General features: G+C 71.9%; 90 protein-coding genes and 1 pseudogene (2 of these 91 only partly in view). 53 read left to right on the top strand and 38 right to left on the bottom strand.

All coding sequences use genetic code 11. The annotated features are described in order from the left end of the window. Together JIG36_RS04610 and JIG36_RS04605 are read right to left on the bottom strand one after the other, a co-directional pair. Positions 1–1,227 carry the 5' portion of a glycosyltransferase gene (locus tag JIG36_RS04610; protein WP_203374694.1) on the bottom strand. It extends 117 nt beyond the left edge of the window, so 1,227 of the gene's 1,344 nt are visible here — the first part of the coding sequence; the start codon lies at positions 1,225–1,227; its stop codon lies off the left edge, out of view. Positions 1,228–1,747: 520 nt separating this feature from the next. Next, positions 1,748–6,505 carry a diguanylate cyclase domain-containing protein gene (locus tag JIG36_RS04605; protein WP_203374693.1) on the bottom strand — a complete coding sequence of 1,586 codons (4,758 nt, stop codon included), beginning with the start codon at positions 6,503–6,505 and terminating at the stop codon, positions 1,748–1,750. Positions 6,506–6,721: 216 nt separating this feature from the next. On the opposite strand from JIG36_RS04605, the gene JIG36_RS04600 reads away from it, so the two are divergent. The 17 genes from JIG36_RS04600 (at position 6,722) to JIG36_RS04520 (ending at position 21,745) form a co-directional block, all read left to right on the top strand. Further along, the gene (locus JIG36_RS04600) at positions 6,722–7,450 is read left to right on the top strand and encodes an alpha/beta fold hydrolase (RefSeq protein WP_203374692.1); all 729 of its coding nucleotides are present in this window, start codon (positions 6,722–6,724) and stop codon (positions 7,448–7,450) included. Positions 7,451–7,573: 123 nt separating this feature from the next. Next, positions 7,574–7,918, top strand: coding sequence for a hypothetical protein (locus JIG36_RS04595; protein ID WP_203374691.1), 345 nt, complete (start codon positions 7,574–7,576; stop codon positions 7,916–7,918). A gap of 443 nt (positions 7,919–8,361) precedes the next feature. Continuing rightward, entirely contained in the window at positions 8,362–9,585 is a 1,224-nt protein-coding gene (locus JIG36_RS04590) for a substrate-binding domain-containing protein (RefSeq protein WP_203374690.1), read from the top strand. Beyond that, the gene (locus tag JIG36_RS04585) at positions 9,582–10,334 is read left to right on the top strand and encodes an ATP-binding cassette domain-containing protein (RefSeq protein ID WP_203374689.1); all 753 of its coding nucleotides are present in this window, start codon (positions 9,582–9,584) and stop codon (positions 10,332–10,334) included. Before JIG36_RS04590 ends, JIG36_RS04585 begins: the two co-directional genes overlap by 4 nt. Next, entirely contained in the window at positions 10,331–11,395 is a 1,065-nt protein-coding gene (locus JIG36_RS04580; protein WP_203374688.1) for an ABC transporter permease, read from the top strand. The genes JIG36_RS04585 and JIG36_RS04580 overlap by 4 nt, the downstream gene beginning before the upstream one ends. Further along, a complete protein-coding gene (locus tag JIG36_RS04575) occupies positions 11,392–12,441 on the top strand; it encodes an amidohydrolase family protein (protein WP_203374687.1) in 1,050 nt (349 codons plus the stop codon). The genes JIG36_RS04580 and JIG36_RS04575 overlap by 4 nt, the downstream gene beginning before the upstream one ends. Further along, on the top strand, positions 12,431–12,739 hold the full coding sequence (locus JIG36_RS04570; protein WP_203374686.1) for a NifU family protein: 309 nt from the start codon (positions 12,431–12,433) through the stop codon (positions 12,737–12,739). Before JIG36_RS04575 ends, JIG36_RS04570 begins: the two co-directional genes overlap by 11 nt. Next, positions 12,736–13,944, top strand: coding sequence for a CaiB/BaiF CoA transferase family protein (locus JIG36_RS04565; protein ID WP_203374685.1), 1,209 nt, complete (start codon positions 12,736–12,738; stop codon positions 13,942–13,944). Before JIG36_RS04570 ends, JIG36_RS04565 begins: the two co-directional genes overlap by 4 nt. Before the next feature lie 17 nt (positions 13,945–13,961). Then, positions 13,962–14,393, top strand: coding sequence for a GlcG/HbpS family heme-binding protein (locus JIG36_RS04560; RefSeq protein WP_203374684.1), 432 nt, complete (start codon positions 13,962–13,964; stop codon positions 14,391–14,393). Then, a complete protein-coding gene (locus JIG36_RS04555) occupies positions 14,390–15,277 on the top strand; it encodes a hydroxymethylglutaryl-CoA lyase (RefSeq protein WP_236045516.1) in 888 nt (295 codons plus the stop codon). Before JIG36_RS04560 ends, JIG36_RS04555 begins: the two co-directional genes overlap by 4 nt. Then, positions 15,270–16,031 carry an enoyl-CoA hydratase-related protein gene (locus JIG36_RS04550; protein WP_203374683.1) on the top strand — a complete coding sequence of 254 codons (762 nt, stop codon included), beginning with the start codon at positions 15,270–15,272 and terminating at the stop codon, positions 16,029–16,031. The genes JIG36_RS04555 and JIG36_RS04550 overlap by 8 nt, the downstream gene beginning before the upstream one ends. After that, a complete protein-coding gene (locus JIG36_RS04545) occupies positions 16,028–17,158 on the top strand; it encodes a CaiB/BaiF CoA transferase family protein (RefSeq protein ID WP_203374682.1) in 1,131 nt (376 codons plus the stop codon). Before JIG36_RS04550 ends, JIG36_RS04545 begins: the two co-directional genes overlap by 4 nt. Positions 17,159–17,264: 106 nt before the next feature. After that, the gene (locus tag JIG36_RS04540) at positions 17,265–18,389 is read left to right on the top strand and encodes an acyl-CoA dehydrogenase family protein (RefSeq protein ID WP_203374681.1); all 1,125 of its coding nucleotides are present in this window, start codon (positions 17,265–17,267) and stop codon (positions 18,387–18,389) included. 136 nt (positions 18,390–18,525) lie between these two features. Beyond that, positions 18,526–19,296, top strand: coding sequence for an acyl-CoA dehydrogenase family protein (locus JIG36_RS04535; protein ID WP_203374680.1), 771 nt, complete (start codon positions 18,526–18,528; stop codon positions 19,294–19,296). Beyond that, positions 19,289–20,059 (top strand): SDR family NAD(P)-dependent oxidoreductase, encoded by a 771-nt coding sequence (locus JIG36_RS04530; protein WP_236045515.1) that lies wholly within the window; start codon positions 19,289–19,291, stop codon positions 20,057–20,059. Before JIG36_RS04535 ends, JIG36_RS04530 begins: the two co-directional genes overlap by 8 nt. 26 nt (positions 20,060–20,085) lie before the next feature. Continuing rightward, positions 20,086–20,721, top strand: a complete 636-nt coding sequence (locus JIG36_RS04525) for a GntR family transcriptional regulator (RefSeq protein WP_203374679.1) — start codon at positions 20,086–20,088, stop codon at positions 20,719–20,721. Between the two features lie 163 nt (positions 20,722–20,884). Continuing rightward, positions 20,885–21,745, top strand: a complete 861-nt coding sequence (locus tag JIG36_RS04520) for a hypothetical protein (protein ID WP_203374678.1) — start codon at positions 20,885–20,887, stop codon at positions 21,743–21,745. A 63-nt stretch (positions 21,746–21,808) separates the two neighbouring features. Here the strand turns inward: JIG36_RS04520 and JIG36_RS04515 are convergent, their stop codons facing one another. The 14 genes from JIG36_RS04515 to JIG36_RS04450 all read right to left on the bottom strand — a co-directional run bounded on the left by JIG36_RS04515 (position 21,809) and on the right by JIG36_RS04450 (position 39,980). Next, positions 21,809–22,198: a response regulator gene (locus JIG36_RS04515; protein ID WP_203374677.1), complete on the bottom strand. Its 390-nt coding sequence runs from the start codon at positions 22,196–22,198 to the stop codon at positions 21,809–21,811. A 320-nt stretch (positions 22,199–22,518) separates the two neighbouring features. Beyond that, positions 22,519–23,043, bottom strand: a complete 525-nt coding sequence (locus JIG36_RS04510) for an O-acetyl-ADP-ribose deacetylase (protein WP_203374676.1) — start codon at positions 23,041–23,043, stop codon at positions 22,519–22,521. Positions 23,044–23,047: 4 nt separating this feature from the next. Then, positions 23,048–23,812 carry a phytanoyl-CoA dioxygenase family protein gene (locus JIG36_RS04505; RefSeq protein WP_203374675.1) on the bottom strand — a complete coding sequence of 255 codons (765 nt, stop codon included), beginning with the start codon at positions 23,810–23,812 and terminating at the stop codon, positions 23,048–23,050. A 36-nt stretch (positions 23,813–23,848) separates the two neighbouring features. Continuing rightward, on the bottom strand, positions 23,849–25,918 hold the full coding sequence (locus JIG36_RS04500; protein ID WP_203374674.1) for a hypothetical protein: 2,070 nt from the start codon (positions 25,916–25,918) through the stop codon (positions 23,849–23,851). Then, positions 25,845–26,990 (bottom strand): glycoside hydrolase family 130 protein, encoded by a 1,146-nt coding sequence (locus JIG36_RS04495; protein ID WP_203374673.1) that lies wholly within the window; start codon positions 26,988–26,990, stop codon positions 25,845–25,847. Before JIG36_RS04495 ends, JIG36_RS04500 begins: the two co-directional genes overlap by 74 nt. A gap of 1 nt (position 26,991) precedes the next feature. After that, positions 26,992–27,822, bottom strand: a complete 831-nt coding sequence (locus JIG36_RS04490) for a carbohydrate ABC transporter permease (RefSeq protein ID WP_203374672.1) — start codon at positions 27,820–27,822, stop codon at positions 26,992–26,994. A 1-nt stretch (position 27,823) separates the two neighbouring features. After that, positions 27,824–28,744 carry a carbohydrate ABC transporter permease gene (locus JIG36_RS04485; RefSeq protein WP_203374671.1) on the bottom strand — a complete coding sequence of 307 codons (921 nt, stop codon included), beginning with the start codon at positions 28,742–28,744 and terminating at the stop codon, positions 27,824–27,826. Beyond that, on the bottom strand, positions 28,744–30,030 hold the full coding sequence (locus JIG36_RS04480) for an extracellular solute-binding protein (protein ID WP_203374670.1): 1,287 nt from the start codon (positions 30,028–30,030) through the stop codon (positions 28,744–28,746). The genes JIG36_RS04485 and JIG36_RS04480 overlap by 1 nt, the downstream gene beginning before the upstream one ends. Before the next feature lie 21 nt (positions 30,031–30,051). Next, the gene (locus JIG36_RS04475) at positions 30,052–31,074 is read right to left on the bottom strand and encodes a LacI family DNA-binding transcriptional regulator (RefSeq protein ID WP_203374669.1); all 1,023 of its coding nucleotides are present in this window, start codon (positions 31,072–31,074) and stop codon (positions 30,052–30,054) included. A 177-nt stretch (positions 31,075–31,251) separates the two neighbouring features. Further along, complete coding sequence (locus JIG36_RS04470; RefSeq protein ID WP_203375018.1) at positions 31,252–32,295, bottom strand: TerC/Alx family metal homeostasis membrane protein; 1,044 nt, start codon at positions 32,293–32,295, stop codon at positions 31,252–31,254. A 180-nt stretch (positions 32,296–32,475) separates the two neighbouring features. After that, complete coding sequence (locus tag JIG36_RS04465) at positions 32,476–33,696, bottom strand: hypothetical protein (protein ID WP_203374668.1); 1,221 nt, start codon at positions 33,694–33,696, stop codon at positions 32,476–32,478. Positions 33,697–33,778: 82 nt separating this feature from the next. Next, positions 33,779–34,291 carry a SigE family RNA polymerase sigma factor gene (locus JIG36_RS04460; RefSeq protein ID WP_203374667.1) on the bottom strand — a complete coding sequence of 171 codons (513 nt, stop codon included), beginning with the start codon at positions 34,289–34,291 and terminating at the stop codon, positions 33,779–33,781. 86 nt (positions 34,292–34,377) lie between these two features. Further along, complete coding sequence (locus tag JIG36_RS04455; RefSeq protein ID WP_203374666.1) at positions 34,378–39,645, bottom strand: diguanylate cyclase; 5,268 nt, start codon at positions 39,643–39,645, stop codon at positions 34,378–34,380. 23 nt (positions 39,646–39,668) lie between these two features. Further along, positions 39,669–39,980 carry a helix-turn-helix transcriptional regulator gene (locus JIG36_RS04450; protein WP_307872568.1) on the bottom strand — a complete coding sequence of 104 codons (312 nt, stop codon included), beginning with the start codon at positions 39,978–39,980 and terminating at the stop codon, positions 39,669–39,671. Positions 39,981–40,664: 684 nt separating this feature from the next. On the opposite strand from JIG36_RS04450, the gene JIG36_RS04445 reads away from it, so the two are divergent. Together JIG36_RS04445 and JIG36_RS04440 are read left to right on the top strand one after the other, a co-directional pair. After that, the gene (locus JIG36_RS04445) at positions 40,665–41,411 is read left to right on the top strand and encodes a hypothetical protein (RefSeq protein ID WP_203374665.1); all 747 of its coding nucleotides are present in this window, start codon (positions 40,665–40,667) and stop codon (positions 41,409–41,411) included. A gap of 200 nt (positions 41,412–41,611) precedes the next feature. Beyond that, positions 41,612–42,430, top strand: coding sequence for an SGNH/GDSL hydrolase family protein (locus tag JIG36_RS04440; RefSeq protein ID WP_203374664.1), 819 nt, complete (start codon positions 41,612–41,614; stop codon positions 42,428–42,430). Between the two features lie 10 nt (positions 42,431–42,440). Here the strand turns inward: JIG36_RS04440 and JIG36_RS04435 are convergent, their stop codons facing one another. Next, complete coding sequence (locus JIG36_RS04435; RefSeq protein ID WP_203374663.1) at positions 42,441–47,363, bottom strand: diguanylate cyclase; 4,923 nt, start codon at positions 47,361–47,363, stop codon at positions 42,441–42,443. A 112-nt stretch (positions 47,364–47,475) separates the two neighbouring features. Here JIG36_RS04435 and JIG36_RS04430 point away from each other — a divergent pair, with 112 nt between their 5' ends. Further along, positions 47,476–49,677, top strand: a complete 2,202-nt coding sequence (locus JIG36_RS04430; RefSeq protein WP_307872567.1) for a putative bifunctional diguanylate cyclase/phosphodiesterase — start codon at positions 47,476–47,478, stop codon at positions 49,675–49,677. Here the strand turns inward: JIG36_RS04430 and JIG36_RS04425 are convergent. The 3 genes from JIG36_RS04425 to JIG36_RS04415 form a co-directional block, all read right to left on the bottom strand. Then, positions 49,674–50,738, bottom strand: coding sequence for a DUF808 domain-containing protein (locus JIG36_RS04425; RefSeq protein WP_203374662.1), 1,065 nt, complete (start codon positions 50,736–50,738; stop codon positions 49,674–49,676). The two genes, JIG36_RS04430 and JIG36_RS04425, sit on opposite strands and share 4 nt — an antisense overlap. A gap of 72 nt (positions 50,739–50,810) precedes the next feature. Next, on the bottom strand, positions 50,811–51,641 hold the full coding sequence (locus JIG36_RS04420) for a sigma-70 family RNA polymerase sigma factor (protein ID WP_203374661.1): 831 nt from the start codon (positions 51,639–51,641) through the stop codon (positions 50,811–50,813). After that, positions 51,641–52,420: an alpha/beta hydrolase gene (locus JIG36_RS04415; protein ID WP_203374660.1), complete on the bottom strand. Its 780-nt coding sequence runs from the start codon at positions 52,418–52,420 to the stop codon at positions 51,641–51,643. Before JIG36_RS04415 ends, JIG36_RS04420 begins: the two co-directional genes overlap by 1 nt. A gap of 56 nt (positions 52,421–52,476) precedes the next feature. On the opposite strand from JIG36_RS04415, the gene JIG36_RS04410 reads away from it, so the two are divergent. From JIG36_RS04410 to katG, 3 genes are all read left to right on the top strand, one after another. Continuing rightward, entirely contained in the window at positions 52,477–53,088 is a 612-nt protein-coding gene (locus tag JIG36_RS04410; RefSeq protein WP_203375015.1) for an MBL fold metallo-hydrolase, read from the top strand. A 109-nt stretch (positions 53,089–53,197) separates the two neighbouring features. Then, entirely contained in the window at positions 53,198–53,620 is a 423-nt protein-coding gene (locus tag JIG36_RS04405; protein ID WP_203374659.1) for a Fur family transcriptional regulator, read from the top strand. Next, complete coding sequence (gene katG / locus JIG36_RS04400) at positions 53,617–55,854, top strand: catalase/peroxidase HPI (RefSeq protein WP_203374658.1); 2,238 nt, start codon at positions 53,617–53,619, stop codon at positions 55,852–55,854. Before JIG36_RS04405 ends, katG begins: the two co-directional genes overlap by 4 nt. Before the next feature lie 69 nt (positions 55,855–55,923). On the opposite strand, the gene JIG36_RS04395 is transcribed toward katG, so the two are convergent. The 4 genes from JIG36_RS04395 to JIG36_RS04380 form a co-directional block, all read right to left on the bottom strand. Continuing rightward, positions 55,924–56,673 carry an aspartate/glutamate racemase family protein gene (locus tag JIG36_RS04395; RefSeq protein ID WP_203374657.1) on the bottom strand — a complete coding sequence of 250 codons (750 nt, stop codon included), beginning with the start codon at positions 56,671–56,673 and terminating at the stop codon, positions 55,924–55,926. Between the two features lie 62 nt (positions 56,674–56,735). Further along, positions 56,736–57,167: a DUF6188 family protein gene (locus JIG36_RS04390; protein WP_203374656.1), complete on the bottom strand. Its 432-nt coding sequence runs from the start codon at positions 57,165–57,167 to the stop codon at positions 56,736–56,738. A gap of 92 nt (positions 57,168–57,259) precedes the next feature. Further along, positions 57,260–57,646 (bottom strand): response regulator transcription factor, encoded by a 387-nt coding sequence (locus JIG36_RS04385; protein ID WP_236045514.1) that lies wholly within the window; start codon positions 57,644–57,646, stop codon positions 57,260–57,262. A 106-nt stretch (positions 57,647–57,752) separates the two neighbouring features. Next, positions 57,753–60,503 (bottom strand): AfsR/SARP family transcriptional regulator, encoded by a 2,751-nt coding sequence (locus JIG36_RS04380; RefSeq protein ID WP_203374655.1) that lies wholly within the window; start codon positions 60,501–60,503, stop codon positions 57,753–57,755. 148 nt (positions 60,504–60,651) lie between these two features. On the opposite strand from JIG36_RS04380, the gene JIG36_RS04375 reads away from it, so the two are divergent. The 10 genes from JIG36_RS04375 to JIG36_RS04335 all read left to right on the top strand — a co-directional run bounded on the left by JIG36_RS04375 (position 60,652) and on the right by JIG36_RS04335 (position 70,892). Next, positions 60,652–61,785, top strand: coding sequence for a helix-turn-helix domain-containing protein (locus JIG36_RS04375; RefSeq protein ID WP_203374654.1), 1,134 nt, complete (start codon positions 60,652–60,654; stop codon positions 61,783–61,785). 53 nt (positions 61,786–61,838) lie between these two features. Continuing rightward, the gene (locus JIG36_RS04370) at positions 61,839–61,979 is read left to right on the top strand and encodes a hypothetical protein (protein ID WP_203374653.1); all 141 of its coding nucleotides are present in this window, start codon (positions 61,839–61,841) and stop codon (positions 61,977–61,979) included. A gap of 76 nt (positions 61,980–62,055) precedes the next feature. Beyond that, positions 62,056–63,183 carry a SagB/ThcOx family dehydrogenase gene (locus JIG36_RS04365; RefSeq protein ID WP_203374652.1) on the top strand — a complete coding sequence of 376 codons (1,128 nt, stop codon included), beginning with the start codon at positions 62,056–62,058 and terminating at the stop codon, positions 63,181–63,183. Then, the gene (locus tag JIG36_RS04360; RefSeq protein ID WP_203374651.1) at positions 63,170–64,423 is read left to right on the top strand and encodes a tetratricopeptide repeat protein; all 1,254 of its coding nucleotides are present in this window, start codon (positions 63,170–63,172) and stop codon (positions 64,421–64,423) included. The genes JIG36_RS04365 and JIG36_RS04360 overlap by 14 nt, the downstream gene beginning before the upstream one ends. Then, entirely contained in the window at positions 64,413–65,786 is a 1,374-nt protein-coding gene (locus JIG36_RS04355) for an MATE family efflux transporter (RefSeq protein ID WP_203374650.1), read from the top strand. The genes JIG36_RS04360 and JIG36_RS04355 overlap by 11 nt, the downstream gene beginning before the upstream one ends. Beyond that, positions 65,783–66,826: a SagB/ThcOx family dehydrogenase gene (locus JIG36_RS04350; RefSeq protein WP_203374649.1), complete on the top strand. Its 1,044-nt coding sequence runs from the start codon at positions 65,783–65,785 to the stop codon at positions 66,824–66,826. Before JIG36_RS04355 ends, JIG36_RS04350 begins: the two co-directional genes overlap by 4 nt. After that, complete coding sequence (locus tag JIG36_RS04345; protein ID WP_203374648.1) at positions 66,823–68,643, top strand: alpha/beta hydrolase family protein; 1,821 nt, start codon at positions 66,823–66,825, stop codon at positions 68,641–68,643. The genes JIG36_RS04350 and JIG36_RS04345 overlap by 4 nt, the downstream gene beginning before the upstream one ends. After that, on the top strand, positions 68,630–69,838 hold the full coding sequence (locus JIG36_RS04340) for a tetratricopeptide repeat protein (RefSeq protein ID WP_203374647.1): 1,209 nt from the start codon (positions 68,630–68,632) through the stop codon (positions 69,836–69,838). Before JIG36_RS04345 ends, JIG36_RS04340 begins: the two co-directional genes overlap by 14 nt. Beyond that, positions 69,835–70,407, top strand: a complete 573-nt coding sequence (locus JIG36_RS51580) for an O-methyltransferase (protein ID WP_236045513.1) — start codon at positions 69,835–69,837, stop codon at positions 70,405–70,407. Before JIG36_RS04340 ends, JIG36_RS51580 begins: the two co-directional genes overlap by 4 nt. Continuing rightward, positions 70,404–70,892: a flavin reductase family protein gene (locus tag JIG36_RS04335; RefSeq protein ID WP_307872566.1), complete on the top strand. Its 489-nt coding sequence runs from the start codon at positions 70,404–70,406 to the stop codon at positions 70,890–70,892. The genes JIG36_RS51580 and JIG36_RS04335 overlap by 4 nt, the downstream gene beginning before the upstream one ends. 4 nt (positions 70,893–70,896) lie before the next feature. On the opposite strand, the gene JIG36_RS04330 is transcribed toward JIG36_RS04335, so the two are convergent. Genes JIG36_RS04330 through JIG36_RS04315 form a run of 4 tightly spaced genes read right to left on the bottom strand, consistent with a single transcriptional unit; the run spans position 70,897 to position 74,655 of the window. Further along, positions 70,897–71,778, bottom strand: coding sequence for a carbohydrate ABC transporter permease (locus tag JIG36_RS04330; protein ID WP_203374645.1), 882 nt, complete (start codon positions 71,776–71,778; stop codon positions 70,897–70,899). Continuing rightward, positions 71,775–72,662, bottom strand: coding sequence for a carbohydrate ABC transporter permease (locus JIG36_RS04325; protein WP_203374644.1), 888 nt, complete (start codon positions 72,660–72,662; stop codon positions 71,775–71,777). Before JIG36_RS04325 ends, JIG36_RS04330 begins: the two co-directional genes overlap by 4 nt. Continuing rightward, positions 72,659–73,936 carry an ABC transporter substrate-binding protein gene (locus tag JIG36_RS04320; RefSeq protein ID WP_203374643.1) on the bottom strand — a complete coding sequence of 426 codons (1,278 nt, stop codon included), beginning with the start codon at positions 73,934–73,936 and terminating at the stop codon, positions 72,659–72,661. Before JIG36_RS04320 ends, JIG36_RS04325 begins: the two co-directional genes overlap by 4 nt. Then, a complete protein-coding gene (locus JIG36_RS04315) occupies positions 73,933–74,655 on the bottom strand; it encodes a nucleoside hydrolase (RefSeq protein WP_203374642.1) in 723 nt (240 codons plus the stop codon). The genes JIG36_RS04320 and JIG36_RS04315 overlap by 4 nt, the downstream gene beginning before the upstream one ends. 65 nt (positions 74,656–74,720) lie before the next feature. Between JIG36_RS04315 and JIG36_RS04310 the strand changes: the two genes are divergently transcribed. Beyond that, complete coding sequence (locus tag JIG36_RS04310; RefSeq protein WP_203374641.1) at positions 74,721–75,557, top strand: sugar-binding transcriptional regulator; 837 nt, start codon at positions 74,721–74,723, stop codon at positions 75,555–75,557. 17 nt (positions 75,558–75,574) lie between these two features. Beyond that, on the top strand, positions 75,575–76,378 hold the full coding sequence (locus JIG36_RS04305) for an inositol monophosphatase family protein (protein ID WP_203374640.1): 804 nt from the start codon (positions 75,575–75,577) through the stop codon (positions 76,376–76,378). 10 nt (positions 76,379–76,388) lie between these two features. Here JIG36_RS04305 and JIG36_RS04300 read toward each other — a convergent pair whose 3' ends face one another. Further along, the gene (locus JIG36_RS04300; RefSeq protein ID WP_203374639.1) at positions 76,389–76,985 is read right to left on the bottom strand and encodes a TetR/AcrR family transcriptional regulator; all 597 of its coding nucleotides are present in this window, start codon (positions 76,983–76,985) and stop codon (positions 76,389–76,391) included. A 66-nt stretch (positions 76,986–77,051) separates the two neighbouring features. On the opposite strand from JIG36_RS04300, the gene JIG36_RS04295 reads away from it, so the two are divergent. The 3 genes from JIG36_RS04295 (at position 77,052) to JIG36_RS04285 (ending at position 82,626) form a co-directional block, all read left to right on the top strand. Continuing rightward, entirely contained in the window at positions 77,052–77,723 is a 672-nt protein-coding gene (locus tag JIG36_RS04295; protein ID WP_203374638.1) for an SDR family NAD(P)-dependent oxidoreductase, read from the top strand. Positions 77,724–77,987: 264 nt separating this feature from the next. Further along, positions 77,988–82,160, top strand: coding sequence for a polymorphic toxin-type HINT domain-containing protein (locus JIG36_RS04290; protein WP_203374637.1), 4,173 nt, complete (start codon positions 77,988–77,990; stop codon positions 82,158–82,160). A gap of 88 nt (positions 82,161–82,248) precedes the next feature. Then, positions 82,249–82,626 carry a hypothetical protein gene (locus tag JIG36_RS04285; protein ID WP_203374636.1) on the top strand — a complete coding sequence of 126 codons (378 nt, stop codon included), beginning with the start codon at positions 82,249–82,251 and terminating at the stop codon, positions 82,624–82,626. Positions 82,627–82,677: 51 nt separating this feature from the next. On the opposite strand, the gene pgfA is transcribed toward JIG36_RS04285, so the two are convergent. Beyond that, positions 82,678–83,733 carry a cell envelope lipid trafficking protein PgfA gene (gene pgfA / locus JIG36_RS04280; protein ID WP_203374635.1) on the bottom strand — a complete coding sequence of 352 codons (1,056 nt, stop codon included), beginning with the start codon at positions 83,731–83,733 and terminating at the stop codon, positions 82,678–82,680. 110 nt (positions 83,734–83,843) lie between these two features. Here pgfA and JIG36_RS04275 point away from each other — a divergent pair, with 110 nt between their 5' ends. Next, positions 83,844–85,043, top strand: a complete 1,200-nt coding sequence (locus JIG36_RS04275) for an acyltransferase family protein (RefSeq protein WP_203374634.1) — start codon at positions 83,844–83,846, stop codon at positions 85,041–85,043. Here the strand turns inward: JIG36_RS04275 and JIG36_RS04270 are convergent. Next, complete coding sequence (locus JIG36_RS04270; protein WP_203374633.1) at positions 84,965–89,191, bottom strand: alpha-(1->3)-arabinofuranosyltransferase; 4,227 nt, start codon at positions 89,189–89,191, stop codon at positions 84,965–84,967. The genes JIG36_RS04275 and JIG36_RS04270 overlap by 79 nt on opposite strands. Before the next feature lie 86 nt (positions 89,192–89,277). On the opposite strand from JIG36_RS04270, the gene JIG36_RS04265 reads away from it, so the two are divergent. Continuing rightward, positions 89,278–90,471 (top strand): glycosyltransferase family 4 protein, encoded by a 1,194-nt coding sequence (locus JIG36_RS04265; protein ID WP_307872565.1) that lies wholly within the window; start codon positions 89,278–89,280, stop codon positions 90,469–90,471. On the opposite strand, the gene JIG36_RS04260 is transcribed toward JIG36_RS04265, so the two are convergent. Beyond that, on the bottom strand, positions 90,456–90,617 hold the full coding sequence (locus JIG36_RS04260) for a hypothetical protein (RefSeq protein WP_203374632.1): 162 nt from the start codon (positions 90,615–90,617) through the stop codon (positions 90,456–90,458). The genes JIG36_RS04265 and JIG36_RS04260 overlap by 16 nt on opposite strands. Before the next feature lie 52 nt (positions 90,618–90,669). Further along, positions 90,670–92,205: pseudogene (locus tag JIG36_RS04255) on the bottom strand (MmpA family trehalose lipid delivery protein); the annotation flags it as partial. Between JIG36_RS04255 and JIG36_RS04250 the strand changes: the two are divergent. Together JIG36_RS04250 and JIG36_RS04245 are read left to right on the top strand one after the other, a co-directional pair. Continuing rightward, positions 92,193–93,407 (top strand): MATE family efflux transporter, encoded by a 1,215-nt coding sequence (locus JIG36_RS04250; protein ID WP_203374630.1) that lies wholly within the window; start codon positions 92,193–92,195, stop codon positions 93,405–93,407. The pseudogene JIG36_RS04255 and the gene JIG36_RS04250 sit on opposite strands and share 13 nt — an antisense overlap. Before the next feature lie 22 nt (positions 93,408–93,429). After that, positions 93,430–95,877: a DUF5005 domain-containing protein gene (locus tag JIG36_RS04245; protein ID WP_203374629.1), complete on the top strand. Its 2,448-nt coding sequence runs from the start codon at positions 93,430–93,432 to the stop codon at positions 95,875–95,877. Between the two features lies 1 nt (position 95,878). Here JIG36_RS04245 and JIG36_RS04240 read toward each other — a convergent pair whose 3' ends face one another. After that, positions 95,879–96,634 (bottom strand): class I SAM-dependent methyltransferase, encoded by a 756-nt coding sequence (locus JIG36_RS04240; protein WP_203374628.1) that lies wholly within the window; start codon positions 96,632–96,634, stop codon positions 95,879–95,881. Positions 96,635–96,814: 180 nt separating this feature from the next. Here JIG36_RS04240 and JIG36_RS53895 point away from each other — a divergent pair, with 180 nt between their 5' ends. After that, positions 96,815–97,732 (top strand): LPXTG cell wall anchor domain-containing protein, encoded by a 918-nt coding sequence (locus tag JIG36_RS53895; RefSeq protein ID WP_307872564.1) that lies wholly within the window; start codon positions 96,815–96,817, stop codon positions 97,730–97,732. 455 nt (positions 97,733–98,187) lie between these two features. Continuing rightward, positions 98,188–99,678, top strand: coding sequence for a hypothetical protein (locus JIG36_RS04230; protein ID WP_203374627.1), 1,491 nt, complete (start codon positions 98,188–98,190; stop codon positions 99,676–99,678). Here the strand turns inward: JIG36_RS04230 and JIG36_RS51575 are convergent, their stop codons facing one another. Continuing rightward, positions 99,679–101,082: an MFS transporter gene (locus JIG36_RS51575; protein ID WP_307872563.1), complete on the bottom strand. Its 1,404-nt coding sequence runs from the start codon at positions 101,080–101,082 to the stop codon at positions 99,679–99,681. It lies immediately after the preceding gene. Positions 101,083–101,178: 96 nt separating this feature from the next. Between JIG36_RS51575 and JIG36_RS51570 the strand changes: the two genes are divergently transcribed. Further along, on the top strand, positions 101,179–101,961 hold the full coding sequence (locus JIG36_RS51570) for a hypothetical protein (RefSeq protein WP_236045511.1): 783 nt from the start codon (positions 101,179–101,181) through the stop codon (positions 101,959–101,961). 289 nt (positions 101,962–102,250) lie between these two features. Next, positions 102,251–103,222 carry an AraC family transcriptional regulator gene (locus JIG36_RS04220; protein WP_203374625.1) on the top strand — a complete coding sequence of 324 codons (972 nt, stop codon included), beginning with the start codon at positions 102,251–102,253 and terminating at the stop codon, positions 103,220–103,222. Positions 103,223–103,233: 11 nt separating this feature from the next. Here the strand turns inward: JIG36_RS04220 and JIG36_RS04215 are convergent, their stop codons facing one another. After that, complete coding sequence (locus tag JIG36_RS04215) at positions 103,234–105,987, bottom strand: FAD-binding and (Fe-S)-binding domain-containing protein (RefSeq protein WP_236045510.1); 2,754 nt, start codon at positions 105,985–105,987, stop codon at positions 103,234–103,236. A 16-nt stretch (positions 105,988–106,003) separates the two neighbouring features. On the opposite strand from JIG36_RS04215, the gene JIG36_RS04210 reads away from it, so the two are divergent. The 3 genes from JIG36_RS04210 (at position 106,004) to JIG36_RS04200 (ending at position 108,796) form a co-directional block, all read left to right on the top strand. Then, positions 106,004–106,792, top strand: coding sequence for a GntR family transcriptional regulator (locus tag JIG36_RS04210; RefSeq protein WP_203374623.1), 789 nt, complete (start codon positions 106,004–106,006; stop codon positions 106,790–106,792). A gap of 18 nt (positions 106,793–106,810) precedes the next feature. After that, positions 106,811–107,131 (top strand): hypothetical protein, encoded by a 321-nt coding sequence (locus tag JIG36_RS04205; protein ID WP_203374622.1) that lies wholly within the window; start codon positions 106,811–106,813, stop codon positions 107,129–107,131. 84 nt (positions 107,132–107,215) lie between these two features. After that, on the top strand, positions 107,216–108,796 hold the full coding sequence (locus JIG36_RS04200) for a RecQ family ATP-dependent DNA helicase (protein WP_203374621.1): 1,581 nt from the start codon (positions 107,216–107,218) through the stop codon (positions 108,794–108,796). A 165-nt stretch (positions 108,797–108,961) separates the two neighbouring features. Here the strand turns inward: JIG36_RS04200 and JIG36_RS04195 are convergent, their stop codons facing one another. Together JIG36_RS04195 and JIG36_RS04190 are read right to left on the bottom strand one after the other, a co-directional pair. After that, positions 108,962–109,144 carry a Flp family type IVb pilin gene (locus JIG36_RS04195; RefSeq protein WP_203374620.1) on the bottom strand — a complete coding sequence of 61 codons (183 nt, stop codon included), beginning with the start codon at positions 109,142–109,144 and terminating at the stop codon, positions 108,962–108,964. A gap of 189 nt (positions 109,145–109,333) precedes the next feature. Next, a complete protein-coding gene (locus tag JIG36_RS04190) occupies positions 109,334–110,893 on the bottom strand; it encodes a DHA2 family efflux MFS transporter permease subunit (RefSeq protein WP_203374619.1) in 1,560 nt (519 codons plus the stop codon). 132 nt (positions 110,894–111,025) lie between these two features. On the opposite strand from JIG36_RS04190, the gene JIG36_RS04185 reads away from it, so the two are divergent. The 4 genes from JIG36_RS04185 to JIG36_RS04170 all read left to right on the top strand — a co-directional run. Further along, a complete protein-coding gene (locus tag JIG36_RS04185; protein ID WP_203374618.1) occupies positions 111,026–111,727 on the top strand; it encodes a TetR/AcrR family transcriptional regulator in 702 nt (233 codons plus the stop codon). Positions 111,728–112,003: 276 nt separating this feature from the next. Beyond that, on the top strand, positions 112,004–114,646 hold the full coding sequence (locus JIG36_RS04180) for a putative bifunctional diguanylate cyclase/phosphodiesterase (protein WP_203374617.1): 2,643 nt from the start codon (positions 112,004–112,006) through the stop codon (positions 114,644–114,646). 64 nt (positions 114,647–114,710) lie between these two features. Continuing rightward, positions 114,711–115,277: a dihydrofolate reductase family protein gene (locus tag JIG36_RS04175; protein WP_236045509.1), complete on the top strand. Its 567-nt coding sequence runs from the start codon at positions 114,711–114,713 to the stop codon at positions 115,275–115,277. A gap of 9 nt (positions 115,278–115,286) precedes the next feature. Next, positions 115,287–115,343 carry the beginning of a YciI family protein gene (locus JIG36_RS04170; RefSeq protein WP_203374616.1) on the top strand. It continues 312 nt past the right edge of the window, so the window shows 57 of its 369 coding nt (coding positions 1–57); its start codon is at positions 115,287–115,289; the stop codon falls past the right edge of the window.

Raw genomic sequence — 115,343 nt, 5'->3', positions numbered from 1 at the left:
ACCCAGCAGCAGGAAGGCGGGGTAGGCCAGGGCGGCGACGAGCAGGCGGGGCAGCGTCTCGTCGCGGAGCTTGACGCGGTGCACCAGCGCCCAGACGAAGCCGGGGAACCAGGTGACGGCCAGCCAGACGGCCGCGCCGGCGCCGAGCTCGTGCCAGTCCGGCAGGTACGGGATCGGGTGACCGATCGCGAGCCCGGTCACGGCGGCCGCCACCGTGCCGGCCAGGGCGACCGTGACCAGCGCGTTGAGCCAGGGAGAGAGCAGGTAGTGCAGCACCTCGGCCAGCGAGGTCAGGCCGATCCGCTTCGAGGTCACCAGCGAGCGCAGGTAGCGGGCGCACTGCAGGTTGCCCTGGGCCCATCGGGTGCGCTGGCGGGTGAGCCGGCGGACGTCGACCACCGCCTGCTGGGTGACCGCGGTGCGGGAGGTGTAGCGGATCCCGACGCCCGACAGGTGCATGCGCAGGCCGAGTTCGAGGTCTTCGACCAGGCAGGCCGACCAGGGCGTGTCGCCGAGGGCGAGCAGCGCCGACAGCCGGGTGAACTGGCCGTTGCCGCCGAGGCCGACCGTGTCGAGCACGTCGCGCAGGCTCTGGCAGGCGTTGACGATGGTGGCGAACTCCAGGTCCTGCACCGCGCCGAGCAGCTTGTTGCGGTTGCGGATGCGGACCTGCACCTGCACCGCGCCGATTGACGTGTCGCGCAGCATCCGGGAGACCTCGAGCAGGATGTTGCGGCTGCCCTGACCGTCGCCGTCGATGATGCCGAGCACGACCTTGTCGGGACTGACGCCGGCCAGCGCGGTCTGCTCGGCGATGTAGCGGTAGGCGGCGTTGAGGGCCTCGCCCTTGCCCTTGCGGGCCTCCGGCAGTTCCCGGCGCATGACGTGCAGGCGGGGGTGGTCGATGGCGGCCAGCACCTCGGGGGTGCGGTCGTCCGAGCCGTCGTCGACGACCAGGACGCGGGCCAGGGTGTTGCCGGGGCCGCTCAGCCCCAGCGCGGCCTTGACCGTGTTGCCGACGACGACCTCTTCGTTCAGCGCCGGAATGATGATCCAGAAGTGCTCCGGGGTGCCGTCACCGTGCGCGAGGGATTTGGCGACGAGATCCTGCCGCCGCGACGCCACGTAACGGATCCCGATGGTCACCAGGGCCACCGTCGAGATCGGCCAGGACAGCATGACCGCGTATCCGGCGACGAGGATGAGCCAGCCGTGCCCCTCGAACATCAGCCTCTCCGTCCTGTCACCTTCAGCGATGTCGACCGTTTGCGGCGGGCCGCGTTTCGGGCGTAGTAGGACAATATGAAGCTACGGAGCGTGAAACAAGCCCGCTAACCGGACTGGCGCGGCAATATGGCCAAAGGGTTGAACTCAGACATCTCAGGCGTGGCATAAAACGCCGAAACCGGGCGCAAGTCGGGTCATTGCCGCGAAGTCGTCTGCGGCCTGTCGCGAGGCCCGATGTCACTCCTCGTGTTGTTCACGTTCGGAAACCGCTAGCGAGGAGGTCGGACATAGGGTGACTGAGAGTGTTGAAGCCTTGACGGTGTTTGGCCACGGCCATGAACAGGGGCGCAGAGCAGCACGACATCGCGCGCGGCGACCAGCCGGAAACGCGCTGTGTCGAAGGGTGCCGGGCGAAGATTGCCGGCCTGATGAGCGGCGCGCGCCTCAGCGGGCTGGGTGCGCAGGCCTCAGCGAACAGAGAGTGCAGGCTTCAGGGGGCCGTCGCCGTGAGCGCCGGGCCTCAGCGGCCGGTGACCGCCCGACCGGCGAACCGGACCTGGTTGCGGCCGGCGTGCTTGGCCTCGTACAGGCCGGCGTCGGCGTCCGCGATCAGGTCCGCGACCCGGCGCCCGGATGACGGGACCTCGCAGCTCACGCCCACGCTGACGGTCACCAGGCCGGACGGCGCGGCCGGGTGCGGCTGGGCGGCGGCGTGGATCGCCTGCTGGACCCGCTCGGCGACCGCGACGGCGGCGGCCGCGCCGGTGCGGGGCAGCACGATGGTGAACTCCTCACCGCCGTAGCGGGCGACCAGACCCTCGTCGCGCACCACCCGGGCGATCGTGCGGGCCACCACGCGCAGGCAGCCGTCGCCGGCGGCGTGGCCGAGCCGGTCGTTGTAGAGCTTGAAATGGTCGATGTCGATCATCGCCACGGCCAGCGGCTCACCGGCGGCCGACTGCCAGGCCAGGTCGAGCTCGCGGTCCAGGCGACGTCGGTTCGCGATGCCGGTCAGCGGGTCGGTGCCGCTGAGGATCTCCAGCTGCGCGTTGGCCAGGCGCAGCTGCTCGGTGCGCTCGGCCACCTTCTGCTCGAGCGACGCATAAAGGGTCGCGTTCTCGATCGAGACGATCAGCTGGCTGGCGATGATGCGCACGGCGTCCAGCCGCTCCTCGGTGAAGGTGCCCCGCCACAGCCGGTTCTCCAGCACTAGCATGGCGCGGGGCTCTCCGTGCGAGAGCACGGTCACCGCGAGCGCGGCGTAGAGGTCCAGGCCGTCCAGGTACGGGTCCTGGGCGAACCGGGGGTCGTCGACCGCGTTGTCCAGCACCAGTGGCGTCCGGGTCCGCTCGGCGTACCGCACGATGCTCAGCGGCACCCGCTGCGGCGTGATCGCCACTCCGCCGTCGGTCCAGTCACCCTCGCCGTCGTCGCGGGTCAGCAGATGCACCTTGGTCGCGCCGGTCAGCGTGCTCAGGATCTCGACCACCCGGATGCGCAGCCGGTCGATCCGGGTCTCCGAACTCAGCGCCCGCGACGCCTCGACCACCGCCATCAGGTCGACCGCCTCGGCCGCCATCGTGGTCGAGGCCACGCTGGCGGCCAGCGCGGCCGTGCGCCGCTCGCGCAGGAACGGGAACTCCCGCTCCTGGGCGGCCGCCTTGGCGTCGGCCCCCCAGTCCCGCCAATGCTCCTGGGCGTCGCGCAGCAGACGGTGCCCCACGTACTCCATGCCCTCGGACAGGTGGAAACGCGCGGCCCGCTCGGCCAGGAACGCGTGGTGCCACGGCCGTCGCCGGCGGGCCACCGCCCGCAGCGCCGCGTCGAACAGGGGACCGGCCGACTCGTCGCCGGCCGCCCAGGCCCGTTCGGCCCGCAGGTGCAGCACGAGGTGGTCGAAGTTGGCCGGGGCGTCGGCGGCCCGGGCGGCCAGCCACTGCATCACCGGGTCGGCGTCGGCGAAGCGGCGTTCGGCCAGCAGCGCCAGCACCCGGGCGAACTGGGCCGTGGCGCTGAAGTAGTTGCCCGACACGAACGGCAGCGTGGCCTCGATGCCGGCGGCCGCGGCGACCAGCGTCGACGAGTCGCCGAAGAAGGCCGCCAGCAGGGCCCGGGTGGTGTGCCGGTAGGCCGCGGCCATCGGGTTGGCGGTGAGGTCGGTGGTGGTCCGCGCGGCGTTGGCGTCGGAGGCCAGAGCGCGGTGCATGACCGCGAACTCGGCCATGATGGCGGCGTTCTGCTCGTTGCCGACCTTGGTGGTGAAGGCGGTCGCCCGGTTCAGCTCGGCCTCGAAGGCGGCCAGCGTGGGCGCGCAGTCGAGCAGCGCGGGCACGGTGGTGTGCGTGGTGAAGCATGCGAACGCCAGGTCGCCGTTGCGGACCAGCGCGTCGAAGGCCCGCCGGGCCAGGTCGACGCTGTGCTCGACCGGCTCGAACCAGTGGGTGGTGCTGACCGAGGCGAGGAACCGGGCCGCCGCCGTCTCGGCCTCCCAGCCGCGCGCCTCGCCGACCTCCGCGATGTGCCGCAGCACGCGGTATCCGGTCGCGTAGTCGTCGCGGAACCCGATGGAGGCGATGCCCGAGTGCGCCAGCGGCACGACCAGGGCGGCCGACGGGCCGTGCCCGGCCCAGATCCGCTGGGCGGTGGTCACCAGCGCGACCAGGGTGGTGTGGTCGCTGAAGAAGGCCGGCGGCATCATCCGGCTCACCAGGCGGCAGGCGGCGACCGTGGCCGGCTCGGACACGTCGGCCCGCCCCAGGTCGTCGCCGCTGCGCAGGCCGGCCGCCCACGCCCGGAGCTCGTCGACGCCGGCCTGCTGCGGCCGGTCGCTGACGGAGAAGCCGAGCCGGTCCAGCAGTTCCTTGCCGAGGTCGAGCGCGTCGGCCGCGCGTCCGCGGACCGTGAGGCTCTCGATCTGCACGCCGGCCGGTTCGGCCAGGACGATCGGGTCGAGCCGCCCGGCCAGCACGGCGTAGAGCGCGTCGGCCTCGGCCGGGCGGCCCACGCTGTAGAGCGCGCGGTGGTGGTCGATCCGCAGCCGGTCGAGCAGCGCCGGGTCCCCGTCCGGGGCGAGGTCGACGGCGGCGGCCACGTACCGCTCGGCCGCCGCTGCGTTGATCATGCGGAGGGCGGCCGCGGTCGACCGGAACAGTTCGGCCACCCGCCGCCGCTCGGCCTCGCCGGTGATCAGGCCGGCCGCTGGGAGGTACTGCCGGGCGGCCACGGCGGCGAACTCCGGCCGGCCGGACAACCGCCCGGCCAGCACCAGGTGGACCAGGCGGCGGGCCCGGGCCGGGGTGAGCGCGTACGCGGCCTTCTGCACCCGGTCGTGCCGGAACGCCACCTCGTGGACGTCGCCGTCCTGGTGCACCACGACCAGCCCGTCCTCCAGCGCCGGGGCCAGCCGGGCCTCGACCTCGGCCGGGGTGACGGCGAGCGCGGGCGCGAGCAGGCCCAGGCTGGTCTCGCCGCCCAGCGCGGCCATCACGGCCAGCAGTTGCCGCGACGGCCGGGACAGCCGCTCGAGCCGGGCCAGCAGCAAGTCACCGATGTCACGGTCGCCGACCCAGCGGTTGACGGCCGCGGCATCCCAGGCCCAGCCCTCGTCGGTGTGGGTCAGGACGCCCCCGCCGCGCAGGCTGTTGATCAGCTCGACCGTGTCGAACGGGTTGCCGCCGGTGCGCGGCGCGATCACCTCGGCCAGCGTGCCGGCCCGGTCGGCGGGCATCCGCAGCGTCTCGGCGAGCAGTTCGGCCAGGTCGTCGGCGGGCAGGTTCCGCAGGCGCAGTGCCTGCGGCGGCGGATCGATGCGCTGCCAGCGCGACAGCACCGCGGACAGCGGGTGGGCGGCGTCGACCTCCTCCTCGCGGTAGGCGCCGATCATCAGCAGGCCCGGCATCCCGTCGTCGGTCAGCAGGGCCTCGAGCAGGGCGATCTGGGTGGCCGTGGCCCACTGCAGGTCGTCGACGACCATCACCAGCGGCCGGGCCGGCGAGACCACGGTGCGGGCCAGGGCCAGCGCGGCCTGGATGAGGCGGCCCTGCACCTCGGCCTGGTCGCCGCGGGCCTCCTCGGGTTCGACGCCCAGCAGCGGACCGAGCTCGGGCACGAGACCGGCGAGCAGGCCGGCGTTGGCGCCCAGGGCCGGCCCCAGCGCCGCCCGCAACCGGGCCAGGTCGGCCTCGTTCTCGCTGAGCAGCAGCCGGACCAGCGCACGGTAGACCGAGGCGGCGCCGTCCGCGGCCGCGTCCTGGCGGAACTGGTCGAACTTGCCGGTGACGAACCAGCCTCCGGCCGCGGTGACGGCCGGGCGCAGCTCGTTGATCAGGGCCGTCTTGCCGACCCCGGACGGCCCACTGACCAGCAGCCCGCGCAGCCGGCCGGCCAGCGCCTCGTCGAGCGCGCCGCGCAGCGTGTCGATCTCGGCGTCCCGGCCGACCAGGTGCGAGGGACCGCTCAGCCGGGTCGGGAAGTCGCGGGCACCCAGCAGGAACTGCTCGTCGTCGAGGTGCCGCAGGTCGTAGGCGCAGCCGGCGGCGCTCTGGTAGCGGCGGTCCGGTTCCTTCTCGAGCAGCCGGTCGATGAGGTCGGCCAGCCGGGGCGGCACGGCCGGGTCGTGCTGGGTGACCCGGGCCGGTCGGCGGGCCAGGTGGTCGTGCAGCAGCTGCAGCGGGGCGGTCCCGGTGAACGGCGGGCGACCGGCCGCCATCTCGTACAGGGTGGCGCCGAAGGAGTAGAGGTCGGAGCGCTGGTCGACCGCGCGGCCGGTGCGGCCGGTCTGCTCGGGCGCCAGGTAGGTCAGCGTGCCCACCACCTGGTTCTGATGGGTGAAGCCGGGCCGCTCCTCGGCGGCCGTGGTGGCCAGCTCGAAGTCGATCAGCACCGGCCGGTCGCCGTCGAGCACCACGTTGGCCGGGTTGATGTCCTTGTGGGTGACCCCGGCGGCGTGCACGGCCGTGATCACGTCGGCCAGCCGGGCCGCCACGTCGATGACGGCGCCGATCGGCGGCCGGCCCGCCCGCAGCCAGTCGGCCAGGGACCGGTCACCCTCGTCGACCAGCAGCAGCGTGGTGTCGTCGGGCGCGCCGGCGGCGAGCCGGGCCACCCCCTCGACGCCGGCCAGCCGCAGCAGGATCTCGCGTTCCCGGCGGCAGCGTTCGACGGCGTCGGCGCCGCGCAGCTCCTTGCGGATCACACCCCGGCCGGCCCCGTGCGCGGGGATCCGCACGACCCGGGTGCGCGCACTCTCGTACAGCACCTCGACCTGGGTGTCCGACATCGAAGACGCAACCTTCCCGCAGAACCGTAAGTCCTATCGGCCCGGCCTCCGGGTTGCTGAGCGGCGCCCCACCAACCACCGGCGCACTTCTGTCGAGGCAAGCTTTCTCAGCCGACGGCAGCCGGGCCGGCTGGTACCCCATCGCCGACCCGCGCCTGCTGGTTCATCGAGTGACATCGAACCGGCCAGTTCACCAACGTCTGGTAAACAGCATGCATGGAGTCGGTCGAGATCAACGGTGTTCGCCTCGCTTATCGGGAAGCCGGTGATCCGGACGGGACCCCCGCGGTGCTGCTGCACGGCAGCGGCAGCAGCTCCACCACCTGGGATCGCTTCGCCCCGCGCCTGACCGGGCACCGCACCATCGCGGTCGACCTGCGCGGCCACGGCGCCAGCGGCCGCCCGGGGGACTACTCGCTGGCCGGCCTCCGCGACGACCTGCTCGGCCTCCTCCAAGCCCTCGACCTGCGGGACGCGCTGGTCGTTGGGCATTCCGTCGGGGCCTACATCGCGCTGGCGGCCGCCGCCGAGGTGCCCGAGCGGATCGCCCGGCTCGTGCTGGAAGACCTGGCCGCGCCCCCGCGCCGGGCCGAGCGGGTGCGCGGCATCAATCCGTTCCAGGTGCTCGCCGCGGTGGCCGGGATCGTTTCCGTACGCCGTGACTACGACCTGCGGGCGCTGGCGTCCCTGCTGAGCCAGCTGACCCGGCCCGACCTGGCCTGGTGGTCCCGGCTGGGTGCGGCCCGGCAGCCCACCCTGGTCCTCTCCGGCGGCCCGACCAGCTGCATCCCGCCACGCCGCCTGGCCGAGGCGGTAGCCGAGATGCACGACGCCCGACTGGCGACGATCCCGGTCGGGCACCGCGTGCACAGCCTGGCCCCCGACCGGTTCGCCACCGAGGTCCTCAGCTTCCTGACCGCGACGGCCCACTCCGTGCCCGCATGACCTCGGCATCGGGGGCCCGCTCAGCTCGCCGCCCGTGAACAGTCGCGGCTCGCTGGGAAGCGCGCGACCCGGGCCGGTTCGCGCTGCCCCCATGCTGCCCGGCAAGTAGGGCACGATATCGACGTGGAGCGCTGGGAGATGCCGATGCGCCGGGTCGTGGGGATCCTGGTCGCGGTGGTCTGTGTCCCGATGCTCGCTCAGGTGCTGCTCGCGTTGCTCTACTGGTCGCCCGTTCTCTCAGGCCCTGAAGACACGCCGTGTGATCCGGCCGTCGACGGCTGGGGCGCGTGCTGGCGTTTAGAGCAGCTAGTGTGGTGGATAGTCGCGGCCCTCGCCACCCTCGGCGGTGCGGTCAGCATGGTCATGGCCCTGCGCGGGTTCCGCCGCCCGGGCCGCTGGTGGCCCTGGCTCTACGCGTCGATGGGCCTGCTGATCGCGGCCACGGTCGCGGCCGTCAACATCAGCTGAGTCCGGCCACCGCGGCCGTCGACATCATCTGAGTCCGGCCACCGCGGCCGTCGACATCATCTGAGTCCGGCCACCGCGGCCGTCGACATCAACTGAGCCCGGCCACCACTGCTGTCAGCACCAACTCAGTTCGGCCATAGCGCGGCTGCCGGCATCAGCGGACTCCGGGCGCGGCCGGGGCTGTCGATCACGCCCGCCGCCGGAGTGCCGCCCACCCTCGTACGGGAAAGCAGTTGACCGTTTCTGATCATCGGTCGATGGGCCTGAAGGCAGGATGCATGCATACAATCGCTGACTCATGAGGCTGTCCGAGAAGTGAGGCTTCACCGTATTCAAGCGGTCTGAGCAGGCCAAATGTTTCGTCAGGGTGAACTATTGACGTGCCATGGATCACATGCGAATCTTCGATTGCGTACAACTGGCGCCGACAAAGAGGTGGCACGGTGGTCGATTCGCTTGGAGCCGGACGACGGCTCCGCCTATCCAAGGCAAGAAAACTCAGCGCGCTGATCGGGGTCGCCGGGCTGCTGCTCGCCGCGGGCGCATGTGGCGACGGTGAGGGTGACGGTGATCAGGCGGCGGGGCCGGTCAACGACGCGTACACGCAGCAGGCGGCCTCGCTGATCAAGTCCGGAACCAGCGGGATGCTCTATTTCGAGGGCGCCGAGAAGGACATCACCCTCGACAAGATCAAGGTCTACGAGGACTGGTCGGGCCCGACCCAGTCGGTCAAGCCGGCGGCCGGCGCGAAGATCAACGTGATCGTCTGCAGCATCGGCACCTCGTGCGAGGAGGTCGGCAAGAAGGTCCAGAGCATCGCCCAGGGCCTCGGCTGGACCGCCGAGATCCTGGACGGCCAGGGCAGTCCCGAGGGCTTCCAGAAGGCGTTCGCCACCGCGGCCGCCAACAAGCCGGACGCGGTCATCACCATCGCCATCCCCGAGAACCAGGTCGCCGACGGCGTTGCCGAGCTGCACAAGGCGAGCATCCCGGTGGTCGGCGTCTCGGCGGTCGACGAGGGTGGCGCGGTCGGTTTCGACGCCCACGTCTCCAGCCGCGAGACCTTCCAGTCGGTGCTCGAGGTGACCAAGGCGATCGCCGACTCCGGTGGCAAGGCCAAGGCCGTGTTCCTCTGGGACGTCGGCTACCCGCACCTGGTCGAAGCGCTCAACACGAGCAAGAAGGTGTTCGAGGGCTGCACCGGCTGTCAGCTGCTCGAGGTGCGCGAGCGCACGCTCAAGCAGGCGCTCGACCCGATCGAGATGCAGAACATCACGACGTCGCTGCTGCAGAAGTACGGCAACGACCTGCAGTACATCTTCACCCCGTACGGGAATGGGGTCGAGAGCATCACCGCCGCGCTGCAGGCCGCCGGACGCACCGACGTGAAGGTGATGAGCAAGAACGCCGAGCCCGAACGTCTGGCCGCCGTGGCCAAGGGCACCCAGTTCGCCGACTTCGGCGCGGTGCGCGGCTGGAACGCCTACGCCGCGGTCGACCAGGTGAACCGGTTGCTGGCCAAGCAGGAACCACTGCCGGACGCCGAGCAGGGCATCCCGGCCACCGTCTTCGACAAGTCGAACGCACCTCAGGACGGCAAAGTGAACTGGGACAGCTACGTGAACTACGCCGAGCGGTACACGCAGATGTGGAGCGCCGCCCAATGACGGCGCCGGTGCTCGAGGTGGCCGGGGTGTCCAAGTCGTACGGACGGGTCCGGGCGGTCACCGACGTCTCGTTCGAGGTCCAGCCCGGCGAGATCCTCGGCGTGGTGGGCGACAACGGCGCCGGCAAGTCGACGCTGATGAACATGGTCAGCGGCGCGGTCGCCCCGGACACCGGCGAACTCCGCATCGGCGGCGCCGCGCTCAGCCCGCACACCATCGGCCACGCCCGCGCCCAGGGCGTCGAGATGATCTATCAGGACCTCGGCCTGTCCGACAACCTGAGCATCGTCGAGAACGTCTTCCTGGGCCGGGAGTGGACGGCCGGCCCCCGCGGGTTGCCGGTGCTGCGCAAAAGAGCGATGCGTTCCCGTACGCGCGAGGTGCTGGAGACCCTGGGCATCGACCTGCACGACATGGACGTGCTCGTCGAGGGGCTGTCCGGCGGCCAACGGCAGATGGTCGCCATCGCCCGCGCGCTGGTGACCGAGAACGCGCCCCGCGTGATGGTGATGGACGAGCCCACCGCGGCCCTCGGCACCACCGAGTCGCAGGGCGTCAACGACCTCATCGTGCGGCTGCGCGACCGGGGCTACGCGGTGGTGGTCATCAGCCACCGCATCCCCGAGGTGCTCGACCTGGCCGACCGGCTGCTGGTGATGAAGGGCGGCCGCCGGGTCTATCACGGGCCGACCGAGACGCTGGACGTCGAGCGGTGCGTGCAGCTGATCGTTCAGGGGGACCGGGCATGACCCTCATGCAGGAGCGGGCCAAGGTGCGGCAGAGCGCCGACCGGTCCGCCGCCGGGCTCGGTGAGCGGCTGGTCGACGGGGTGGGCCGGTTCGGGCTGATCGGCCTGCTGGTCCTGGTGATCGCGCTGTTCTCGGCGCTCACCCCCGACACGTTCTTCACCACCACCAACTTTCGCCTGATCCTGGTCAACCAGACCGTCACCGTGCTCGTGGCGCTGGCCGCGACCATCCCGTTGCTGGCCCACTATCTCGACGCGTCGGTCGGTCCGATGCTCGGCCTGGCCCAGGGGCTGAGCGTGTGGCTGGTCGTCAACGGCATCCCGATCTGGCTCGCGATGATCCTCACGCTGCTCGCCGGCGTGGTCGTCGGGTTGCTGAACACCTTGCTGGTGCTCAAGTTCGGGATGACGTCGATCATCGCCACCCTCGCCTCGGGCAGCCTGCTGGTCGGCCTGCTCTATGCGATAACCGGCGGCCGGGTGCTGTTCGAGAACGTGCCCGAGGGCTTCACCACCATCGCCCGCGGCGACCTGTTCGGCATCCCGCTGCCGTTGCTCTACGTCGTGCTCATCGTGCTCGTGCTGGAGTTCCTGGTGGTGTGGACGCCGTTCGGGCAGCGGCTCTACGCGATGGACGGCAACCTGCGGGGCGCGGCGCGGGCCGGCATCAACATCAATTCCTACACCGTACGGGCGTTCGTGGGCGCCGCGGTTCTCGCGTCAGCCGCGGGCATCCTGCTCGCCTCGCGCATCGGTTCCGCCCAGCCCACTGTCGGTCAGCAGTTCCTGCTCCCGGCGTTCGCGGCCGCCTTCCTGGGTGCCGCGGTGCTGCGGCCGGGCCGGGTCAACGTGCTCGGCACGGTCGTAGCCGCCTACTTCGTCAGTTTCACCATCGCCGGCCTGCAGCACCTGGGCGCGCCGACCTGGATCGAGTTCATCTTCAACGGCCTGGCCGTCATCGCCGGTGTCTCGCTGGCCGCGTTCGCGGTGCGGCGCAGGCGGCAGCTCGCGGTGCGGCACGTCGAGCGCCTCGAGCACGCAACGGAGGGAAGCACAGCATGAAGGACGACTTCTTCGTCTTCGACAACGCCATCCACATGTACAAGCTGACCGAGGACAACGTCGACTTCCAGCACGGCGGCATCGAGCGGACCAACGCGCTGGTCGAGTACGCCAAGAAGTTCTCCGGACCGGGCTACCCGTACGACGACATCACCGGCCGCGAGCTGGCCGTCGAGGACGCGTACCGGCTGATGTTCGAGGAGTCGGACACCGACATCGCGATGGCCCAGACCGTGCCCAGCCACGGCGGCTGGAAGCTCGGCTTCTCGCCGGCCGAGAACAACTGGAAGCTCAAGGAGGCCTACCCCGACCGGGTGCTGTTCTGCGGTGGCGTCGACCCGATCACCCACGGCCACTACGGCGCCGTGAACGAGGCGATCCGCCAGATCAAGGAGTGGGGCGCGGTCAGTTTCAAGTTCTACCAGGCCCACTCGGGCGGGGTGCACTGGCAGATCGACGACCGGCAGGTGGCCTACCCGCTCTGGGAGGCGTGCCTGGAGAACGGCGTCAACAACGTGCAGTTCCACAAGGGACTCGCGTTCAACACCCAGCACATCAAGGACCTCGCCCCGTACGACCTGGAGCGCGCGGCCCAGGACTTCCCGGAGATGAACTTCATCGTCCACCACCTGGGCGAGCCGTTCATCAACGAGACCATCAACATCGCGGCCCGGTACGAGAACATCCACCTGGCCCTGACCGCCTGGATCAACCAGTACCCGGTCGCCCCGCGGGCCGCCCTGCACGCCATCGGCAAGTGCCTGCTGCACGTCGGGCCGGACCGGCTGCTCTGGGGTTCCGAGGCCTTCGTGTGGCCCAAGGTCCAGGCCTACATCGACCTGTTCGCCGGCATGGAGATGCCCGAGGACCTGCAGGACGGCTACGGCTATCCGCCGCTGACCGACGAGGTGAAACGCAAGATCTTCGGCGAGAACTTCGCGCGGCTCATGGGCATCGACATCGAGGTCAAGCTCAAGGAGCTCTACGGCAACGGCAAGAAGAAGGGCAAGAAGGCGGCGAAGAAGGCGGCCCGTCATGGCAAGTGAGCGCAAACGGCTCGCCAAGCGCGTCGACCAGGCCCTCGAGGGCAAGGTGCGCCAGCTCGTCGAGGCGCACGGCGGCGGCATCACCGTCGACGTCGACAACGAGGGCGACGCCCACATCACGTTCCACGGCCGGTGCGCGGCCTGCCCGTCGGCGCCGGTGACCATGGGCTCGCTGGTGCGGCCCACCCTGCTGAAGATCGAGGGGGTGCGCTCGGTGTCGCGCGACAGCACGGTCTCGCCGTACGCGGAGGCCCGGATTCTGAAGATGTTCGGCCTCGACGAGAGGGAGTGCTCGTGACCTCGGACTTCGCGGACGGCCCGCTCACCGGCGTCCGTGTGGTCGAGGCCGGCGTGCTGCTGGCCGGCCCGTTCTGCGCCCAGCTCCTCGGTGACTTCGGCGCCGAGGTGATCAAGGTGGAGGACCCGGCGGCCGGGGACCCGATGCGCCAGTGGGGCCGCGAACGCCCGTACGGGAAATCGCTCTGGTTCCCGGTCGTGGCCCGCAACAAGAAGTCGGTCACCTGCAATCTCCGCGTGCCCGAGGGCCAGGAGATGATGCGGGAGCTGTTACGCACCGCGGACGTCTTCGTCGAGAACTTCCGCCCGGGCACGCTCGAACGCTGGGGACTGGGCCCGGACGAGCTGCGCGAACTGAACCCGAAACTGGTCGTGGTGCGGGTGACCGCGTTCGGTCAGGACGGGCCCTACTCGGCCCGTGCCGGCTACGGCTCGATCGGTGAGGCCATGGGCGGGATCCGGTATGTCACCGGTGACCCGTCCACCCCGCCGAGCCGGATCGGGGTCAGTCTGGGCGACTCGCTGGCCGGCAACTTCGCGGCACTGGGCGCGATGATGGCGCTGCGGGTGGCCGAGCGCACCGGGCAGGGGCAGGTGGTCGACAGCGCCATCTACGAGTCGGTGCTGGCGATGATGGAGTCGCTGATCCCGGAGTACGCGATCGGTGGCTACACCCGCGAGCGGACCGGCTCGATCCTGCCGAACGTGGCCCCCAGCAACGCGTATCCGACTCAGGACGGCGGTGTGGTGCTGATCGCGGCCAACCAGGACACGGTGTTCCGCCGGCTGGCCGTCGTGATGGGCCGCTCAGAACTGGCCGAGGATCCGCGCTACGCCACCCACGCGGCCCGCGGCGAGAACCAGGTCGCGCTGGACGAGCTGATCGCCAAGTGGACCGAGAAGTTCGACCAGGGCCCGCTGCTGCAGATGCTGCACGACGCCGGGGTGCCGGCCGGCTCGGTCTACACGGCCAAGGAGATGCTCTCCGACGCCCATTTCGAGGCCCGCAACGCGATCGTCGAGCTCGAGCACCCCGAGTTCGGTGCGTTCCCGATGCACAACGTCGCCCCGCGCCTGTCGTCGACGCCGGGCCGGCTGCGCTGGGTCGGGCCGTCCCTGGGCGAGCACACGGACGACGTGCTGCGCCAGGTGCTCCACCTCGACGACGAACGAATCGCTTCGCTGCGCGCCGCGGGCGCCATCTAGGTTCTGGAGGAAAGGCAATGGGCAAGAACGGGAACGTCGTCAAGAAGCCGTCGATCTCGGCGCAGGCGGCGCGGGCGATGATCGACGCCGCCACGGCCAAGGCGACCGAGATGGGCTTCGCGGTCACTGTCGCCGTGGTCGACGAGAGCGGGGTCCTCAAGGCGTACGAGCGGATGGACGGCGCCGTGCACGTCAGCGTGCAACTGGCGCAGGACAAGGCGTTCACCGCGATCGGCTTCGGGCTCAGCACCGACGGCTGGTACGACTTCATCAAGGAGGACGGCCCGCTCGCCATGGGCGCCCCGCCCGCCATCGACCGGCTCGTCACGTTCGGCGGCGGCTACCCGGTCAAGGTCGACGACGTGGTGGTCGGCGGCATCGGCGTCAGCGGCGGCCACTACACGCAGGACATGGAGGTCGCCCAGGCGGGTCTGAAGGCGCTGAGTTGACCGTCATCGAGATCGTCGAGGTCGGCCCGCGTGACGGCCTGCAGAACCATTCGGTCGTCGTCGCCACGCCCGACAAGGTCGAGCTGGTGCGGCGGGCGGTGGCGGCCGGCACGTCCCGGGTCGAGGTCACGAGCTTCGTCAACCCGGCCCGGGTGCCGCAGCTGGCCGACGCGGCCCAGGTGCTCGACGGCGTCCGTTCCCTGGCCGGGCTGACCCGGATCGGGCTGGCGCTGAACACGCGCGGGCTCGACCGGGCCCTGGCCGCGCGCGTCGACGAGGTGAACTTCGTGGTGGTCGCGAGCGACACGTTCAGCGTGCGCAACCAGGGCATGCCTTACGAGGAGTCGCTGGCGCTGATCCGGACGCTGGTGCCACGCGTGCACGAGGCCGGGCTGCGCGCCTCGGTGACGGTCGGTGCGACGTTCGGGTGCCCGTTCGAGGGCGAGGTGCCGCTCGACCGGGTGCTGCGGATCGTCGAGCGCGTCGGTGAGGTGGACGAGGTGTCGCTGGCCGACACCATCGGGGTGGCCGTGCCGTCCGACGTGGACAAGGCGTTCACCCGGGTCCGCTCGGTCACCGGGGCGCCGCTGCGCTGCCACTTCCACAACACCCGCAACCTGGGCTCGGCCAACGTGCTGGCCGCGGTCGACGCCGGGGTGCGGGCGGTGGACGCCAGCGTGGGCGGCATCGGCGGCTGCCCGTTCGCGCCGAACGCCACCGGCAACGTCGCGACCGAGGACGTCGTCTATGCCCTGGAACGTTCCGGGCACACCACCGGCGTCTCGCCGTCCGCAGCCGCTGACAACGCCATCTGGCTCGGCGGAATCCTCGGCGAACAGGTGCCCGGACTACTGAGCCGCGCGGGAGGCTTTCCGCATGACTGAGATCGAGCTTTCCTCCCGGGACGGGGTCGCGACCATCACCCTGGCCGCGCCCCGCCGCCGCAACGCCCTCACCGTCGCCATGGCCCGTGAGCTCATCGATGCCGCGCACACGGCCGGGAACGACCCGGCCGTCGGCGCGGTGGTGGTGCGCGGATCGGGCGGCCACTTCTGTGCCGGCGCGCATCGGGACGTGCTGGCCGCGGCCGAGGAGGACCCGGTCGGATCGGGCCCGTACGAGGATCTGGGCACGCTCTACGAATCCTTCGCGACGGTCGGGAAGCTGGGCGTGCCGGTGGTGGCCGCGGTGCGGGGCTCGGCCGTCGGGGCGGGCGTCAACCTGTTGCTCGCGGCCGATGTGCGGGTGGTCGCCCGGGACGCGCGGATCCTGGCCGGCTTCACTGCGATCGGGTTGCACCCGGGCGGCGGGCATCTGCTGCTGGCCGCCACCGCCATGGGCCGTCAGGGAGCGGCGGCGCTCGCGCTGCTGGGCCAGGAACTCGACGGCGAGGCCGCCTTCCGGGCCGGGCTGGCCTGGGAGTGTGTGGACGACGACGAGGTCGACGAGCGTGCTCTTGCCCTGGCCGCGGGGGCCGGTCGTGACCCGGAACTGACCCGCCGGATCACGGCGTCGTTCCGCCGCACGGTGCCGCCCTCGGCCACCGAGTGGGAGGTCGCGCTCGAGGCCGAACGGGCGTCGCAGCTGTGGTCGCTGCGCAGGAGGGGTTCGCTTCGCGGGACGGGGGGCAGCACATGAACGGGCCGCTGCATGGGCTGCGGGTCCTCGACCTGACTGGAACGTTCTCGGGGCCGTACTGCACGCTGATGCTGGCCGACCTGGGCGCCGAGGTCATCAAGATCGAACCGCCGGGCGGGGACATCGCGCGGCACCTCGGGGCCACCCGCACGCCCGGGCTCGCGGCCATCTTCCTCAACATGAACCGCGGCAAGAAGAGCGTGGTCCTCGACCTCAAGACCGCCGAGGGCCGCGCGGCACTGCACCGGCTGCTGCCGACCGCGGACGTGCTGGTGCACAACATGCGTCCGCGTGCGGCCGAGCGGATCGGGCTGGCGTACGGCGATCTGGTCGAGCACCGCCCCGACCTCGTCTACTGCGCCATCCCCGGCTTCCGCAGCGACGGGCCGGACGCCGACCGGCCGGCCTACGACGACGTCATCCAGGGCGCCTCGGGCATGGCCGCGTTGCAGAGCATCAACCAGGAGCGGCCCTCGTACGTCACCACGCCGCTCGCCGACAAGCTGACCGGCCTGACGGCGGCCCTCGCGATCGTCGCCGCCGTGCGACACCGCGATGTCACCGGTGTCGGGCAGCGGGTCGAGGTGCCGATGCTGGAGACGACGGTCGCGTTCGCCCTGTGCGAGCAGCTGGACGGCTGGACGTTCGAGCCCCCGACCGGTCCGCCCCGCTATCCGCGCACCGCCGCGCCCAACCGCCGCCCGTACGAGACCGCCGACGGCCACCTGTGCGTGATGGTCTACACCGGCGAGCAGTGGGCCCGTTTCCTCACTCTGGCCGGGCGCGCGGACCTATTGCGGCACCCCGATTTCGACACCGTCGGCAAGCGGATCGCCAACGCGGACGCGCTCTACGCCGTCGTGGCCGAGGTGTTGCGGGAGCGGACCACCGCCGAGTGGCTGGCCGAGCTCGAACGCATCGACGTCCCCTGCGCGCCGCTCGCTTCCTATGCGGACATCCTCTCGGACCCGGCCCACACGGCGAGCGGATTCGTTTCGTACCACGACCATCCGGTGGCCGGGAAGCTGCGCTCGATCGGCTCGCCGATGCTGTTCTCGGCCTCCGAGGTCGCCGTCGACCGGCACGCGCCCACGCTGGGCGAGCACAACAACGAGGTGCTGGCATGACTTCCCGGCGGCACGCCGATGCTGGGCGGGCGCAGCAACGAGGTGCTGACATGACTTTCCGGCGGCACGCGCTGACGCTGGGCGGGCACGACGACGAGGTGCTGGCATGACTTTCCGGGCCGAGCGGCGCGGCACTTTCCGGGCCGAGCGGCGCGGCACTTTCCGGGCCGAGCGGCGCGGCGCTTTCCGGGCCGAAGTGCGCGACCAGATCGCCAAATGGCGGCGCGACGGGGTCTTCGAGCCGCGCTCGGACAGCTGGCTCACCGGTTATGACGAGGACTTCAGCCGGCGCCTCGGTGCGCGGGGCTGGATCGGGCTCACCTGGCGGGGGCGCGGTTTCGCCGACCGGTTCGTGCTCACCGAGGAGCTGCTGCGGGCCGGGGCGCCGGTGGCCGCGCACTGGATCGCCGACCGGCAGATCGGGCCGGCCATCGCCCGGCTCGGCTCGGCGGCGCTGAAACAGGCGTTGCTGCCCGGGATCGAGGCCGGCGACGTGCGGTTCTGTCTCGGCATGAGCGAGCCGGATGCGGGGTCGGACCTGGCTTCCGTACGCACGAGGGCCGTCCGCACCGACGGCGGCTGGCTCCTCGATGGGCAGAAGGTCTGGTCCAGTCATGCGCACCGGGCCACCCATGCGTACGTGCTGGCCCGCACCTCCACCGGGGAGCACAAGCACCGGGGCCTGACCGAGTTCGTGCTCGACATGTCGGCGCCCGGCGTGACCGCACGGCAGATCCCCGACATGCGCGGGCCCGGACACTTCTGCGAGGTGTTCTTCGACGGAGCGTTCGTGCCCGACTCGGCCGTGCTCGGCTCGGTCGGCGACGGGTGGGGGCAGGTGACCGGGCAGCTGGCCTTCGAGCGGGGCGGGCCCGAGCGGGTGCTGAGCACCTATCCGTTGCTGGCGCTCACGCTGGCCGCCGCCGGTCCGGCCGACGCCGGCCGGGTGGGGGAGCTGGTGGCCCGGCTGACCGCGTTGCGACGACTCGGGAAGCAGGTGGCCGCGCGGATGGACGCGGGGGAGGCGCCGATCGGGGCGGCGGCCACGCTGAAGATGCTCGGCAACCGGTTCGAGGTCGACGTGATCGAGGTGGCGCGGTCGGTGCCGGGCGTGCCGCGGGCTGCCATTGACGACGCTGTGCTGGCCGCGCCGGGCTTCTCGCTGCGCGGCGGGACCACCGAGGTGCTGGGCGTCGTGATCGCGCGCGAGGCGATGGGGGCGGTCGGATGAGCGTGCCCGAGGCTTCCGGGGTGCTGATCGCGCGCGCGGTTTTCAGAGTGCTGATCGCGCGCCTGGTTTCGGAGTGCCGAGAGCGCGCGTGGTTTTTCGGAGTGCCGATCGCGCACGAGGCTATGGGAGCTGCCGCATGAGCATGCCTGACGTTGAGGAAGCCGCGGTCAAGGTGCTCGGTGGGGCGGCCGACATGCGTGACGCCGCGCGGATCACGGCCGAGCAGGGATGGCATCTGCTCGGTGTGCCGGAGCCGGAGGGGGCCGGCGGGACGCTGGCCGACCTGACCGGTGTGGTGCGGGCGGTCTCGGCGGCCGGGCTGTCGTCGCCACTGCCCGAGCTGCACGCCCCGGTCGTCCTTTCCGTGCGCGGGCAACTGATCGCGCCGTGGGGACCGGCTTGGGAGAACGTGAATCTGGCCGGGGAGCCCTATGACATCGGTGACGCGCCGTCCTCGGGCGCGGTGCTGACGCGCTGGCGGATCCTGCACGCGGCCCGGTTGGTCGGCGGCTGCCAGGGCGCGGCCGCTCGCACGGCGGCCTACGCGGCGACCCGGGTGCAGTTCGGGCGGCCGATCGCCCGCTTCCAGGCGGTGTCCGCGCTCGTCGCCGAGGCCCACGCCCAGGCGGTGCTGGCCGCGGCCGGGCTCGAGGCGGCTCTGGCCGACCCCGAGGACGACCTGGTCGCGGTGGCCGCGCTGGCCACGGCGAGCCGGGCCGGAACAGCGGTGGCGCGGGTGGCCCATCAGGTGCACGGTGCCATCGGTGTCACGCAGGAGATGGGCCTGGAACGGCTGACGCGGCGCCTGTGGGCGTGGCGCGACCTGCCGGGCGAGGCGGAGCTGGAACCGTTGCTGGGGCTTCTCGGCGAGGAACGGGCATGGGATTTGGGGGCGGGCGATGAGTGACGGGCTGGCGGACAAGGTCGTGGTGGTCACCGGGGCCGGGTCGGGCATCGGGCTGGCCATCGCCACGGCGTTCGCGGGGGCGGGGGCCCGGCCGGTGCTGGCCGACCTCGACGTGACCGGGTGCGCGCACCTCGGGGCGGTGACGGTGAAGGCCGATCTCGGGACCTCGGCCGGTGTCGCCTCGGTCGTGGAGAGCGCGATGGCGGCGTACGGGGGAATCGACGTCCTCGTCAACAATGTGGCCCTCGCGCCGTACCGGGAAAGCTTTGAAAGCATTGACGATGCGGCGTGGCAGCGGACCTGGGACGTGAACGTGATGTCCTGCGTCCGGTTGTGCCGCGCGGTTGTTCCGGTGATGGTGGCGCGCGGCGGCGGAAGCGTGGTGACCGTCGGCTCGGAAGGGGCGCGGCACCCGAAGCCCTACCTGGTCGACTACGGAGTCAGCAAGGCGGCCCTGCTGAGCCTGGCCAAGGCGTTGTCGATCGAGTACGGCGACCGCAACGTCCGGGTGAACACGGTCGCGCCCGGCCCGACCCGCACCGCCACCATGGACGCCTTCCTGGCCGCGCTGGCCGAGGAACGGGAGATCGACGTGGCCGCGGCGGCCGATCACTTCGTGCGCGAGATGCGGCGGCTGCCGCTGGGCCGCATGAACGAGCCGGCCGACGTCGCCGAGGTGGTGCTGTTCCTGGCCGGGGAGCGCTCGCGGCAGGTGACCGGATCGGAGTACGCGGTCAACGCCGGCTCGACGGCCTCGATGTAGCTTGTTCACGGACGGGGGTGAGTGACATGGTGCGTGGCCGACAGGATGCCTACGAGTCGATCAAAAGCATGATCCTCGACGGCAGCTACGAGCCCGGGGCCAAGCTCTCGGAGGAGGAGCTGGCCGCGACCATCGGGGTGAGCCGAACCCCCGTGCGCGAGGCGCTGCGCCGTCTGCACGCCGAGGGGCTGGTCGACTGGGCGGCCAACCGGGGCGCCACGATGCCGGCCTGGAGCGACCAGGACCTGGAAGAGATCTTCGAGCTGCGGGCGCTGCTGGAGGGTTACGGCGCCGAGCTGGCGGCGGTGCGGATCAGCGCCGACGAGATCGCCCGGCTGCGCGAGCTGACGGCCGAGATGGAACGTCATGCGGCCTCGCAGGACCCCGACCGCGCCGACCGGATCGCGGTGCACAACGCCGAGTTCCACGCCATCATCCTCAGCGCGGGCCGCAACCGGCGGCTGAGCGCGCTGCTGGGGGCGGTGGTGCAGACGCCGTTGGTCAACCGCACGTTCCGCCGCTACGACGAGGCCGCGATGGCCCGCAGCATGTCGCACCACCGGGAGCTGATAGACGCCTTCGAGTCGGGAGACCGGGCGTGGGCCGGTTCGGTGATGCGGGCGCACATCCTGGCCGCCCGTTCGACGCTCGGCGCTGTCTGACCCGCGCTGTCCTGGGCTTTGAGCTCGCGGCACGCCGATGTGCGCTGCCTCTGGCGGCTGGCGTCCGATGTGCGCTGCCTCGTGCGGCTCGCGTCCGATGTGCGCTGCCTCGGGCGGCTGGCGTCCGATTTGCGTTGTCCGGGGCGGCTGGGAGGATGGCGGGATGGATCTCGACGCTGCGATCGCCTTTGTCTCGACCCACGCCCGCGTGCTCGAATGGCGGCGCCTCCGCCGCCTGCTGGGGGAGGGTTCGGCGGCCGAGGTCGTCGCCGCGCTGGACGGTTTCCGCAACGCCGACGGCGGCTACGGCTGGGCGTTGGAACCGGACCTGCGCTCCACGACCAGTCAGCCGGTGGCGGCCATGCACGCCTTGGAAGTGCTGGCCGAGACCGGCGACACCGATCGCGGCACCGAGTTGTGCGACTGGCTCGCCCGGCACAGCCTCGACGACGGCGGGATGCCGTTCGCGCTGCCCTACACCGACACGGCCGGCAGCGCGCGGCACTGGTCGGGCGCCGACCCGACGGCCTCGTCGTTGCAGATGACGACCCAGCTGGCGGCGCAGGCACACCGCCTCGGCCTGGCCGGGCACCCCTGGCTGACCGCCGCCACCGACTACTGCCTCGACGCGATCACCCGGATGCCCGCGGAACCGGCGGCGCACGAGCTGATGTTCACCATGCACTTCCTGGACGCCGTCGCCACGACCGATCCGCGCGCGGTCCCGCTGCTGGAGAAGGCCACTCAGCTCGTACGGGCGGACGGCCCGACCCCCGTGATCGGCGGGGCCGAGGGTGAGGTGTTGTATCCCCTCGACTTCACGCCCCACCCCGACGCGCCTTCGCGGGCCTGGTTCGACCGGAACGCGATCGCCGCCGACCATGAACGCCTCGCCGCCGGTCAGCAGGCCGACGGCGGATGGGCGGTCACCTTTACGGCCTTCAGTCCCGCGGCCGCGCTGGAGTGGCGGGGCTACGCGACGGTCCAGGCCGTCGCGACGCTGCGGGAGAACGCCGCCGCTTAGCTCGCTGTTTCCTTCGTCTCGCTCAGCCCGCGTGCGTCTCGGCGTGGGCTGTTTCTTTCGCGCTCAGCCGGCGTGCGTCTTGGCCCCGGCCACTTCCCGGATCGACTGGATCAGCGTGTCCGGGTCGACGCCCTTCTGTAGGAAGCCGCTGACCCCGGCCGAGAGCCCGGTCGCCACCAGGTCCCCGGTGAGGAAGGCGGTGTGCATGAGGATCCGCACGCCGGCCAGATGCGGATCGCTGGTGATCTGGCGGCTGGCCTCGACGCCGCTGAGCCCCGGCATGTGGTTGTCCATGAGAACGACGTCGACGGTCTCGGCCCGGCAGGCGGTGACAGCGCTCATGCCCGACGACGCCTCGGCCACCACTTCCAGGCCAGGCTCAGAGTCAATCATGAGGCGAAGCGCCTGCCGGACGAGCGGTTGATCGTCGGCGAGCAGCACTCGGATGGTCATGGGTATCGTTCCCTTCCTGACGAGCCCGCGTTACTGCATCAAGCGTCGCCAGCAAACCCCCACCCGAAATCGTCCAGACGCAGTCTCCGCCCTACTGCAAACGCGGTAGCCAGAGTCCGACATGCCGGGAATGTCACCACCGCAGCGCCGCAGACGCCGAGCCCGCGTCGTCCCCGCCAAGCTGCGAGCCGACGCCGGCCCGCGTCGTCTCGCTCCAGCGCGGAGCCGGCCGCGAGTCAGCCGCGTTTTCAAAACGCGCGGCGCGGTGACTTTCCTTGCGGCATCGGCCTCTCCGGAAGAGCCGAGGACGTAGGCAACGGCTACTTACGTCCGGTCTGGTCCCGGTAGACGCGCTCGGCGGCGAGGCGGGTCGGCTCGTCGAAGAGCACGAGCCGGACCAGCTCCACCGTGGTCGGCTCGGCGTGCAGCCCCGCCAGCGCCTGAGCCACGGCGTCGTCCTTGGGCCAGCGATAGACGCCCGACGAGATCAGCGGACAGGCCACCGACCGCGCCCCCAGCTCACCGGCGATCGCCAGCGACTTCGTGTAGCAGCTCCGCAACAGCGGCGAACGGTCCTCATCCGTGCTGAACACCGGCCCCACCGTGTGGATCACCCACTGGGCCGGCAGCCGCCCCGCCGTCGTCGCCACGGCCTGCCCGACCGCGAGCCCCTTGCCGTAGTGGCCGGCCCGCAGCGCACGGCACGCCTCGAGGATCTCGGGACCGCCCTTGCGGTGGATCGCCCCGTCGACACCCCCGCCGCCGAGCAGTGACGAGTTGGCCGCGTTGACGATGGCGTCCACCCGCTGGACGGTGATGTCGCCGGTGACAAGTTCGATGCGCACGGCCCTACCCTCTCAGGCCGGCCCGGATGGTGCGGGCCACGGGTGAGTCGCTGTTGGCGAACGGGGCCTCGATGTGGCCGTTCGCGGGGTAGATGCAGGGCTGGGCCAGGAACCGCGGACGGGTGCCGTGATGGGGCTGGGCGGCGTGGACCAGGAACGGGTGGCAGACGAACACGTCGCCCGCGCGGCCGGTGGCCAACGCGACCTCGCGGTGGGACGACGCCGCGTCCACCTCGGGCGAAAGGGTCTCGCCGGATGCGCCGCGGTCGCCGTAGCGGCTGAGGACCCGTGGGACGTCCATGTGTGAGCCGACGCGGATCCGGGTGGGGGCGTTGTCCTCGTCGACGTCGGTGAAGAGGTACAGCAACAGCAGGGCCCGGTGGCTCGACCGGACGTTGGTGAAGTACGAGGTCTCACCGGGCGGCGTGTAGGCCCCCTCGATGTGCCACCCGGTGTCGTCCGGCTCGTCGGAATGGGGGAACCGCAGCGGGAAACCACCCAGCCCGTTCCGCGGCTGCCAGCGGCCCGCGCCCACCACCGCGTCGATGGCGTTGTGGACCACCGGCATGTTCGCGGCCCGGGCGAAGGGCGGCTGGGACATGTTGCTCACCCAGTGGACGGGCCGGGTCCAGGTGCTCGGGTCGTCCGGTTCCGCGTCGATCGCCGCCCACAGCAGGCTCACGCACTCGTCGACCACGTCGGCGGGGACGGCCTCGTCGAGCTTCACGAAGCCGTCCCGCACGAACCGCTCGATCAGACGCTCATCCATGAGGGAAGCGTGGACGCCGGCTGCCGCGCCCACAACTCATATCGGCAGTCGCCGGGAATTGGAAGCGGCGGTCCACTCGGCGGACACCGTCCGCCGGATCACGGTGAAACCACCGGGGAGGATCTGCGCCCGTACGGTGGTGCCGGACACCGTTGTGTGTGCGCGTTGCACGCCGGTTGCGTCGTAGACCTCGACCGTTGCTGGGCCGCTGCCGGTGAGTGTGACCGTTGCTGTTTGGGGAATGCGGGCGGCGCTGCGGAGTAGAGCCGTGCCACCGATGACATAGCGGGACACCAGCGGCTCGAGCAGCACCGCGTCGACCACGGCAGGGCCGCCCGCGGCGGTGGCGACCAGGTCCGTACGGCCGGCGGGCAGTTCCGCCCCCAGGGTGACCGGCAGCAGCGCGCCCGGTGCGGGGGAAACGCCCTGTGGGCCGCCGCGATGCTTGACTGTGCCGAGTTCCCGGCCGCCCGAGGCCCACCTGGTGGTCGCGGCGCTGCCGGGCTGCAGGTCGACGATCGGCATCACCAGGCGGGGCTGGGTCGCCGCGGGCAAGGTGAAGCGGATGGTGCCGCCGGCGGGCAGCTGGACGTATTTTCCCTCGCTGTACTGTGATTCGCCGGTCCATGCGGACGACGGCGTCACCACCGTGGCGCCGCCGCCCATGACGCCGGCCTCGGCCTCGACCGTGGTTGAGCCGACCCGCTCGACGATGGCCGTGCCCCGGCGGGCGAGCGCGGCCACCTCCGGGTTGGCGTCCAGGGCCAGCATGCTCAGCAGGCCGTGGATCGTCGACTCGGCGCCCGCGTTGCGGTTGACGGTTCCGTCGGCCGCGATCCCGTCGACCGTGCGGCCCGTGGCGGGATCGTAAGCGGGGGCGCCGGCGGCGTTGGCGCCGAAATACCAGGATGCGACGATGCCGGCGAGGCGCTTGAAGCCTGAGCGCCCGGAGGCGGAGGCCACCGCGAGCAACGACTGCAATCGCGAGTCCACGCCGTACGCGATCTGGTTGCGATCGATGCGGGCGGGCAGACGGCCGTTGTCGGGGCCGCCCGACGTGAGCATCCACGGTGTGAAGGCGGCCGCGTCGGTCACGGCGGGACGCACCAGACGACTGTCGCCGAGCACCTGGCCGGCCCGGGCCAGCGCGGCCGGCATCTGGGACGCCCACGCGTGCCAGTCCGACAGCGACAGCGCCCACGGCAGCACGGCGCCGAAAGGCCACGTACGAGCGTCCCCGCCCGACATTTCAGAAATGCCCGAGGCGAACTGCCGCAACGCGCGCCGGGCCGTGCCGCCACCGCCCGACGATACGTACGCGGAAAGCCCCAACACAGCCTCAGCGGTAGCGTCCGACCCGTCCACGATCAACCAAGCGGGCACCCGCCGCCCGTCGACGATCTGATACGTCCCATAACGAGACAGCACGGCCGAGTCGAGCGCGGCAACAGCCAGGTCGAGCCGCTCCCGCAGAAAGCCCGCGAACACCCGGTCGGAGGAGGAAGGAGAGGAAGAGACGGAGGAGGCGGGGGAGGCGGAGACGAACGCGGCATACCCCTCACCCAGCGCCCACACCGCGCGGGCCAGCCAGTACGAAGGCCCGCTGTCCGAGGGATCCGGCAACTCCACCGGCACCGGCGACGGATTGAACGTCCCGTCCGGCTGCATCCAGAGCACAAAATTGCCCCGGTGCGGCCCGGAAAGCGTCTGGAAATAGGCGAGCCCGCGCAGCAGCGAAACGGCCGCGGCCCGAGAGGCGGTGGAACCGGTCTGCTTCCAGTGCCGCACATAGACCACGGCCGCCCGGGCGATGTCGTCGGAGTTGAACGCCCCCTGCCCGTACGTGTCGGTGGCCGGATCGTAGGGCCCGCCACCGATCCGCCGGAACGAACCGTCCGCGTCGGGCTCGGCGTAGGTCCACAGCACACCGATCGGCGCGGAACCGAAGCTGCTGTGCCCCTCCTGCGCCGGCGGCGTCACGGTGTCGCACAGGAAGTCGAGGTGGGCCGTGTTGGTCAGGCGGGCCGCGGCACTAGCCGGCGTGGACGTCAGAAATGGCGCCGTCAGGGCTAACCCGCTGCCCAGCAGTACGGATCTGCGCTTCATCGCGATCTCCCTCCGAAAGGCTGACTCGGTCCAGGCGGGCAACGCCGATCTTGCTGTCGGCCATGCCGTAGAAGACGTAGTGGACGCCGTCGATCTCCTCGATGGCGGTGGGGAAGACGACCTTGGGCACGACGCCCGACAACTCGTCCTCGGTCTCGGGGACAAAGATCGGTTCCGGCGTACGGGCGAGGACCCGCCCCGGGTCGGCCGGGTCGAGCAGCATCGCGCCCGCCGCGTACGTCACGTCCTGCCCGGTCGGATCCCAGCCGGACGGCACGTATCCGGTGACACCGTGGTGGATGAGCAGCCAGCCCTCGGGCACGCGCAGCGGGGGAGGGCCGCCCCCGATCTTGAGTTCCTCGAACGCGAACTCCGACATGGCCACGCACCGGTGGTCCTGCGGCCGCGTGAGAGCCCGCACGTCGGCCTCGACGGAAGCGGCCGGCACGTACGAGATCCAGATCCCGGCCCGCTCGTCGGTGATGCCCGCGGGCAGGTGTACGCCCTCGCCCGGCCGCAACCATCCCAGGTCCCACATGGGCCGGTGCAGCATCGCGTAACAGGGAGTGCCGTCGGGACCGGGAACCGGCGTCGGGAAGAACACCGCGTCCTTGTTGGGGAACAGGTTGAGGTCGGTGTCGAGGTCGGCCTGGTATTGGAACTGCACCGGCCCGAGGCGTTCCCACGTGTGCAGATCGGTGGAGACGGCCAGCGCCAGCTTGGGGCCGAGCGGACCGAAGGCCACGTACGTCATGAGGTGCAGGCCGAGGCTGGGCACCCACGTCGTACGGGGGTCCTCGACGCCCGCGTTGGACAGCCCGCGCTCCCAGCCCATGTCGGGGGCGAGGACCACGCCGCGGCGTTCCACTCCGACCGGCACGCCGTCGCGCAGGGAGACCTCGGCCAGGCCGACCCGCGAGACGTTGCCTTCGGCGACGAGCCGGGGGAGCAGGAACAGTCTTCCGTCGGGGGTGCGGCCGCTGGCCGGGTTGAGAACTCCTTCGGCTTCGAGGGGGTTGCCGGGTTCGGGCGCCATGACGACGCCGAGCCGGGTGAGGGTGTACGGAACCATGTCAGCCTTTCACGCCGGAGCCGAGGTCGGTGGAGGTGAAGTGCCGCTGGAAGGCGATGAACAGCGCCACCGCGGGGGCGGCCAGCACGCACGCGCCGGCCAGGATCGCGCCGAACGGGTTGGCCGCCCGCGACGCCACGTTGCTGATGTAGTTGGCCAGGGAGACGGCGAGGGGTTGCATGTCCGCGTCCTTGGTGATGAGGAACGGCCACAGGAACTCGTTCCACGGGCCGATGAACGTGAGCAGCACCGCGGTCAGCAGCGCCGGCCGCACCAGCGGCAGCGCGACCGACCGCAGGATCCGCAGTTCGCCCGCGCCGTCGAGCCGGGCCGCGGCGAACAGGTCGTCCGGCAGCTGCAGGAAGAACTGCCGGAAGACGAAGACCGCGGTCGTGTTGATGGCGAACGGCAGGATCATTCCCAGGTACGAATCGGCGAGCCCGTAACCGCGGACGATGAGCACATAGAGCGGCACCAGCAGCAGCTGGAACGGGATGACCTGAACCAGCAGCACGATGACGAACAGCGTGCCCCGGCCCCGGAACTGCAGGCGGGCCAGCGCGTAACCGGCCAGCACCCCGAACACGACCGTGCAGAGCAGAACGCCGCCGGTGAAGATGCCCGAGTTGACGAGCGAGCCGAGCAGGTCGACCCGCGAGTTGATGTCGGCGTAGTTGCCGAGCGTCAGCCCCGAGGTGGGGAAGGCGCCGCCGACCGAGGTGTCCGGTTCGGACTGCAGCGAGCCGATCAGCATGTAATAGAAGGGGAACAGGAACAGCAGCGCACCGGCGAAGAGGACGGCGTAGCGCACCACGGTGGGCCAGCGGGCCATGTCAGTCCCTCCGTTCGATGAAGCGCCAGTTGACGAACGCGACGATCAGCACGCCGATGACCAGCAGCACGCCCAGCGCGGCGGCGAAGTCGGGCTCGCCCTGCTGGATGCCGCGCTGATACATGAGCAGCACCGGCGAGGTGGACGCGCCGCTCGGGCCGCCGCCCCCGGTCAGCAGGTAGGGCTCGGTGAACAGGTTGGCCCCGGTGATCAGCGACAGGATCACCACGAGCGCGGTGGCCGGGCGTACGGCCGGGACCGTGACCGACCAGAATTTGCTCCACGCCCCGGCGCCGTCGACCGACGCCGACTCGTACAGCTCCTTGGGCACGTTCTGCAGCGCGGCCAGGTAGAGCAGGATGAAGAAGCCGAGCTGTTTCCAGGTCACGAAGACCGCGATGACCGGCATGGCCAGGCCCTCGTTGACCAGCCACGACGGGTCGGGCGCGAGCGGGCCGAGCACGGTGTTGACCAGTCCGTCCGAGTTGAACAGGAACAGCCACACGCCGACCACGGCCACGCTGGCGGTCACGTACGGAACGTAGAACGCGACCCGCAGGAACGTGCGGGCGTGGACCACGCGGTTGAGGGCGACCGCCAGCAGCAAGGCCAGCGCGGTGGTCAGCGGCACGTTGATGACGAGGAAGACGAGAATGTTGCCGAACGCCTGCCGGACGGCCGGGTCGGACAGCACCGCGGTGTAGTTGTCGAACCCGACGAACGGGTGGTCGACGATCGCGCCGGGTGCGGCGAAGAAGTAGTCCTGGAAGCTGATCCACAGCGAGAACCCGAGCGGATACGCGAAGACCACGGCGATGTAGACGGCGTAGGGGGCGGCCAGGATCATGCCCACCGGGTGGCGGCCGAAGAAGGCCGCCACTCGGTTACGCCGGACGCCGCCCTCGATCGGGGCGGTCGTCATCAGGACCCGCTGGCCAGCTGGTCGACCTTCGTGGCGGCACCCGAGAAGGCATCCGCCACCGGCTGCTTACCGAAGATCACCGATTCCGAGTACGCGTCGCGGAACGCCTGCCAGATGGCGACGGAGTTGGGCACGTTGGGCACCTCGACCGTACGGGCGGCCTGGTCGGCGAATTGCTTGTAGGCGGCGTTCTTGGCGAAGTAGTCGGGGTAGGCGGCGGGCAGGTCCTTGCGCAGCGGCATCTGACCGGTCGCGTCGAGCAGCTTGCCGTCCTCGTCCTGGCTGGTCGCGAACTTCAGCACCTCCCAGGCGGTGGCCCGGTTCTGGCAGGCCGAGTACATGGCCACGTTCTTGGCGTCGCTGAACGTCTTGATCTGCTCGGCCGGCTTGCCGGTGGAGGTCGGCACGGGCACCGCGCCCCACTTCACCTTGTCGCCGTAGACCGAGATCGCCCACGGGCCGACGATCGCCATGGCCGCCTTCTTGTCGGCGAACGAGTCGCCGTTGTACTGCTCCTTGGGCGCCAGGCCCTCGTCGTAGAGCGTCTTCCAGAATCCGGCCACCTTCTCGCCCTCGGGGCTGGTGAACTGGGCCTTCTTGTCGGCCACCAGCTGCTTGCCGTCGGTCTCGGCGGCGAACAGCGGATAGAAGTCGAACCAGGACTGGAAGAACTCGCTCGTCGGCGCCGGATAGATGGCGGCCGGCGCGGCACCGGAAGACTTGATCTTGCGGGCGGCGGTGAGGAATTCCTCGTACGTGGACAGGACCGGCTTCTCGGGGTCGAGCCCCGCCTTGGCAAAGATGTCCTTGTTGTAGAAGATCATGACCGGGTTCGACTTCCACGGCATCTGGTAGAACTTGCCGTCCGGCGACTTGTACTGCTCGGCCGTGTCGCCGGTGCGGTCGGCGATGTACTGCGCGGCGCCGTCGAACTCGTCCAGCGCGACCAGGCCGCCCTGCTTCTGGAACTGGGGGATCGCGGCCGGCGCGGTGTTGAAGATCAGGCAGGGCGCGTTGCCGGCCGTGATGGCGGCGCCGATGACCTCCTCCGAGCTCTTGCCGGCGGGGATCTCCTGCGCGGTGATCTTCTGGTCGGCGTGCTGGCCGTTCCACGCCTCGACCATGGCCTTGCCCCAGGCCAGCTCCTCCTGGTTGTTGGAGAGCCAGATCGTGATCGGACCGGAGGCCGCGTTGGCCTCGGAGGCATCGCCACCGCCGCTGCCGTCACAGCCGGCGGCGAGGGCGAGGGTTGCGGTGAGAAGGACTGCCGGGAGGGTGCGTTTCATCGGGACTCCGTTCGAACAGCTTCAAACTGCGGGGAGCGCGGGCGCGGTGGACGCCCTGACGACGAGTTGAGCGGGAGGGACCGGAACGTCGTCGACCGTTCCGCCCTCGATCGATGCGAGAAGCGCGTCGGCGGCCGCGCGGCCCCAGAGATAGGGGTCGGTGCGGACGGTGGTCAGGGGTGGGCTGACGTATGCCGCGAGAGCGGTGTTGTCAAACCCGGTGATCGACAGCTGACCTGGGACAACGACGCCCAGTTCGGACGCCACGGACAGTCCGGCGATCGCCATGAGGTCGTTGGCGTAGACGATTGCGGTGGGTTGGTGGGCCAGCAGTTCCCGAGTGGCCCGGGCGCCGCCGGCGGCCGAGAAGTCGGCTTCCACGATGTGGCCCGGGGGCAGGCCGGCGTCCGCCAGCGCCTGTGTGAACGCCTCCCGCCGGACCTGAGCGTGCAGGAACTGCGAGGGGCCGGCGACGTGGGCGATCCTCCGGTGGCCGAGTTCGACCAGGTGCCGTACGGCGGCGGCGATGCCCGGACGGTCGTCGACCAGCACCGCCGGGAAGCCGCTGGGCACATCCGGCCGCGCGATCGAAACGGCCGGCAGCCCCAGCTCCTCGAGCAGGGCGATACGCGGGTCGGCCACGCGCAGGTCGAGCAGGAACACCCCGTCGACCCGGCCGTCGGCGGCCAGGCGCCGGTAGCCGGCCTCCTCCTCGGCCTCCGGCACCACCTGCAGCACGAGCGCCTGACCGCGGTCGGACAGGGTGCGCTCGACGCCGGCGATGAAGGCCGGGAAGAACGGGTCGGCGCCGAGCAGCTCGGGCTCGCGGGCGAGGACCAGGCCGACGGCGAGGGCCCGCTTGACCGACAACGCGCGGGCCTGGTGGCTGGGGGTCCAGCCGAGGTCGCGGGCGGCGTCGAGGATGCGCTGCCGGGTCTCCTCGGCCACGCCGGGACGGCCGTTCAACGCGAACGACACGGTCCCTTTGGAAACGCCGGCGGCGCGCGCGACGTCGACGATTGTCGGTCGGTCCGACCTGGTCATGCCGCCTCCCGCCGTTTACTAAACCGGTTTGATTCATCGGCTCGTAACGGAACCTAAACCGGTTTGAAAGAACGCACAACCGGAGGGCGGAAGATGGATGTTCGGCCGAGGGTAAATATCCGAAATACGCCGAAGGCCGCCCGAATTGTCGGGCGGCCTTCTCGGATTCTCAGCGGGTCAGCGGTCGTCTCCCGGCGACCCGACCGCGACCGGATCGGTCTCCGCCGCCGTGCGAGCGGCCGCCTCGTCGCGCTTGTTGGCGATCAGGCTGGTGATCGTGACGGTGATCAGGGTGACCGCGATGACGCCCAGCGAGGCCAGGGTCGGCACCTCGGGCAGGCTCGTCCAGATGCCGTGGGCCCAGTGCAGCACCAGCTTCACGCCGATGAAGGCCAGGATGATGGCCAGGCCGTAGTCGAGGTGGCGCAGCTTGTCGAGCACGTTGCGCAGCACGAAGTAGAGCGCGCGCAGACCCATCAGGGCGAACGCGTTGGTGGCGAACACCAGGTAGGGGTCTTCGGTCACGCCGTAGACGGCCGGCACCGAGTCGACGGCGAACACGATGTCGGTCATGAACACCGCCACCACGACGACCGCGAGTGGGGTCAGGGCCCGCTTGCCGGCCTGGCGGATCACCATCTTGGCGCCGTGGTACTCCTTCGTCACCGGGAAGAACCGGCGGATCACCCGTACGCTGCGCATCTGATCGACGTCGATGGTGTGGCTCTCGTCGCGCATCGCGTCGCGCAGCACCTTCACCGCGGTCAGCAGCAGCGCGGCCCCGAACAGCAGGAACGCCCAGGTGCCGGCCTGCAGCACGGCGGCCCCGAGCGCGATGAAGACGCCCCGCAGCACCAGGGCGCCGGCGATGCCGTAGAGCAGTACCCGCTGGGAGAGCGCCGACGGCACCGCGAACGCCGTGAGCAGCAGCATGAAGACGAACAGGTTGTCGACCGACAGCGACTTCTCCACCACGAAGCCGGTGTAGAACTCGATGGCCGGCCGGCTGCCGTACACCCACCACAGGAACAGGCCGAACAGGGCCGGGAGCGTGAGGTAGAAGACGGACCAGCCGACCGCCTCCCGCATCGGCACGTCGTGCGGTTTGCGGGTGACCACGAAGTCGGCCACGAGCAGGCCGATCAGCACCGCGATGCTGATCGTCCACAGCAGGGGGGAGCCGATGGTCTGGAGCGGGGCGGCCAGGGTCACTTCGGCCATATGGGGGACCTCCTCGGACATGGTTGATCGTCCGAGGTCTCCCTCACCCGCGATGCCGCTGCGGGCGAACGCACGGGGGCATCCGAGATGCCCGTGATGACCGCAACGCTCTTTGTGAGGTACTCCCCTCGCCGCGAACCCTAGCAGGCTCCGGTTGCGGAAAGCCTGGGGCCGGACCCGTCAGTGGCAGGTCCACCTCAGGGGGCGGTTGACCACGCCCTCGGTCCGGTCGGTGTCGGTGGTGTAGCCGACCGCCACCTTGCCGTCCGCGCTGAAGCCCGTGACCTCGTACTCCTTCAAATTCCGGTATCGGGGCAGGTCGACGATCTTCGATCCGGCCACGATCACCGGCGAGTAGCCCTCTGTGACTCCCAGCACCCGGCCGTTCTCGGCGCCGAGAGCCGGTGGACCCATGTTCACGGGCATCCGCTCGTACTTGTTGGCGGCGATGTCGTATTTGAACGAGGTGAACTCCCGGGCCGACCCGGCCCGCCCGTTCTTGACGCCGGTGTCCTGCCCGGCCCGGCCGTAGACCCAGCCGTCGCTGATGGATTCGGGCCAGAAGAAGTCGTTGCCGGGCGGCACCGGCAACAAGCTGACGGTGCCGTCGGGCCGCCAGAGGTAACCGGCCAGCCGGCCGACCTTGCGGTAGATCCGACCGGCGACCGTGCCGTCCTCGTCGATCACCGTGGCGTCCCCGCCGATGTACCCGTCCGGGAGCGGCAGCTTCTCGGGCCGGGCGGTCGCCGACGCCCAGCGGGCCGGGACGCCGTCGAAGAACGGCGCGCCCAGGGTGCCGACGATGACACCCTTGTCGTTGACCGCGGCCGCCGCCGCCCGGCCGCCGGCCAGTTGCTTCACGGTGCCCCGGTCGGTGGCGTACGCCCGCTGCTCCTCGCCCTCGAAGCTGGTGCCGACGGCCAGACCGGCCGAGTTGATGTCGTCGTAGGAGGCGTCGGCCCCGGGCATCGACGGCGTGGACTGCAGCACGCCGTCCTTCCAGAAGACCGTCCGGACGTCGTCGCCGGGATAGATGCGGCCGGCTTGGTAGCGTCCGCTGGGGTCGCTGGCCGTGATCAGGGCTTTCTTGATCCCGCCGGTGGGCAGCAGCGCCACCGCGCAGCCGGTCGGCACCGGCACGGCGGCCTTCGACGCCACCGGGGCCTTCGAAGCCGCCGGTGGGATCAAAGGGGGCGGGGACGGCGTCTCACGGAGAGCCAATGCGCCGCCGGTGGCCGCCACGGCCGTCACCGCCGCCACCGCCACGCCGCCCGACCACTGCCGGGTCCGGCGGCGGCGTTTTCCGTCGGTGATGGTGCGGGCCAGGTCGACGGTCGAGGGGGCGGGTGGCTCGTCGGGCAGCGTCCGCAGGATCCGGACCGCGCGATCGTCCTCGCTCATATCGGTGCTCTCCTGTGTCATCGCGGGTCCTGAGATCTCGGCGACGGTGTCATCGCAAATTTCGGGCTTTTCGGCATCGGGTTCACCGGGGGTCGGCGACGGTGGCGGTCTCGTCGAAGATCTGGCGCAGCCGGTCCAGTGCGACCGATGTCTGGCTCTTCACGGTTCCCTCGGAGCAGCCCAGGTAGTGGGCGACGTCGCGCACCGGCTGGTCGCAGAGGAAGCGCAGCACCACGACGGCCCGCTGCCGGGGCGGCAGGCTCATCAGCGCCTGGCGCACCACCGACTGCTCCTCGGCCGGGACCGTCTGCGGGCGGGCCGCCGCCCGCTCGGGCAGCCAGTCCAGCAGCGCGACCTTCCACCAGCCGCGCCGGCGTTCGTCCAGGAAGACCCGGACCAGCACGGTATGGACGTACGCGTCGAGGTTGTCCACCTCGCCGATCCGATGCCACCGGGTGTAGAGCTTGGTCAGCGTCTCCTGCACGATGTCGTCGGCCGCGTGCGGGTCACCGCAGAGCAGATAGGCCGCACGCCGGAGCCCGGCCACCCGGCCCTCCACGAAGGCCAGATAATCGCCGTCCGATCGTTTCGGCATCCCGCTCCGTTCCCCGTCACCGTCACCGTCACCGCGTATCCGACGGGAATCCGGCCGCGATCGGTTGGGTCCGGCCGCGAAAAAATCTAGGGAGCGATGCAGACGCGGTCGCGGCCGGTCTGTTTGGCCTGGTAGAGCGCCCGGTCGGCCCGGGTCAGCAGCTGCTGCAGATCGGGGTCGTCGCCGTTGCCGCAGGCCAGGCCGAGGCTGATGGTGACCGGCAACGCGCCCGCGGCGGTGGGCACCGGCTCACCCGAGACCACGTCGTGCAGCCGCTCGGCCAGCTCCGTCGCGAGTGGCCTGTCCTGCGGCGTGACCACCGCGAACTCCTCACCGCCGTAGCGGCCCAGCACGTCACCCTCGCCCAGCGCCCGCCGCAGACGGTCGGCCACCACCCGGATGACCTCGTCGCCGACCGGATGCCCGTACGTGTCGTTGATGCTCTTGAAGTGATCGATGTCGACCATGACGGCGGCGATCGGCGTGCGGTAGTCCCGGGCGTGGCGCAGGTGCCGGTCGGCCTCGGTGAAGAAGTGGTTGCGGTTGAAGACGCCGGTGAGCCCGTCGACGGTCGCCATCCGCCGCACCTGGCTGAACAGACGGGCATTCTCGTACGCGGTCATGCCCTGCCCGGCGATCGCGGCCGCGGTCTGCGCCTGGGCCTCGGTGATGGGCTGCTCGCGGGCCGACCCGACCAGCAGGATGCCGAACGGCTCACCCCGCAGCGACACCGGCACCGCCCACCAGCTGCGCGGCGAACCGAGCAGTTCGTCGATCGACTCTTCGCCGGGGGCCGCCGTGCGCGCTCGCGGGCCGGTCAGACCGAGCAGATCGGACGGTACGGAGAAGTGTTCGCCGACCCGGGCCGCGGCGCCGTGCGAGGCCGCTACGACCAGCCCGTCGGCTTCGCCCCGGCTCAGCAGCACGGCCGAGTTGCCGCCGACCGTGCGGGCCAGGCTGTCCAGCAGCCGCCGCATCACCTCGTCGGGGTCGAGTGACGAGCTCTGGTCGGCCATGGCCGCGCGCAGGGTCTCGGCCACGTCGCGCTGCCGGCTCGCGGTCTGCACCGCGACCTCCAGCTGGGCCGCCCGCGCGGTCTCCATCGACACCGCGATGTGGTTGGTGATGGCCTTGAGGATGGCCACGTCGTCGCCGGTGAACACGCCCTTGGCGATGCGGCTGTCCAGATAGACCAGGCCGCGCAGCTGCCCGTCGAACTTCAGCGGGGCGATCATGATGCTGCGCAGGCCGTGCGCCTGCATGCTGTGCGAGCCGAGCGCCGCGCCCTCCTCGGAGCCGGTCACCACCAGCGGCTCACCCGTCTCGAGCACCCGGTCGACCAGGGTCGCGCTGTAACCGGTGAACTCGTGGATCTCGCGGCCCTCGCCGTCGCGGCCCACGTGCGGCACGAGCTGGCCCAGGTCGCGGTCGAGCAGGAACAGGAAGGCCCGCTCGGCCCCAAGGAAGCGCAGCGTCTCGTCGAGCGCCACCCGGGCCAGCTCGCGCGGGTCGAGCACGGTCGCCGAGGCCAGGCTGACCTGCTGCAACGCTTCCAACCGGCGGCGATAGAGGGCGGCCGCCCCGCCCTCGGCGGCGTGCCGGCCGCCGGTGGTGACCAGGGGAGCGGGGCCCGGCTCGGGCTTGCTCTCGGGGAACTCCTCCTCGACCCACCGCACCCGCTGCGGCCACTGCTGCTCGGCGGCGATCGTGCGGGCCGCGATCGCCTCGTGGGCGGCCGGGGCCGGCTGGTTCAGCGCCTGGAACGCCCTCGCCCGTACGCGCGCCGCCTCGTACGTGATCAGTGGCGCGTCCATCGGCAGCAGGTCACTGTCCACCCCGGCCAGCGTGCGCACCGCCTCCTCGGGGCGGCCGCGCAGCAGTTCGAGGTCGGCCCGGGTGACCCGGTGGAACGCCCGCAGCGGCTTGTCGGTCGCCTTCTCGCCGAGCCGCCCGACCGCCTCGCCCGCGGCGGCCAGCAGCTCGGGACCGGCCGCGGCCCCGGCCCGGTGGCAGCGGGTCAGCCGGCCCAGCGCCTCGAAGACGTAGATCACCCGCTGCTCGGGGACGATCGACCCCGGCGTCAGGCCGAGCTCGGCGAACTCGGCCGTGAGCCGGTCGAACGGCTCGCCCAGCTGGTCCTGCTCGACCAGGGCGACCATCCGGGCCCCGTACAGGTTGATCAGTTGCATCGGGTTGTCGGGGTTGGCCCGCAGGAACCGGCGCAGCGCCTCGATGTGGGCGTTCGCCTGCTCGGCCCGCCCGCGCTGCGCGGCCAGCACCGCCTCGACCGCCCGGATGGCGTTGCCCTCGGCCTCGTTGCCCGGCCCGATCCGCGTCTTGGCCCGCTGCAGCCAGGCCTCGGCGTCGGCGGTGCGGCCGCGCTTGAAGAACTGCATGCAGACGCCGCCGACCGCGGTCAGGTAGTCGCCCAGCTCGAGCCAGCGTTCGTGCTCGATCAGCGCCTTGCCCCAGATCTGCGAGTCGTCGTCGCGTCCGCCGAGGTGGCTGCCCGCGCCGCGCTTCCACTCGACGTAGCCCACCAGCTCGGGGTCGCCGATCTCGGCGGCCACGGCCGCGGCCCGGTCGAACAGCCGGGACGCCAGCGCCGGGCGGGCGGCCACGTCAGCGATCACGCCGAGGCCGGCCATGTGCTGGGCGTATTCGCGGCCCGGGCCGAGCCGGTTGATCGGGTAGAGCGCGCGCAGGCTCATCATGGCCCGCATCAGGCGGCGCATCCGCATGGACAGCGCGAACGTGCCCAGGTCATAGAGGATGGCCTGCAGGCGGTAGCGTTCCCGGCTGCGGTCGCGGGCGGTGCCGAAGCCGACGTGGGTACGCCCCACGAACAGGCCGAGCAGCACCGACACCAGCGTGGTCAGCACCAGCCCGACCCGGCCGCGGGGGAGCGGCCTGCCCACTTCGGCGAGCCCCCGGCGTACGGCGTCGAAGGCCCGGTCCGGGTTCCACGAGCTGTTGTGCACCTGCGCCACCTGGGCCCGGATCTCGGCTCGGCGCAACTTGTCGGGCTCGTCGCGCAGCGCGTGGTCGAGGTGCCGCAGCGCCTCGGCGAACCGGCCGGTGCGGGCGCAGCTCGTGCCCAGCGCCACATAGAAGCCCGGCTGCGGGGCCAGACCGGCGCTCTCGGCCGCCTGCCGGGCCGCCTCGAGGAACGTGCGAGCCTCGGCCGGCGCGTGCTCGGCCAGGGCCAGCCGCCCGGCGTTGAGGCCGCTCAGGTGCACCCGGTCGGGCCGGCGGTGGGTCTCGCCGAGCGCGTAGTGCCGGGCCGTGGAATAGACGTAGCGGGGGTCGTCGAAGGTGGCCGCGTCGAGCATCTCGGCGATCCGCTGATGCATCCGGCGCAGGGCGGCGTCGTCGAGGCCGACCAGCAGAGCCTCGCGGATGCGGTCGTGCAGGAACCGGTATCCGCCGGTGCCGGCCGCGGTCACCAGCCGCCGCGACTCGGCCTCGGTCAGCAGGGCCCGCGCGTGCCGGGGGTCGATGGCGCAGACCGCCGCCACCAGCTCGGCCGGGAACCAGCGACCGGCCGTCGCGCCCGCCACCAGCAGGCGCCGGCTCTCTTCGCCGAGGCCGTCGATGCGCTGCAGCACCAGGTCGACGGCGTCGCCCGACAGCTCCAGACGGTCGAGCCCGGCCAGGTCGAGCCGCCAGCCCTTCCAGGTGGGCGCGATCAGCCCGGCGTCGAAGACCGCGCGGACGTACTCGCCGACGATGAACGGGTTGCCGCCGGCCCGTTCGGCCAGCTCGGCGATCTGGGCCCCGGGCAGGCTGACCCCGCCCAGGTGTTCCTCGACGAGCTGGATCACGGCGTCGCGGTCGAGCGGGCGCAGCGGCAGGCGGGTGTCCAGGGTGGCGTCCATGTCGGCGCCGAACCGGTCGAGCGCGGCCGCGCTGTCGGCGTCGTCCCGGCTGGTCGCGATCACCAGCAGCGGGGTGCCGGTGAGCCGGTTGGTCACCTGTTGCAGCACCCGGCGGGTCGGGCCGTCGAGCCACTGCACGTCGTCGATGTGCAGCACCGCGCCCTGGAACTCGTCGGCCAGCCCGACCAGGAAGGCGGCGACGGCGTTGACGAACTGTTCCTGCCGGTTGAGCTCGCCGATGCGGGGGGCCTGCATCAGGTCGGCCAGCAGCGGCGACAGCGTGCGCAGCAGGGGGCCACCGCGGCCCGCGGCCCGGGTCAGCCGCCCGATCGCGCGTTCCCGCTCACCGTCGGGGAGGCGTTCCACCGTACGGAGATAACGCTCGACCGCCCCGCGCAGAGGCGCCAGCGGCACCGGGTCGTCGGGCACGCACTTGCCGTAGAGGACCAGATCACCGTCCGACTTGACGGCGTTCGTCAGTTCCCGCACCAGCCGTGTCTTGCCCGCGCCGGCCGGGCCCTCGACGACGGCCGCCCCACCCGCGCCGTCCCGCGCCCGCAGCCAGCGGTTGGCCAGCGCGATCACCTCCTGGTCACGGCCGACCAGCAGGGTGGGCCCGATCGGGCGGACGCCCCGGCGGTCGGACGCCACCGCGAACCGGTCACCGGGCCGCTCGGCCAGCCGCCGCAGATCACTGAGCAGGCCGTCGCCGCTCTGGTAGCGGTCGTCCGGGTCCTTGGCCATCAGCGTGGCGATGATCGCGGCCATCGTCGGGGACAGGTCGGGGCGGGTCTCGCGGGCGTCGGGCACCGGCGCGGTGGCGTGCAGCCGGATCAGCTCGCCGATGTCGTCCGAGGCGTACGGGAGCCGGCCGGTGACACATTCGTGCAGCAGCACGCCGAGGGCGTAGAGGTCGGAGCGGCCGTCGACCGGCCGCTTGAGCATGCCGGTCTGTTCGGGGGCGCAGTAGGACAGCGTGCCCGCGATCCGGTCGTCGGCCCCACCCCGCCCGGCCAGCCCGAAGTCGATCAGGCGGCTGGTGCCGGTCCGCTCCACGATCACGTTGTCGGGTTTGACGTCACGGTGCACCAGGCCGGCCCGGTGGGCGGCGGCCAGCGGCCCCACCAGGTCGATGGCCAGGCGGAGGGCGTCGTCCTCGTCGAGCGGCCCGCGGCGCAGCACCTGCGACAGCGGCGCGCCGTCGATGTATTCGAGGACCAGATAGGCCCCGGCGGACGACCGGCCGACCTCGAAGATGCGCGGGAGCAGCGGGTGACCGACGCAGCCGAGCAGCGCCGCCTCCCGGCGGATCATGGTGAGAGCGTGCTCGCCGTCGGCCGCCGACAGCACCTTGAGGGCATAGTCCTCCCCGTGGCGGCGGACACGGTAGACCACCGTCTCGGCCCCACGGCCGAGCTGCGCGATCACCTCGAGGTCGGAGACCGACTCGGGTGTCGTCCCAAAGATGGCGGTCAACTCGTCCTTCCATTCCCGGCGGGCTATCCGGACGGTACGCCCCGCCCCTGGTGGGACACCACCTCCGCGGCGAATTCGATCGCTTGTCCAGCCGGTCCGGGCGGCCGTCGGGGCAGGTGGGCCCCGGGCGTGTTCCCGAACGTGCGGCGAAAGACATCGATGAACGTACTCGCCGACGACCACCCGCACCGGTGCGCCACTATGGTCACCGGCGCTCCGTCGGCCAGCAGCACCAGCGCGCGGTGCAGCCGGAGCTGGGTGCGCCACTGCGGAAACGTCATGCCCAGGTCGTGGCGGAACAGCCGGGACAGCGTACGGTCGCTCGCACCGACCACCCGTCCGAGCTGCGCCAGCGTACGGGAATCGCCCGGATCGTCCGTACGCCTGACCCTCGCCGTGGTGTTCCGGTCGGTCGCGTTCGTCGGCCTCGGAACGTTCGTCTCGCTCTACGCCCAGCACCGCCCTGGGCACGTCGTCGGCCGGCACCGCGGCACTGTTCGTCCGCTATCCGGGCGGCATCGGCGGCTCTCTGCGGGGCGGCCGCGCCACGCTCGGTTTGGCGTCGTGGGTGGCTGTTGCTCCCGGCCCCAGGTGCTACTCCTATCCATGGCCCGCCCTGCCAGGGGGACCACCACCCTAGTCCCCATTGTTTCGCGATTTGGGCGATCTTGGGGTGGGGCCTGTGGACAAGCCGGAATTGTGGACAACGGTTATCGGGCGGGGCTCAGGCGTAGCGTGGTCGAAGCCCGGCCCGCTGGGTCGGGTGCGCGTCGCCAGCCTGGTCTGCGTGCTGTCCCGGGTCGGCACAGTCAGCGGCACGACCCTTGGCTTGACCGTCAGTGCTGGCGGCCTGGCCGCCCCCTGATCGGCCACCTGGCCGACGTCACCTCACTGTGGACGGCTTTGCTCCCGCTGATCGTCATGCCTTCGCTGAGTGCCCTGATGTTCCACACCTGAGTGACCGAGGTGCGAAAAAATCTCACTCCTCAAACGGCGGTCGCGGGCTCATCATGAGGGGCATGGCGCTGACGATGCACACGGCCGCGGAACGGCCCGATCTGTGGGAGCGCGGCATTCCCTCGGCCGAGGTCTGGCCGGAGTACAACATGCACGGTGACCGGCTCGGTCCCTTGTGGGCGTACCTCGACGAGGAGCTGGCCGACTACCAGTTCGTGCTGTGGGACGACGAGACCGGGGCGGTCGTGGCCGAGGGGCACACCGGTCCCTTGTGGTGGGACGGCGACGACGCGAACCTGCCGGACGGCATCGACTCGGCCATCGAGCAGTGCTTCGCCCGTACGCGGGCCGGTGAGCCCGTGAACACGCTGTGTGCGCTGGCGGCCGAGACTCCGCGGGGCGGTCGCCGCCGTGGCCTGGCGCGTGAGTTGCTGACCGCGATGCGTGAGGTCGCGCGGCGCCGGGGGCTCACCCACCTGGTGGCGCCGGTGCGGCCGTCCTGGAAGGAGCGCTACCCGCTCACCCCGATCGAGCAGTTCGTGCGGTGGCGGCGGCCCGACGGGCAACTGCTCGACCCCTGGATGCGGGTCCACGAGCGGCTCGGTGCCCGGGTGTCGACGACGCTGCCCGAGTCGATGATCATCACCGGGACGGTGGGGGAGTGGGAGGAGTGGACGGGCATGCTCTTCCCGGAGAGCGGCGACTATGTCTTCCCCGAGGGCCTGGCGCCGGTGCGCATCGACGTGGCGGGCGACGTGGGCTCGTACTGGGAACCGAATGTCTGGATGGTCCACCCCGACCTGGGCTGAGTGGTCCCGCACGGGGACGCCCGTCTTGACGGGTTTCGAAGTGATTCAGCCGAACGGTGGAGCCGGGACCGCCGGGAACGTCAGCCGCGAATGCCGCACCGGCGCTGTTGCCCACAAGATCACTGCCGCTATCTTTAGCCGCCCGCATTCATCGGGATCAGGATCCACCCGTTCCGACTGCTCCAGGAGCCCGCCCCTCCATGGCTTTCCGTGCCACCGCCGTCGGCGCCCTCGCGCTCACGGCGATCATCGCTGCGCCCGTCGTCTACGCCCAGAGCAACGCCGAAGCGGCGCCTCAACCGGGCCCGACCAACCAGGCCGCACCGGCGCCGGAACAACTGGCCGTGGGTGCGCCCGGCCAGCTGATGAACCGGTTGTCGCGCGGCTGGGAGAACGCCACCATCACGCTGCTCGGCGACTCCACGGGCAACGACAAGGCGGAGTGGTTCTATCAGCTGGCGGCGTGGATCGCGCAGCGCTACCCGGATTACCGCACCACCTACCGCCTCTGGGACCACAACAAGCAGGCGTACGGCGCTCCGGTCGTGCTCACCGAGGGCAACGGCTGGCTCACTCTGTCGTTCTACAACGGCAGCGTCGGCGGCGCCAAGGCGGGTTATGCCCTGCAGGGCGACCGGTTCGACAAGCTGACCGCCCAGGGTGGCGACCTCTACCTCGTGAACTACAGCCACAACGAGGACAAGGAAACGGCGTACCCGACCTACCGGCGGCTCACCGACAAGCTCGCGGCCCAGTGGCCCAACCCCGAGATCGTGCCGGTCCTCCAGAACCCCGAGGGTACGCCGGGCAAGACCACGACCCAGCGGTACGCGCACACGGTGCGGCTGCGCGGCATCGAGGCCCTGGCCCGCGAGAACGGCTGGACCACGATCAACGCCTTCGGGCAGTTCGCCTCGGACAAGCGGCCGCTGCGCACGCTGGTCCCGGACGGCGTGCACCCCAACGCCGCCGGGCAGGCCCTCTGGCTCGCTGCCGCCAAGAACGCGTTCCTGCGCTAGGCGTGAGGCGCTACGCCAGCGCGGGCTCGGCCATCCGCACGATGTCGCGCCCGGCCGCCTTGGCCGCGTAGAGGGCGGCGTCGGCCCGGCCCAGCACGTCATCGTCGTCGGCGCCGGTCGCCACGGCCACACCCACGCTGACGGTGACGTAGCCGCCGGGCCCGTCCGGGTGCGGGATCCGCAGCCCCCGGATGCCGGCGCGCACCCGCTCGGCCAGGGTCCCGGCGACGGCCGGGTCGGCGTCGCCGAGCACGACGACGAACTCCTCGCCGCCGTAGCGGCAGGCCAGGTCGGTGCCGGCCCGGATCGTCCCGGCCAGGGCGGCGCCGACCTTGCGCAGGCACTCGTCGCCGGCCTGGTGGCCGAACCGGTCGTTGTACTTCTTGAAGAAGTCGACGTCGACCATCAGCACCGCGTATCCCAGCCCGGAGTGCCGCAGCCGGTCGTGGTGGGCGGCCAGCGCCTGCTCGAAGCGGCGCCGGTTGGCCAGCCCGGTCAGCGCGTCGGTCGCGCTCAGCTCCTCGAGCTTGGTGTTGGCCTCGGCCAGAGCGTGGGTCCGCTCGGCGACCCGGGCTTCCAGTGAGGCGTAGAGCATGGCGTTGTTCAGCGAGACGACCAGCTGGCCGGTGATGAGCTTGACCGCGTCCAACCGGTCGGTCGTGAACAGGCCACTGGTCTGGCGGTTGGCCAGCACGAGTACGGCCCGCAGGGCGTCACCCTGCACCACCGGCACGACCAGCAGCGAGCAGCGTTGCGCGCCGTTGAGGAAGGGGTCGCGGGCGAACCGGTCGTCGCGGGTCGCGTCCTCCACCAGCAGCACATCACGCGTGCGTACGGCGTACTGGACAGCGCTCGCCGGCAGCAGCCCGTAGACCTCGGCGCCCTCGATGTCGAGCTTGATCGCCCCGTCCGGCCCGCCGGGCAGGAACCATTCGCCGTCCTCGCCGCGCACCACGAGCACCACTTCGGACGCTCCGGTCAGCGCGGTCAGCTGCTCGACGATGGCCGCCCGCAGCGCGCCCAGGTCGGTGGCCGAGCTGAGCGCCTGTGACGCCCGCAGGATCGCCATCGTGTCCAGCTGGTCCGAGCGCAGCGCTCCGGTGACCCGCGACCGCGACCGGATGACCCGCTCGACCGGGCGCAGCGCCGGGTGGGCGGCGCGCAGCTGGTTCACCTTGCCGCTCGCGCCCCACTCCTCGTAGACCCGCAACGCCTCGGCGATGTGCAGCCGCCCGCCGGCCTCCAGGCCGACCGAGAAGTGCAGCCGGGCGGCTCGTTCCAGGATCAGCGCGGCGTGCCACGGCCGCTGCCGGGTCTGCGCGGCCTGCACGGCGTGGTCGAACGACACGTACGCGGTGGAGAGATCGTCCCGCAGCCAGGCCTCCTCGGCCGTCAGCCACAGCGCGAGGTGCCCGAAGTTGGCCGGGCAGTCGGCGGCGCGGGCGCGCATCCACTCCAGACTCGCGACCACCTCGGCCGTGCCCGGGTCGTCGGCCCGCTCCTCCGGCGGCAGGGTGTGCAGGCGGATCACGTGGCCCAGCGACGACAGCACGTGACCCTGGGTCGCCAGATAGCCGGGCAGCACGGCCATGGCGCGCCGGGCCAGGTCGGCATGCCGGCGAAGCACTTCGTCGTCGCCGAACACGGCCGCCGCCAAGGCCCGGCACAGGTGGAAGACGTTGGTGGTGAGCGCCTGCGGTGGCATGCCGGCCAGGTGGATGGCCTCGGCGAAGCCCGCGTCGTCGAGGGTGCCGGGCGGCAGCGTGCGGCCCTGCAGCGCGCGGGCCAGCTGCCGATGCGCGACCGCCACGGCGCCGAAGAACTCGTTTCCCGTACGGGCGTCGAAGGCCAGTGCCGTCTCGATGTCGGCGGCGTACTCGTCCACAGTGGCCGCCGATTCGAGCTGGCCCAGCAGAATGGCGTTCCAGGCGCCGCTGGCCATCTCGAGGTCACCGCCGCGCACCAGACCCTCGCAGCTGCGGCGCAGCGCGGCAATGGTGTCCTCGATCGGCTCGGTCCAGATCTGCAGCTGCATCGCGTGCCGATAGCGGGCCAGCGAGGTGAACGGCTCGTAGTCGCGGCGGTCGCTGACCTCGAGCACGTGCCGCCCGATCCGGGTGCCCGCCCGGTAGTCGTCGGTGTTCTGCAGCAGCATCATGCCCAGCGACGTCAGCGTGGCGCCGAGCTGCGCCGACGGGCCGTAGCGGACCCACATGCGCCAGCTCTGGATCAGCACCCAGCCGCCCAGCAGCCGCTCGCCGAGCAGGAAGCACATCGGCATGAGCTTGCCGTAGACGCGGCTCCGGGCGAGCACGCGCGGGTCGGTGATCTCGGGCCGGGCCAGGTCGGCCGCCAGGTCCAGCCGGTCGGCCCAGGCCAGGATCTCGCGCAGGAACTCGGGGATGCGCCGGCCGAACTCGGGCCCGGGCAGCTCGTCGCCGAGCCGGGTCAGCAGGTGGCGGCCCAGCTCCAGGCCTTCGAGCTGCCGGGACCGCTGAGCCAGGCTGCTCAGCTGCACGACGGCGACGGACGTCAGGCGTACGGGATCGGGGTCCGCTTTCTCCACCGCGGCGTAGACCCTGTCGGCCTCGTCGAGGCGCCCGAGCAGATAGAGCGCCCGGTGCCGGCGGCCGAGCACCTCGATCAGGCCGGGGTCGTCGTCCGGCCGGCCCAGCGCCAGGTAGGCCTCGACCGCCGCGGCCGCGTAGTCGTCGGCGGCCTGGTGGTTGCCGGCCGCGGCGGCGCTCTCCGCGGCCACACCGAACAGACCGGCCATGGTGTGTCGCTCGGCCGCCTCGGTGACCAGCCCGGCCGCCTCCAGGTACTGCTCGGCGGCCAGCACCGCGGTGTCCGGTCCGGTGGCGAGGCGGCGGGCCATGTCCAGCCGCATGCGCCGCCGGTCGTCGTCGGAGAGCCCGGCCAGCACGGCCCGCCGGACCCGCTCGTGCCGGAACGCGGGGCGGGCCGGGGCGGCGGCGTTGCCCGGGATGACCGTGGTGATGATGAAGTCTTCCTCCATCGCCGGGTACATCGGCGCCGGCATCTTCGTCAGCTCCATGCCGGCCGCCTGCGCGAAGACGAGGTTCGGCACCTCGTCCCCGGCGAGCAGGGCCAGCACGCGCAGCAGCCGCAGGGTTTCGGGTGGCAGGTGCTCGACGCGGTCGCGCAGCAGCCCGGCCACGTCGCTGCGGGAGGCCTGCCGGCGGATCCGTTCCTCGTCCCAGCGCCAGCCGTGCTCGCCGAGGGTCAGCGCCTCGCCGCGGCGCAGCGCGTTGGCCAGCTCCAGGGTGTCGGCCGGGTTGCCCGCCGCCCACGGATACAGCAGCCCGGCGAGGCGTTCGGCGTCGCCGCCGGGGAGTCGCAGCATCTCGCTCAGCAGGTCGGCCGACGCCTCGGCGGGCAGATTCTCGAGCCGCAGCACCGGGACGGCAGCGCCCCAGCGGCCGACGCTCACGTCGTCGGCCTCACCCGGGCGGAACGTGCCGACCACGAGCACACCCTCGATGCCCGGCTCGGTGAGGATCGCGTCGAGCAGGTCGAACGAGGTGGGGTCGGCCCACTGCAGGTCCTCGACCGCCATCAGCAGCGGCCGTTGCCGGCTCACCACGGTGGCCAGCAGGGAGACGACCGCCTGCCGCATCCGTACGGCGGCCCCGCCGTCCTCGGCCTCGGGGTGTTCCTCGTGGTCGCCGCCGAGCAGCGTGCCGAACTCGGGCAGGGCCGTGGCGATCAGGCCGGCGTTCGGGCCGAGGGCGGTCAGCAGCGGAGTGCGCAGCGCGGTCAGGGATTCCTGCGGCTCGGCCAGCAGCAGACGGCCGAGCCGGCGCAGCGCGCGCAGCACGGGCCCGGCCGCGGCGCCCAGCCGGGCCGGGTCGGCGCGGCCGATCACGAACCAGCCGCCACGCGTCGCCACGGGCCGGCGCAACGCGTTCATGAGAGCGGACTTGCCGACGCCGGCCGGGCCCGAGACGAGGATGCCGCGCTTGCCGCCGAGCACCGCCTCCTCCCACGCCGCCCGCAGCTCGATCACCTCGGTGTCACGGCCCACCAGAAGCGAGGGCGCGGTCAGACGCAACGGGAAGTCGCGCTCACCCAGAGGGAACGCGACCTCGGGCAGGTCGCACAGCCGGGCCAGGTCGTGAGCCAGCCCCTCGGCGCTCTGATAGCGGCGGTCCGGCTCCTTCTCCAGCAGCCGGGCCACGACCGCCGACAGCATCGGCGGGGTCTCGGGACGCAGCTCGGTCAGCGGCGCCGGCACGCGCAGCAGCAGGTCCCGGACGAGCTGCAGGTCGTCGTCGTGCACGAACGGCGGGCGCCCGGCCACCACCTCGTAGAGGGTCGCGCCGAGCGCGTAGAGGTCGGCCCGGTGGTCGACCGGCAGGCCGGTGCGCCCGGTCTGCTCCGGCGGCAGATAGGCCAGCGTGCCCTCGATCTCGCGCAGGTCGTTGAAGGCGGTCTGGTCCTCGCTGAACAGGCTGGCCACGTCGAAGTCGACGAGCACCGGGCGGCCGGTGTCGTCGAGCACGATGTTGACCGGGTTGATGTCCTTGTGCACCACCCCGCGGGCGTGCATGCCGGCGATGATCCGGGCCAGCCGGTGCGCCAGCCGGGGAACGTCACCCAGGCTGATCTCGCGCGCCGCGGCGGCGTAGGCCAGGGTCCGCCCGCCCTCGTCGACGAGCAGTTCGGCGTCCGGGTGGGTCCAGGCGGCCAGGCGGCCCACCCCGGGGATCCCGGCCAGCCGCTGCAGCAGGGCGTGTTCCCGGCGCCGGCGCATCGGGCCGCTCGCGCCGTAGTACTCCTTCCAGATCACGCTGGTCTCGCCGTCGGCCAGGTAGACCCGTTTGACCACGGTGCGTTCGGTCGACGAGAGCACGGCGTGGTAGGAGCCGGCTGTGGACAGCTCCGGGGGCTGCCCCTCCCTGCTCTCCACGCCCATCCGTCACCGCCCGCCTCACCCGTCCCGCCTCGACCGCGGGCTGCGCTAACTACCTGATCGGTCCGAACCGGCGCAGCGTGAGGAAACCACGTTTTAGATAGAGAACGTGAGCCGATGGACCGCCCCCGCGAGGGCCGCGTGCGGCCTGTTCGTCTTCGTCCTGGCCGCCCAGACCGGCGCCGCCCTGCTGCCCGGCGCGCGGCAACCGCTGACGTTCGCCTGCATGGTCACGCTCAACCTGGTGGGTGGCGTTTGCGCCGTACGGGCGTCGCGCGGCGGCAACCGCACGGCGTGGCTGATGGTCGCCGCGGGTCAGGGGCTCATCGTCGCCACCAACACGGCCATGGGGTCGGGGCAGTTCTGGCTGGGCTCGGCCTGCGGCATGGCCATGTACGCCACGTTCGCCCTGGCCGCCCTCACGTTCCCGGCCCAGGCCCTGCGCGGCTGGGCCCTGGCCGGCCTGGTCGGCGAGACCCTGGCGGTGCTGGGCTGCGGCTTCATGTTCGTCTGGTACTTCGTGCTGCGCCCGCACCTGGCCGAGCATGACTGGGCCCACTGGCCGCTCACCGTCGGCTTCCCGCTGGGCGACCTGCTGCTGCTCATCGGTATCGCGGCCGTGGTGCTGCGCGGCGGGCTCAACGCGTCCAGTCCGCCGCTCACGCTTCTGGTCGGCGGCCTGAGCGTCTTCCTGCTGGCCGACGCCGGGTTCAACGCGATCGGCGACGACGGCAACCACACGACCGGGCCCCTCGCGGCCACGATGATGGGGGCCCTGGCCGCCCTGTGCGTCGCGCTCGCCTCGCTCTGGCAGGCCGCCGTGGCGCAACGGGGCGGGCAGCAGGCCGCCGTCATGCGGCGCCAGTGGGGCGCCGAGTGGTTCTCCTACCTGCCCAACGCCGCCGTCGCCCTCGGCCTCGCCCTGATGATCGTCGTGACCGTGCGGCATGGTCAGCTCCTCACGTGGGGCGGGCTCGTGCTCGGCCTGATCGTGGTGACGGCCGGGGTCACGCTGCGCCAGATCGTCTCGCTGCGGGAGAGCCGGCAACACGAGACGAGCGACCCGCTCACCGGGCTCACCAACCGGGTCGGGCTCGACCGGCAGCTCGTACGGGCGGTGCGCCGGGGCGAGCCGATCGCGCTGCTGCTGGTCGACCTCGACGGGTTCAAGGCGGTCAACGACACCTACGGACACCGGGCGGGGGACATGCTGCTCGTCGAGTTCGCCTCGGTGCTGCGACGGTCCGTACGAGGAACCGATGTGGCCTGCCGGGTGGGCGGCGACGAGTTCGTCATCCTGCAGCGTGAAGTCACCGAGGCGGCCGACGCGCTGGCGCTGGCCAGGCGGATCCTCGCGACCGCGGCGAGCTCACCGGTCCCGGTCGGCGAGCACGCGGTCGTCGCGCGGGCCAGCGTCGGGGCGGCGCTCGCGGTGCCGGGGGAGACCGCGGACGACGTACGCCATCATGCCGACATCGCCATGTACCAGGCCAAGCGGGCGGCCGTGCACGGCGTCGTGCTCTACCAGGCCGGCATGATGGACCGCCGGGCTGACGACGCCGCGCTCGGCCGCGATCTCGAGGAGGCGGTGGAGAGCGGCCAGCTGCGCGTTCTCTATCAGCCGATGATCGACCTGGAGTCGGGGCAGCCGCTCGGCGCCGAGGCCCTGGTGCGCTGGCACCATCCGGTGCGCGGCATCGTCGGCCCGCTCGACTTCATCCCGGTCGCCGAACGCACCGGCGCCATCACCGGGGTCGGCTTGTTCGTGCTGGAACAGGCCTGCCGCGACGTGCAGGCCTGGCCCGACCACCTCTATGTGAGCGTCAACCTCTCACCCCGGCAGCTGCAGGACCGTACGCTCGTGCCGGACGTGCTCGGCGTGCTGCGGCGCACCGGCCTGTCCCCGTCCCGGCTCGTCCTGGAGATCACCGAATCGGCCATTGTGGATGACCGGATCGCCGTCCCCGCCCTCGAGACGCTGCGCTCCAAGGGGATCCGCATCGCGATCGACGACTTCGGCACCGGCTACTCGTCATTGCAGTACCTGAGCCGCCTGCCGGTCGACGTCCTGAAGATCGACCACAGCTTCGTGGCCGAGCTCGACGGCACCCGCCAGGGCTCGGCCATCACCGAGGCGGTGATCCGGCTGGCCGAGATCCTCGGGCTGACCACCGTCGCCGAGGGCATCGAGCGCCCTGCGCAGGCGGACGAGCTGCGGGCCCTGGGGTGCCAGGCCGGTCAGGGTTTCCTCTATGCGAAGCCCCAACCGGCCGCCGACGTGACCCGTTTCGTGGGCGCGTTGCTGCGTTAGTGCGCCTCCGGCTCCGTGGCGTCCTCGGGCTTCTCAGCCTTCTCGACCGACGTCGCGGGCTTCTCGACCGGCTTCGTGGCCTGGTCAGCGGGCGTCGCGGGCGGCTCGGCCGGCGCCGCGGGCTTCTCCGCCTCGTGCTCCGCGCCCGGCTTGCGGCGGTGGATCGTGTACGTCATCACGACCACGATGAGTGCGCCGACGATCAGGCCCAGGATGGCGCTGAAGATGGTGTTGACGAGCCAGCCGACCACGCCGCCGAGGGCACCCGTGGCGTCGTGGGCCGCCTCCTCCATGTGGTGCACGGCCTCGTAGAGGAAGTGCAGGCCCAGCTCGTCGGTGCCGACCAGCAGGATGTGGCCGCCGACCCACAGCATCGCGGCCGTGCCGACCACGGTCAGTGTGGTGAGCACCTTGGGCATCGCCTTGACCAGGCCCCGGCCGAACCCGGCGATCGGGCCCGGGCCCTGCGAGAGGCGCAGACCGGCGTCGTCCATCTTCACGATCAGGCCGACCGCGCCGTAGACCACGACGGTCATGACCAGCGCGACCAGGGCCAGGATGGCCAGGCGCGACCAGAACGGCTCGTCGATGACCTCGTTCAGGGTGATGACCATGATCTCGGCCGACAGGATCAGGTCGGTGCGGACCGCCCCCGAGACCAGGGTCTTCTCGTCCTTGGCGGCTTCGTCGTCGTGCGCGGCGTGGCCGGAGACCTTGGCCCACACCTTCTCGGCGCCCTCGTAGCACAGGTAGGCCCCACCGAGCATGAGGATCGGCGTGAGCAGCCACGGCACGAACTGGCTGAGCAGCAGGATCGCGGGCAGGATGATCAGGAACTTGTTGCGCAGCGACCCGATCGCGATGCGCTTGATGATCGGCAGCTCGCGCGAGGCGGCCAGCCCCTGCACGTACTGCGGGGTGACCGCGGCGTCGTCGATGACAACACCCGCCGCCTTGGCGCCGGCCTTCGCGGCGGCCACCCCGACGTCGTCGATGGAGGCGGCCGCGGCGCGGGCCAGCACCGCCACATCGTCCAGCAGGGCTACGAGTCCACCGGCCAAGGCGAGTCCTTCCAGGGGTCGGTCAGTGTCCGTGCCGGCTCATTGTCGCCCACGGCGCCGACCCGGGGCATGTCAGGTGCCGAAGCGGCCGGTCAGCGGCGGGTCCCAGAACACCCGGATCCCCGCGATCCCGTCCGTCCGGCAGTCCAGCACCGCCACCCCCATCGGCTCGCCCCACTGGTGCACGCGGGCCGCCGGCTGCCCGTTGGCCACCACCGGTTCCATCCGCCATTCGCCCGGCTCACCCACGGCCGCGGTCAGCACCGGCAGGCAGCTCGCGACGCCGTCGAACCGGTCACCCTGGGGCCGCAGATCGAGGACGGCGTCGCGGCGCAGCAGGGCGGCCAGTCCGCTCACGTCGGCCGTCCGGAACGCGGTCATGTACGCCTCCAGTTGCCGTTGCGCCTGGGGGCTGCGAGGTTCGACGACGTCGTCGGGGTGGGGCGCCACCTCGGCCAGGCGGGCGCGGGCCCGCTGCAGGGTGCTCTTGACCGCGCCCGTGCTCAGGTCCAGCATCTCGCCGACCTCGGCCGCGGGGAAGGCGAGCACATCCCGCAGCAGCAGGACGGCCCGCTGGCCCGCGGTGAGGGTCTGCAGCCCGGCGACGAAGGCCAGGCGCAGGTCGTCACGGTCATCGGCGTACGGCTGGACCGGGAACACCTCGGCCGGCGGCGGGTCCTGCCGGCGCTTGTCGATCGCGGACAGGGCGACGTTGGTGGCGATGCGGTGCAACCACGTGCGTACGGAGGAACGCTCTTCGAACCGGTCCCACGCCCGCCAGGCCCGCAGGTAGGTCTCCTGCACCGCGTCCTCGGCCTCGTCCCACGACCCCAGCATGCGGTAGCAGTGCCCGGTCAGCTCGCGCCGCAACGGCTCGGCGGCGTCGGTGAACGCGGTGGTCATCAGCCCAGTGTGCGGCGCAGCCATCGTCCCGCCCTCGCGATCGCGTCGTCGGCCACCGGGGAGTTGCCGGCCGCCATCTGGAAGGTGTGCAGCTGGCCCGGGAACTCGTCCAGCACCACCTGGGGAGCCCGCGCCGCCAGCAGCCGGGCGTCGGCGAGCAGGGCCTCGTCGCCGCCGACCTGCACATAGGTCGGTGGCAGTTTGCCCAGGTCGGCCCGGGACGGATCGTACGGATCCTCGGCGCCGGCCAGGTAGGCGGCGGCGAGGCCTTGGATCAGCTCCGCGGTGAAGAACGGGTCGCCGGTGGTGGCACGTTCACCGGTGAAATCGACCCACGGCGAGAACAGCACCAGGGCCTCCGGCGGGTCCTCGCGCAGCGCCAGACCGAGCGCGAGGGTGGCGCCGCACGAGTCACCGGCGATCGCGACCCGGCCCGGCAGCGCCCGGTAGATCACGCCGAGCTGGTCGAGCTGGGCCGGGAAGACGTGCGCGGGCACCAGCCCGTACTCCACGACCAGCGTGTTCCGGCCGGCGGCGAGCGCGAGATGGCCGAACATGCGCCGGTGGGTGGCGATCGACCCGCTGACGAAGCCGCCGCCGTGGACGGCCACCAGCACGGAGTCGCCCGGGGCGCCGGGCGGGCGCAGCCACAGGCCCAGGTCGCTCATCTGCTCGTCCAGGCCCGTGGGCTCGGTCGTGAGCGACTCCCAGGCCCGGGTGTCGTCGCCGGCGGCCCGTTCCTGCCACAGCCGCCGGTTGAGGTCGGTCGTTGTCGTCATGCCGGTACAGACCGGGAAGGGGCCGGAAAGGAATCGGTAGGGTGACCGGCATGCAGCTGAGTTCCCGCGTCGACCACGCCGTCGTGTCCGGCACCTTCAGCCTCGACGGGCAGACCTTCGACGTCGACAACAACATCTGGGTGGTCGGCGACGACAGCGAGTGCGTGGTGATCGACGCGCCGCACGACGTGGACGCGATCATGGCGGTGGTGGGGGAGCGGGAGGTACGGGCGATCGTCTGCACCCACGCGCACGACGACCACGTCCGCGTCGCGCCCGCCCTGCGTGACCGCACCGGCGCCCCGATCCTGCTGCACCCGGCCGAGCGGCCGCTGTGGGAGCTCACCCACGGCACAGACGTCGCCTGGGACAGAGACCTGGCCGACGGCGAGAAGATCGAGGTCGGCGGCACGGCGCTGACCGTCCTGCACACGCCCGGCCACGCGCCCGGCGCTGTCTGCCTCTACTCGTCCGACCTGGGCTGCGTCTTCACCGGCGACACCCTCTTCCAGGGCGGCCCCGGCGCCACCGGCCGCTCCTACTCCGACGCCGACCAGATCGTCGCCTCGATCCGGGCCACCCTGTTCGTCCTGCCCGGCGAGACGGTGGTGCACACCGGCCACGGCGACGACACCGCCATCGAGGCCGAGCGCAGCAACCTGTCCTGAGCGTCGAGACGACGCCCTGTTCCGCCGAGCGTGGGGTGAGGTGAACACGCGGCCAAGACAGGGGAGCAAAACTTGATCTGTTCCAGATTAGGGGTCTAAGGTCTTCCCCGTGACGTCCGACCTCGCGGCGCGGCTGCGGGCGGTATCGTTGCGCGTGACCCGGCCCCGGCCGGCGGTGCTCGCGGCGCTTCGGGACCACCCGCACGTCGACACCGACACGGTGATCTCGCTGGTGCGGTCTGACCTTCCCACGGTCTCCCACCAGGCGGTCTACGACGTGCTGCGCGCGCTCACCGAGGCGGGCCTGATCCGGCGGATCGAGCCGGCCGGCGCGACCGCCCGTTACGAGACGCGGGTGGCGGACAACCACCACCACGCCGTGTGCCGCTCGTGCGGGGCCATCGCCGACGTGGACTGCGCCGCCGGTCACTCTCCCTGTCTTACCGCCTCCGACGCTCACGGGTTCGTGATCGACGAGGCGGAGGTCGTCTATTGGGGCACCTGTCCCGACTGTTCGGAAGGAAAATCATGAGCGACGCCCAAGACCCGAAGGCCTCCGGCTGCCCGGTCGCGCACGATTCCGTGACCGCGCACGGCAGCGAGAGCGAGAACCCGGCGATCGATTCGCCCACCCCCAAGACCGGCGGCCGCCCCCGTACGAACCGGGACTGGTGGCCCAACCAGCTCGACCTGTCGGTGCTGCACGCCCACTCCTCCAAGGGCAACCCGCTCGGCGAGAACTTCGAGTACGCCAAGGAGTTCGCCAAGCTCGATGTCGAGGCCCTCAAGCGCGACATCGCCGAGGTTCTCACCACCTCGCAGGACTGGTGGCCGGCCGACTTCGGTCACTACGGCGGTCTGATGATCCGCATGTCGTGGCACGCCGCGGGCACCTACCGCATCCAGGACGGCCGCGGCGGCGCCGGTGACGGCGGGCAGCGCTTCGCCCCGCTCAACAGCTGGCCCGACAACGCCAACCTCGACAAGGCGCGCCGCCTGCTCTGGCCGGTCAAGGCCAAGTACGGCCAGAAGATCTCGTGGGCCGACCTGCTGGTGCTCGGCGGCAACGTCGCCCTGGAGTCGATGGGCTTCGAGACCTTCGGCTTCGGCTTCGGCCGCCCCGACGTGTGGGAGCCCGAGGAGATCTTCTGGGGCCCCGAGGACACCTGGCTCGGCGACGAGCGCTACGCCACCGAGAGCACCATGACCGAGGGCGTCGGCGCCACCGAGATGGGCCTGATCTACGTCAACCCCGAGGGACCGAAGGGCAGTGCCGACCCGGCAGCGGCAGCGCACTTCATCCGCGAGACGTTCGCCCGCATGGCCATGAACGACGAGGAGACCGTGGCGCTGATCGCCGGCGGCCACACCTTCGGCAAGACCCACGGCGCGGGCATCGCCGACAACCACGTCGGCCCCGAGCCCGAGGGCGCCGAGCTCGAGACGCAGGGCCTGGGCTGGCTGAGCACCCACGGCAGCGGCAAGGGCAAGGACACCATCACCTCCGGCCTCGAGGTCACCTGGACCGACAAGCCGACCCAGTGGAGCAACCGGTTCTTCGAGATCCTGTTCGGCTACGAGTGGGAGCTCACCACGAGCCCCGGCGGCGCCAAGCAGTACGTCGCGAAGACCACGGACGAGATCATTCCCGACGCGTACGACTCGTCGAAGAAGCACCGGCCGACCATGCTCACCACCGACCTGTCGCTGCGGGTCGACCCGGCGTACGAGCGGATCTCGCGCCGTTTCCTGGAGAACCCGGACGAGTTCCGGCTGGCGTTCGCCAAGGCCTGGTACAAGCTGCTGCACCGTGACATGGGCCCGGTCAGCCGCTTCCTCGGCCCGTGGGTGGCCGAGCCGCAGCTCTGGCAGGACCCGGTTCCCGCCGTCGAGGGCGCGCTGGTCTCGGAGGCCGACGTCACCGCGCTCAAGGCCAAGGTGCTCGACTCCGGCCTGTCCGTGGCCGAGCTGGTCTCGACCGCGTGGGCCTCGGCCGCCTCGTTCCGCTCGACCGACAAGCGCGGCGGCGCGAACGGCGCCCGCATCGCCCTCGAGCCCCAGCGCAGCTGGGAGGTCAACGCCGCGGCGGCGCCCGTGGTCGAGAAGCTCAAGGGCATCCAGCAGGAGTTCAACGCCGCCGGCGGCGCGCAGATCTCGCTGGCCGACCTGATCGTGCTGGCCGGTTCGGCCGCGGTCGAGAAGGCGGCGTTCGACGCCGGCGTCAAGGTGACCGTGCCGTTCCACGCCGGCCGCACCGACGCGACCCAGGAGCAGACCGACGTCGAGTCGTTCGCCGTCCTCGAGCCCCGGGCCGACGGTTTCCGCAACTACCTGCGGCCGGGCGAGAAGACCCAGCCCGAGGTGCTGCTCATCGACCGCGCCTACATGCTCAACCTGACCGCGCCCGAGATGACGGTCCTGGTCGGTGGCCTGCGCGCGCTCGGCAACAACGTCGGCGGCAGCGCCCACGGCGTGCTCACCGACAAGCCGGGTGTGCTCACCAACGACTTCTTCGCCAACCTGCTCTCCCCGGGCACCCGCTGGAAGGCGGCCGAGAGCGGCGAGCACCTGTACGAGATCCGCGACCTCGCCACCGACTCGGTGAAGTGGACCGCCACCGCGGTCGACCTTATCTTCGGTTCGAACTCGCAGCTGCGGGCCCTGGCCGAGGTCTACGCGAGCGCCGACGCGACCGAGAAGTTCGTCACCGACTTCGTCGCCGCCTGGACGAAGGTCATGGACGCCGACCGCTTCGACCTGGCCTGATCCACCCATCAGGGAAGCCCGCCGCGAGCCGCTACGGCCCGTGGCGGGCTTTTCTTGTCGGTTGCCACGTCAGTGGTTGACGGTGGCTCCGAGCAGCGCGGTATAGCGCGCGAGCGTCCGGATGGGGTCGAGAACCGGCACCGGTACGGCCTTGCGGATGGGATCGAGCTCGCTCGACCAGAACGTGCACGCGACAAAGATCGCCTGGGCCTCCCCGTCGCGCCAGACGCGTTCGGCGATGGCCGGGCCGGCGGTACGGATCGCGGCCGTCATGTTCGCCAGCACCTGCTCGCCCGTGATGCGTGCCCGTTCCGCGGGGTCAAGTCCGCGCTCGGAGTCGACCTCGTCACCGGGCCGTTCGACCGGCACCGGGGCGCTCGGGCCGAGCAGGTCGAGAACACCGTAGTCGCGGGCCAGGCGCCGGATCCAGTTCGCGTCCTGCGGCAGGTTCTCACCCGGCCCGGAGGCGACGCCCGGATAGAGCACGGAGAACCGGCCGAACGATGGCGCGATCCGGGCCGCCGCCTCGAAGGGCCCGGTCACCGGCGTGGCGACCAGCTCTTTGGCCTGGCGGACGGCCGGGTCGGACGCGCAGGCGATCCCGATCGCGTCGAAGCCCTCCTCGTCTCCCTCGCGCACCGCCCGGAGCAGCGGGGAGATCAACACGTCCTCGGCCGGCAGATAGGCGCTGACCGGAAGCTCGGGGAGATGGCGGACGACCACCTCGGTGTCCGGGCCGACCGCGGCCTGCGCGATACGCCGGTCGCGCTCGGCGTGCATGTCGGTGCCGAGAGGGTCGATGAGCAGGATCCGTGCCATGGTCCGCCTTCCGCCGAGCTTGTCACCTCAGTGAACAGGGGCCGGACCGCGGCTGTCGATCTTCATCTCTCCTGGTGGTCGCCCCAGGTGGCCATCTCGCCGCCGGCCAGGCAGACGATCAGGAAGCCGTCGGGGGACGTCACCGCCCACGACTCGACGTCGGCGTGGGGGCAGATCAGCAGCTCGGCGCCGCTCGTGAAAGAGATCGTCAACTCGCCCGCCTCACCGGTGCGGGCCGCTCGCACCTCGTCACCGAGCAGGGTGGCCAGGTCGTCCGAGGGATGTTCGCCGGGCTCGACGATGATGCGGCCGGCGCCGGGGGCGGCGAGCTGCACGGCGGTCTCGACCAGCACCTGGCCGCCGCCGGTGAAGCTCAGCACAAAATGGTGACCCAGGCGGACGAACTCCAGTCGCCGGCCCGCGAGAAGCTCGAGCGATCGTCCCTGGCGCGGGCGCCGCCCGGCGCCCATGTCGGTGACCATGACCGGCAACATCTTTTACCTCCCCGGAGCGTCCCCGTGTCTGTGTCGAGCAGGAACGTATCCAGGGTTTTCATAACGGGGCCTTAAAGGTCCCGAAAAGATTCCTAGGCGGCGGCGAGCAGGCCGGACAGGCGGCGCAGCAGCTCCTGCGGGTTGAACGGCTTGATCATGTAGTCGTCGGCTCCGGCCGAGTAGCCGAGCTCGATGTCGCTGTCGTTGACGCGGGCGCTGAGGAACAGCACCGGAATGGTGGCCGTGCCGGCGTCGCGGCGCAGGTTCTCGCAGACCTCGAGGCCGTCCATGGCCGGCATGTTGATGTCGAGCACAGCGGCGTCGGGCCGGTGCGCGGCGGCCAGCTCGACCGCGGTCCGGCCGTTGGCGGCGTGCAGCGTGCGGAACCCGGCGACCTCGAGCTTCCACGCGATGAGGTCGCGGATGTCCTCGTCGTCCTCGGCGATCAGCACGACGGGCGCGGTGGTCGTCATGTTCATGGCTGCTCCTCGATCCGGGGGTGTGTCGCAACTGCCCGGTAGATCGACGGCGGCGAGCCCCGGAACAGGCAAGCGAAGGTTGCGGGAAAGTAGCCGCACCCTACGTTCAGTGACCGTCACCCAGAGTGGTGAAAATCCGTTCGCGGAGGCGTTCAGCGTCCGGATGGTGCAGGTCTTCGAGGATCGCGAGCGCTTCCGACCAGGCCTCGCGGGCCCCGGCCGGGTCACCCTCGGTGAGCTTCGCCTCGCCCAGGTGGACGAGCGCTTCGGTCTCGTTGAACCGGTCGCCGACCTCGCGGAACAACTCCAGCGCCCGCCGGTAGCAGTCGATCGCCTCGGCCTGCCGGCCCAGATGGTGGTATGCGTAGCCGACGCTGTCCCAGGTGTTGGCCTCACCGACCCGGTTGCCGATCTGCTGGTGCAGCGCGAGCGCGGCCTGACACCGGACGAGGGCCTCGTCGTGCCGGCCGAGCGCGATCAACGACCACCCGATGTTGTTGAGGGCGCGGGCCTGCCCGGCCCGGTGATCCAGGTCCCGGTATTCGGCCAGCGCGCGTTCGGCCTGGTCGAGCGCCTCGGGGTGACGGCCCTGACGCTCGTAGATCTGACCCAGGTTGAGGTGTGTGCGGGCCAGCCCGGCGTGGTCGCCGTCGGCCGCGAACAGCCGCAGCGTGTCGTCGAGGTGGCGGTACGCGTCGTCGTAGCGCCCGGTGCGGGTGTAGGCCCGGGCCAGTCCCCGGTGCGCGTGCGCCTGCCCGGCCCGGTCGCCGAGCCGCCGGGCCGCCGCCAGGGCCGCCTCGTGGGTCTCGATCAGCTCGTCCCACCGGCCGACGCGGTCGAGCACGTTGGTCAGCGCCGAGGCGAGCTGCCAGGTGTAGGTGTCGGGCCCCAGCCGGATGACGCTCAGCAGCACGTCGCGTTCGGCGGCGAACCATCGGGTGGCGGCCGGTTTGGTGCGCAGCGGCGTGATCGCCGAGCCCGGCGCCGGGGCGGGCATCGGCAGGGGGTCGCGGTGCGGGTCGAGCAGCAGGGCCGCCTCGTGCGCGGTGTGCAGGTAGTGATCGAGCATGCGCCGGGCCGCCGACTCCCGGTCACTCTCGGCGTCGGTCGAGGCGGCGAGTTCGGACGCGTACGCCCTCAGGAGGTCATGGAACGTGAAGCGTCCCGGCCGCGGTTCGCTGATCAGGTGGGCGCCGACCAGTTCGGCCAGGTGCCCCGCGGTCTCGGCCGGCGACCGCCCGTTGAGCGCGGCGGCCGCGGGCGCTCCGATGTCGGGGCCGGGATGGGTGCCCAGCAGCCGGAACAGGCGCGCGGCGGGCGGGCCGAGGCGCTCGTACGACCAGGAGAACACCGCCCGGGGGTCGGTCGCCGGATCGTCGTCGGCCAGCGGCGCCAGCCCCGAGAGCTGGTCGACGAGCGCGGTCAGCGGGTGTTCCGGGTGCATGGCGGCGCGGGCGGCGACGATGGCCAGGGCGAGCGGCAGCCGGGCGGTCCGGGCGAGGATCCGGTCGACGGCCTCGACCGGGGTCAGACGGGCGGCGCCGAGCCGGCGGGCCAGCAGCTCGCGGGCCTCGGCGACGGGCAGCACGTCCAGGCCGAGCGGGTGCGCCCCCTCGATCGCGATCAGACCGGCGAGGCGGTTGCGGCTGGTGAGCACCGTGCGGCAGCCGGAGGAGCCGGGCAGCAGCGGGCGTACCTGCTCGGCGTCGCGCGCGTTGTCGAGCAGCACGAGCATGCGGCGGCTGGTCATCAGGCTGCGGTAGAGATTGATCTGCTCGGGCAGGCCGGGCGGCACCCGCTGCGGGCTCACCCCGAGCGCGTCGAGGAAGCTGCGCACCGCCTCGGCCGGGGTGACGGCGGCGCCGGTCGGGTCGAAGCCGCGCAGGTTGACGTAGAGCTGGCCGTCGGGGAAACGGCCGGCGACCCGGTGTGCCCAGTGCACGGCCAGCGCCGTCTTGCCCGCCCCGGCCGTGCCGGCGATCACCGTGATGGTGACGGTTCCGGCCGGGTCGAGCAGCCGGTCGAGCTCGCGCAGGTGGCCGGCCCGGCCCGCGAACACCGGGGACGCCGCCGGCAGGAGGGCCGGGGTGACGTCGACCGGCGGGTTCAGGGCGGGCTCGTCGCGCAGGATCTCCGCGTGCCGGCGGCGCAGGACGGCGCCGGGGTCGAGCCCGTACTCGTCGCGGAGCCGCCGCGCGGTCTGATGGTAGGTGTCGAGCGCGTCCGAGCGGCGTCCGTCGCGGTGCAGGGCCAGCATCAGCGCCCCGGTCAGCCTCTCCCGCAACGGGTGTTCGCGCACCAGCCCGGTCAGCTCGGGCACGGTCCGGTGGTGTTGCCCCGCGGCCAGCTCGGCCTCGGCCCAGTCCTCCCAGGCCGACAGCCGCTCCTCCTCCAGCCCCGCACCCACGCGGTCGCGCAGCCGGTCGGAGGCCACGTCGGCCAGCAGCGGGCCGCGCCACAGCGCCAGCGCCTCCCGCAGCGCCGCCGCCCGGGCTTCCGGATCGGCGAACTCACGGGCGCGGGCGACCAGGTCGCGGAAGCGGTGGGCGTCGACCCGGCCGGGTTCGACCTCGGCCGCGTACCCCTCTCCGCGCCGGACCAGACGGATCCCGCGGCCGCCGTCGCGTTCCGGGTCGAGGGCGGTGCGCAACCGGGCCACATGGGACTGGAGCGTGGCTGCGGCGGTGTGCGGCGGGTGCCCCTCCCACAGCAGGTCGAGCAGGCGGTCGAGGGGCACCACCCGGCCGGCCTCGAGCAGCAGCAGGCCGAGAGTCAGGCGCTGGCCGCGGCGCTGCCCGAGGGCGAGCGGCTGCTGGTCGTGCCGCACCTCCAGCGGCCCCAGAAGCCGGAAGTCCATCAACGGCACTCTATCAATGGCCGGGCGTGTCAAGTCGGTGTCAAGACGCGTAACCGACTCTGGGTGTTCTGCACGTGACGAACAGTCCGCGCACACGGGGGAGTTACATGAGAACAATGAAGAATCGTCCCTCCACGGGGGAGGGACGATGACCCTGTCCTATCCGATCGACACCTGGTTCCCCGCGACGTCACCGGTCGGCGACCGGCTGCGGAGGCTGCGCACCCGGGCCGGCCTGACCCAGGAACAACTCAGCGCGCGGGCGGGAATCGCGCCGCGCACCATCCAGAAGCTGGAGGCCGGTCAGGTCGCGGTGCCCCGGGTGAGCACCCTGGCCCGGCTGGCCGAGGCCCTGCCGGTCGACGACGGGCCGGCGCCCGCACAACTGCCCCGGGCCGGGGCGGTGTTCGCGGGCCGGGCGGCGGAGCAGGACCTGCTCGACTGCTGGATCGGCGCTCCGGACGGGGCGCCGGTCGTCGTGGTGGGGCCGGCCGGGGCGGGCAAGTCGGCCCTGGTGCTGCGCTGGGCCCACACGGCCCGCCACGATTTCGCCGACGGGCAGCTCTACGCCGACCTGCACGGCTTCGACCCGCACGGGCCGCCGCTGCCGCCGACCGCGGTGCTGGCCGGATTCCTGGGTGCGCTCGGGGTGCCGCCGGAAGCCGTACCGCCGGGTGAGGAGGAACGCTCGGCCCGGTTCCGCAGCCTGGTCGCCGACCGTCGCCTGCTGGTGGTGCTCGACAACGCGGCCGGGGCGCGGCAGATCCGGCCGCTGCTGCCCGGGTCGGCCGCCTGCGCGGTGGTGGTGAGCAGCCGCCACCGGCTCGACGACCTCGTGGTCCACGAGGGGGCACGCCGGTTGACCCTGGGCGGGCTGAGCCGGGCCGAGGGCCGCGAGGTGCTGGCCCGTCTCGCCGGCCCGGAGCGGGCGCGCGAGGCCGAGCACGTGCTGGACGCGTGCGGCGGCCTGCCGTTCGCGATCAGCCGGGCCGGGGCTCACCTGAGCGGCGGTCCACGGTGGACGACCTCGATGGGTGCGGCGCTGGACGGCTCGTGGCGGGCGCTCTCCGGGCCGGCGGCGGCGCTGCTGGCCCGGCTCGCCCGCCGGCCCGAGCCGGTGGTCGAGGTGCGCTCGCCGGACGGCCCGGAACGGGCCGCGCTGGACGAACTGTGCGCGCTGCACCTGATCGCCGAAACCGCACCCGACCGCTACACCTTCCACCCGTTTGTGCGGGAGCACGCCCGAAGTGCGGGTGAGATGCGGGGCGCGGACGTGTTCTGACCACCCCCTCCTCGGCGACGCTCGAGGCCGGACGTGAGAGGGAGGTGAAACACATGCCGATCGACCAGGAGTACATCGAGGAGCCGGTCACCGCGGTGCCGGACACCGAGGTGCAGGCGACGCCGAGCGAGGACGAGGTCGTCGAGGAGACGCTCGCCTACGAGGTGATGCTGCTGCAGACCTCCTACTACTAGGAGACCTGCGCGTCTGAAGGCGCCGGGGCCTGACGGGCCCCGGCGTCGCGGCCCGCGAGACGTTCGAGGTGCAGAGATGAAAGTACGACTCAACAGCGCGGTCAGCCTCCTTCCCCCGTCGGACCCGGGACGACGCTGGACCGCCGAGAACCTGCTGGAGCGCCACCGCTACCAGGTGTCGGACGCCGCCGCGGCCGCGCTCGTCGCCGCGGTCCGCCCGCAGGACAGCGCCGAGCTCGCCGAGCGCCTGGCGCGGCCGGGCCGCCCGGTGACGTTCTGGACCCGGATCGTGGACAGCCTGCTGCGCACCGGACTGATCGTGGACCCGGCGGCCGAGGAGGCCGACCCGCACGCCGCCTGGCTGACCTCGGTACGGGCCGCCTGGGCCCGCTACGGATGGCGCGAGGCGGCCGAATACCACGCCGTCACCTTCGACTACCCGTGTCTCGACTACACCGATCTCAAGGCGGCCAACGCCGCCGACCAGGGCCGGATGCGGGGCTACCAGAGCCGCGAGGCGGACGACGACCGTTGCAAGCTCGACCACGCCGACCGGCCCGGGCTGCCGCTGCCGGAGACGTCGCCCGAGCTGGTGACCGGAACCGCCGCGCAGGTGTGGGGTGAGCGGCCGGCGGGGGTGCCGCTCACCCCGGACGCCTTCCGCACCGTGCTGTCGCTGGGTTTCGGGGTCGTCGGCGCGCGGGTGCCGCGCACGGACTCGGCGCCGCTGCTGTTGCGTACGAGCCCGTCCGGCGGCGGCCGCAACCCGTCCGAGGGTTACGTGCTGGTCCGGGACGTGCCGGAGGTCGAACCCGGCTGGTACCACGTGACGCTGCGGCCGTTCAGCCTGCGCCGGTTGCCGGCCGAGCCACCGGACGAGGACGCGCTGCGGCGGATGTTCCCGCACTCGGTGGCCCGCTATCCGTTCCGGGCCCGTGCCATCACCGTGCTCACCAGCGTCTTCGAACGCAACATGTACCGCTACCGCGAGCCGCGCACGTTCCGCACGGTCCACATGGACGCCGGGCACATCGCCGGGACCATGTCGATGGCCGCGCGGTCGCTGGGGGTCGCGGCCGGCATCGGCTACTGCGACCGGGCGGCCGAGATCGAACGTGTGCTGGGCCTGGACCCGATGACCGAGGGCTACATGCTCACGGTCGTCCTGGGCGACGGGACGGCGGTGCGCCATGCCCGCGACTGAGCCGGTCATCGCCCGCCGCTACACGCGCAGCGACCCGCGCGGCTCGTACCCGCGCATCACCGGGGCGCCCGAGCCGGCAGTCAACCGGGTCGCCCTGTTCTGGCGCCCGATCGTCGATCTGACCCCGAGCCCGCACGCCGGGCTGCGGATGCGCATGCTCCACCCGGTCGCGCGGTGGCTGGCCGAGCCCAAGGACGGGCGCATCGTCTGGTTCTCCCGCATCGGGGTGCCCGGCCTGCGGCGCCAGGTGCTGCGGCACGCCGGGCTCGACCCGTACGACTGCTCCGGCCCGCCCGGGCTGGCCGAGGATCTGCGGACCCCGGACTGGCGCAACCTGGTCGCCGTGCTCGAGCGCTTCGGCGAGCTCGACGACCACCTGCGCGCGCTGGTCGTGTTCCACCTCGCGCAGCTCTCGTTCACCGAGTACGCGCTGCGGCTCACCGGCGACGTCGAGCCGACCGGCGAGGCAGGTCGCGACCACTACGCCTACCAGGTGGCGCGGGCCCATTCGCGGGTGCCGGGGCACACCGACCGGGCCGTACGGGTCTTCGAGCGGATCGCGAGCACGACCCCCGACCCCCGTCTGGCCGTGCTCGCCGCCGCCCAGGGCGTCAGTCACGCCGTACGGGGAAAGGGTGAGACCGCCCTGGCGCACCGGTTCGAAGGTCTCGGGCTGGCGGTGGAGATGGCCGCCGACTCGTGGCACGGTCACCTCGCCCGCAGCCGCTTCCACCGGGCACTGGCTCTGCTGCGGATGGTCGAGCGCGACCTCGGCGGGATGCGGCGCGAACTGCGGACCGCCTGGTGGTGCAACGACCAGCTGTTCGCGGCCCCGGCCGACGAGGTGTCCACCATGGTGGCCGTCGAGAACCGGCGCATCCTGCTGGAGAGTGAGATCAAGGCCGCCTCCCGCGCAGCTTCGGACGTTCCGCCCGGCACCGTTCGCGAGTGGTGCGGCGAGCTGGAGCGCATGGACCCGGACTGCGTCGAGACCCGGCTCGTGCTCGGCGACGGCTACGCGGCCGCGAACGACCTGCCCCGGGCCGCGCGGTGGTATGCGGCCGCGGGTGAACTGGGCACGAGCGACGGCGCCGTCGGGTGGTTCCGCGCCGGGCAAGCCTTTGACCGGCTGGGCGAGCGCGAACGGGCCGTGCAGGCCATGGGCCGCTGCCTCGAACTCGACACCACGGCCGTCGAGCCGCGGCGCTACCTGAAGGAGGCAGCCTCCGATGGTGACTGAGCGCGCCCGCCCCGACGCCGCCGAGGCCTCCGCCCCGGTCCGGGCGGTGCTCGGCCTCGGCCTGCCGATCCTGGTCGGCTCGCTGTCGGCCGTGCTGGCCGGCCTGGTCGACACGGCGATGATCGGGCACTACGGCAGCGCCGAGCTGACCGCCGTCGCGGCCTCGTCGGCCGTCTTCGACATCTTCGTCAACATCCTGATGGCGTCGCTGATCGCCCACCAGATCGTGGCCGCGCGGTCGGCCGGGGCGGGGAATCCGGGCGGCATCCGGCGGTCGCTGCGCGCTTCGCTGGCCTATTCGGGGGCGATCGCGCTGCTGCTGGCCGTGCTCACCTGGGCCGCCGGCGGATGGCTGGCCGGTCTGATCGGCGGCGACGACCCCGGCCTGCGCGACCTCGCCTCGGGCTATCTGTCCGCCCGGGCGCCGTCACTGCTGCTGCTCGTGCCGTTCGGCCTGCTCATCGCCACGTTCGGCGCCTACAAGCGGCCCCGGTACGCGATGATCGCCGGCCTCGGTGTGAACGCGGTCAACCTCGGCCTGGACGCTCTGCTCATCTACGGCCCGGGCCCGTTCCCCGAGATGGGCGCGGTCGGCAACGGCCTGTCCACGACCGTCGCCACCGCCGCCGGGCTGGTCTTCCTGATCGTGGCCGCGGCGCGCTTCGAGCCGTTCCGCGAGATCCGGCGGGCCGAACCTGCCGAGGCCGGGTTCGAGACCTCGGTGCACAAGCTGTCGTGGCCCGCGATGGTCTCGACCGCCGCCGACTACGGCGCCCTGGCGCTGTTCTTCGTGGTGGTCGGCCTGGCCGGCACGGCCGCTCTGGCCGGTGGCCGGATCGGCGCCGAGCTGCACGTGCTGGTCTTCGCCGCGCTCACCGCGTTCGCGGCCGCGACCCGGATCCTCACCGGCCGGGCGGTCGGGGCCGGCGACCTCGAGGCGGCCCGCCGGCACTGGCGGGCCGGGCGCCGCACGATCCTGGCCGGGGTGGTGCCGCTGGCCGTGCTCTTCCTGGCCGCCCCGAACGCGCTGGCGTCGGTGTTCACGTCGTCCCGCGAGACCGTCGACGCGGCCGGCTCGGCCATCGTCGTCGTCGCGTTCACCCTGCCCCTGATGGCCTGGTGCCTCGGCTCGACCAGCCTGCTCAAGGCGCTCGGGCGTACGGGCTGGGACATGTGGGCCAACCTGGCCGCCGCCTGGCTGGTGCAGCTGCCGGTGGCCTGGGTGCTCGCCGTCCCGCTCGACCTCGGACTCGAAGGCGCGTTCGCCGGACTGGTCGCCTACTGGCTGGCCCGCGCGGTCGCCTCCGAGGTGCTGGCCCGCCGGGCCTTCCACAAGCTGACACAACCCGAGGAGCAGTCGTGAAAGATGACACCTGGCCGCTCGGCCTGCGCATCCGGCCCGCCGCCGAGACCTCCTCGGTCGAGGTGAGCGACACCGTGACCGGGCGGCGCTTCCGCTGGTCGCCCGAGGCGCTGGCCGGCCTCATCCTCGACGACGAGCGGCGGGCGGCCTGGACCGAGGGGTTGCGCGACCCCGGTTCCGGCCGGGACGAGCTCGCCGGCGGCTGGCGGCACTGGCAGGAACGGGGCTGGTTCCCGTCCGACCAGTACTACGTGGCCTCGCGGCGCTGGGTCTACGCCGACAGCGACGACCCGCGCGGCGAGGTGCGGACCGCCGCTCTGCAGGACTACCTGGCCGCTTCGGGGCCGCCGCCGGCCGAGGTGCTGCCGGACGGACCGGTGACCGAGCTGGACCCACCCGCGCGTCCGGCCGACCGGGAGCTGGCCGACCTGCTCACCAGCCGGCGCACCGGGCGGCGCTACCGGGACGAGCCGGTGCCCTCCGAACAGCTCTCGGGCGTGCTGTGGCACGGGCTCACCGGCGTACGGGAAAGGCGGGAGCGTATCTCGGAGAGCGACCCGTTGTCCTATCTCGACAGCTTTGGCTCGGCCTGGGACGTGCATGTCTGCGTCTACGCGGTGGACGGCGTCGAACCGGGGGCCTACCGCTATGACCTCCTCGGCCACCGGCTGATCGCGACCCGGCCCGGGGACCACCGCCACGCGATGATCGACGTGCTGCAGGGGCAGCGCTCGCCGTCCACCGCCGCGTGGACCATCGGGCTGGTCGCCGACTTCCCCCGCTACCAGTGGCGCTACCGGCACGAGCACGGGCTGCGCCGCCTCTACCTCGAATCCGGGGTGCTCGGCCAGGAACTCGCGATCGTCGCCCACGCGTACGGCCTCAGCACCCTGATCACCCCCGCCCAGAAGGACCGGGCCTACCTCGCCCTGCACGGCGACCTGCCCGACGACCGGTACGCGCCGGTCTACACGCTGACGATGGGCCGCTCGCTGGGCACCCGCGGCCACTTCCTGGCCGATCCCGGGGAGCCGGCATGACCGGGGCGGTCGTCGCCGGCGGGCCGGTCACCGAAGCGCTGTTCGCGGCCGAGACCAACGGGCACTTCACGCTCGGCGGCAGCGGATCCGTGGTGGCGTACGTGAAACGCACCGCCGACGGCGAGGAACTGTGGACCGGTGCGCCCGGCCACCACGTGCGCCGGGCCGGGCACGAGGGCGAGCGCATCACCGGCCCCCGGTTCGCGGCCGGGGGCGACACGGTCTTCTACCGCCATGCCCGGCGTGGACGCGAGGCCTGGAACCTCTCCGCCGTACGGCTTTCCGACGGCTCCCGCCGGACGATTCTGGGCGACGGAAGCCTGGCCGAGTTCTGGCTGTCCCCCACCGACCCTGAGGCCCTGGTGCTCAGCCGGCGACCACGGCAGGACCTCTACGACGCAAGTCTGCGCCCGCTGGCCGCCAACCCCGGCTACCACCGCTGGCTGATCGACAACCGGCTGCGGCCGCGCGGCGGGATCGTGCTCGCCGCCGACGGATCGGCCCGGGTCGAGCTGGGCGCCGACCTCGCCCGGGCGCGCACGGTGCTCACCGTCGACGCCGACGCGGTGCCGGATCTCGCGGTGCTGCGGTTCAGCCGCGACGACGAGCGGCTGTTCCTGGTCACCAGCGCCGGATCCCCGGTGCGACGCCTGCTCTCGGTGACGGCCACGGGGGACGTCACCGAGCTCTTCGCCCATCCCGGTCTCGACCTCGGCGGCTATCCGGTCGCGGCGGACGGGGTGTGGTTCGACCCGCGCACCGGCGAGCCCGACCTGTGCGCCGTGATGGATCAGCGGCTGCGCTACCAGCCGCTGACCGCCCGGGCCGCCGACCGGGTCGCCGAGCGCCTGCGCCCCGGCGACGACGGCACACCCGTGTTGACCGGCCGCAGCCACGACGACCGGGTGTGGCTGGTCAGCACCGTGCACTCGGACGGGCCGCTGCGGCACGGGCTCGTGCGGGCCGGCGAGGCCGAACAGGTCGTCGCACACAACCGGCCCGAGCTGGTCGGCGCGGGCCTGCCCGGACTGCGCGACTTCCCGTTCGTGGCGAGCGACGGCCGGCCGCTCACCGGCTATCTGCTGCGTCCCGGCGAGGCGGACGGGCCGCTGCCGACCGTGGTTCTGGTCCACGGTGGACCGATTGCCCGCGACACGTGGCGCTTCCACGCCGAGGCGCAGTATCTGGCCGCCCTCGGCTACCAGTCGCTGCACATCAACTTCCGCGGCTCGGCCGGCTTCGGCGCGGCCTTCCGGCTCTCCGGCTATGGCGAGTGGGGTGGCCGCATGCAACAGGACCTCTACGACGCGGTGGTCCACGGTGTCGAGCTCGGCCTGGTCGACCGCGCCCGGGTCGCGTTCCTGGGCAGCTCGTACGGGGGTTACGCCGCCCTGCTGGCCGCCTGCACCCGCCCCGACATCGTCCGGGGCGCCATCGCCGTGAGCCCGCCCTGCGACCTCGTCCGGTTCGCGGCCGAGCCGCCGGCCTACTGGCGGCCGCTCGTGCGCCAGCTGCGCCGCCAGGTGCTGCAGACCGCCGACGGCCGGCCGGTCGAGAGGTCCCGGCTCGACCAGCGGTCGCCGATGAGCGCGGTCGGCCCCGGCAGCGCCCCGATGCTCATCGCGCACGGCGCCCGCGACCCCCGCATCCCGATCGCCGACGTGACCGGGTTCGTCGGCCACGCCCGCGACCTCGGCGTGCCCGTCACGTTCCTGCGCTTCGACGACGAGGGGCACGTCATCCACGCCGACGCCAACCGGGCCCGGCTCTACCGCGAGATCGCCGCGTTCCTGGAGGTGCGCCTTGCCGCCCGCTGAGTCCCCGATCCGGGCCCGTTACACCCGGCACGATCCGCGTGGGGCCTTCCCGCGCCGCGCCGGCGGGGCCGGGATCGAGGCCAACCGCCTGGCGATGTACTGGCGCCCGATCATCGACCTCGGCAGCTGCCCCTTCCCGGCGATCCGCATGCGGCTGATCCGCGGTCTCGACGACGGGCTGTGGTTTTCGCGGCTGGGCGTGCCCGGCCTGCGCCGCCAGGTGCTGCGGCACGCCGGTCTCGACGACTACGACTGCCCCGATCCGACCGCGCTGGCCGAGGAGAAGCAGAGCCCGCGCTGGCGCTCGCTGGTCGCCGGGATCCGCCGCTTCGACGAGCTCGGCGACGACCGGCGGGCGGCGCTCGTGCTGCACCTGGCCCAGCTCTCGTTCAGCGACTACGCGGTCGCGCTGGCCGGTGCGGTCGAGCCCACCGGGGAGCCGGAGCGGGACGCGTACGCCTATCACGTCGCGCGGGTCCGGTCCCGGCTGCCCGGTCGGATGGCTGCCACCGTGCCCCTGTTCGAACGGCTCGCCGCCACGGCCGCCACGCCCCGGCTGGTCGTCCAGGGCTGCTTCCAGGTCATCGGCAACACCGTCGTCAGCGGGGGCGACCTTGCCCTGGCCCGGCGCCACGAACAGCGAGCGCGCGCGGCCATGCGCCCGGCCGGGGGCTGGCACGACCACCTGGTGCTGAGCCGCCTGCACCGCGCGTTCGCCATGCTGCGCGGAGCCGAGGGCGACCACGAGGGACGGCGGGCCGAGCTGCGGGAGGCCCGGGCCCACAACGACCGGCTGATGGCCGAGCCACTGGACGAGCTGGTGGCGCTGGAGGACCGGGCACATTTGGCCGACATCGCCATCACCGGCGGCCTCACCGACCCGGCGGTCACCCCGGCCCGGATGCGCGAACTCGCCCACGAACTGGCCACGCTCGACCCGTACTGCGTGCAGAGCCGTCTGGTGGTCGGCGACGCCTACGCGGCCCTGCACGACTACGGCGAGGCCGCCCGCTGGTATGCCGCCGCGGGCGAACTGGGCACCGGCGACGGTGCAGTGGGCTGGTACCGGGCCGGGCAGTGCCACGCTCTCGCCGGTCGCCCGCGTGAGGCGGCCGAAGCCATGGGCCGCTGCCTCGACCTGGACACGACCGCCGTCGAACCACGGGAGTACCTGCTGAAGGAGGAACTGACATGACCCTCGTACCGCCCCTGGTCGAACGCATCGAGGCGATCGGCCAACGCGCCGGATGGCGGCTGTCGTCGGAGTCGATGACCGGGCGCCTGCTGCGCACCCTGGCCGCCACCAAGCCCGGCGGGCGTTTCCTCGAGGTGGGCGCCGGCATCGGGGTCGGCTCGGCCTGGCTGCTCGACGGCATGGACGAGACCTCGGCCCTGACCACCCTCGAGGTCGCCCCCAACGTGGCCGCGGTCTGCCGCGACCTGCTCAAGCACGACAGCCGGGTCACGGTGGTCACGACCGACGCCGGCGCGTGGCTCGAGGCGTACGACGGCGAGCCGTTCGACTTCGCGTTCGTCGACACCACGGTCACCAAGTTCGACCGGCGCGACCTGGTGCTGCGGCATCTGCGCGACGGCGCCCTGTTCGTCGCCGACGACCTGTTGCCGCAGGAAAAATGGACCGAGGCGCACCACCCGCGCGTGGAGCGGTTCCGCCGCGAGATCATGGAGGAGCCGGATCTGGTGCCCACGCTGGTCGACTGGGCGTCGGGGCTCGTGATCGCGGCCCACCGCCGGTCGTCGTGACGATCCCGACGCTCGGCCGGGTCTCACCGGACGAGTTCCGCACCTGTCTGCGCGGGCACGCCGCCGGGGTCGTGGTGGTGACCGCGCTCGGCCCCGACGGCCCGGCCGGCCTGACCGTCACCTCGTTCACGGCGGCCTCGCTGACGCCACCGCTGGTCTCGTTCTATGCCGATCGGCGCTCGCGCACCTGGCCGGTGATCCGCGGGGCCGGCCACTTCGGCGTCAACCTGCTGGCCGCCGGACAGCCGGCCCTGGCGCAGACCTTCGCCCGCCCCGGCGCCGACCGGTTCGCCGCCACCGCGTGGTCACCGGGCGCCGCCGGGGTGCCCTGGCTGAGCGGCGCGCTGGCCCATCTGTCCTGCGCGGTCGATCAGGTCGTCGAGGTCGGCGACCACTTTCTGGTCGTGGGCCTGGTGCTGCACACCGCGCCCGGCGCCGGCGCCCCGCTGGTCTATCACGAGGCGCGCTACACGACGGTCGCCTGACCGCTCATCCCTTGGAGGCGCCGGCGGTGAGCCCGCCGACGATCCAGCGTTGCAGGAACGTGTACGCGACGAGGATCGGCACCACCGCGATCAGGATGCCCGCGGCCAGGCCGGTGCTGTTGTTGGAGAACTGGCCCTGGAAGTTCAGCAACCCCACCGGGATCGTCTTGTGGGCGTCGGAGTTGAGCAGGATCAGCGCGAACAGGAACTCGTTCCAGGTGGCCACCGCGTCCAGGATCAGCACGGTCACCAGCGCCGGCGCCGACAGGGGCAGCACGATGGTGAGGAAGATGCGCCACGCCCCGGCGCCGTCGATCCGGGCCGCCTCGACGATCTCGTCGGGGATCTGCCGGATGAACGACTGCAGCACCAGCACCTCGAACGGGATGCCGAAGGCCAGGTAGGGCCCGATGAGCCCGATCAGGCTGTCGGTGAGCCCGGCGCTGCGGGCCATCACGAAGACCGGCACGATCGTGATGTAGATGGGGATCGTGAGGCCGAGAAAGACGGTGTACATGATGGCCGCGCCGAACCGGATGCGCAGCTTCGCCAGGGCGTAGGCGAGCATCGCCGACACGAACACGCCCAGCGGCACCTTCAGAATCAGGAGCAGAGTGCTGTTCCGGTACGTCGTAGCGAAGTTCCCGATTCCCCACGCGTCGGAGAAGTTCTGCATCGTGAAGGTGCCCGGCCACGACAGCGGTCCCTGCGCCACGAAGTCGGAGAGCGGCCGCACGGCGGTGATGACGAGCAGCACGAGCGGCGAGATCCAGACGAGCGCCGCGATCGTCATCAGCACCGTCGAGCCGACACCTCCTCGGGGCTTCTTGTTGACGGCTTCCTCGCCGGATTCGACGGCCCCCTCGGGAAGAACCACGGTGGTCATGCCGCATGCTCCCTCGTCTGGGAACGGACGTACGGGATGCTGACCGCGATCGCCACCACGGTGATGACGACGGCGATGGCCGTGCCGTAGCCGGCCTGGTTGTACTGGAACACGTTGAAGTACATCCACGTGCCCATCACCTGGGTCGCGGTGCCCGGACCCCCGTACGTCATGGCGTAGATGAGGTCGAACACCTTGAACGAGTCGATGACCGACAGCGCGATCACCACGTAGTGGGCGGGCCGCAGACCGGGCATGGTGATGTGCCAGAACTGCTGCCACCGGCCCGCGCCGTCGACGGTCGCCGCCTCGTACAGGTCGGGGTTGATGCCCTGCAGAGCGGCCAGATAGAGCAGCATGGGAAAGCCGACGCGCAGCCAGATCGCGGCCACCATCGTCGCGCCCAGCGCCGTCGAGTCCTGGCCCAGCCACGGCTGCGCCAGCCCGTCGAGCCCGGCCGAGCGCAGGAAGGCGTTGATGGCGCCGTACTCCGGGTTGTAGAGCCAGCCCCAGATCGACGCGACCGACACCAGCGGCAGCACCGCCGGGGTGTAGAAGACGAGGCGCAGCAGCGGTTTCCCGCGCACCTTGCCGTTGAGCAGCACCGCCAGCACCAGCCCGAGCACCACCGGCACCACGACAGTGACGACGGCCCAGATGAGGTTGTTCAGAGCTGCCCGTACGACCACCGGATCGTCCACCATGGACGCATAGTTCTGCAGACCGACCACGTTGTAGCCGGGGCTGAGCCCGTCCCAGTCGGTGAAGCTGAACCACAGCGACGACAACGCCGGATAGACGAGGAAGGTGAAGTAGACGAGCAGGGCGGGCGCCGCGAACGCCCAGGCGACCAGGCCCCCGTGCCTGGTCCGGGCTCTGGTCATTTCTTCCAGGCCTTGACGACGTCCTGCATCTTCTTGGCGGCCTGGGCCGGGTTGGTCTTGCCCTGCAACACGTCGCTCTGCACGGCGAAATACTGGTCGGCTTCCTTCTTGGGGAAGGCCTGGTCCTGGATCGTGTAGAACGGCTGCTGCCCGGGGCCCTGCGCCCACTCGTACGAAAGCGGCAGCGTCGCCTGGTCGGGCTCGGCGCCGGCCACCACCGAGGCCGTTATCTTCAGCGCCTTCTGGGTCTCGGGCTTGATGAGGAAGTCGAGCAGGGCGGCCGACATGTCGGGGTTCCCGCTCTTCGCGTTGATCATGTAGCCCTCGACGAAGCCCGAGTGCCGCGCCGGTTCGTGACCGGTGGGGAACGCGAAGACGCCGAAGTCGGCCGACTTCTTGCCGCCGGACTGGATGCCCTGCGCCTCGGTCCACGGCCCGGTGATCGTGTACGCGGACTTGCCCTGCACGTACCAGAGCTCGACGTCGGCCGGGTCGAGCCCGACCGCGCCGGTGGGCATCCACTTCTGGTCCTGCCACTTCTTGAAGTTCGTGAACGCGGTGACGACCTCGGGACGGTCCCAGCTCTCGTCGCCGGTCAGCAGTTTGTCGTGCAGCTCGGGACCGGCCGACACCTCGAGCAGATATTCGAACAGGCGCATCACGTGCCAGCCGTACTTGCCTCCGGTGCCCAGCGGCGTGACCCCGGAGGCGACCAGCTTGGCGTTGGCCTCTTCCAGTTCCCCGTACGAGGAAGGGGGTTTGCTGATGCCGGCCTTGGTGAACGCGGCCTTGCGGTACCAGCCGCCGATACCCAGCGCGATGAACGGCAAGCCGCCCTTGACGCCGTCGAACGTCATGCCGGCGACCGCGGCCTGGTTGAGCTTGGCGTCCCAGCCGAACTTCGAATAGTAGGCGCTCAGATCCATGGCCTGCTTCGCCTTCACGAACGGCGCGCCGATCTGGCCGCCCCAGATGCGCCACACGTCCGGGCCCTTGCCGCCGAGCAGTTCGGTGCGCAGCTTGTCGGGATAGACGGCCGCTCCCGAACCCGGCAGCGAGTCAACCGTGGTGGTCGTCCCGTTCTGCGCGTCGAACGTCTTGACCTGCGTGCGCAGCAGCTCGATGGTGGCGTTGTCCTCGTAGGTGAACAGCCGCAGGGTCTTCGCATTCTGAGAGGCGGTTTCGCCACCGCCGGTGCCTGTGCAAGCGGCCAGGCCGGTGGCGAGCGCGGCCCCACCGGTGAGTTGAAGGAATCTGCGCCGATCGACAGTCATGTCTGTGCCTTTCCGAAGCGACGGATCTTGGCGAACATGTCCTCGAGCAGGAACCGGACGTCGACGGCCTCGACGAGCCGGATGGGGTGGCCGGTGCCCGGCAGGTAGTGGCCCTCGGCGCCGAAGCGTGGGGCGGGGACGGTGCGGAACTGGCCGCCGCGCGGGAAGAGCATCAGCGACACCGCGGGCGAGTCACCCAGCGAGCGCGACTCGATGGGCTCCGGGTGGTACTTGTCGTTCCACTCGACCATCTGCCGGATCAGGTAGTCGGCGAGCTCGGACGTCCCGCCGATCTTCTCCTCGAGCTCGGCGTAGCCGACCGAGACCTGGGAGTAGACGTTGGACGGCACCTGCCAGACGGTGATGCCCGAGCCGAACACCACGTTGGCCGCCGCGATGTCGTTGCCCAGGTTGAACTCGAGGCCCGGGTAGGTCTCGAGGCCGCCGTGGCCGACCCCGCCGATCCAGATGACGACGACCTCACGTTCGACGATGGCCGGGTCGAGCAGGATGGCCGAGGCCATGTCGGTGAGCGGGCCCAGGAAGGCCACAAAAAGCGGGCCCTGCCGGCTCTCCTCGATGATCAGGCGTGCGCCCGGGCTGTCGAGCGGGGTCGCCTCGTCCGGGATCCGCCGCTCGGCGCCGTTCGCCACGACGATCTCGCCGTCGAGGTCCATCAGCCGCAGCAGCAGGTCGATCTCGTCGCGCGACTCCTCCATGCTGCGCTCGGTGCGGGATTCGGCAGGTCGACATCGCTAAGGCCCTGCACCTGTCCCAGCCACGTGTGTCCCGGTTGCTCAAGCGGGCGGCCGAGCTGGGCATCGTGCGTACGGTCGTGGTGGTCTCGCCCGGCATCCACCCCGAGGTCGAGGAGGCCCTGGAGGCGCGTTACGGCCTGGCCGAGGCGGTGGTCGCCGACGACGGTCCGGGTGCGGCCGGCGCGGCCTACCTGGAGTCGGTCCTGACCGGAGGCGAACGCATCGGCATCTCCCCGTGGAGCCAGACGCTGCTGTCGGTGGTGGAGCACATGCGCCCGCTGCGCGTGGCCGGCGCCGACAGCGTGGTCCAGCTGATCGGCGGCCTCGGCGTCACCTCGGCCCAGGCCCGGGCCAACCGCCTGCTCGACCACCTGGCCCAGATGCTCGGCGCGACCGCCACCTTCGTTCCCGCGCCGGGCCTGGCCGGCAGCCGGCAGATCCGCGACGGCCTGCTGGCCGAGCCCGCCATGGAGGCCATCACGGCCGAGTGGGCGTCGCTGACGATGGTCCTGGTCGGCATCGGCCGCCTGCCACCGTCGGAGTTCCTGCGCCAGAGCGGCAACGCGGTCGGCCCGGCCGACCAGGCGGCCCTGCGGGCGGCGGGCGCGGTCGGCGACGTGTGCCACCGCTTCTTCGACGCGGCCGGCGAGGCGGTGCCGAACGACCTGGACAACCGCGTGATCGGTATCGACCAGTCGGCGCTGCGGGCCGTCCCGCGCCGCATCGGCCTGGCCGGCGGCCCGGAGAAGCGGGACGCCATCCGGGCGGCCCTGCTCGGCGGTTGGGTCAACGTCCTGATAACCGACCTGGCCACGGCTCAGTCTCTGCTGGAGCCGCCACCTTCCGACCGGCCGCCACGCTGAACATTTATGGTCACTGCATGTCGATCACCGACCAGGACCTGGTCATCGAAGCGGCGGAAGCCGGTGCCACGGTCGTCCGCTCGTACTACGGATCAGCGCTGACACGCTTCCAGAAGTCCGCTGGTGACTTCGCCACCACGGCCGACGTCGAGGCCGAGAAGGCCATCATCGATGTCTTGCGTGCGGCGCGGCCGGAGGATCGTGTCCTGGGTGAGGAAAGCGGGCACACCGGCGGCGGAGCGGCCGATCGACTGTGGTTGGTCGACCCGCTGTGCGGAACATTGAACTACGCCGTGCGGAACATGCTGGCCTCGGTGAATGTGGCGCTACGAACACGCGGGCAAGCCACGGTGGCCGCCTCCGCCGACCCGTTCACGAACGAGGTGTTCTGGACCGACGGTGCCGCTGCGTACGTGCGTCGCGATGGAATGGACGAGCGACTCACCCCCTCGGCCGAGTCGCAGCTGGTCGACGTCAATCTCGACCCGCCGTTTCCCAATCACGGGGTCTTCTCGGCGGCCCGGATGCTGGCTGACGAGGGATTCATCGAACGGTTCCGCCCCCGGGTCGTCTCCACCACGCTGGCCGTGGCCTGGGTCGCCGCCGGCCGCCGCGCCGCCTACGTCACCGATGGTCACCTGCGCGACAGCGTTCACTTCGCGGCCGGAATCGCCCTCTGCCAGGCGGCCGGTTGTGTCGTCACCGGGATCGACGGCCGGCCCATCCACACCGGAGCAGGCGGTCTCGTGGCGGCCGCCGACGAGCAGACCCACGCCGCCCTGCTGGCCCTGATCGCCAACCAGCGCGCACGAAAGGACTGATCCGCTCCACTCACATGTTGGGCGCCGGCTTGAGGACGTCTTCGATGAGAGTGTCGAGCAAGGTGTCGGGGATGCCTGATCCGGTCGAGGCCCGGTAGAGGAGCGTCCCGGCGATCACGTCCATGGCGCTGTCGGCATCGAGCCGGGGTGTGAACTCGCCGGTCTCGACGCCGCGGGAGAGCATGTCCCGCTCTTGAGCGCGGCGCGGGTCGAGGTAACGCTCGCGCAGGCTGGCGGCGGTCGCGGGATCGTGCTGGGCCTCGGCCATGAGCGCCAGCAAGACCTTCCCGGCGAGGTCGTCGACGAGGAACCGGGAGAATGCGCGCAGGTAGTCACGGACGACTGCGGCCGTCACGTTCGCGTCGGGGAGGGGAACGGGGAAACGCTTCTCGCTGTCCTCGATCAAGGTGTCCAGCAGGATGTCGACCTTTGACGGCCACCAGCGGTAGATCGTCTGTTTCGCGACACCGGCCCGGCGGGCGATGGCCTCGATGGTCAAGGCCTTGAAGCCGTGTTCCACGAGCAGGTCGTCGGCGGCGTGCAGCACATCCAGGCGGGCGTTCTCGTCGCGCCGGTTGCCGGGGTGGGGCCGGCGGGGAGGGGTCATCTACCCAGGCTAAAGGCTAGACGCAACGTATTGTCTAGACGCAACGTTGCGACTAATCTGCGGGGCATGAACAGTGAAGGAAAGCGCCACGCCCTCGTCATCGGTGCCTCGCGCGGGCTCGGGCTCGCCCTGGTCAAGGAGCTCGACCGGCGCGGCTGGCAGGTGACCGCCACCATCCGTTCCGGCGGGGGAGACCTGCCCGAGGTGGCCGTGGAGACGCTGGAGATGACCAGCGCCGAGCAGTTGGCGGCACTGCGCGGGCGCCTCGGCGGTGCGCGGTTCGATCTGCTCTTTGTCAACGCGGCGATCGACCGGGGTGATCTGCCGATCGACCTGGTCCCGACCGCGATGTTCACCGAGGTGATGGTCACCAACGCGCTGAGCCCGCTGCGTGTTCTGGCGGCGCTGCGCGATCTCGTCGTGCCGGGCGGAACGGTCGCGGTCATGTCGTCCGAGCAGGGCAGCATCTCGCGGAACACCGAGGGCGGCTACGAGCTCTACAAAGCCAGCAAGGCGGCGCTCAACCAGCTGATGCGCAGCTATGCCACCCGGCATGACGGCGACGGGCACACCAAGCTGCTCATCGACCCCGGGCACAACCGCACCGAGCTCGGCGGGCCTGGGGCGGAACTCGAGCCGGCCGACAGCATGCGGGAGGTGGCCGACGTTCTCGAAACCCAGGCGGGGGCGCCGGGGCTCCAGTTCCTCGACCGCCATGGCGTCACCGTCCCCTGGTAGAGATCCGGACGGGACGGGATGGAACGAGCGGGCCTTTCGTGCTTAGATCACGCCGACACATCGGAGAACGTCTAAGCCTTGGGCTCATAACGGGGGACCACATGAACGCGCCAGCCGGCTGACCAACGCCGCCGGTGGCGTCCGTTCGGGCTCGTCAACGGCATCAGGAAAGTGCGAAACCGCGTGTCCGCGCAACCAGCGGACGCGCGTTCCGACGTGCCCACGACTCGAACGGAAACCCCTCTCGTGAAACCCTTGTCACGGGTGCGCGCGCTGCTGATGGCGGCGCTCGCCCTGCTTCTGGTCCTCGCCGGACTCCACGCCCCACCGGCCGCAGCCAAGGCGCCGGAGAACCCGCTTCTCGCATTGCTCGCTGGGGAAGCGCCGATCCCGGTGCCGCCGCTGGACACCGAGAACTGGGACGGCACGACCGGCATCGACCTCACCGCCGAACGGTGGCGCAAGGCCGTGGCCGACGTGGCCGAGCTGTCGCCCGAACCCGAGGTGCGGGCCGCCGCCGTGGTCGCGCTGACCTCCGGCGACAGCCAGCGGATCATGCAGTTCGCGACCGTCGAGAAGCGGCAGCTGGAGACGCAGATCGCGGCCCGCAAGAAGCAGGAGGCGGCCGACAACCTGGCCCGCATCAGGGCCATGGCCGGTACGGGCGGCGCCTACTTCAACGCCGAGGTGCAGCGGGTCCTGGCCGGCTCGGACAGCGACCGGGCGGCGTTCCTGGAGTACGGGGCCGACATCGCCCGCGCCCGTGACGAGAAGGTCGCCGCCGACGCGCGGGCCCGCGCCACCCAGCTGCGCGAGCGGGTCCGGATCCTGATCGCCGCCGCCCCGGCCGAGTCGCAGGTCCGGGCCGCGGCCGAGGCAGCGCTGGCCGGGGACGACGCCGCCGTCGCGGAGTTCTGGAAGACGGGATATCTGGCCGCGGCCAAGGCCGACGCGGCTGCTCGCGAGCAATACCTGAAGGATCTGGAGGCCCGCAACAAGGCGGCCGAGGAGCTGTCCGATCTGGCCCAGCGCGCCCAGCGGGCCTCGCAGGCGCGCACCCGGTTGCTGGTCGCGCATGGTGACGCCGTACGGGAACTGCAGCGTGCGTCGAACGCCATGGCCGGCGCCGCGAATGCCGCCCGGCAGGCCGACCGCGTGCTGGCCGGGCCGGGAACCGCGGCGGCCAAGGCTACCGAGCTGAACGCCGCCAAGACGCAGACGGCCAACCAGATCCGGGCCGCGCAGGAGGCCGCCCAGCGGTCGTCCGAAGCGGCCGCCATCGCCAACTCGGCGGCCGACGACCTGATCGACACCGGGCTCACGTACGGCGCGGAGTGGTCGCTGATCGTCAACGGCATGAACTCGGCCGTCGAGGCCGCGCAGGGCGCCGCCACCACCGCCGGCTACGCGATCGACGCGACCATCGCGACCAACAACGCGCAGGGCGCTCAGGCTCAGGCCGATGCGCACGCGCAGCAGGCGATCAAGTGGCGTCAGCATGCGGAGGAGCACGCCAAGGCCGCGGCCAAGCTCGCCGACGCCGCCAAGCGCCAGGCCGAGGCGGCCAAGACCGCCGCCGCGCGCACGAAGAAGGCCCGCCAGGAGGCCGAAGCGGCCGAGGCCGCCGCGTGGGCCGCGGCCGAGCGCACCCGCAAGGAGCGGCAGGAGGCCGAGGCGCAGGCGGCCGAGGCCAAGCGGCAGCGGCAGATCGCCGAGTCCGAGCGGGCCGAGGCCGAGCGTCAGCGCGCGATCGCCGAGCAGCAGGCGTCGGTCGCCCGTTCGCAGCGGGCCGCCGCCGAGGCCCAGGCGGCCGCCGCGGCCGGTGCCCGGCAGCGGGCCGAGTCGGCCGACCAGGCCGCCGGCGCCGCCGCGACCCGCGCGTGGAACCAGGAGAACCAGGCCCGCATCGCCCGCGACGAGGCGATGGCGGCCGAGCGCGCCGAGCAGAGCGCGAAGGCGCGTGCGGCCGCCATGCGGGCCGGTGTCGCCAGCGCCGCGACCGAGAGCGAGCGCCAGGAGGCGCAGCGCCAGGCCGACACGGCCGCCGCCGAGGCGGGCACGGCCGGCACGGCCGCGCGGTCCGCGCGCTCGGCGGCCAATGGTGCCACCGGCGCTGCGGCCAACGCCCGCGCCGCCGCCAACCGGGCCCAGGGCGCAGCCGAACGTGCGTGGGCCGCGGCCGAGGCCGCGCAGGCTGCCGCCGATGCGGCCGACGCCGCTGCCGACCGGGCCGAGGCCGGAGCCAAGCAGACCCACGCGGCCCGGCTGCGGGCCGACGCGAAGGCCGCCGTGGCCACGGCCCAGGAGGTCAAGGCGGCCAAGGCCGCGCAGGCCGCGGTGAGCCTGGCCGAGAAGGCGGCCAACGAGTCGGTGCAGGCCCTGTGGTCGGCCAACCGCACCCGCGACGAGGCGAACGCGGCGACGACCGAGGCCGTGGCGGCGGCGGCTCAGGCCGACATCGCGGTCAACGCGGCCGCGGCCGCCCGGCAGTCGTCGGCCGGCATCGCCGAGCCGGCCAACACCGCCATCGGCATGGTCGCGCCGTTCACCGGGGACGACATCGATGCCGACTTCGTGCGGCTGGTCGCCGAGCAGGCGCAGAGCATCGGCGAGGAGCAGGCGGCGGCCGCCGCGCAGCGAGCAGCCGAGGCGAACCTCGCGGCGCAGCGGGCCGCAGCGGCCGCGCAGACGGCCAACGAGCAGGTCAAGCCGGCATTCAACGCCGCTGCGGCGGCGGCCAAGTCGGCGGCCGATGCGGCTGCGGCGGCGGCCGAGGCGAAGAAGGCAGCGGCTGCGGCGGCTGCGGACGGAGCTGCCGCCCGGAACGCGGCGGCCAGTGCCGCCCGCGCCGACGCCCAAGCCAAGGCCGACGCGCTCGCGGCCCGGCAGGCCGCGAACGAGGCGGCCAACGACGCCGCCATCGCGGGGCAGGCGGCCCAGGCGGCGCAGGCCGCGGCCGACGCCGCGGGCAGCGCCGCGAGCGCGGCCGAGAGCGACGCCGCGGCCGCGCAGGGGGCGGCGAGCCGGGCCGAGGCCGACGCCACCCGGGCCCAGCGGGCCGCCGACAGCGCGCAGGACTACGCGGATTCCGCCGCGGTCGCCGCCAACAGCGCCGTGCAGCTGGCCACGGAGGCGCAGCAGGCGGCCGAGCGGGCCGAGGCGGCCGACCGGCAACGCGCCGCCGAGGCGCTGGCCAACGGGGTCGCCGACAACGGTGACCTGCCGTCGGGCGAGGAGGAGCAGGCGCTGCTCGACTCGCTGACCCCGGAGGAGCGCGAGCAGTACCTGCAGGCCAAGTCCGAGGCCGACAAGGGGCTGCTGGACTTCCTCAAGGAGAACGCCTGGGAGCTGTTCGAGGAGCTCTCCGGCATCGGCGACATCAAGAAGTGTGTGCTCGAGGGCAACGTCGAGGCGTGTCTGTGGACGCTCGTCGGGATGCTCCCGGTCGGCAAGATCCTGGGCGCCACGGCCAAGCTGGCCAAGCTGGCGCCGAAGATCCTGCGTTTCCTGGACGGGCTCAAGGCCGCGCGCAAGAAGGCCGAAGACCTGATCTCGGCCGTCCGGCACCGCAACGGCTGCCCGGTCATCCCGATGCCGCCGCCGAACAGCTTCGTCGCCGGCACACCGGTGCTGCTGGCCGACGGGTCACGCAAACCGATCGAGGACGTCCGGGTCGGCGACCTGGTGCTGGCCTCGGACCCGGTGACCGGGCAGACCGCCGCCAAGCCGGTCACCGAGACCATCAGCCGCTCCGGCGACAAGACGCTGGTCGAGCTGACCGTACGGGCCGAGGGCCGCACCACCCGGCTCACCGCCACCGACAACCACCCGTTCTGGGCGCCGAACCTGGGCGAGTGGATCGAGGCCGGAAAGCTGGTGCCCGGGGCCGATCTGCTGACGCCGCAGGGCGAGCGGGTCACCGTCGAGGCGATCCGGGAGCGCCGGCAGTGGGCCCACGTCTACAACCTGACCGTCGCCGAGTTCCACACGTATTACGTGGTGCCGGACGGCCTGGCGCTGCTCGTCCACAACATCTCGCTGATCCCGTGCGGGACCGTGCCGAACAGCCTGCCCAAGACCATCCCGACCCGCAAACCGGCGACCGTCGGCAATGCGGCCGGCAACCACAACTACACGGAGACGTTCTATAACGCGAACGCCGGCACCCGGGGCAACGTCTGGGTGCACCACGCGGTCGAGCAGAGCGTGCTCAAGAAGTACCCCGGCCTGTTCACGGCCGACGAGCTGCACTCGGTCGAGAACCTGCGCGGCATCCCGAAGGGTGTCGTCAACAACCGGGTGCACCTGAGCGCGATCCGGCTGGCCTGGAACGACTTCTACAAGACCCATCCGAGCCCGACCAAGCAGGAGGTGCTCGACTACGCGTCCCAGGTCGACGACCTGCTGGGCCACTGGTTCGAGCCGCGGATCCGATGAGAGAACGCCGCGGCCTTCACCGGATCCGATGAGAGAACGCCGCGGATCCGGTGAAGGCCGCGGAGAGGATGAAGGTAGGTTCGACGCCATGAGCCGATTCGAGATCGACCCCGACCCGGCCTGGGACCTCGCCGAAGAGGAGGAGGGCGGCGTGCTGGCCGTCGAGCTCTCGTGGGAGCCCGACGCCCTGGCCGGCCGTCCGCCCGAGCTGGTCGCGACCCCGGTGCTGGTGACCGCGCTGTCCGACGCGGGGCTCACCGGCTTCCGTACGGGCCTGGCCCGCGGCTACTACGGCGAGGGCGCGTTCGGTGTCGAGGAGGGACAGACCCCGCCCGACCTCGTACGCCTGGTGGTCGAGGAAACCCCCGAGGCCGACTTCTCGTACGAGCGAAGTCAGGGTCTGACCGTCTCGGAGCGGGCCCTGGCCCTGCTGCAGGAGCACTGCCAGAACCTGACGATCAAATAGGTGAAAGGAAACGGCCCCGGGAACCCGGGGCCGTTTCAACACACAAACAGATCAGGCCTTGGCTTCGGCCTCGGTCTCGCTGATCTCCTCGACGCGGTGCCGCGCCGAGGCCCGGCGGCCGGTGGTCACCAGCACCAGACCCAGGATCAGTAGCAGGGCGCCGATGATCGCGAGGCTGATCGGCAGCGTGCGGCTGATCAGCAGGACGCCGCTCTTGGTGTCGCCGGCCGACTTCACGTTGTGGGCGACCGTGTCTTCGGTGTAGATGAAGTTGCCGTCCAGCAGCTGGGTCGGCGCGCCGGTTTCGGGCACCAGCGTCTTCTTCTGCTGCTCCTGCACCTTGATGAAGGTGCCGGAGACCGGCTCGACCCAGATGGTGCGGGTGTTGCTGTAGTTGACCTGGCCGCTCTCGGCGCCCGGGGCGAACGTGGCGAGCAGACCGGCCAGCCGCTCCTCGGAGAAGTTGAGCGGGGTCTCCGGAACGACCTGCTGGAACCGGTACGTCTCGAGGCCGTCGATCTTCTCGGTGCCCTGGTATTGGATGGGCATGGCCTTGCGCAGGTCACGGTCGAAGTATTCGTAGTCCTTCTTCTCCGTGCCGAACGGGAACTTGTAGAGCTGGCCGGAGAACTCGACCGGCGTGTTCACGTCGGGGCCGGCGTCCTGCAGATATTGGTCTTTCCAGTCGACCGCGGCCGCCGAGTCGCGGTCGAGAGCGATGCCGGCCTTGTACTGGCTGACCATCTCGCCCGTCTCGACCCACGTGACCGTGCCGTAGCCGTTCCAGACCACGGCCTCGCCCTCGAGGTCACCGGTCATCTCGGTGTTCGTGAGGTCGGGCTGGGGCGAGATCTCGGTCGTCGACCGCAGCGTGCCGGTCTGAATCGCCACGACCGGAGTGTCGCCGCCCTTGGTCTGCAGGAACTTGGCGCCCTGAGCCTCGGCCACACTGGGCCGCAGGCAGTCCGACGTCTGGTCCGGCTTGCACAGCGCCAGGTCGTAAGGCAGGCGCGCCACCGACGGCGCGACGTAGAAAGCACAACCAGCCGCGATGACCACGGCGAAGACACCGATTCCGAACAGCGCGGCGCCCCAGCGAGCCCTCACAGAGCCCTCCCATCGTTATCAATCGGCCGGTATCCCCGCACGGCCCGATCACCCATAATGGGCGCAGGTTACTCGCCAGTTACATAGTTGCGCGACCCCTTGGACGGTTAATGTCTGTACCGGTTTCAAATCGGTCCCTCCATCGACTCCCACCACTCGATGCGGTACGGGTGATCGGGGCCTTGGCGGTGGTCGCGCACCACGTCGGGTTCGCCACGGGGGTCAATGTCGGCGACGGTTTCTGGGGCGGCTGGCTGTCCCGGCTCGACGTCGGAGTGGCGATCTTCTTCGTGCTCTCCGGCTTCCTGCTGTTCCGCCCGTGGGCCCACGCCCGGGCGACCGCGCAGCCGCTGCCGGGCGCCGGAACCTATCTCTGGCGACGCGCCCTGCGCATCCTGCCCGCCTACTGGGTCACGGTTGCGGTCTGCCTGCTGCTGGTGCCGCGCAACCACGACGCGTCGGGCGCCGACTGGGCGCGTCACCTCACGCTGACCCAGATCTACGAGACGTACGGGCTCAGGCACGCCCTCGGGCACACCTGGAGCCTGGCCACCGAGGCCGTCTTCTATCTGCTGCTGCCCCTGCTGGCCGCGCTCGCGTTGCGGGGCAGGCGGCGGGCCGGGCGGCCGGTGCTGATCCTGGCCGTGTCGGCCGCGGTCTCGGCGACCTGGATCGTGCTGCTGAGTGCCGGGGTGCTGTCGCTGAGCCGGCACACCACCTGGCTGCCGTCCTATGCGATCTGGTTCGGGGCGGGCATGGCGCTGGCCTCCGTGCACGTGTCGCTGAGCAACGGCTACCTGCCCCGCTGGCGGTTCCTCGACGACCTCGGCCGGGCGCCGCTGGCCTGCTGGGCGACGGCGGTGGCGCTGCTGGGCATCGCGACCACGCCGATCGCCGGCCCGCGCGACCTGACCGAGCCCACCGCCACCCAGTTCGGTTTCAAGGTGCTGATCTACACGGCGATCGCTGTCCTGGTCACGCTGCCGCTGGCCTTCGGGCCGCCGACCCGCACCAAGGAGGCCTTCGGCTCGGGTTTCGCCCGGTGGTTCGGCCTGGTCTCGTACGGGCTGTTCCTCTGGCACCCGTTCGTCCTCGAGATGATCTACGTGATCCCGGGCCGGCCCGAGTTCACCGGCGACTTCGGCTGGACCTATGCCGCCACCGTCGCCGGCGGACTGCTGCTGGCCGCGCTCAGCTACTACCTGATCGAGAAGCCCTTCCTGCGGCTCGGTCACCGCCGTCGCCGGCGGCCGCCCGGGAAGAGCACCGAGAGCCAGAGTGCGACCCCGGCGGCGACCGCGGCCAGCTGAGGCAGCGCCGCCGTGTGCGGCGACTCCTGGGTCACCGCGAACCAGCCGGCCAGCGCGAACAGCACCACCGGCAGCAGGAACCGGGCCCAGCCGACCACGCCCCGCAGCCACTGCCGGTCGCGGGTGTCCAGGTGGGGCCGCAACGCGCGCGAGGTCACTACGACGGCCAGGCCCAGCGCGGCCAGCCCGGCCGCGGTCACCCCGCCGATCAGGAGCAGCGCCGCGCCGCCGACCAGCGGCGGGATCAGCCAGCGCCGGCGGCGCCGCCCGGGCAGCACGACCGCGGGCGCCAGCTGCCGGGACGGGATCACGGCGGCCACCGCGACGCCGGTGAGCAGAACCGCGCCCGCGCCCAGAGCGATCCCGAAGGTCTGATCGGGCCCGAACTTCAGCGTCACCTCGCCGCCCGGGCCGGGTGGAACGATCCAGCCCTGCTGCCAGCCGTCCACGATCAGCGGGCGCAGCGTCTGCCCGGCCAGCGTCGCCTCCCAGCCCGGGTTGGTGTTCTCGCGCATCGCGAGCACGCGCTGGGTGGGGGAGGCGTCCAGGTGCAGCTTGCGCATCGTCGAGGACCATTCGTCGACGCGTACGGGGCTCTCCGTGCTCGCCTGGGTCTCGCTCTCGCCCGCGCCCTGGCCTGATTCCGGCCCGCGCAGCGGGGTCAGGTTGAGCCGCACCGGGTCGGCGGCGGACGACGCGACGGCCACCACCCGGGTCGGGCCCTCCGTCACCGGAACCGGGGTGGCCGCGGCCGGCCCGCACAGCCGGGCCCCGACCTCGCGCATCTCGAGCAGGTCGCGGCGGCTGGCCACCAGCTCGGTGGTGCGCCGCGCGCCGTCGACCGACACGGTGGGACCGGAGCCGCACTTGAGATAGACCGGGCGATCCATGTCGGCCCGCTGGGCGGGCGGGTCGTCCAGCACGGTCAGCTCGCTCACGCCGATCGGCAGCTCGCGGCTGGTGTCGCGGTAGGGGTCGAGCGACCGGGACGGCAGGGCGCTCGCGAACAGCACGGTGATCGCCCCGGTGCGCAGCGGCGGCTCGAAGCGCAACGAGCCGCCCTCGTCGAGATAGCCGGTGCGGACGCCGTTGTCGCCGAGCACGGTGACCTGCCACGCCCGCGACGCCGCAACCCCGTCGGCCAGCCGGACCCGGATGCCGTTGACCTGCCGCGGCTTGAGGAAGCCGAGCCGCAGCCACGGGCTCTTGTCTTCGTCGGAGGCGAACCAGGTGGTGCCGGCGTCGCCGTCGGCCACCACGCCGGGCCGGGCCGCCGGGTCGGGCACGCCGCTGCTGGAGGCGGTCACGCTGGGCACGATGCCGCGGGTCACCGAGGCGGCCCCGCTCGGGTCGAGCAGCGCGTTGAGCGCCGGCCCGGCCTTGGGGCGGGCCCGCACCGAGACCGTGTAGCGGGCGGTCGCGGGCGCCTGGACGCTGCGGTCGATGTAGCCGCCGTCCTCCGAAGCGCGGGCCTTGCCGCCCGAGCAGTAGGGGCGGCCCGACGCGAAGTAACAGGCCGGTGTGGACGGTGCGGCGCTGAACACCATCGCCGCCGCCCGGTTGGCCACCGGCGACGCCGGCACGGCCAGGGTGCGCTGCGCCACCACCCCGGGGATGCTCACCTCGGTGAAGCCGACCCCACCGTAGCCCAGCCGCACGTCGCGGACCTCGTCCACGGTGATCCGGATCTTGTCGGCGGGCAGGTCGCCGGGCAGCGGGATGGTCACGGTGGTGCCGAACAGCTCGCGGGTGACCGGCTCGTTGAGCCCGGCCGCGATGGTGACCTGGGTCGGCAGCGAGTCGGTGCCCTGGTCGAGGGTGAGCCCGACGCTGCTGATGACGCGCCGCTGCGGCAGTTCGACCTCGAGCCACTGCCCGGCCGATCCGGCGCCGGGCGCGGACCGCCAGGAGGTGGCCGGGTTGCCGTCCAGCGCCGCGAACGGCTGGTGGGCCGGGCGTGCACCGACCAGCGGGTCGGCCTCGGAGTAGGCGGTCGAGGCGCGCACGCTGCGGATGCCCTCGTAGCGCACCACGGTGTCCTGGCTGTCGCCCCACTCGGGCAGGTAGTCGCGGGCGGGGGCGTCGAGGCGGCCGTCGTCGCCGGCTTCGAGCGTGGCCGAGGCCCGGTCGGCGGCCATGCCGAACGCGACCTCGCGGCGGCGCATCCCGTCGGTCATCACCACGGGACCGGCGCCCAGGTCGTCCGGCCGGTCGCCGGCGAGCACCGTCGGGCCGTCGGAGAGCTTTCCGGCGGACGCGGCCGCGAGCAGGGATTCGGGTCCGCCGACCACGGTGGTGAGGCTGCTCGCGTCGTACGCGGAAACCGGTTTGACCACCCCGTCGACCCGCCACACCTCGAGGGCGGGGACACGGACGTCGAGGCCGTCGTCGATGAAGACGCCGGGCAGACCGCCACCACCGACCGTGGGGCCGAACGTGGCGACCGGTTTGAGCCCGGGCGAGCGGGCCAGGGCCTGCCGGGTGATGATCGGCTCGGTGGCCTGGGCCCGGCCGTAGTTGAGGTCGGATCGCACCAGCAGGTAGCGCACGCCCGAGCGGGTCAGCAGGTCGGCCAGCCCGGGGGAGCCGGAGCCGCTGGAGACCACCTCCTCGATCGCGTCGAGCAGCCGGATCGTGGCCGGTGGGGTGAGCGGGATGGCGTTGCGCACGCCCCACCGGCTGTGCAGCAGGGCCTGGGTGATCTCGTCGCTCGGGCGGCCCCACAGGTATTGCGGGAACCGGGCGCCCGGCACCACGAGCACCTGCTCCTCGTCGAGGTTGCGGTCGAGCCAGGCCGAGGCGTCCCGCCAGTAGCCAGGGACCTCGGTGAAGCTTCCGGGCGGCACCAGGCCACCGGCCAGCGCCGGGCTGGCGACGCCGGCGATCGCGACCAGCGCGGCGCCGGTCACCACGCCCGCCCGCAGCCGGGCCGGGCGGCGCTGCGGCTCGCCGGCGGTGCGGGCCGAGCGCAGGGCCAGCCCGATCAGGTGGGCCAGGCCGAGGGCCAGCGGCAGGCGCAGTACGACGTCGAACTTGTGGACGTTGCGCAGCGGGGCGCCGGCGCCGTCGAGGAACGCGCGCTGCGACTCGTCGAACAGGCCGCCGACCGCGCCGACGTGCCCGAGGCCGACCAGGGCGAGCCCGGCCAGCAGCCCGGTGATCAGGAACCAGCGGTGCGGGATGCCGCGGCGGGCCAGCCCGGCCAGGCCCAGACCGGCCACGACCAGGGTGGCGACGACGATCGCGTGCTCGGTGGCGAGCCGCCACGCGGCCGGCCACAACGGACCGAAGGCGCTGGTCAGGTAGGCGTGCCAGTGCGAGGCGCCGCGCAGCACGGTCACCGCGTCGGTCGGCGCGGTCGTCACGGCCGCGGTCTCGATGTAGTCGAGGAACGGCGGGCTGTAGCGGCCGAGCAGCAGCAGCGGGACCAGCCACCAGGCGGTGGCGGCGGCGACGGCGGCCCCCCAGGCGGCCAGCGCGACGAACCGGAGCCGGGCCGGGCGCAGGCCGGCCAGCCACAGCGCGGCCAAGGGCACCATGGCCAGCACGGCGGTCGCGTTCACGCCGCCCGCGCAGGCCACGACCAGCGCCGAACGGGTCACCGCGCGGCGCACCGACGTGGTGCCGTCGCGCAGCGCGATCAGCGGCACCAGCACCCAGGGCGCGAGAGCGGTCGGCCAGGCCTCGACCGAGATCGGGCCCAGCTCGGTGAGCAGGCGGGGCGAGAGCGCGAAGGCGACCCCGGCGATCACGCGGGCCCACGGGGTGCCGATCCGCAGCCGCTCGGCCAGCGCGACCAGGCCGGTGAAGGCGACGCTGAGCAGCAGCGCCCACCAGAGCCGCTGGACCACCCAGGCCGGGATGGCGAGCAGCTTGCCGAGGAGGAAGAACGGGCCCATCGGCCACAGGTAGCCGTACGCCTGATTTTGCAATTGACCGAATGTTCCGGCCGGGTCCCACACGTGCAGCGCCCGGCCGAGCCAGCCCGCCGGGTCGATCACCAGGTCCACCTTGGTATCGATGGCGATCGAACCGGGATCCTGCAGGAAGGCGACGGCGGTCAATGCCGCGCAGACGGCCACGAGACGCAAACGCCAGACGGAGCGCGGAACGCCATCGTCGACCGACGATTTCACTGCCGTCCGCATGTCGCTCCCGATTGACCCTTGCGGAGTCGCCGGGCGACCCCATACCGTGACCCGACCGCGAATGCTACTCGCGAGTAGGGGTGATTGTGGACACTTTTGTCGCCGGGACCCGGCATGTGCTGTTCCTCAACTGGCGCGACACCCGGAACCCCCAAGGGGGCGGTTCCGAGGTGTACGTGGAACGCATTGCGGGTGAGCTCGTTCGGCGCGGTCATCGGGCGACGCTGCTGTGCGCGAAGCACGCGTACGGCGCCGCCGAGGAGCGTACGGCCGAGGGCGTGCGGGTGCTGCGCCGAGGGGGCCGGCACACGCTCTACCTGCGGGCGGCCCTGCTCTACCTGCTCGGATTCCTCGGCCTGGGCCCGCTCAGCCGCCGCCACGGCCGCCCCGACGTGATCGTCGACGTCGGCAACGGCCTGCCCTTCCTGGCCCCGCTCTGGGCGCGCTGCCCGGTCATCGCGCTCGTGCACCACGTGCACCGCGAGCAGTGGCCGGTCGTGCTCAGTCCCCGGCTGGCCAAGTTCGGCTGGTGGATCGAGTCGTCGCTGGCGCCCCGCGTCTATCGCCGGTGCCGCTACGTCACCGTCTCGGCCGCGACCCGCGACGAGCTCGCGGTCCTCGGCGTCGACCCGGAACGGGTGTCGATCATCCACAACGGCACTCCGGACATGACGACCACGACCCCGGTCGCGCGCAGTGCGCAGCCGTCTCTCGTGGTGCTGGGCAGGCTCGTCCCGCACAAGCAGGTCGAGGTGGCGATCGACGCGGTGGCCGCCCTCGCCGGCGAACTGCCCGGCATCTCGCTGGTGGTCGCCGGTCAGGGCTGGTGGGAGCAGGCGTTGCGGGACTACGCGGCCGGGCTGGGCGTCGCCGACCGGGTGCGGTTCGCCGGGTTCGTGGACGAGCCCGAGAAGCGTGCCCTGCTCAGCGAGGCCTGGGTGGCGCTGACCCCGTCGCTCAAGGAGGGCTGGGGTCTGACCATTGTGGAGGCGGCCGCGGTGGGCACGCCGAACGTGGCCTTCGCCGGCGCCGGGGGCGTCGAGGAAAGCCTGGTGGACGGGCGGACCGGGCTGCTGGCGGACGATTCCGCGGACTACACCGAGAAGGTTCGCCGGCTGCTGACCGATGACGCTCTCCGGCTCGCGATGGGCACGGCGGCCCGGGCACACGCGGCACGGTTCACCTGGCCGGCGGCGGGTGAGCGGTTCGCGGCCCTCGTCGAGGGTGCGAGCCACGTCCCGGCGCCGGCCGTGGTGGACCGGACCTACCTGGTGCCGTAGACCCCGGGCACGGTCTTCGTGTCGTCGGCGACCTTGGCCGCGTCGGCCGAGGTGCCGGTCAAGCTCGAGGCCAGTGCCACGGACCCGATAGCACCGAGGGCCAGGGCAATCACCCCGGCCAGGACCAGAGGAAGGGCCTTGCGCATGTGGGGACTCCTTCAGGGGACAGCGATGTGCGCGGGACGTTACCACCTAGTAACTTCTTTGCGAAGACCCGTTCTCGTACAACTGGAGGTCGGTTCCCGCATGCACCATTCTCAATCCGGCCAGCGCGCCGGGTGGGACCGGGGGCTCTCCTTCGACGCGCTGCACGACGACCCAGCGCATCCCCAGGGCGGCAAGCGGTTTCCCGGCCGCCAGGGCGTCGCGGATCTGGTCGGCGCGCCGGCTCTCGCCCGCGATCGCGCGGTCGCCGACAAGCAGCCGGTCGTCCATCACCACATCGGCGTCGACGAACCGGGGGAGCGGATCGATCACCGTACGGGAATGGTTCCAGGGATAGGTGTGATAGCCGGCGAAGGGCAGCGAGACCACCTCGCCCGGCGCGTCCTCGACGATGCGGGCCACGGCGGCGAAGTCGGCCGGGTAACTCACCGGGCGGAGGCGACCGGCGGCTCCGTACGCGAGATCGGGCTGCACCACCAGCGGCAGCAGCAGGGCCCCCACCAGCACCGGACGACTTCCGGCCCGCTCGGCTCCCAGCGCCGCACAGAGGCACAGGATCAGCGCGTACGGGATGAGGAACTTCTGCCCGTCGCGCAGCACCCCGGCCCCGGGCAGAGCGGTCACCGCCCACTCGAGCAGACTCCGGCCACCGGGGAGCACGGCCAGCGCGGCCAGCAGGAAACCGCCCCCGGCGAGCACGAGCAGGCGCACCGCCATCGGGCCCGGCCACCGCTCGCGCAACAGTCGCCAGCCCGCGACGGCCAGCGCGAGCAGCAGCAGCGTGCCCAAGGGGGCCAGCGGCGAGGAACGGCTGGGCAGAGTCGTCTGCGAGTTCCAGATGCCGCCGGTGCCGAGCAGAGCGCCGATCGGCCCGGTCCAGTCGTTGCCGCGCGCGGCGAAGGCGGCCGCTCCGGCCGGATCGCTGGTCCCGTCGGCCTGGCTGAGCGCGGTGGCGATGAGCCAGGGGGCGTTGAGCAGCGCCGGGAGCCAGGCCTTGCGGGGCGCGAGCACCAGCACGGTGCCGAAGGCGATCAGCCCACCGGTCGGCGTCACGGCGGCGGGTGCGGCCGCGGCGAGCAGCTTCCACGTCGAGCCCTGGTCACGCCGGCAGGCCATGACGATCCAGGGCAGGCTTCCGTACGCGAGAAGGAGTCCCCACTGGCCGAGGAGCAGACGCTCGGCGAGGAAGGGCGTCCACGCGTAGCCGACCGCCGCGATCAGCCGGGGCGCCAGGCGTTCGGTGGGCACCAGACGGCCCGCGCCGAGGGCGGCCAGCAGCAGGATCGCGACCAGGACGACCCGCTGGATCAGCCAGCCGGGCGCGATCACCGACGCCAGCGAGACCAGCGCGTCCTGCGGCACGGCCCGGGGCAGGGTGGCGCTCGGCGCGATCAGGTCGGCGCGCAGCGGCTGGTGGGGGACGAAGACCATGTCGTACGAGAGCACGTAGCCTGGCGCCGCCAGCGGGGCGAGCACAGCGACCGTCACGAGGACGGCGGTCGCGGGCAACGTCCAGCGCTTCACGGCCGCCACACTAAACGAACCAGGGATCCAGCATGACCAAGACATCGGGGATCGGCGCGGCGGGTCTGGCCGTGACCGCGGCCGGGGTGCTGGCCAACCTTCTCGCGTACGTGGTCCCGGTCGTCGGCGCCCGTCAGCTGAGCGCGGCCGACCTGAGCGCACTGGCCACCCTGCTCGCCATGACCGCCATCGCGGGTGTGGCCAGCACCGGCCTGCAGATCGCGGTCGCCGTGCACCGCGCCCGCCACGGCGCCTCCTCGGTGGCCCGCTCGGCGCTGCTGACCGTGCTGGTGACCGCGGGCGCGCTGGCCGCCGCCCTGCCGATCGCGGTGTTGCTTCTGCACCTGCCCGTCTTCGCCACCGTGCTTGCGGGCGTCTCGACCGTGGGCGTGGTCGCGGCCGGGCGCTGGCTCGGCGAGATGCAGGGCGACCAGCGGTTCGTGCCGCTCGCGATCGGCCTGGCCGTGCTGGCCGGCGGGCGCTACGGCGGCGTGGTCGCGGGCCTGGCCTTCGGCGCCGGGCTGACCGGGGCGCTGCTGCTCGGCGCGGCCACCGCCGTGCTCGTGCTGCCGGTGCTGCACCTGCTGGCCCGCCGGCCCGGGGTCGCGGCGGCGGGGGAGCCCCTGGCGGCGCGGGCCGTGCTCACCGCGGGCGGCGCGACCCTGGCCATGCTCGTGGTCTCCTACGCCGACCTGATCCTGGCCCGCCGGTTCCTGCCGTTCGACGCCTCGGGGGCGTACGCGGTCGGCACCGTTCTCACCAAGGGCGCGTTGTGGGCCCCGCAGGTCGTCACGATCCTGGCCCTGCCCCGGCTCGCGCAGGCCGACCGCCGTGCCCTGCGGGTCTCGGTGGGCCTGGTCGCCGCCTGTGGCGTGGTGCTGGTGGCCGGGGCCGCGGTCGCCGGTGGGCTCGCGTTCCGGCTGGCCGGTGGCCCCGACTACGCCTCGCTGGGCCGCTACGCTCCGGTCTTCGCCGCCACCGGCGCCGTCTACGGTGTGCTCTTCGTGCTCGTCAACGCCCAGGTCGCGGCGGGCGCCCGCTGGCCGGCGGCGCCGCTGTGGGTCGCCGCGGCCGGGTTCGCCCTGGTGGCCTGGCTCGTGCTGCCGCAGACGCTGGCGGGCATCGCGTACGGGGCTCTGGGCACCTCCGTGGTGGCCCTGGCCGCCACATCCGTCCTGGTTGGAATGCGACTGCGTACCTCTGTTACCGGGCCGCGACCCGAGCATGCAACGCTGTCGATCGATTGATCGGGCGGACGGGGGTCACCTGGTGCGGTTCGGGTTGCGGTGGTTGCTCGCCGCGTGGACGGTCGTTGTGCTGCTCGGCGCGGCCGGTGCGGCCGGGCCGGTGGCGGCGCCGGTGACCGATGGGGGCACGTCCGCGGCCGCGCTCAGCGAGATGTTCCAGCGCTACGGCGACACCTCCGGAGCCTGGCTCGGCGCCGACCGCACGGCCTCGGTCGCGCTGCCCGACGGCCGCCGCCTGTGGCTGTTCTCCGACACGTTCCTGGGCCGGCCCGACCCGGACGGCGCCCGCCCGCGCACGGCCGACCTCGTGCACAACTCGGCCATCGTGCAGGACGGCGCCCGCCTCGAGACCGTCACCGGCGGCAGCCCGGCCCGCCCGGCCTCGCTCGTCTCGGCCGGCGACGACCAGTTCTCGTGGATCGGCGACGCGACCGTCCGCAGCGACGAGGTGCAGGTTCTGGTCAACCGCTACCGCCGGACCGGTCAGGGGCCGCTCGACCACGCCCTGGCCGGCACCGAGCTGACCACCCTCGCGCTGCCGACGCTGGCCGCCGGTCAGGTGCGCGCGCTGCCCGTGGGGGCCAAGGTCTCGTGGGGCTCCGAGGTGATGGTGGACGGTGAATACACGTACGTCTACGGCACCGAGGCCGCCGGACAGATGAAGTTCGCCCACGTGGCCCGGGTCAAGGGCACCGACCTCGGGCAGGCGTGGCAGTTCTGGACCGGCCAGGAGTGGTCGAACCGGGCCGGCGAATCGGGGCGGCTGCTCAGCGGCGTCGGCACGACCTATGGCGTACGGCGGGTGGGTGAGCAGTACGTTCTGGTCACCCACGAGAACAACCTGATGTTCAGCTCCGACTTCGTGGCCTACACGGCCGCCTCGCCGACCGGGCCGTTCGAGGGCCCGCAATATCTGTTCCGCGCGCCCGAGACCGACGCCGGCCACATCGTCTACGACGCCGACCTGCACCTCGACCTGGCCCGTCCGGGCTCGCTGCTGGTGTCCTACAACGTCAACGACCTCGACGAGGCGGTCGCCTACGCCGATGCCTCGATCTACCGGCCCCGTTTCTTCGAGGTGCCGTGGCCGCCGAAACGGGCGAAGCAGCTGCCCGCGCCCCCGGCCGCGGTGACCGCGGTTCCGGACGGGGCGGGCACGGCCGGCGTGAGCTGGAAGGCCGAGAGCGGGCTGAGCTACCAGGTCTACCGGCGCGACGTGACGGCCGGGCAGACCCACTTCGTCCGGCTGCCGGGGGAGGCGGCCGGAACGTTCCGGTCCGAGTTCCTCACCAACGGCCACAAGTACGAGTTCGGGGTGACCGCGGTCGACCGGCGCGGCGAGAGCGCGATGTCACCGGTGGCCGGGATGACCGCGACCGTGCCCCCGCCACCCGCGCCCACCCTGGTGCGGGCCGATCCGGACAACGCCGGCAAGGTGACCCTGCACTGGACCGAGGTCCCGTTCGTGCAGCTCTTCAAGGTCTATTACCGCGACCTGACCACCGGGCAGCGCGGTCGCACGGCGGCCGGCGCCTACCCCGGCCAGAGCGCCACCGTCGGGCCGCTGCGCCACGACCACGAGTACGAGTTCACGGCGGTCGCGGTGGGCGGCGGCGGAGACAGCGTGCACTCCAAGGGAATCCGGGCGACCGCGGTCGTGGCCCCACCGGCCGCGCCGAGCATCCCGAGCGCCCAGACCCGGCCCGACGGCACGGTTCTGCTCTCGTGGGCGGCGGTCGGGCCCGGGCTGGGCTACCGCATCTACCAGCGCGACGCGACCGCCGGCGCCCAGGACTGGGGGCCGCCCGGCCTCGCCACCACGACCCAGTTCCGGTCGCGGCCGCTTCAGCACGGCCACGACTACGAGTTCGTCGTCGCCGCGGTCAACGACGGCGGCGAGGGCGCCCGGTCACCGGTCGTCCGTGTCCGGGCGCAGCTCGCCCCGCCGGGCGAGGCCCCCACCCGCCTGCGGGCCGAGCCCAAGGGCACGGCCGTCGAACTGTCCTGGCGTTCCCAGGCCACGTGGCACTGGATCTTCCGGCGGGACGTGACGGCGGGGGAGAAGGAGTTCACCCGCGAGGAGATCGGCGCCCAGGGCGACGAGGCCACGCTGACCAACCTGGTGGCCGGGCACGAGTACGAGCTCGCGGTGGCCGCCTTCAACCCCGGAGGCGCCGGGCCGCGGTCCGAGTCCGTACGGGTCGTGGTCGCCTCGGCTCTGCCGACGAACCTGGCCGCCGTCGCGACCGGTCCCGGAACGGCCCGCCTGACGTGGCGCGAGACCCGCACCGACGTGCTCTACCGGGTGCAGATGCGCGACGCCACGGCCGGGGAGCAGTGGCGCACCGAGCCCTACCCGGTCGACGGCAACCGCCACGAGACGTTCATGCTGATCGCGGGCCACCGCTACGAGTTCCGCCTGCAGGTCAACGACCTGACGACGGACCCGGTCTCGGTGACTGCCCAGTGATTCAGTGCTTCCGCAGCACCATCGCGAGGTTCCACGACAGAACCTCACGGGCGGCCGGCACCTTGAGGATCCACTGGGCCCACCACGGGTGATAGCGCGGGAACGCCTCGATCAGCGTGGCGCCGCGCGCCTTCCGGGCCCAGGCGAGGGCGGAGCCGACCGAGTACGGGTGCAGGCTGTGCCGGTACTTGTTCTTCGGCGGCTTGCCGTTGCGGCGCTCGTAGCGGCGGGCGGCGTAGTGACCGCCGAGGTAGTGCCAGGGCGCCGTCTCGTGGCCACCCCACGGCGACAGCCAGGGGGTGAAGGAGGCGTAGATGAGGCCGCCGGGACGGGTCACCCGCACCATCTCGTCGAGCATGCGCGGCGGGTCGGGCACGTGCTCGAGCACGTTCGAGGAATAGCAGACATCCACCGACCCCGTACGGATGGGCAGCTCCATGCCGCTGGCCCGGAGCGCGCCGATGGCGGCGTCCTTGTCGCCGGCGCCCGAGGCCATGTCGCCCGCGTCCGGTTCGAGGCGCACATACCTGGCGCCGGCCTCGTCGAACGCCGCCGCGAAGTAGCCGGGGCCGCCGCCGACGTCGAGCACGAGCTGGTCCTGCAACGGGCCGTATTTGCTGAGCTGCCCCACCGAGTCGGCGGCGAGCGCGGTGTAGAACCGGTCGGGGTCGGTCTGCTCGACGAGGAACGCCTGGAACAGGCTCACCGATCGCTGCAGGGTGGCCTTGTGCGGCACGGGCGGGGGCTCCTCTGTCACGGCGACACCATCGGATGGTCAGCGCAATCTACCGATGAGTAACTGTGGTGACAACCTTCCGCGCCGCCGGGGTTTTCCCGGAAAAGTCCACTGTTGACGCAAAGGTCGAGCGGGACACACGGGCTGACCTCGCGTGGGTAGAGTCCGGCGCTCCAAGTCGATCTAAGGAGCCACCCCACCGTGACAACCGTTCGCCGCCTTCTCGGCCTGGCCTCGGCTGCCGCTCTGACCGCCATGCTCATGCCGGCGCCCGCTTACGCCGCCGTGCCGCCCGACCCCAACGCCGTTCTGGTCGCCGGGCCCGCGCCCAAGATCTTCCAGGGCGAGGCCGACAAGCGCATCTGGGAGACGATGGAGGTGCGCAACGACAGCGACAAGCCGCTGCGGGTGGTGCTCTACGTCAAGACGGAGGGCCTCTGGTTCGCCGGCGCGTACCACACGTGCCGATACACCGACAATCTTCCGCCCGACCTGATCCCGGCCAGTGGCGAGCAGGCCATCTGTGAGCCGCCGAACGAGATCGAGCCGGGTGGCTCGTACAAGCTGGGCGGCGAGATGATCCGGGTGCACCCCAAGGCCGTGCCCGGCGCCCAATACTCGTACACGTTCACCTGGTACACCAAGGAATACGCGGATGCGCAGGGCCCGACGTGGCTCGACCGCGACAAGATGACCCCCGGCTTCAAGGGCCTGCCCCTGATGACCAAGGTGACGCCGGAAACGCCGTACTCCGGCACCAACAGCAGTTCGGGCCGGGTGGTCATCGCCGGCGGCACGACCCCGCCGACCACCCCGACCACCACGGTCAAGCCGACCATCACGATCCCGACCGACCCCGACCCCGACGCGGAGCCCACCGACGACCCCACCTCGGGCTCGCCGGTCACGCCGTCCGCCTCGACCACTCCACCCACCACGCCGGCGGCCCCGGAGACGTCGCCGGTCGCGGGCGGCGTGGGTGGCGGTGACACCGGGGGCGATCTTCCGCTGACCGGCACCAACGTGGCCGTCATCGGCGGGCTGGGCGGCGTGCTGCTGCTCGGTGGCGGGGTGGCCTTCTTCCTGGCCCGTCGGCGTCGTACGGCCTTCACCGCCTGACCCGTTTACCCCTGAACCACAACTGTCGCCGGGGTCGCCCGCTCGCGAATGTACGCGCATGAACAGAACGCGTACGTCAGTGATGGCGACCCCGCTTCCGACCGTCTTCGGCCTCACCCGGATCGGGGCCCGGCCTCGAGTGTGGCGGTGGGCCTCGTGGTCCGCCGCCGCGGCAGCGGGCCTCCTGACGTTCCTCGCGGTCGTCCCCCGGTCGGAGGCGGACCAGACGCCGGCCGGGTTTATCGCTCCGGCCGGCGGCGACGAGCCGCAACGGGAGTTCGTGGACGGCTGGACCATCTGGTTCGGTTGCCGGAACGAAACGGGCCGACCCGTCGTCGCGCCGGCTCCCGCGTGCACCTCGATCGGGTCTGAGCTGAGCTGCGGGCCCCTCTTCGTCCGCCTCGGATGAGGGCGTGCCCCCCACCGGGCCTCGGCGTCGCCTACGATCGGCGGCCATGCGTCCGAAACGGATCTTGGCCGCCGTGGCGGCGCTCGCGGCCGCGGCCACCCTCGCGGCGGTGACCCGGCCCGCCGATGCCGAGACCACCCCGAGCCCCTACGTCTTCACCCAGGCCGACGTCGGCTTCTCCGAGGGCGCGGCCACCACCGGGCTGGTCGGCCGCCTCGACGAGATGGACGCCTACGTCGGCGACCGCAAGCCCGTGCTGCGGCTCGACCTCGACTGGTGGTCGGTGCAGTCGTGCGCGACCTGCGCCCCCGACTTCGGCCGGCTCGACCCGGTGGTCGACGCGGCGAACAGCCGGGGTATGCGGGTGCTGCTGATCCTGGGCTACGCGCCGCCGTGGGCCAACGGCGGGCACGCCGACGACAAGTGGTTCCCGGTCGCCGACAACTCGTGGCGGGCGATCGTCGACGCCACGGTCGTGCATTTCGCCGGGCGCGTGCAGGCGTACGAGGTCTGGAACGAGCCCAACTTCGCCAACAAGGGCAACTACGGCGACGGCAGTACCGCCGCCCGTCGACTGCGGTACTGGCAGCTGACGCGGATCGCCTTTGAGCAGGTGCACACCCGCTGCGCGTCCTGCGTGGTGCTGGCGGGCGCGTCGGGCGCGGGCGACGCGGTCGCCGAGAAGAAGAACGACAACGAGCCGGCCGCGTGGCTCGACTGGGCCTACGCCAACGGCTACGGCCAGACGTTCGACGCGGTTGCGCATCACCCGTACCCGGCCTGGGACAACGGTCGTAGCCCGTCGCGGCCCGAGTGCGAAGCGCGCTGGTGGGCGATGTTCGGCCCGCCGGACGAGAAATGCGGTGAGCTGGCCGCGGTGCGCGCGGTCATGGTGAAGCGGGGCGACGGCCTGAAGAAGATCTGGGGCACCGAGTTCGGCAACCCGTCCGCGGGCGACGGCATCAAGAACAAGCCCTCGTCCGAGGGGCTGAGGGACATCCTCGAAGAGGGCATCCGGATGTGGCGCGCGCTCGACTACACCGGGCCGCTGTTCCTCTACTCGTACGCCGACAGCCCGTCCTGCGCGGCCGGTTCGACCGACCCCGAGTGCCACTTCGGGCTGACCGACGCCGCCGGGAAACCGAAACAGCCCGCGTACGACGGTGTGAAGCTCGCCCTGACCGACGCGTTCCAGCGCACCCTCGCCCCGGGCCGGTCGCTGCACCGCCAGTCGGCCCTGCGCTCGGCCGACGGCCGCTTCCACCTGTGGCTGCAGGGCGACGGCAACCTGGTGCTCTATATGGGCGCGACGGTGCTGTGGTCGAAAGCCAACCTGAAGGCCATCCGCCTCACCAACCAGATCGACGGCAGTCTCGCCCTGTTCGACGGCAGCGGGAAGAAGGTCTGGAGCACGGCCACCGCGGGCAAGGGCACCTCGAACCTGAACCTGCAGAACGACGGCAACCTCGTGCTCTATCCGACCGCCACCCCCACCACGGCGTCGTGGTCGAGCGGCACGTGGGGGCACAAGGCCTGATCAGGCCGGGACGGTGACGACACGGTCGGCCGTCGCCCGGGCCCGGCTGCTCGTGGTGAGCAGGCCCAGCAGCAGGACGGCCAGGCCGCAGCCGACCACGATCCACCAGCCGGCGTGACTGGCCTGGGCGAAGCCGGCCGACGACGAACCGGAGACGACCGCGGCGCCGATCACGGCCACGCCCAGCGAGCCACCCACCTGGCGTGACGTGGAGGCGATGGCGGCCGCCACGCCGGCCTGGGCGCGGGGCATGCCGGAGACCGCGGTGTTGGTGATCGGGGCGTTGACCAGGCCGAAACCGATGCCGAAGAGCAGATAGCAGCCGAGCAGCAGGGCCGTCGGCGTCGAGTCGGTGAGGCGGGTCAGCGGAAGCATGGCCAGGGTCATGGCCGAGCCGGCCACGATCAGCGGCAGGCGGGTGCCGCGGGCGGCGACCAGGCGGCCCGAGAGCGGGGCGAACACCGCGGTCATGGCGGCCATCGGCAGCGTCCAGAGGCCGGCGTGCAGGGCCGACAGCCCGCGGACGTCCTGCAGATAGAGGGTGTTGAGGAACAGGAAGCCGGCCAGGGCACCGAACGCCGACACCGCGATGACCGTGGCCCCGCTGAACGGGACGCTGCGGAAGAAGCGCAGGTCGAGCAGTGGTTCGGGGCGGCGGGGCTCATAGACGAGCAGGGCGGTCAGCGCGGCCGCGCCGAGGGCGAAGCAGCCGACGATCTCGGCCGAGCCCCAGCCCGAGCCGGGGCCTTCGATGATCCCGTACGTGACCGAGGCCAGCAGCACCAGCACCAGCGCCTGCCCCACCGGGTCGATGCGGCGCGGCCTGGGCGACCGGGACTCGGGCACGAACAGGGCGGTCAGCACGATCGCGCCGATACCGACCGGCACGTTGAGCCAGAAGATGGACCGCCAGCCCAACGACTCGACCAGCACGCCACCCACCAGCGGCCCGAGCGCCATGCTGAGCCCGACCACGCCACCCCACACGCCGATCGCCCGGGCCCGTTCGCGCGGCTCGGTGAACGTGTTCGTGATGATCGACATGGCGACCGGGTTGAGCATCGAGCCGCCGACCGCCTGCACCATCCGGAACGCGATCAGCCAGCCCAGGCCCGGCGCCACGCTGCACAGCAGCGACCCCAGCGTGAACAGCGCCAGCCCGGTCTGGAAGGTGCGGCGGCGGCCCACCCGGTCGGCCGTGCTCCCGGCCAGGATCAGCAGGCTGGCCAGCACGAGCGTGTAGGCGTCGATGACCCACTGCAGCCCCGACACCGACGTCTCGAGGTCGGACCGCAGCGCGGGCAGCGCGATGTTCACGATCGTGTTGTCCAGGCCCACGATGAACAGGCTCAGGCAGCAGATGGCGAGCACGAGCGCGCGGCGGCGGGGGCTGAGATCAGGCACTATTCGATTTCTACCGCGCCGGGGGCCGGTTCCGGGCCGTCCCCGGGCAGTACTTAAGGTCACAATGTTTCTCGCTGCCCTACACTTCGGGCTCCGATGGAGATCTTCCCGTACGCCTCGCCCTGGCCGCCCGAGTGGACCGGGCACCGCCGACCCCGCCGCCTGCTGTTCGGCGTCTTCTATCTCGGCGCGCTGGCCCTGCTGGCCGCCGCCGGGGCCGCCTGGCAGATCCTCTACGACGATCCCGGCCAGGCGCTGTTCTTCGCGGGCCTGGCCGCGCTCCTGGGACACGTGTCGGCCCTGTGCGTGTTCGCCTACCGCGGCGGGCGGCGACGGCCGGACACGTCGGGTGTGCGCCGGACGGCGGCGGGTCTGATCTTCCGGTACGACGGTGGCGCCTCCTACGTGCTGAGCGCGACGCTCGCTCTGGTCACCCTCGCCGGCGGGGTCTACACGGCCGTCGCCGCCACGCGGGGCGAGTATCTGCCGGCCGCCCTGTTCGGTGCCCTGACCCTGGTTCTGCTGATTTTCCTGGTCGTGCTGCTGCGGCTGATGCCGGGGGAGCTGGTGATCGGGCCCGAGGGGGTGCACCACCGGGGGCTCACGTTCACCCACTTCGTGCCGTGGATCGCGCTCACCTCGGCCACGCCGGGCTGGGAGCGGGGGCCGGTCATCACGATCGGGTTCATCGGGTCGCCCGACACGCGGTCGCGCCGCCTGCTCGGGTCGCTGATGTCGGCTCCCGAGACGGTCAGCGGGCGCTGGCTGGCCGCCGATCCGTCGCTGGCGTTGCGGGCCCTCAAGCACTACATCGCCTATCCCGAGCACCGCTGGGAACTGACCACCGAGGCCGCCCTGCGCCGCATCGCCGCCGCCTGACCTTCCGGCGGACGGCGGTGCCGGTTTCCGCGCGCGGTGGTGCGGCGCAGCCCGCCTGACCTTCCGGCGGGCGGCGGTGCCGGGTTCCGTGCGCGGCGGTGCAGCCCGGGTTTCCGCGCCGGTCGCGCCGCCTGGAGCCGTACGAAAGCGAAAGCCCCGGCCGGGAAACGAAGCAACGGGCAGGGGAAACGAGCGGCGTTCACATGCGCTGTTAGCGTGGGCGCGCACATGTTCCGCCGACACCTGTCTCGGCCGCAACACAGTCGTCCAGGTGTGGGGAGTTCGTTCAGTGCCACCGCCCGTCGAGGTCGTCCTCACGGAGCTCGACACCCGCGACCACGAGGTGGCGGCCGAGGTCGCCAACGGCATCGCCGCACACCGGGCGAAAATCAGCTTCGACGACCCGGACCTGGTCGACTTCCGCTTCCGGACGGCGACCGCGGGCGACCTGAGCACCGACCTCGTGCGGGCGGCGGGCGTCCGCTACTTCACCGACGGCGACCCCCTCGACTACGTGCTGGCCGGCGTCGTGCTCGACGGCACGGTCCGCCTGCGCACGGCCGGGCACGAGGTGCGGCTGGCCCGCAACGACGGCTTCCTCTACCCGGTCAACGCGGGCTACACCAACGACTGCCACAACCCGGCCCTGGTCGACGTGCGGCTGCCGCTCGGAATCGTGCGGCGGATGGCCGCCGAGACCAGCGGGTTGCCCGCTGAGGATCTGCGCTTCCAGTCGCTGAACCCGGCCTCGGAGCCGCTGCGGCGGTTCTGGGCGGGCACGGTGACCGGGCTGCACCGCCAGCTGGCCGTCTCCGAGCTGGTCCTGCCGTCGCTGCTGGCGGCCGAGATGCTGCGGGTGGCGGCGGCCGCGGTGGTGGCCGTCTTCCCGAACACCACCATGACCGCCGCGCGTCTTCCCCCGCCGGGGCGGGTCGAGCCGGCCGTGGTGCGGCGGGCCCGGGCCTTCATCGAGGCCCACGCCGACCGGCCGCTGCAGCTGGCGCAGATCGCCGACGCGAGCGGGGTCGGCGTGCGCGCGCTGCAGTTCGCGTTCCGGCAGCACCTGGACACGACCCCGATGGCCTATCTGCGGCGGGTGCGGCTCGAACACGTACGGGCGGATCTGCGCGCGGCCACCCCCAGCGACGGCACGACGGTCGCGGCCGTGGCCCGGCGCTGGGGTTTCGGCAACCTCAGCCGGTTCGCGGGCGACTACCGGGCCGCCTTCGGTGAGCTGCCGAGCCGGACCCGCCGAACTTAGGCGTCAGCTTCTCATCGGTCCAGCAGCTGGGCCAGGTGCACCGAGGGGCGGTCGCGCAGATCGGCCACCTGGGTGCGGCAGGAGAAGCCGTCGGCCAGCACCACCGCTTCGGGGGCGGCGTCGAGGGCGGGCAGCAGGTTCTGCTCGGCCACGGCCACCGACACTTCGTAGTGCCCGATCTCGACCCCGAAGTTGCCGGCCAGGCCACAGCAGCCGGCGAGGCGCTTGACCCGGGCGCCGGTCGAGGCCAGCAGGTCGGCGTCGGCCTTCCAGCCCAGCACGGCGTGGTGGTGGCAGTGCGGCTGCGCGACGACCTCCACATCGGACAGGTCGGGCGGCGTCCAGCCCGGGGTCTCGGCCAGCAGCTCGGCCAGTGTGCGCACCGACTTGGCGACCGCCGCCGCGTTCTCGTCGCCCGGGAGCAGCTCGTGGATGTCGGAGCGGAGCACGGCCGTACAGGAGGGCTCGATGCCGACGACCGGAATGCCGGCGCGGACGTCGGGCGCGAGGGCTTCGACCGTACGGGAAAGGATCCTCTTGGCCGAGTCGAGCTGACCCGTCGTGATCCAGGTGAGGCCGCAGCAGACGTTTCCGGACGGCAGGCGCGGCTCGTAGCCGGCGGCGCGCAGGACCCGTACGGTCGCCTCGGCCACCTCGGGCGAGAAAGCGTCGGAGAACGAGTCGGCGAACAGCACCACCGGTTCGCCGCCGGCCACCTTCTTGAACGTACGGCGGAAAGGCCGCTTGGCGAACGCCGGAACCGACCGCCGCTTGTCGACGCCGGCCAGCCGCAGCGCCAGACCCCGGATGCCGGGCAGTCGCGTGCCGAGGTTGGCCAGCCCCGGCGTCCACCCGGCGAGCCGTGCCCAGAACGGCAGCCGGCCCAGCGTGTAGTGCGACAGCGGGCGCCGCTTGCCCTTGTAGGTCTGGTGCAGCACCTCGGACTTGTAGGTGGCCATGTCGATGCCGGTGGGGCAGTCGGACGCGCAGCCCTTGCAGGACAGGCAGAGGTCGAGCGATTCGTGCACCGACGGATGCGACCACGGCAGCTCGCCGCGCACGACCTCCTGCAGGACCCGGGCCCGCCCGCGGGTCGAGTCCTTCTCCTCGCGAGTGGCCAGATAGGACGGACACATCACGCCGCCCGCGGCCGAGTTGTCGGCCCGGCACTTGCCGACGCCGGTGCAGCGGTGCACGGCCTGCGCCAGGTCCCCGTTGTCGTGCGGATAGGCCAGCTTGAGGCCCGTCAAGGGAAAACTGGCCGGCCGCACGTCGGCATCGACCGGGTCGGGGTCGACCAGCACACCGGGGTTGAGCAGGTTGCCCGGGTCGAACGCGCCCTTGATGCCGGCGAACAGCGCGATCGCGTCGGCCGAATACATGTGCGGCAGCAGCTCCGACCGGGCCCGCCCGTCGCCGTGCTCGCCCGAGAGCGACCCGCCGAACTCGCCGACCAGCTTGGCCGCGTCGACCACGAAGTCGCGCATCACCTTGGTGCCGCCGGGCTGGTCGAGGGGGAAGTCGAGCCGGACGTGCATGCAACCGTCGCCGAAGTGGCCGAAAGGCGCCGAGCTCATCCCGTACGTCGCCACGAGCTCGTCGAAGCGGGCCAGGTAGGCGCCGAGCTTCTCGGGCGGGACCGCCGCGTCCTCCCAGCCCGGCCACGCGGGGCGGTCGGCGGGGGAGCGGCCGGCCAGACCGGCGCCGTCCTCGCGGATGCGCCACAGCCGGGCCTGGGTCGCCGGGTCGGTGACGACCAGCGCGTCGTCGGCGATGCCGTCGCCGGCCAGTTCGCGGGCCCGCGCCTCGACCTCGCCCAGTTCGTCGCCGGCCAGCTCGACGAAGAGCCAGGCGCCGCCCCGGGGCAGGGGCGGGACGGCGTCGGGACCACGGCGGGCGCGCAGCACGTCGAGCAGCCGCGAATCCAGGCCCTCGCACGAGGTCGGCCGGTGGGCGACGACGGCCGGGGAGGCCTCGCCGGCGGCCACGATGTCCTTGAAACCGAGGACGACCACGACGCGTACGGGGGAATCGACCACCAGCCGCACGGTCGCCTTGGTGATGATGCCGAGCGTGCCCTCGGAGCCGACGAAGGCCTGGGTCAGGTCGAAGCGCTCGGGCAGCAGGTGCTGCACGGCATAACCCGAGACCTGGCGGCCGAAGCGGTCGAACTCGGTGCGGGCGGTGGCGAGATGCTTGCCCATCACGGTTTTGAGGCCGTCGACGACCGGGCCCTGCGGCGCGGTGGTGTCGAGCGTGTCGCCGGCCGCCGTCAGCAACTCCAGCGCGACGATGTTGTCCGAGGTGCGCCCGTACGCCAGCGAGCGCGACCCGCAGGCGTTGTTGCCGATCATGCCGCCGATCGTGCACCGCGGGTGGGTCGAGGGATCGGGCCCGAACCGTACGCCGTGCGGGGTGGCCGCCTTCTGCAGGACGGCGTGCACGGTGCCCGGCTCGACCACCGCCGTACGGGCCTCGGGGTCGATCTCGAGCACCCGGTTGAGGTGGCGGGAGAAGTCGAGCACGATGCCCCGCCCGATGGCGTTGCCCGCGACCGACGTGCCGGCGCCGCGCGAGGTGAACGGAGTGCCGGTCTCGCGCGCGACCGCCAGGGCCGCGGCCACCTCGTCGACGTGCCGCGGGCGGACCACGGCCAGCGGCGGAACCCGGTAGAGCGAGGCGTCGGAGGCGTACATGCCCCGGGTGCCCGGGTCGGACCGCACCTCGAGCCCGGCCGTCTCGAGCGCACGCACCACGTCAGTCATGGGTAACATGTTACTCATGCCGACGCTGCGTCTTCCGTCCGAGGCCCCCTCCCTGGCCGACGCTGTCGCCCAAGCCGTGCGCGACGGGGTCGCCGAGGGCGAGCTGGTGCCCGACCGGATCTACTCGGTCTATCAGCTGGCCGAGTTGCTGGGCGTCTCGCGCAGCCCCGTCCGCGAGGGCATGCTGCGGCTGGCCGAGGCGGGCCTGGTCGAGATCCACCGCAACCGTGGCTTCCGCGTCCTGCCGCCGCGCGCCCACGACGTCTCCGAGATCGTCGAGATCCGCCTGGCGCTGGAACCGGCGGCGGCCCGCAAGGCGGCGGTCAACGGCACCGTCGAAGAGCATGCGGCGATCCGGGCGGCCCTGGCCGTGATGGCCTCCGCGGCCGCGCGGGGTGACGAGGCCGCTTTCTGGCCGGCCGATCGCGCTTTGCACGACCTGTTGCTGCGCACGGCCGGCAACGGGCGGGCGGCCGCGATCGTGGCGCAGTTGCGCTCGACAACGGCGTTGCTGGGCCCACCAACAACCGCAAGCGGCCGCACCCTGGCCGAAATCCAGTCCGAACACGAGCCGGTCGTGGCGGCGGTCCTCGCCCGCGACGGGGCCGGAGCCGAGTCCGCGATGCGTTCCCACTTGCAGGCGACGGGCGCCCTGCTGATGGCCAACCTCGCGTCTTCGGCCTCTCCCACGCCGACCGCGTCTCCCACGCCGACCGCGTCTCCCACGCCGACCGCGTCTCCCACGCCGACCGCGTCTCCCGCGCCGGCCTCCGCAGGCTACGAACCGCAATGGGAAGGGGGCTAGGTTCGCGGGGTGGACTTTGTGCGGGTCGAAGCCGGGCGATGGGTCGAGCGCGAATGGCCGGGATGGATCGAGGTCCGGCTTCGAGAAGCGGGCGGGAACGTCGCGCTGATCGTGGACAAGGAGCCCGTGCTGTTTCGGCAGGACGAGTTCGACGGAGTGTTCCCGGCGTGGATCGAGCTTCCGTGCGACGTCGAGGGCTGGTCAGCGGGGGAGGGCGACGAGCGAATCGCCACCATCCGGCTGGAGTTCGGGCTCGAGGACGAGAACGGGCGCGCGAACTTCCAGGTGAGCGAGGCCGACATCGTGTCGCGGCCACAACCTGAGCGTGGCGCGCAGTGAGCGAGGCCAATGTCGCTTCGCGGCCGTGAACGAACGTACGGTCGGCGGCGGGTCCTTTGTTCAGCGGAACCGGCGGGAGATGGCATGGCCGATGTGGACGCGATCGTCGCGGCGGTGTTCGGGTTCGAGTTGCGGCCGGCTCAGCGGGAGACGATCGCTTCGGTGGTCGGGGGGCGCGACACCCTGGCCGTGCTGCCGACCGGGAGTGGCAAGAGCGCGATCTATCAGGTGGCGGGACTGGCACTCGGCGGGCTGACCGTGGTGGTGTCGCCGCTGCTGGCGTTGCAGCGCGACCAGCTGCGGTCGCTCACCGGGCATGACGTGGCCGCCCGCATGCTCAACTCGGGGCAGCGGCACGCCGAACGGGCGGAGGCGCTCCGGGCCGTACGGGATGGGGAAGTTGACTTTGTGCTTCTCGGGCCGGAGCAACTGGGCAATGAGGAAGCGGTGGCCGCGATCGGCGGCAGCAAGCGGGCGGTGACGTTGCTCGCGGTCGACGAAGCGCATCTGATCAGCCAATGGGGGCACGACTTCCGGCCGGACTATCTGACCCTGGCCGACGTGGCCGACACGCTGGGGCGGCCGCCGGTTCTGGCGTTGACCGCGACCGCGGCGCCGCCGGTGCAGGCCGACATCACGCGGCGGCTGCGGATGGTGGATCCACGGGTGATCGTGACCGGGTTCGACCGGCCGAACCTGAGCCTCGCGGCGCGCCTGACCCGGCCGGACAAACCCGAGGCGCGAGCCCTGGAAGACCGTACGGTCGAAGTGATGCTGGCCCACGAGACCCCGGCCCTGGTGTACGCGCTGACCCACGCCCACTGTGAGGAACTGGCCTCGCGGCTGCGGCTCGACGCGTACAAGGTCGCCGCCTACCACGCGGGGGTGCCGGCCGCCGAGCGGGCGCGGATCCAGGACGCCTTCTTCGCCGGGGAGCTCGACATCGTGGTGGCGACGAGCGCGTTCGGCATGGGGATCGACAAGCCCGACATCCGTACGGTGGTGCACGCGGGCGTTCCGGGCAGCCTCGACGAGTACTACCAGGAGATCGGGCGCGGCGGACGGGACGGCCAACCGGCCCACGCGGTGCTGGTGCACGACGGCCGCGCGATGCGGATCCCGCGGTTGCTGGCCGCGCGGTCGCGGGTACCGGCCGCGACCGTGGCGGCGGTGGTCGAGCACCTGTCGGTGACGCGGGAACCGGCCGAACTCGCGAAGGTGGCGGGCGTGAGCCGCAACGCCGTGCAGCGCGTGCTGGACGAGCTGCACGAGCTGGGGTTCGGGCCTACGGTGGCGCCGGCGGAGGCCGAACGGGAGGTTCTGGCCTCGGGCGAGCGGCGCCAGACCGTGCTGACGAGCCAGATCGAGGCGTCGCGGCACTACGCCGAGACGACCCACTGCCGCCGGGCCGAGCTGCCGGCCTACTTCGGCGAGCACTATGCGGCGCCCTGCGGCAACTGCGACAACGACGCGGCGGGCCGGGTTCCGGCGCCGGCCGCGTCGTCGGAAACAACCGATGGCGTACGGGTGATGCACAAGTACTGGGGGTCAGGGCTGCTGCTGACCCGCGACGAGCACGAGTTGACCGTGCTGTTCGACGCGGTCGGCTACCGGCACCTGACCCCGGCCGTCCTCACGAATGGCCTGCTGAGTATCGCTTCCTGAGCCCTGGTGGTGCTGCTTCCGAGCGGCGCCGCTTCTCATGGCGTCACCCCGAGCGGCGTCGCTCCACGTGGCGTCACCCCGAGCGGCGCTGCTCCGAGCGGCGTCGCTCCGAACCGCGCCGCTTCGAGCGGTATTCGCTCCAAGCGGCGCGGTGTGGAGCGTTGCTCAGGAACCGAGCTTGGTGCCCACCGAGGTGAACAGGTCACCCAGCTTGCTACCGAAAAGCGTGGCCCCGGTGATGAGCGCGATCGCGATGAGCGTGACGAGCAGTCCGTATTCGACGGCGGTCGCGCCCTCGTCGTCCTTGCGGGTCAGATGCGATTGAATGTATGCGGCGAGAAAATTCATGAGAGCCCCCCGAGGTCCTGACGTTCCTGTCCCCATCTGTTCGGGACCGGCCCGCCGGACTTGAGCGACCTGAGCCAGGTCACAGTGGCGGAACGGTTGCAGTTTCCGGGGTCGGCTGTCGGCTGCCAGATCTTCTGCCGCCGAATCCAGCACCGCTCAGCTCGGGTCCAGCACGGCTCGTTGTCGGGTTCAGTGGGCGATCACGGGGGCGGCGTCCGGGTCGTTCTCGAGGGGGCCGGTGCGGAACGTGACCGCGGCGATGAGCGCGCACAGCACGAAGAAGCCGGCCGACCACCAGAAGACCGTGTGGTAGCTGTCGAGCGCGGCCAGTGCGGCGGTCTGGGCGTTCGGGGTCTTGCCGGCCAGATAGTTCGTGGCGGCCGAGGCGGCGAACGAACTGAGCAGCGCGGTGCCGATCGAGCCACCGATCTGCTGCGCGGTGTTGATCATCGCGGAGGCGACACCGGCGTCATGGTGTTGCACGCCGCTGGTGGCCGCGTTCTGGGTGGGCGCGAAGATCAGGCCCATGCCGAGGCCGGTGATGACCAGCCCGGGCAGGACACCGGTGACATAGCCGGAGTCGAGTCCGAGGCGCGTGAACCAGACCATGCCGGCCGCGGCGACCAGCGCGCCGATCGTGACGAGCGGGCGCGGGCCGATACGCGGGGTCAGCAGCGACCCGAGCGTGGTCGCGCTGACCATCACCCCGGCCAGCATCGGCAGGAACGCCAGGCCGGTCTCGATCGGGGTGAAGCCGAGCGTTCCCGACAAGTAATAGGTGAGGAACAGGAACACGCCGAACATGCCGGCACCGGCGATCGCGATGGACAGGTAGGAACCGCCGCGGTTGCGGTCCAGCACCACGCGCAGCGGCAGCAGCGGGTGCTCGACCCGCATCTCGATGACGACGAACGCGCTCAGGACGACGACGCCGGCCAGGATGAACCCGTATGTGCGGGGGTCGCTCCAGCCGTCGGTCTCCGCGTTACCCAGGCCGTAGACGAGCGCGACAAGACCGGCGACCGCGGTGATCACGCCGGGCCAGTCCATCCGGTTGCGATTCCGTACGGGCTCGTCGTTCAGCTTCAGGAAGGCCCCGATCACCCCGGCGAGCGCGAACACGAGGTTGATGTAGAGGCACCAGCGCCACGAGACGTGCTCGGTCAGTACGCCGCCGAGCAGCAGGCCGACCGCACCGCCGGCGCCCGAGATGGCGCCGAAGATGCCGAACGCCTTGCCCCGCTCGGCCGGGTCGGTGAAGGTCGTCGACAGCAGCGACAGCGCGGCCGGGGCGAGTACAGCGCCGAACGCGCCCTGCAGCACGCGGGCGGCGATCAGCATCTCGATGCCGCCGGCGAGCCCACCGAGCACCGAGGCCAGAGCGAAGCCGATCAGCCCGATGACGAACATGCGCCTGCGCCCCAGCGAGTCGGCCAGGCGGCCGCCGAGCAGCAGGAGGCTGCCGAACGCGAGGGCGTAGCCGGTCACCACCCACTGGCGGCCGGCGTCGGAGAAGCCGAGGTCGGCCTGGGCGGTGGGGAGCGCGATGTTCACGATCGTGCCGTCGAGCACGACCATGAGCTGGGCCATCGCCAGGACGACGAGTGCCCACCATCGGCCCTTGTGCCCGCTCGGTGGCCCGTCCGGGTGCTGCGCCGGTGGCCGTTCCGGCTGCCCTGCGTGCCGGCCTTCGTGTTGGCCCGCGGATGGCCGCCCGGCCGGCGGGTTCTGCTCGGTGCTGGTTGTCATCGGCGGGCCTTCCATAAGTTGAGGTATGTCCTCCGCTTCGGAACGCTAGCCGCTAAGTTGAGGTGCATGCTCCACTTTGTGGGTCCGATCACAGAAGTTGAGCCGCTACCTCCACTTGTTAGGGTGGGTGGCATGAGCAGCACTGGCATCGGCAGCCGGACCAGCACGGAGGGCGACGATGAGCGGCCGCTTCGGCGGGACGCGGAACTCAACCGGCAGCGCATCATCGAGGCGGCCCGCGAGGTGTTCGCCGAGCGGGGGCTGGCGGCGACGTTCGACGAGGTGGCGCACCGGGCCGGGGTCGGCATCGGGACGGTCTACCGGCGTTTCCCGACCAAGGAGGCGTTGCTGGCGGTCGCCTTCGAGGAGCGGCTGCGTGAGCATGCGCGGATGGCCGAGGAGGCGTTGGCGGCGCCGACCGGCTGGGAGGCACTCGTTCACTTCCTGCGGCAGGCGGCCGGGATGCACGCCGAGGACCGTGGGCTGCGCGACCTCGCCCTGGGCGCCTCGGCCGAGCTCGGCTTCTCGCCGCACGAACGCATCCGGGACAGCGTCGAGCCGATCATGCGTCGCATCATCGAGCGCGCGCACGAGGAAGGCTCGCTGCGGGCCGACGTCACCGTCGAGGACATTCCGCTGCTGCTCATGATGGTCAGCGAGGTGGCCCACCACAGCCACGCCGTACGGCCGGAGGCCTACCACCGCTACCTGCAACTGCTGATCGACGGCCTCCGCCGCTCCTCGAAGTCGGGCAACTTGGGCGCCCCGATGACCCCCGACGACGTCGAGGCCATGGCCCGCCAGTGGCTACCGACCACCTTGCCCCGCCGCTGACCACACGCGCCGTCGCGGCTGGCGGGAAGGCCGCACGCCCGCGATCCAGCGCACTGCCGCGACCGCTGACCCAGCGGCGGTCGGACGGGTGCCTGGGGCGCTGACTAGGCAATTGTCAAGAGCCGCGCCCGCAATCCCCCGTCCTGTGGATAGGACGCGCGGGACGAAAGTGACAGGATCGTTGTGGGTGGCCGTAACCTCCGCGGCGGTTCTCTCGTTGAGCGGTTCGTAGTTCACCCCTTTCGTTAACCCCCGAGAAGTACCTGGAAGACATCGATGGCAGGCGGATCCCCTCTCCGCGCGGCCGCTCGGCCCGTGCTCGTCGCGGCCGCCCTCGTGGCGGGCGTTGTTCTGATCTCTGCGCTGCTCCTGCTGCGCCCGGGCGTGGTTGCGGGGCTGCTGACGGCCTGCTCGGCCGTGGTCGCCGTGGTGATGGTGCGTGCCGCCGTCACCGGGCGGGCGGCCGGGCCCCGCTTGCGCGTCCTGGCCCTGGCCGCCGGCATCGGGCTCACCGCCCTGGCCGGTGCCGCCAGCGCCGCGGCCAGCCAGTTCGCCCCGGACGAGCTCGTCGGTGGCGTCCCGCTGGCGGCCGAGATCCCGCTGGTCACCCTGTTTCTCGTGGCCGGCACCTTCCTGCCCGCGATCCTGCGCCCGCAACAGCGCCGCGACTCGCTGACCAAGCTGCGGATCGGGCTCGACGTCATCGGTGTCACCGCCTGTCTGCTGTTCGCGAGCTGGATGCTGCTGTTCGGCAACGGCGGCGAGCGGCGCGGCGCCACTATCACCGCGCTCATCTTCGGTGGCAGCGCGGCCGCCACTGTGGCCGTCAACGGCGTGCACGCGCTGCGCCAGCGGGCGGCGCTGCAATGGTGCGGCCCGGCCGCCGCCCTGCTGCTGATCGCGCTGACCGCGCTGGTCGTCGGCCTGGATCACCCGGGCGAGCCCAACGCCGACATCGCCGTCGTGGTCGCCGCGCTCGCCGTCAACGTGGCCGCGGTGATGCTCTGGTACGGGTCGGTGTGCCTCTCGCCCGACGACAGCCCGATGCCGCCGCCGGGCAGCGAACCGTCGGCCGGGTTCCCGTTGCTCGCGCTGCCGGTGCTCGGTTCGGCCCTGGTCACCGTCTATCACCTGCTCAACGGCGGCGGCCTCGACGCGGCCTCGATCGCGCTGGGCGCGCTGGCCGTCACATCGGTGGCCGCCCGGGAGTGGGTGTCGTCAGTCGCGTTGCGGCGGCAGGCTGGGCATCTCACCGACCAGGGCAACCGGCTGCGCAGCCTGATGTTCGGGTCGGCCGACGTGGCGATGGTGCTCGATTCGAATCTGGCCGTGCGCTGGCAGTCCCCGGCCACCGCCCGCCAGTTCGGGCTCTCCGACCAGGAGGTGCTGGGCCGGGAGGTGTCCGCGCTGGTGCATCCCGACCAGGTCGAGGCGGCGCACGAGTTCCTGCACGGGCAGATGGCCGACCCCGACCGGGGCGCGAGCCTGCCGGTGCGGCTGCGGGACGGCTTCGGCCGGTGGCGTGAGACCGAGTGGTCCACCAGCGGCGCCGACCCGGCCGAGCCCGGTCACACGCTGGTCGTCCACGTCCGTGACGTCACCAACATGCGCGACCTGGAACAGGCGCTGAGCGAGTCGGCCCACCTCGACCGGCAGACCGGGCTGGCCAACCGCGAGGGGCTCGTACGGGCGGCCGAACTGATCCCCGACGCGGGCGCGATGATCGTGGTCGAGCTGGGTGGCCTGACCGCGATCGACGACGTGCGCGGCCGTGACCTGGCCGAGCTGGTGCTGGTCGAGGCGGCCCGGCGGTTGCGTGGGCAGATCGCGGGCGCCGACATCCCGGCCCGCGTCGGCGAGACCCGGTTCGCGGTGCTCACCCACAGCGGCGCCGTGAGGGCTCACCTGCTCGCCGGTCAGCTGGTCAACGCGCTGTCGGCGCCCTACATGACGGCCGGAACGGTGTCGCACCTGTCCGCGTGGGGCGGCCTGGCCGACGTCACCGAGGAGCACGACACCGACGAGGTGGTGCGGCGGGCGGCGCTGGCGTTGCGGTCGGTGCGGTCGGGGCCGCCGGGCGCGGTCGAGTGGTACGACGCCGAGATGGAGAGCCGGCTGCTGCGACGCTCCACGTTGGAGCAGGACCTGCCCGGCGCGGTCTCCCGGGGCGAGATCCACCTGCGGTTCCAGCCGGTCGTCGAGCTCGACGGGCGGCGGCCGGTCGGGGTCGAGGCCCTGCCGTCGTGGAAGCATCCCCAGCTGGGCGCGGTGCCGGCCGACGAGCTGCTGGGACTGGCCGAAGACCTGGGGCTGCTCGGCCAGATCGAGCACGCGGTGCTGCAGCGGTCATGCCGGTTGCTGGCCCGGTGGCGGGTCATGCACGAGTCGCTGTGGCTGGCGGTCAACGTGCGGCCGCGCCAGCTGGTCGATCCGACCTTCCAGGCGAGCCTGCACACCGCGCTGGAGAACCACGACCTGCCCCACTCGGCACTGGTCATCGAGATCGCCGAGCAACACCTTTCCGACGTACGGGAGGGAGCGCACCACCCGCCCGTGGAAGAGATCGCCGCTCAGCTCGGCCGGCTGCGGGCCGACGGGGTGCGCACAGCGGTCGACAACTTCGGCACCGGACCGACGTCGCTGAGCCGCCTGCGGATCCTCCCGATCGACCTGTTGAAGATCGACCGTGAGGTGTTCGCCGACCCGGTCGAGACGTTCCGGCAGGCCGGCGCCGTGATGGACGTGGCCGTGACGCTCGGGCGGCGGCTCGGCATGGAGGTCATCGCGCACGGTCTGGAAGACGCCCTCGACCTCGACACCGCGCAGACCGCCGGTTGCCGGCTCGGCCAGGGTGATCTGCTGGGCCGCCCGATGCCGGCCGAACACCTGGAAGCCCTCCTCGAAAATTCCCGGGTCTGACCTGTCGATCGGGGCCCGGCTCGCTCGTCATCACCTGACATGACAAACCGAGCGAGAGGAAACCATGATCACCGTCTTTCAGAGCGTCACCCTCGACGGCGTCATGCAGGCGCCCGGCCGCAAGGGTGAGGACGACCGGGACGGGTTCGGGCACGCCGGCTGGGCCGACGGGTACGCCGACGAGGTGTCGATGGGGTTCGCGGCCGAGGGCATGCGCCAGGAGGGTTCGCTGCTGTTCGGCCGCCGTACGTACGAGGACCTGCTCGGTTTCTGGACCACGACCGACCAGCCCAACCCGTTCACCGACGTGCTGGTCAACGCCCGCAAGCTGGTGGTGACGCGCTCCGCGGAGACGACGGCGGCCTACCCGAACACCGAACTGCTCGTCGGGGACGCCGTCGAGACCGTCGGCCAGCACCGCGACGAGAACCTGACGATCATGGGGAGCGGTGAGCTGATCCGCGCCCTGCACGCGGCGCGGATGATCGATACGTACGTGCTGCAGATCCACCCCATCGTGCTGGGCTCGGGCGCGAAGCTGTTCGCCGACGGTGACCGGGCCGACCTGCGTCTCGAGCGGTCGCTGCCGACGACGACCGGTGTGATCATCGCCCAGTACGCTGTCCGCTGAGGAGGAGACATGCGCTACACGCTGCTGTTTCACTACCAGGAAGGCTCGGTCGAGACACTCGGCGAA

The organism is Paractinoplanes ovalisporus, from assembly GCF_016834655.1.
Taxonomy (GTDB): Bacteria; Actinomycetota; Actinomycetes; order Mycobacteriales; family Micromonosporaceae; genus Actinoplanes; species Actinoplanes ovalisporus.
The sequence above is the reverse complement of the archived record's forward strand: the minus strand, read 5'-3'. Positions and strand labels throughout refer to the sequence as shown.

Coding starts and splice junctions, on each gene's coding strand:
- JIG36_RS04605 (WP_203374693.1), bottom strand. CDS start 6,505: ATGTCGGACACCCAGGTCGAGGTGCTGTACGAGAGTGCGCGCACCCGG.
- JIG36_RS04600 (WP_203374692.1), top strand. CDS start 6,722: ATGGAGTCGGTCGAGATCAACGGTGTTCGCCTCGCTTATCGGGAAGCC.
- JIG36_RS04585 (WP_203374689.1), top strand. CDS start 9,582: ATGACGGCGCCGGTGCTCGAGGTGGCCGGGGTGTCCAAGTCGTACGGA.
- JIG36_RS04580 (WP_203374688.1), top strand. CDS start 10,331: ATGACCCTCATGCAGGAGCGGGCCAAGGTGCGGCAGAGCGCCGACCGG.
- JIG36_RS04575 (WP_203374687.1), top strand. CDS start 11,392: ATGAAGGACGACTTCTTCGTCTTCGACAACGCCATCCACATGTACAAG.
- JIG36_RS04570 (WP_203374686.1), top strand. CDS start 12,431: ATGGCAAGTGAGCGCAAACGGCTCGCCAAGCGCGTCGACCAGGCCCTC.
- JIG36_RS04560 (WP_203374684.1), top strand. CDS start 13,962: ATGGGCAAGAACGGGAACGTCGTCAAGAAGCCGTCGATCTCGGCGCAG.
- JIG36_RS04550 (WP_203374683.1), top strand. CDS start 15,270: ATGACTGAGATCGAGCTTTCCTCCCGGGACGGGGTCGCGACCATCACC.
- JIG36_RS04545 (WP_203374682.1), top strand. CDS start 16,028: ATGAACGGGCCGCTGCATGGGCTGCGGGTCCTCGACCTGACTGGAACG.
- JIG36_RS04540 (WP_203374681.1), top strand. CDS start 17,265: ATGACTTTCCGGGCCGAGCGGCGCGGCACTTTCCGGGCCGAGCGGCGC.
- JIG36_RS04535 (WP_203374680.1), top strand. CDS start 18,526: ATGAGCATGCCTGACGTTGAGGAAGCCGCGGTCAAGGTGCTCGGTGGG.
- JIG36_RS04530 (WP_236045515.1), top strand. CDS start 19,289: ATGAGTGACGGGCTGGCGGACAAGGTCGTGGTGGTCACCGGGGCCGGG.
- JIG36_RS04525 (WP_203374679.1), top strand. CDS start 20,086: ATGGTGCGTGGCCGACAGGATGCCTACGAGTCGATCAAAAGCATGATC.
- JIG36_RS04520 (WP_203374678.1), top strand. CDS start 20,885: ATGGATCTCGACGCTGCGATCGCCTTTGTCTCGACCCACGCCCGCGTG.
- JIG36_RS04515 (WP_203374677.1), bottom strand. CDS start 22,198: ATGACCATCCGAGTGCTGCTCGCCGACGATCAACCGCTCGTCCGGCAG.
- JIG36_RS04505 (WP_203374675.1), bottom strand. CDS start 23,812: ATGGATGAGCGTCTGATCGAGCGGTTCGTGCGGGACGGCTTCGTGAAG.
- JIG36_RS04500 (WP_203374674.1), bottom strand. CDS start 25,918: ATGAAGCGCAGATCCGTACTGCTGGGCAGCGGGTTAGCCCTGACGGCG.
- JIG36_RS04495 (WP_203374673.1), bottom strand. CDS start 26,990: ATGGTTCCGTACACCCTCACCCGGCTCGGCGTCGTCATGGCGCCCGAA.
- JIG36_RS04490 (WP_203374672.1), bottom strand. CDS start 27,822: ATGGCCCGCTGGCCCACCGTGGTGCGCTACGCCGTCCTCTTCGCCGGT.
- JIG36_RS04485 (WP_203374671.1), bottom strand. CDS start 28,744: ATGACGACCGCCCCGATCGAGGGCGGCGTCCGGCGTAACCGAGTGGCG.
- JIG36_RS04480 (WP_203374670.1), bottom strand. CDS start 30,030: ATGAAACGCACCCTCCCGGCAGTCCTTCTCACCGCAACCCTCGCCCTC.
- JIG36_RS04475 (WP_203374669.1), bottom strand. CDS start 31,074: ATGACCAGGTCGGACCGACCGACAATCGTCGACGTCGCGCGCGCCGCC.
- JIG36_RS04470 (WP_203375018.1), bottom strand. CDS start 32,295: ATGGCCGAAGTGACCCTGGCCGCCCCGCTCCAGACCATCGGCTCCCCC.
- JIG36_RS04465 (WP_203374668.1), bottom strand. CDS start 33,696: ATGAGCGAGGACGATCGCGCGGTCCGGATCCTGCGGACGCTGCCCGAC.
- JIG36_RS04460 (WP_203374667.1), bottom strand. CDS start 34,291: ATGCCGAAACGATCGGACGGCGATTATCTGGCCTTCGTGGAGGGCCGG.
- JIG36_RS04445 (WP_203374665.1), top strand. CDS start 40,665: ATGGCGCTGACGATGCACACGGCCGCGGAACGGCCCGATCTGTGGGAG.
- JIG36_RS04440 (WP_203374664.1), top strand. CDS start 41,612: ATGGCTTTCCGTGCCACCGCCGTCGGCGCCCTCGCGCTCACGGCGATC.
- JIG36_RS04420 (WP_203374661.1), bottom strand. CDS start 51,641: ATGACCACCGCGTTCACCGACGCCGCCGAGCCGTTGCGGCGCGAGCTG.
- JIG36_RS04415 (WP_203374660.1), bottom strand. CDS start 52,420: ATGACGACAACGACCGACCTCAACCGGCGGCTGTGGCAGGAACGGGCC.
- katG (WP_203374658.1), top strand. CDS start 53,617: ATGAGCGACGCCCAAGACCCGAAGGCCTCCGGCTGCCCGGTCGCGCAC.
- JIG36_RS04395 (WP_203374657.1), bottom strand. CDS start 56,673: ATGGCACGGATCCTGCTCATCGACCCTCTCGGCACCGACATGCACGCC.
- JIG36_RS04390 (WP_203374656.1), bottom strand. CDS start 57,167: ATGTTGCCGGTCATGGTCACCGACATGGGCGCCGGGCGGCGCCCGCGC.
- JIG36_RS04385 (WP_236045514.1), bottom strand. CDS start 57,646: ATGAACATGACGACCACCGCGCCCGTCGTGCTGATCGCCGAGGACGAC.
- JIG36_RS04380 (WP_203374655.1), bottom strand. CDS start 60,503: ATGGACTTCCGGCTTCTGGGGCCGCTGGAGGTGCGGCACGACCAGCAG.
- JIG36_RS04375 (WP_203374654.1), top strand. CDS start 60,652: ATGACCCTGTCCTATCCGATCGACACCTGGTTCCCCGCGACGTCACCG.
- JIG36_RS04370 (WP_203374653.1), top strand. CDS start 61,839: ATGCCGATCGACCAGGAGTACATCGAGGAGCCGGTCACCGCGGTGCCG.
- JIG36_RS04365 (WP_203374652.1), top strand. CDS start 62,056: ATGAAAGTACGACTCAACAGCGCGGTCAGCCTCCTTCCCCCGTCGGAC.
- JIG36_RS04360 (WP_203374651.1), top strand. CDS start 63,170: ATGCCCGCGACTGAGCCGGTCATCGCCCGCCGCTACACGCGCAGCGAC.
- JIG36_RS04355 (WP_203374650.1), top strand. CDS start 64,413: ATGGTGACTGAGCGCGCCCGCCCCGACGCCGCCGAGGCCTCCGCCCCG.
- JIG36_RS04345 (WP_203374648.1), top strand. CDS start 66,823: ATGACCGGGGCGGTCGTCGCCGGCGGGCCGGTCACCGAAGCGCTGTTC.
- JIG36_RS51580 (WP_236045513.1), top strand. CDS start 69,835: ATGACCCTCGTACCGCCCCTGGTCGAACGCATCGAGGCGATCGGCCAA.
- JIG36_RS04330 (WP_203374645.1), bottom strand. CDS start 71,778: ATGACCACCGTGGTTCTTCCCGAGGGGGCCGTCGAATCCGGCGAGGAA.
- JIG36_RS04325 (WP_203374644.1), bottom strand. CDS start 72,662: ATGACCAGAGCCCGGACCAGGCACGGGGGCCTGGTCGCCTGGGCGTTC.
- JIG36_RS04320 (WP_203374643.1), bottom strand. CDS start 73,936: ATGACTGTCGATCGGCGCAGATTCCTTCAACTCACCGGTGGGGCCGCG.
- JIG36_RS04315 (WP_203374642.1), bottom strand. CDS start 74,655: ATGGAGGAGTCGCGCGACGAGATCGACCTGCTGCTGCGGCTGATGGAC.
- JIG36_RS04305 (WP_203374640.1), top strand. CDS start 75,575: ATGTCGATCACCGACCAGGACCTGGTCATCGAAGCGGCGGAAGCCGGT.
- JIG36_RS04300 (WP_203374639.1), bottom strand. CDS start 76,985: ATGACCCCTCCCCGCCGGCCCCACCCCGGCAACCGGCGCGACGAGAAC.
- JIG36_RS04295 (WP_203374638.1), top strand. CDS start 77,052: ATGAACAGTGAAGGAAAGCGCCACGCCCTCGTCATCGGTGCCTCGCGC.
- JIG36_RS04285 (WP_203374636.1), top strand. CDS start 82,249: ATGAGCCGATTCGAGATCGACCCCGACCCGGCCTGGGACCTCGCCGAA.
- JIG36_RS04275 (WP_203374634.1), top strand. CDS start 83,844: ATGTCTGTACCGGTTTCAAATCGGTCCCTCCATCGACTCCCACCACTC.
- JIG36_RS04270 (WP_203374633.1), bottom strand. CDS start 89,191: ATGCGGACGGCAGTGAAATCGTCGGTCGACGATGGCGTTCCGCGCTCC.
- JIG36_RS04260 (WP_203374632.1), bottom strand. CDS start 90,617: ATGCGCAAGGCCCTTCCTCTGGTCCTGGCCGGGGTGATTGCCCTGGCC.
- JIG36_RS04250 (WP_203374630.1), top strand. CDS start 92,193: ATGACCAAGACATCGGGGATCGGCGCGGCGGGTCTGGCCGTGACCGCG.
- JIG36_RS04230 (WP_203374627.1), top strand. CDS start 98,188: ATGCGTCCGAAACGGATCTTGGCCGCCGTGGCGGCGCTCGCGGCCGCG.
- JIG36_RS51570 (WP_236045511.1), top strand. CDS start 101,179: ATGGAGATCTTCCCGTACGCCTCGCCCTGGCCGCCCGAGTGGACCGGG.
- JIG36_RS04215 (WP_236045510.1), bottom strand. CDS start 105,987: ATGACTGACGTGGTGCGTGCGCTCGAGACGGCCGGGCTCGAGGTGCGG.
- JIG36_RS04210 (WP_203374623.1), top strand. CDS start 106,004: ATGCCGACGCTGCGTCTTCCGTCCGAGGCCCCCTCCCTGGCCGACGCT.
- JIG36_RS04200 (WP_203374621.1), top strand. CDS start 107,216: ATGGCCGATGTGGACGCGATCGTCGCGGCGGTGTTCGGGTTCGAGTTG.
- JIG36_RS04195 (WP_203374620.1), bottom strand. CDS start 109,144: ATGAATTTTCTCGCCGCATACATTCAATCGCATCTGACCCGCAAGGAC.
- JIG36_RS04190 (WP_203374619.1), bottom strand. CDS start 110,893: ATGACAACCAGCACCGAGCAGAACCCGCCGGCCGGGCGGCCATCCGCG.
- JIG36_RS04185 (WP_203374618.1), top strand. CDS start 111,026: ATGAGCAGCACTGGCATCGGCAGCCGGACCAGCACGGAGGGCGACGAT.
- JIG36_RS04180 (WP_203374617.1), top strand. CDS start 112,004: ATGGCAGGCGGATCCCCTCTCCGCGCGGCCGCTCGGCCCGTGCTCGTC.
- JIG36_RS04175 (WP_236045509.1), top strand. CDS start 114,711: ATGATCACCGTCTTTCAGAGCGTCACCCTCGACGGCGTCATGCAGGCG.